This window comes from Streptomyces sp. Ag109_O5-10, assembly GCF_900105755.1.
Taxonomy (GTDB): domain Bacteria; phylum Actinomycetota; class Actinomycetes; order Streptomycetales; family Streptomycetaceae; genus Streptomyces.
Genome location: NZ_FNTQ01000001.1, coordinates 4391486 through 4504878, shown reverse-complemented (window position 1 = coordinate 4504878; position 113393 = coordinate 4391486). Strand labels below are relative to the sequence as shown.

General features: G+C 71.1%; 108 protein-coding genes, 1 tRNA gene and 3 pseudogenes (2 of these 112 running past the window's edge). 54 read left to right on the top strand and 58 right to left on the bottom strand.

Going from position 1 to position 113393, the window contains the following annotated elements; genetic code table 11:
- Positions 1-65, bottom strand: partial view of a GNAT family N-acetyltransferase gene (locus tag BLW82_RS20630; RefSeq protein WP_093508173.1) — the start only. It extends 580 nt beyond the left edge of the window; only the first 65 of its 645 coding nucleotides appear in the window; the start codon lies at positions 63-65; the stop codon falls past the left edge of the window.
- Positions 66-349: 284 nt separating this feature from the next.
- On the opposite strand from BLW82_RS20630, the gene fxsA reads away from it, so the two are divergent.
- The 7 genes from fxsA (at position 350) to BLW82_RS20595 (ending at position 11275) form a co-directional block, all read left to right on the top strand.
- Positions 350-535 carry an FxSxx-COOH cyclophane-containing RiPP peptide gene (fxsA, locus tag BLW82_RS20625; protein ID WP_177233018.1) on the top strand — a complete coding sequence of 62 codons (186 nt, stop codon included), beginning with the start codon at positions 350-352 and terminating at the stop codon, positions 533-535.
- A gap of 367 nt (positions 536-902) precedes the next feature.
- Positions 903-2273, top strand: coding sequence for an FxsC protein (gene fsxC / locus BLW82_RS20620; protein ID WP_093500545.1), 1371 nt, complete (start codon positions 903-905; stop codon positions 2271-2273).
- The gene (gene fxsT / locus BLW82_RS20615) at positions 2263-6279 is read left to right on the top strand and encodes an FxSxx-COOH system tetratricopeptide repeat protein (protein WP_093500543.1); all 4017 of its coding nucleotides are present in this window, start codon (positions 2263-2265) and stop codon (positions 6277-6279) included. The genes fsxC and fxsT overlap by 11 nt, the downstream gene beginning before the upstream one ends.
- Before the next feature lie 119 nt (positions 6280-6398).
- Complete coding sequence (locus tag BLW82_RS20610) at positions 6399-7607, top strand: FxsB family cyclophane-forming radical SAM/SPASM peptide maturase (RefSeq protein ID WP_093500541.1); 1209 nt, start codon at positions 6399-6401, stop codon at positions 7605-7607.
- 41 nt (positions 7608-7648) lie between these two features.
- Positions 7649-8701 carry an aKG-HExxH-type peptide beta-hydroxylase gene (locus BLW82_RS20605; RefSeq protein ID WP_177233017.1) on the top strand — a complete coding sequence of 351 codons (1053 nt, stop codon included), beginning with the start codon at positions 7649-7651 and terminating at the stop codon, positions 8699-8701.
- 147 nt (positions 8702-8848) lie between these two features.
- Entirely contained in the window at positions 8849-10021 is a 1173-nt protein-coding gene (locus BLW82_RS20600; protein WP_256215588.1) for an IS4 family transposase, read from the top strand.
- 231 nt (positions 10022-10252) lie between these two features.
- Positions 10253-11275 carry a YIP1 family protein gene (locus tag BLW82_RS20595; protein ID WP_093500537.1) on the top strand — a complete coding sequence of 341 codons (1023 nt, stop codon included), beginning with the start codon at positions 10253-10255 and terminating at the stop codon, positions 11273-11275.
- A 1389-nt stretch (positions 11276-12664) separates the two neighbouring features.
- Here BLW82_RS20595 and BLW82_RS20580 read toward each other — a convergent pair.
- The 3 genes from BLW82_RS20580 to BLW82_RS44510 all read right to left on the bottom strand — a co-directional run bounded on the left by BLW82_RS20580 (position 12665) and on the right by BLW82_RS44510 (position 14018).
- Positions 12665-13183 (bottom strand): phosphoribosyltransferase, encoded by a 519-nt coding sequence (locus tag BLW82_RS20580; protein WP_093500532.1) that lies wholly within the window; start codon positions 13181-13183, stop codon positions 12665-12667.
- 10 nt (positions 13184-13193) lie between these two features.
- The gene (gene dcd, locus BLW82_RS20575) at positions 13194-13769 is read right to left on the bottom strand and encodes a dCTP deaminase (RefSeq protein ID WP_093500530.1); all 576 of its coding nucleotides are present in this window, start codon (positions 13767-13769) and stop codon (positions 13194-13196) included.
- An 87-nt stretch (positions 13770-13856) separates the two neighbouring features.
- Positions 13857-14018 (bottom strand): hypothetical protein, encoded by a 162-nt coding sequence (locus BLW82_RS44510; protein WP_177233016.1) that lies wholly within the window; start codon positions 14016-14018, stop codon positions 13857-13859.
- A gap of 283 nt (positions 14019-14301) precedes the next feature.
- Between BLW82_RS44510 and BLW82_RS20570 the strand changes: the two genes are divergently transcribed.
- Positions 14302-14375: transfer RNA gene (locus BLW82_RS20570), tRNA-Gly, on the top strand.
- Between the two features lie 49 nt (positions 14376-14424).
- Here BLW82_RS20570 and BLW82_RS20565 read toward each other — a convergent pair.
- The 10 genes from BLW82_RS20565 to BLW82_RS20520 form a co-directional block, all read right to left on the bottom strand.
- Positions 14425-15594 carry a tyrosine-type recombinase/integrase gene (locus tag BLW82_RS20565; RefSeq protein WP_093500528.1) on the bottom strand — a complete coding sequence of 390 codons (1170 nt, stop codon included), beginning with the start codon at positions 15592-15594 and terminating at the stop codon, positions 14425-14427.
- Positions 15594-15806, bottom strand: a complete 213-nt coding sequence (locus BLW82_RS20560) for an excisionase family DNA-binding protein (protein ID WP_093500526.1) — start codon at positions 15804-15806, stop codon at positions 15594-15596. Before BLW82_RS20560 ends, BLW82_RS20565 begins: the two co-directional genes overlap by 1 nt.
- Positions 15803-17083 carry a replication initiator gene (locus BLW82_RS20555; protein WP_093500524.1) on the bottom strand — a complete coding sequence of 427 codons (1281 nt, stop codon included), beginning with the start codon at positions 17081-17083 and terminating at the stop codon, positions 15803-15805. The genes BLW82_RS20560 and BLW82_RS20555 overlap by 4 nt, the downstream gene beginning before the upstream one ends.
- A 161-nt stretch (positions 17084-17244) precedes the next feature.
- Positions 17245-17499: a SpdD protein gene (locus BLW82_RS20550; protein WP_093500522.1), complete on the bottom strand. Its 255-nt coding sequence runs from the start codon at positions 17497-17499 to the stop codon at positions 17245-17247.
- A gap of 25 nt (positions 17500-17524) precedes the next feature.
- Positions 17525-17719, bottom strand: a complete 195-nt coding sequence (locus tag BLW82_RS20545) for a hypothetical protein (protein ID WP_093500520.1) — start codon at positions 17717-17719, stop codon at positions 17525-17527.
- Positions 17720-17735: 16 nt separating this feature from the next.
- Positions 17736-17927, bottom strand: coding sequence for a mobile element transfer protein (locus BLW82_RS20540; RefSeq protein WP_093500518.1), 192 nt, complete (start codon positions 17925-17927; stop codon positions 17736-17738).
- Positions 17928-17944: 17 nt separating this feature from the next.
- Positions 17945-18559: a DUF2637 domain-containing protein gene (locus BLW82_RS20535; RefSeq protein WP_093500516.1), complete on the bottom strand. Its 615-nt coding sequence runs from the start codon at positions 18557-18559 to the stop codon at positions 17945-17947.
- Between the two features lie 66 nt (positions 18560-18625).
- Positions 18626-20005: an FtsK/SpoIIIE domain-containing protein gene (locus tag BLW82_RS20530; protein WP_093500514.1), complete on the bottom strand. Its 1380-nt coding sequence runs from the start codon at positions 20003-20005 to the stop codon at positions 18626-18628.
- Complete coding sequence (locus BLW82_RS20525) at positions 20005-20367, bottom strand: SCO3933 family regulatory protein (protein WP_093500512.1); 363 nt, start codon at positions 20365-20367, stop codon at positions 20005-20007. Before BLW82_RS20525 ends, BLW82_RS20530 begins: the two co-directional genes overlap by 1 nt.
- A gap of 170 nt (positions 20368-20537) precedes the next feature.
- Positions 20538-21326: a GntR family transcriptional regulator gene (locus BLW82_RS20520; RefSeq protein WP_093500510.1), complete on the bottom strand. Its 789-nt coding sequence runs from the start codon at positions 21324-21326 to the stop codon at positions 20538-20540.
- 110 nt (positions 21327-21436) lie between these two features.
- On the opposite strand from BLW82_RS20520, the gene BLW82_RS20515 reads away from it, so the two are divergent.
- From BLW82_RS20515 to BLW82_RS20490, 7 genes are all read left to right on the top strand, one after another.
- A complete protein-coding gene (locus tag BLW82_RS20515) occupies positions 21437-21844 on the top strand; it encodes an NUDIX hydrolase (protein WP_093500508.1) in 408 nt (135 codons plus the stop codon).
- Between the two features lie 46 nt (positions 21845-21890).
- Positions 21891-22316 (top strand): ATP-binding protein, encoded by a 426-nt coding sequence (locus BLW82_RS20510; RefSeq protein WP_093500506.1) that lies wholly within the window; start codon positions 21891-21893, stop codon positions 22314-22316.
- Positions 22316-22699, top strand: coding sequence for a hypothetical protein (locus tag BLW82_RS20505; protein ID WP_177233302.1), 384 nt, complete (start codon positions 22316-22318; stop codon positions 22697-22699). The genes BLW82_RS20510 and BLW82_RS20505 overlap by 1 nt, the downstream gene beginning before the upstream one ends.
- A gap of 63 nt (positions 22700-22762) precedes the next feature.
- On the top strand, positions 22763-22987 hold the full coding sequence (locus BLW82_RS20500; protein ID WP_093508172.1) for a hypothetical protein: 225 nt from the start codon (positions 22763-22765) through the stop codon (positions 22985-22987).
- 720 nt (positions 22988-23707) lie between these two features.
- Positions 23708-24571 (top strand): hypothetical protein, encoded by an 864-nt coding sequence (locus BLW82_RS43975; RefSeq protein ID WP_143063697.1) that lies wholly within the window; start codon positions 23708-23710, stop codon positions 24569-24571.
- A 187-nt stretch (positions 24572-24758) separates the two neighbouring features.
- Entirely contained in the window at positions 24759-26015 is a 1257-nt protein-coding gene (locus tag BLW82_RS43970; protein WP_143063696.1) for a hypothetical protein, read from the top strand.
- Between the two features lie 219 nt (positions 26016-26234).
- Positions 26235-26474, top strand: a complete 240-nt coding sequence (locus BLW82_RS20490; RefSeq protein ID WP_093500501.1) for a hypothetical protein — start codon at positions 26235-26237, stop codon at positions 26472-26474.
- A 780-nt stretch (positions 26475-27254) separates the two neighbouring features.
- Here the strand turns inward: BLW82_RS20490 and BLW82_RS20485 are convergent.
- The 4 genes and pseudogenes from BLW82_RS20485 to BLW82_RS20470 all read right to left on the bottom strand — a co-directional run bounded on the left by BLW82_RS20485 (position 27255) and on the right by BLW82_RS20470 (position 31268).
- A complete protein-coding gene (locus BLW82_RS20485; protein WP_093500499.1) occupies positions 27255-27575 on the bottom strand; it encodes a hypothetical protein in 321 nt (106 codons plus the stop codon).
- Positions 27572-28789: a Shedu anti-phage system protein SduA domain-containing protein gene (locus BLW82_RS20480; RefSeq protein ID WP_093500497.1), complete on the bottom strand. Its 1218-nt coding sequence runs from the start codon at positions 28787-28789 to the stop codon at positions 27572-27574. The genes BLW82_RS20485 and BLW82_RS20480 overlap by 4 nt, the downstream gene beginning before the upstream one ends.
- Before the next feature lie 68 nt (positions 28790-28857).
- Positions 28858-29376 (bottom strand): annotated as a pseudogene (locus tag BLW82_RS20475) (replication initiator); the annotation flags it as partial.
- Between the two features lie 542 nt (positions 29377-29918).
- Positions 29919-31268: a COG1361 family protein gene (locus BLW82_RS20470; protein ID WP_177233015.1), complete on the bottom strand. Its 1350-nt coding sequence runs from the start codon at positions 31266-31268 to the stop codon at positions 29919-29921.
- Positions 31269-31661: 393 nt separating this feature from the next.
- Between BLW82_RS20470 and BLW82_RS20465 the strand changes: the two genes are divergently transcribed.
- On the top strand, positions 31662-32900 hold the full coding sequence (locus BLW82_RS20465) for an IS256 family transposase (RefSeq protein WP_093496986.1): 1239 nt from the start codon (positions 31662-31664) through the stop codon (positions 32898-32900).
- A 599-nt stretch (positions 32901-33499) separates the two neighbouring features.
- Here the strand turns inward: BLW82_RS20465 and BLW82_RS20460 are convergent.
- Positions 33500-33676 (bottom strand): hypothetical protein, encoded by a 177-nt coding sequence (locus tag BLW82_RS20460; protein WP_177233014.1) that lies wholly within the window; start codon positions 33674-33676, stop codon positions 33500-33502.
- A gap of 2 nt (positions 33677-33678) precedes the next feature.
- Positions 33679-35325, bottom strand: a complete 1647-nt coding sequence (locus tag BLW82_RS20455; RefSeq protein ID WP_143063695.1) for a PhoX family protein — start codon at positions 35323-35325, stop codon at positions 33679-33681.
- Between the two features lie 100 nt (positions 35326-35425).
- Between BLW82_RS20455 and BLW82_RS45565 the strand changes: the two are divergent.
- Positions 35426-35651 (top strand): annotated as a pseudogene (locus BLW82_RS45565) (PIN domain-containing protein); the annotation flags it as partial.
- Between the two features lie 180 nt (positions 35652-35831).
- On the opposite strand, the gene BLW82_RS20445 reads toward BLW82_RS45565, so the two are convergent.
- From BLW82_RS20445 to BLW82_RS20435, 3 genes are all read right to left on the bottom strand, one after another.
- Positions 35832-36518 (bottom strand): response regulator transcription factor, encoded by a 687-nt coding sequence (locus BLW82_RS20445; protein ID WP_093508171.1) that lies wholly within the window; start codon positions 36516-36518, stop codon positions 35832-35834.
- Positions 36515-37657 (bottom strand): sensor histidine kinase, encoded by a 1143-nt coding sequence (locus BLW82_RS20440; RefSeq protein WP_177233013.1) that lies wholly within the window; start codon positions 37655-37657, stop codon positions 36515-36517. The genes BLW82_RS20445 and BLW82_RS20440 overlap by 4 nt, the downstream gene beginning before the upstream one ends.
- A 125-nt stretch (positions 37658-37782) precedes the next feature.
- Positions 37783-38517, bottom strand: a complete 735-nt coding sequence (locus BLW82_RS20435; protein ID WP_093500490.1) for a hypothetical protein — start codon at positions 38515-38517, stop codon at positions 37783-37785.
- A gap of 261 nt (positions 38518-38778) precedes the next feature.
- Between BLW82_RS20435 and BLW82_RS20430 the strand changes: the two genes are divergently transcribed.
- Together BLW82_RS20430 and BLW82_RS20425 are read left to right on the top strand one after the other, a co-directional pair.
- A complete protein-coding gene (locus tag BLW82_RS20430) occupies positions 38779-39306 on the top strand; it encodes a hypothetical protein (RefSeq protein WP_093500488.1) in 528 nt (175 codons plus the stop codon).
- Between the two features lie 53 nt (positions 39307-39359).
- Positions 39360-39554 carry a hypothetical protein gene (locus BLW82_RS20425; RefSeq protein WP_093500486.1) on the top strand — a complete coding sequence of 65 codons (195 nt, stop codon included), beginning with the start codon at positions 39360-39362 and terminating at the stop codon, positions 39552-39554.
- Positions 39555-40047: 493 nt separating this feature from the next.
- Here the strand turns inward: BLW82_RS20425 and BLW82_RS43965 are convergent, their stop codons facing one another.
- The 7 genes from BLW82_RS43965 to BLW82_RS20385 form a co-directional block, all read right to left on the bottom strand.
- On the bottom strand, positions 40048-40686 hold the full coding sequence (locus BLW82_RS43965; protein WP_143063694.1) for a hypothetical protein: 639 nt from the start codon (positions 40684-40686) through the stop codon (positions 40048-40050).
- A 128-nt stretch (positions 40687-40814) separates the two neighbouring features.
- Entirely contained in the window at positions 40815-41060 is a 246-nt protein-coding gene (locus BLW82_RS20415) for a ferredoxin (RefSeq protein ID WP_093508169.1), read from the bottom strand.
- 5 nt (positions 41061-41065) lie between these two features.
- Positions 41066-42421 (bottom strand): NADH-ubiquinone oxidoreductase-F iron-sulfur binding region domain-containing protein, encoded by a 1356-nt coding sequence (locus tag BLW82_RS20410; RefSeq protein ID WP_256215896.1) that lies wholly within the window; start codon positions 42419-42421, stop codon positions 41066-41068.
- Positions 42418-43188: a ferric reductase-like transmembrane domain-containing protein gene (locus tag BLW82_RS20405; RefSeq protein ID WP_093500482.1), complete on the bottom strand. Its 771-nt coding sequence runs from the start codon at positions 43186-43188 to the stop codon at positions 42418-42420. Before BLW82_RS20405 ends, BLW82_RS20410 begins: the two co-directional genes overlap by 4 nt.
- Positions 43185-44180 (bottom strand): FAD:protein FMN transferase, encoded by a 996-nt coding sequence (locus BLW82_RS20400; protein WP_093500480.1) that lies wholly within the window; start codon positions 44178-44180, stop codon positions 43185-43187. The genes BLW82_RS20405 and BLW82_RS20400 overlap by 4 nt, the downstream gene beginning before the upstream one ends.
- A gap of 605 nt (positions 44181-44785) precedes the next feature.
- Positions 44786-46186, bottom strand: a complete 1401-nt coding sequence (locus BLW82_RS20390) for a sensor histidine kinase (protein ID WP_093500476.1) — start codon at positions 46184-46186, stop codon at positions 44786-44788.
- A 6-nt stretch (positions 46187-46192) separates the two neighbouring features.
- Positions 46193-46888 (bottom strand): response regulator transcription factor, encoded by a 696-nt coding sequence (locus tag BLW82_RS20385; protein WP_256215895.1) that lies wholly within the window; start codon positions 46886-46888, stop codon positions 46193-46195.
- Between the two features lie 210 nt (positions 46889-47098).
- On the opposite strand from BLW82_RS20385, the gene BLW82_RS20380 reads away from it, so the two are divergent.
- The 8 genes from BLW82_RS20380 (at position 47099) to BLW82_RS20335 (ending at position 56920) form a co-directional block, all read left to right on the top strand.
- Positions 47099-47368 (top strand): hypothetical protein, encoded by a 270-nt coding sequence (locus BLW82_RS20380; protein WP_093500473.1) that lies wholly within the window; start codon positions 47099-47101, stop codon positions 47366-47368.
- Positions 47369-47439: 71 nt separating this feature from the next.
- Positions 47440-47724 carry a hypothetical protein gene (locus BLW82_RS20375; RefSeq protein ID WP_256215894.1) on the top strand — a complete coding sequence of 95 codons (285 nt, stop codon included), beginning with the start codon at positions 47440-47442 and terminating at the stop codon, positions 47722-47724.
- Between the two features lie 607 nt (positions 47725-48331).
- On the top strand, positions 48332-49132 hold the full coding sequence (locus tag BLW82_RS20365) for an FkbM family methyltransferase (RefSeq protein WP_093500471.1): 801 nt from the start codon (positions 48332-48334) through the stop codon (positions 49130-49132).
- A 262-nt stretch (positions 49133-49394) separates the two neighbouring features.
- Positions 49395-50933 (top strand): hypothetical protein, encoded by a 1539-nt coding sequence (locus BLW82_RS20360; protein WP_093500469.1) that lies wholly within the window; start codon positions 49395-49397, stop codon positions 50931-50933.
- Positions 50934-51280: 347 nt separating this feature from the next.
- Positions 51281-51469 (top strand): hypothetical protein, encoded by a 189-nt coding sequence (locus BLW82_RS45560; protein WP_256215893.1) that lies wholly within the window; start codon positions 51281-51283, stop codon positions 51467-51469.
- A 415-nt stretch (positions 51470-51884) separates the two neighbouring features.
- Positions 51885-52664, top strand: a complete 780-nt coding sequence (locus BLW82_RS20350) for a hypothetical protein (RefSeq protein ID WP_093500465.1) — start codon at positions 51885-51887, stop codon at positions 52662-52664.
- A gap of 546 nt (positions 52665-53210) precedes the next feature.
- On the top strand, positions 53211-53654 hold the full coding sequence (locus tag BLW82_RS20340) for a hypothetical protein (protein WP_093500462.1): 444 nt from the start codon (positions 53211-53213) through the stop codon (positions 53652-53654).
- Positions 53655-54094: 440 nt separating this feature from the next.
- Entirely contained in the window at positions 54095-56920 is a 2826-nt protein-coding gene (locus BLW82_RS20335) for a PKD domain-containing protein (RefSeq protein ID WP_093500460.1), read from the top strand.
- Between the two features lie 196 nt (positions 56921-57116).
- Here BLW82_RS20335 and BLW82_RS20330 read toward each other — a convergent pair whose 3' ends face one another.
- The 4 genes from BLW82_RS20330 to BLW82_RS20315 form a co-directional block, all read right to left on the bottom strand.
- Entirely contained in the window at positions 57117-59537 is a 2421-nt protein-coding gene (locus tag BLW82_RS20330) for a peptidoglycan recognition protein family protein (protein WP_256215892.1), read from the bottom strand.
- 243 nt (positions 59538-59780) lie between these two features.
- A complete protein-coding gene (locus BLW82_RS20325) occupies positions 59781-62003 on the bottom strand; it encodes a bifunctional polysaccharide deacetylase/glycosyltransferase family 2 protein (RefSeq protein ID WP_371131365.1) in 2223 nt (740 codons plus the stop codon).
- Between the two features lie 14 nt (positions 62004-62017).
- Entirely contained in the window at positions 62018-62806 is a 789-nt protein-coding gene (locus BLW82_RS20320; RefSeq protein WP_093500456.1) for a hypothetical protein, read from the bottom strand.
- A 164-nt stretch (positions 62807-62970) separates the two neighbouring features.
- Positions 62971-63477, bottom strand: a complete 507-nt coding sequence (locus tag BLW82_RS20315) for a DUF1877 family protein (RefSeq protein ID WP_093500454.1) — start codon at positions 63475-63477, stop codon at positions 62971-62973.
- A gap of 419 nt (positions 63478-63896) precedes the next feature.
- Between BLW82_RS20315 and BLW82_RS20310 the strand changes: the two genes are divergently transcribed.
- Complete coding sequence (locus tag BLW82_RS20310; protein ID WP_371131364.1) at positions 63897-64502, top strand: RNA polymerase sigma factor; 606 nt, start codon at positions 63897-63899, stop codon at positions 64500-64502.
- A gap of 86 nt (positions 64503-64588) precedes the next feature.
- Positions 64589-65350 carry a hypothetical protein gene (locus BLW82_RS20305; RefSeq protein ID WP_093500450.1) on the top strand — a complete coding sequence of 254 codons (762 nt, stop codon included), beginning with the start codon at positions 64589-64591 and terminating at the stop codon, positions 65348-65350.
- Positions 65351-65881: 531 nt separating this feature from the next.
- Here BLW82_RS20305 and dctA read toward each other — a convergent pair.
- Together dctA and BLW82_RS20295 are read right to left on the bottom strand one after the other, a co-directional pair.
- The gene (gene dctA / locus BLW82_RS20300) at positions 65882-67279 is read right to left on the bottom strand and encodes a C4-dicarboxylate transporter DctA (RefSeq protein WP_093500448.1); all 1398 of its coding nucleotides are present in this window, start codon (positions 67277-67279) and stop codon (positions 65882-65884) included.
- Positions 67276-68394 carry a PrpF domain-containing protein gene (locus BLW82_RS20295; protein WP_093500445.1) on the bottom strand — a complete coding sequence of 373 codons (1119 nt, stop codon included), beginning with the start codon at positions 68392-68394 and terminating at the stop codon, positions 67276-67278. The genes dctA and BLW82_RS20295 overlap by 4 nt, the downstream gene beginning before the upstream one ends.
- Positions 68395-68540: 146 nt before the next feature.
- Between BLW82_RS20295 and BLW82_RS20290 the strand changes: the two genes are divergently transcribed.
- Entirely contained in the window at positions 68541-69446 is a 906-nt protein-coding gene (locus BLW82_RS20290; protein ID WP_093500443.1) for a LysR family transcriptional regulator, read from the top strand.
- 359 nt (positions 69447-69805) lie between these two features.
- Positions 69806-71536: an RICIN domain-containing protein gene (locus BLW82_RS20285; protein ID WP_256215891.1), complete on the top strand. Its 1731-nt coding sequence runs from the start codon at positions 69806-69808 to the stop codon at positions 71534-71536.
- A gap of 197 nt (positions 71537-71733) precedes the next feature.
- Here BLW82_RS20285 and BLW82_RS20280 read toward each other — a convergent pair whose 3' ends face one another.
- The 4 genes from BLW82_RS20280 to BLW82_RS20270 all read right to left on the bottom strand — a co-directional run bounded on the left by BLW82_RS20280 (position 71734) and on the right by BLW82_RS20270 (position 73847).
- Entirely contained in the window at positions 71734-72519 is a 786-nt protein-coding gene (locus tag BLW82_RS20280) for a hypothetical protein (RefSeq protein WP_093500439.1), read from the bottom strand.
- Complete coding sequence (locus tag BLW82_RS20275) at positions 72516-73046, bottom strand: SigE family RNA polymerase sigma factor (RefSeq protein WP_093500437.1); 531 nt, start codon at positions 73044-73046, stop codon at positions 72516-72518. Before BLW82_RS20275 ends, BLW82_RS20280 begins: the two co-directional genes overlap by 4 nt.
- Before the next feature lie 138 nt (positions 73047-73184).
- Positions 73185-73328, bottom strand: coding sequence for a hypothetical protein (locus tag BLW82_RS44505; RefSeq protein ID WP_177233012.1), 144 nt, complete (start codon positions 73326-73328; stop codon positions 73185-73187).
- Positions 73329-73661: 333 nt separating this feature from the next.
- A complete protein-coding gene (locus tag BLW82_RS20270) occupies positions 73662-73847 on the bottom strand; it encodes a hypothetical protein (protein ID WP_177233011.1) in 186 nt (61 codons plus the stop codon).
- Positions 73848-74036: 189 nt separating this feature from the next.
- On the opposite strand from BLW82_RS20270, the gene BLW82_RS44500 reads away from it, so the two are divergent.
- From BLW82_RS44500 to BLW82_RS20240, 6 genes are all read left to right on the top strand, one after another.
- Positions 74037-74249 (top strand): Rossmann-fold NAD(P)-binding domain-containing protein, encoded by a 213-nt coding sequence (locus BLW82_RS44500; RefSeq protein WP_177233010.1) that lies wholly within the window; start codon positions 74037-74039, stop codon positions 74247-74249.
- A 359-nt stretch (positions 74250-74608) separates the two neighbouring features.
- Entirely contained in the window at positions 74609-74947 is a 339-nt protein-coding gene (locus BLW82_RS20260) for a helix-turn-helix domain-containing protein (protein ID WP_093500435.1), read from the top strand.
- Between the two features lie 229 nt (positions 74948-75176).
- Positions 75177-75383: a cold-shock protein gene (locus BLW82_RS20255; RefSeq protein ID WP_093500433.1), complete on the top strand. Its 207-nt coding sequence runs from the start codon at positions 75177-75179 to the stop codon at positions 75381-75383.
- A gap of 339 nt (positions 75384-75722) precedes the next feature.
- On the top strand, positions 75723-77258 hold the full coding sequence (locus BLW82_RS20250) for a DEAD/DEAH box helicase (RefSeq protein ID WP_093500431.1): 1536 nt from the start codon (positions 75723-75725) through the stop codon (positions 77256-77258).
- 154 nt (positions 77259-77412) lie between these two features.
- On the top strand, positions 77413-77823 hold the full coding sequence (locus tag BLW82_RS20245) for a CBS domain-containing protein (RefSeq protein WP_093500429.1): 411 nt from the start codon (positions 77413-77415) through the stop codon (positions 77821-77823).
- 83 nt (positions 77824-77906) lie between these two features.
- Positions 77907-78194: an SCO5918 family protein gene (locus BLW82_RS20240; RefSeq protein WP_093500427.1), complete on the top strand. Its 288-nt coding sequence runs from the start codon at positions 77907-77909 to the stop codon at positions 78192-78194.
- Between the two features lie 147 nt (positions 78195-78341).
- Here the strand turns inward: BLW82_RS20240 and BLW82_RS20235 are convergent, their stop codons facing one another.
- Positions 78342-78707, bottom strand: coding sequence for a winged helix-turn-helix transcriptional regulator (locus tag BLW82_RS20235; RefSeq protein WP_371131363.1), 366 nt, complete (start codon positions 78705-78707; stop codon positions 78342-78344).
- Here BLW82_RS20235 and BLW82_RS20230 point away from each other — a divergent pair.
- From BLW82_RS20230 to BLW82_RS20220, 3 genes and pseudogenes are all read left to right on the top strand, one after another.
- A pseudogene (locus BLW82_RS20230) lies at positions 78604-79014 on the top strand (alpha/beta hydrolase); the annotation flags it as partial. The gene BLW82_RS20235 and the pseudogene BLW82_RS20230 sit on opposite strands and share 104 nt — an antisense overlap.
- Positions 79011-79223, top strand: coding sequence for a hypothetical protein (locus tag BLW82_RS20225; RefSeq protein WP_093500423.1), 213 nt, complete (start codon positions 79011-79013; stop codon positions 79221-79223). The pseudogene BLW82_RS20230 and the gene BLW82_RS20225, both read left to right, overlap by 4 nt.
- A 156-nt stretch (positions 79224-79379) precedes the next feature.
- A complete protein-coding gene (locus BLW82_RS20220) occupies positions 79380-82040 on the top strand; it encodes a WD40/YVTN/BNR-like repeat-containing protein (RefSeq protein ID WP_093500421.1) in 2661 nt (886 codons plus the stop codon).
- Between the two features lie 46 nt (positions 82041-82086).
- Here BLW82_RS20220 and BLW82_RS45555 read toward each other — a convergent pair whose 3' ends face one another.
- Entirely contained in the window at positions 82087-82644 is a 558-nt protein-coding gene (locus BLW82_RS45555; protein ID WP_256215889.1) for a hypothetical protein, read from the bottom strand.
- 98 nt (positions 82645-82742) lie between these two features.
- Positions 82743-83057, bottom strand: a complete 315-nt coding sequence (locus BLW82_RS45550; protein WP_256215888.1) for a DUF2848 family protein — start codon at positions 83055-83057, stop codon at positions 82743-82745.
- Between BLW82_RS45550 and BLW82_RS20205 the strand changes: the two genes are divergently transcribed.
- Complete coding sequence (locus BLW82_RS20205; protein ID WP_093500419.1) at positions 83009-83491, top strand: hypothetical protein; 483 nt, start codon at positions 83009-83011, stop codon at positions 83489-83491. The two genes, BLW82_RS45550 and BLW82_RS20205, sit on opposite strands and share 49 nt — an antisense overlap.
- A gap of 19 nt (positions 83492-83510) precedes the next feature.
- Here BLW82_RS20205 and BLW82_RS20200 read toward each other — a convergent pair whose 3' ends face one another.
- The 3 genes from BLW82_RS20200 to BLW82_RS20185 all read right to left on the bottom strand — a co-directional run bounded on the left by BLW82_RS20200 (position 83511) and on the right by BLW82_RS20185 (position 86540).
- Positions 83511-84401, bottom strand: coding sequence for an alpha/beta fold hydrolase (locus BLW82_RS20200; protein WP_093500417.1), 891 nt, complete (start codon positions 84399-84401; stop codon positions 83511-83513).
- Between the two features lie 734 nt (positions 84402-85135).
- Positions 85136-85627: a TetR-like C-terminal domain-containing protein gene (locus BLW82_RS20190; RefSeq protein ID WP_093508165.1), complete on the bottom strand. Its 492-nt coding sequence runs from the start codon at positions 85625-85627 to the stop codon at positions 85136-85138.
- Positions 85628-85703: 76 nt separating this feature from the next.
- Positions 85704-86540, bottom strand: a complete 837-nt coding sequence (locus tag BLW82_RS20185) for an alpha/beta fold hydrolase (protein ID WP_093500412.1) — start codon at positions 86538-86540, stop codon at positions 85704-85706.
- Between the two features lie 430 nt (positions 86541-86970).
- On the opposite strand from BLW82_RS20185, the gene BLW82_RS20180 reads away from it, so the two are divergent.
- Entirely contained in the window at positions 86971-87171 is a 201-nt protein-coding gene (locus tag BLW82_RS20180) for a hypothetical protein (protein WP_093500410.1), read from the top strand.
- A gap of 64 nt (positions 87172-87235) precedes the next feature.
- Positions 87236-87655, top strand: a complete 420-nt coding sequence (locus BLW82_RS20175) for an SsgA family sporulation/cell division regulator (RefSeq protein ID WP_371131362.1) — start codon at positions 87236-87238, stop codon at positions 87653-87655.
- A 25-nt stretch (positions 87656-87680) separates the two neighbouring features.
- Here BLW82_RS20175 and BLW82_RS20170 read toward each other — a convergent pair whose 3' ends face one another.
- Positions 87681-88382 carry a TetR/AcrR family transcriptional regulator gene (locus BLW82_RS20170; protein WP_093500408.1) on the bottom strand — a complete coding sequence of 234 codons (702 nt, stop codon included), beginning with the start codon at positions 88380-88382 and terminating at the stop codon, positions 87681-87683.
- Between the two features lie 457 nt (positions 88383-88839).
- Here BLW82_RS20170 and BLW82_RS20165 point away from each other — a divergent pair, with 457 nt between their 5' ends.
- From BLW82_RS20165 to BLW82_RS20155, 3 genes are all read left to right on the top strand, one after another.
- The gene (locus tag BLW82_RS20165) at positions 88840-89292 is read left to right on the top strand and encodes an ATP-binding protein (RefSeq protein WP_093500406.1); all 453 of its coding nucleotides are present in this window, start codon (positions 88840-88842) and stop codon (positions 89290-89292) included.
- Between the two features lie 128 nt (positions 89293-89420).
- On the top strand, positions 89421-90221 hold the full coding sequence (locus tag BLW82_RS20160) for a bestrophin-like domain (protein WP_093500404.1): 801 nt from the start codon (positions 89421-89423) through the stop codon (positions 90219-90221).
- A 110-nt stretch (positions 90222-90331) separates the two neighbouring features.
- On the top strand, positions 90332-92194 hold the full coding sequence (locus BLW82_RS20155; RefSeq protein ID WP_093500402.1) for a glycoside hydrolase family 15 protein: 1863 nt from the start codon (positions 90332-90334) through the stop codon (positions 92192-92194).
- 172 nt (positions 92195-92366) lie between these two features.
- On the opposite strand, the gene vanR-Sc is transcribed toward BLW82_RS20155, so the two are convergent.
- A complete protein-coding gene (vanR-Sc, locus tag BLW82_RS20150) occupies positions 92367-93053 on the bottom strand; it encodes a VanSc-type vancomycin resistance response regulator transcription factor VanR (RefSeq protein WP_093500400.1) in 687 nt (228 codons plus the stop codon).
- Positions 93054-93351: 298 nt separating this feature from the next.
- On the opposite strand from vanR-Sc, the gene BLW82_RS43960 reads away from it, so the two are divergent.
- On the top strand, positions 93352-93507 hold the full coding sequence (locus tag BLW82_RS43960) for a DUF6131 family protein (RefSeq protein ID WP_093500398.1): 156 nt from the start codon (positions 93352-93354) through the stop codon (positions 93505-93507).
- Positions 93508-93535: 28 nt separating this feature from the next.
- Here BLW82_RS43960 and BLW82_RS20140 read toward each other — a convergent pair whose 3' ends face one another.
- The 3 genes from BLW82_RS20140 to BLW82_RS20130 all read right to left on the bottom strand — a co-directional run bounded on the left by BLW82_RS20140 (position 93536) and on the right by BLW82_RS20130 (position 95945).
- Positions 93536-94237 (bottom strand): GAP family protein, encoded by a 702-nt coding sequence (locus BLW82_RS20140; RefSeq protein WP_256215887.1) that lies wholly within the window; start codon positions 94235-94237, stop codon positions 93536-93538.
- Positions 94238-94292: 55 nt separating this feature from the next.
- A complete protein-coding gene (locus BLW82_RS20135) occupies positions 94293-95339 on the bottom strand; it encodes an FUSC family protein (protein ID WP_107408561.1) in 1047 nt (348 codons plus the stop codon).
- A 69-nt stretch (positions 95340-95408) separates the two neighbouring features.
- Positions 95409-95945 carry a winged helix-turn-helix transcriptional regulator gene (locus tag BLW82_RS20130; protein WP_093500395.1) on the bottom strand — a complete coding sequence of 179 codons (537 nt, stop codon included), beginning with the start codon at positions 95943-95945 and terminating at the stop codon, positions 95409-95411.
- A gap of 121 nt (positions 95946-96066) precedes the next feature.
- Between BLW82_RS20130 and BLW82_RS20125 the strand changes: the two genes are divergently transcribed.
- Positions 96067-96372 (top strand): putative quinol monooxygenase, encoded by a 306-nt coding sequence (locus BLW82_RS20125; protein WP_093500393.1) that lies wholly within the window; start codon positions 96067-96069, stop codon positions 96370-96372.
- Positions 96373-96460: 88 nt separating this feature from the next.
- On the top strand, positions 96461-97228 hold the full coding sequence (locus BLW82_RS20120) for an SDR family oxidoreductase (RefSeq protein WP_093500391.1): 768 nt from the start codon (positions 96461-96463) through the stop codon (positions 97226-97228).
- A gap of 23 nt (positions 97229-97251) precedes the next feature.
- Here BLW82_RS20120 and BLW82_RS45545 read toward each other — a convergent pair whose 3' ends face one another.
- Together BLW82_RS45545 and BLW82_RS20115 are read right to left on the bottom strand one after the other, a co-directional pair.
- Entirely contained in the window at positions 97252-97374 is a 123-nt protein-coding gene (locus BLW82_RS45545) for a hypothetical protein (RefSeq protein ID WP_256215886.1), read from the bottom strand.
- 65 nt (positions 97375-97439) lie between these two features.
- Positions 97440-98144: a DUF4232 domain-containing protein gene (locus tag BLW82_RS20115; protein ID WP_093500389.1), complete on the bottom strand. Its 705-nt coding sequence runs from the start codon at positions 98142-98144 to the stop codon at positions 97440-97442.
- A gap of 187 nt (positions 98145-98331) precedes the next feature.
- On the opposite strand from BLW82_RS20115, the gene BLW82_RS20110 reads away from it, so the two are divergent.
- Positions 98332-99690, top strand: coding sequence for a helix-turn-helix domain-containing protein (locus tag BLW82_RS20110; RefSeq protein WP_256215885.1), 1359 nt, complete (start codon positions 98332-98334; stop codon positions 99688-99690).
- A gap of 120 nt (positions 99691-99810) precedes the next feature.
- Positions 99811-102561 (top strand): SpoIIE family protein phosphatase, encoded by a 2751-nt coding sequence (locus tag BLW82_RS20105; protein WP_093500385.1) that lies wholly within the window; start codon positions 99811-99813, stop codon positions 102559-102561.
- A gap of 30 nt (positions 102562-102591) precedes the next feature.
- Here BLW82_RS20105 and BLW82_RS20100 read toward each other — a convergent pair whose 3' ends face one another.
- Positions 102592-103911: a phosphatase PAP2 family protein gene (locus BLW82_RS20100; protein ID WP_093500383.1), complete on the bottom strand. Its 1320-nt coding sequence runs from the start codon at positions 103909-103911 to the stop codon at positions 102592-102594.
- 274 nt (positions 103912-104185) lie between these two features.
- Between BLW82_RS20100 and BLW82_RS20095 the strand changes: the two genes are divergently transcribed.
- From BLW82_RS20095 to BLW82_RS20085, 3 genes are all read left to right on the top strand, one after another.
- Positions 104186-105532: a S53 family peptidase gene (locus tag BLW82_RS20095; protein WP_093500381.1), complete on the top strand. Its 1347-nt coding sequence runs from the start codon at positions 104186-104188 to the stop codon at positions 105530-105532.
- A gap of 248 nt (positions 105533-105780) precedes the next feature.
- Positions 105781-108267, top strand: a complete 2487-nt coding sequence (locus BLW82_RS20090; protein ID WP_371131361.1) for an ATP-binding SpoIIE family protein phosphatase — start codon at positions 105781-105783, stop codon at positions 108265-108267.
- A 340-nt stretch (positions 108268-108607) separates the two neighbouring features.
- A complete protein-coding gene (locus BLW82_RS20085; RefSeq protein ID WP_256215884.1) occupies positions 108608-109750 on the top strand; it encodes a sugar ABC transporter substrate-binding protein in 1143 nt (380 codons plus the stop codon).
- A gap of 14 nt (positions 109751-109764) precedes the next feature.
- Here the strand turns inward: BLW82_RS20085 and BLW82_RS20080 are convergent, their stop codons facing one another.
- The 4 genes from BLW82_RS20080 to BLW82_RS20065 form a co-directional block, all read right to left on the bottom strand.
- Positions 109765-111048, bottom strand: coding sequence for a hypothetical protein (locus tag BLW82_RS20080; protein WP_256215883.1), 1284 nt, complete (start codon positions 111046-111048; stop codon positions 109765-109767).
- Between the two features lie 100 nt (positions 111049-111148).
- Positions 111149-111343, bottom strand: a complete 195-nt coding sequence (locus tag BLW82_RS20075) for a ferredoxin (RefSeq protein WP_371131360.1) — start codon at positions 111341-111343, stop codon at positions 111149-111151.
- Between the two features lie 11 nt (positions 111344-111354).
- Positions 111355-112536 (bottom strand): IS30 family transposase, encoded by a 1182-nt coding sequence (locus BLW82_RS20070; protein ID WP_107408616.1) that lies wholly within the window; start codon positions 112534-112536, stop codon positions 111355-111357.
- 278 nt (positions 112537-112814) lie between these two features.
- On the bottom strand, positions 112815-113393 hold the final stretch of the coding sequence (locus BLW82_RS20065) for a heterodisulfide reductase-related iron-sulfur binding cluster (RefSeq protein ID WP_093500380.1). The gene runs 1704 nt beyond the window's last position; only the last 579 of its 2283 coding nucleotides appear in the window; its start codon lies beyond the right edge, outside the window; it ends in the stop codon at positions 112815-112817.

Genomic DNA, 113393 nt, shown 5'->3' with positions numbered 1-113393 from the left:
GCGCCGGCCAGCGTCAGACGGGGCGTGCGGACTTCGACGTTCAGCGGCGGATAGGTGTGGGCCACGCCCGGACGGTAGCCAGCCTGCCCGGCCACCGCATCCGGTTTTCCCGGCGCCCCGGCCAGGGCGCCTGGGCACTGACGTTCGATCAGTAATGGCCGGAAGGCCGGTCCGGGGAGTACGGCACCGCACCTGCCGAGGCCGCGGTCCCGGCGCGTGCCCGCGGCGCGAATCGCCCCGCGCGTCCGGGTGCGACGGTGCTTGATATAAGGCGGTCCCTGACCTGTAGGGTGAGCGAACTATGTGTGCCCCAGCACCTACAGGGCACGCCCGTGTGCGAAGGATGTCGATGGACGCTGACGCTCGGATCGACTCATGTCTGCTCGACATCGCGGACCTGAGCACGGAAGCGTTGGAGGGGCTGCTCGGGGAGCTGCCAGACAACGCGCTGGGCGCGGCGCTGCGACGCATGGTCGACGAGGCGGTCAACCCGGTCGGCGTGCCGTACGCCGCCTTCGACTCCGCGATGGGCTGAACCTCCCTTCCGCAGTCGTGCCACGCGGCCTTGCCCCTTCGGCTCCGCGACGGGCTGAACCTCCTTCCCGCAGTCGTGCCACGCCGCCTTGCCCCTTCGACTCCGCGACGGGCTGAACCTCCCTTCCGCAGTCGTGCCACGCGGCCCTACCCCTTCGGCTCCGCGATGGGCTGAGCGCCTCCCCGTAACCGCGCCGCGCGGCCTTCCCCTGCCCCTCGGTTCCTGCTTTTTCCGCCCCCCTGCGCGCACTTGACAGGTGATCAGAAGTCGGCAGCTTGAGGTCTCACCCCTCGGGGTATGACCCGGACATGCTCTGGCATTCAGGTGGCACACTGTCAGGTCGGCCGGAGAGCACTCGGGGGGCGCCTTGGTTCAGGAGCCGTATTTCTTCCTCAGTTATGCGCGGAAGGACAACCCTGACGAGTTCGTGAAGCGGTTCTACGACGACCTGGTGCTGGAACTCCGTCAGATCGGCGCCGATCCCGCGGCCCAGCCACCGTTCCGGGACGTCGAGGGGCTGGGCCTGGGCGACGACTGGGCGCGGGTGCTCGGCGCCGCGGTCGGACACTGCCGTGCCTTCGTCGCGCTGTACTCCCCGGCCTACCTGAACAGCGAGTACTGCGGCAAGGAGTGGACGGCCTTCCGGGACAGGCTGCGCGAGTACCGCCGGGAGACCGAGATAGACGTGCCTGCGCTGGTCCCGGTCCTGTGGGCGCCCATGGAGGGGGACCTGCCGGACGAGATCGCCCGCTTCCAGTACCACGAGGCCGACATGGGCCAGGAGTACGTCACGCAGGGACTGCTGCAGATCCTGCGCACCGACCCGATGGGCCTGGCCTACCGCAGGGTCGTCCGGAAGGTCGCCGCCCGGGTGCGGATGGCCGCGGACCGCTTCCGGCTGCCCTTCACGTCCGGTCTCGACCTCGGCGAGGTCCGCGGCCTCTTCCCCGCGGGCGGGCACCGGCGGGCCGCCGCACCGGGTGCCGGGCACGTGGAGATCTTCCTGGCGGCCGGCGTCGCGGACGCGCTGCCCGAAGGACGGCACCGGTCGGAGTACTACGGGCGCTCGCCGCGGGAATGGACGCCGTACCATCCGCCCAAGGACCCCACGGTCGCCCGGCGGGCGCAGCGAGTGATCATGGAGTCGGGCCCCTACACCAGCAGCGTCGAGGTCGTCGACGCCGGGCTGAGCGACCGGCTCGACGAGTCGATGGCCAACAACCAGACGAGCATCCTGCTGGTCGACCCGTGGGCCGCGCGCAGCCCGGCCTACCGGGACGTGCTCGCGGACTACGACCGCCAGAACCGCCCGGCCACCGGCGTCCTCGTGCCCTGTCACGACTCCGACGAGGAGTCCGGCGGCGAGTCGGTCTGGGAGGACCTCAGCCACGTGTTCTGGCGCAACTGGCGCCGCCAGAACGACCCGCACGACCCCCTGTTCCGGGTACGGGTGGGCGGGGAGGAGTTCGACGAACGGCTCTCCGTGATGCTGGTGGTGGCCCAGAACCGGCTGATGGAGATGGAGAGCACCACTCCCTTCCGGGTTCCCACCGGTCCGCCCCCGCCCCCGATGACGGGGCTCACCGTCCCGGGCCCCGTACCCGCCGTACCTGCCGACATGCCGCCGCGGTTCCCGTTCCTCGGCGGTGCCCCGACACCCCGCCCGGAGACTGCCCCGCCCCCACCGCAGCCGCACGGCGGACGATCCGTTCCGAAGGACCCAGACGATGACCAGTAGCACCGGCGGACCGGGCAAGATCGTCACGTTCTACTCGTACAAGGGCGGCACCGGGCGCACCATGGCGCTCGCCAACGTCGGCTGGATCCTCGCCAGCGGCGGCCACCGGGTCCTGCTGGTCGACTGGGACCTGGAGGCCCCCGGCCTGCACCGCTATCTGCACCCCCTGCTGGTCGACCCCGAACTGCGCTCCTCCGACGGTCTGATCAACATGGTGCAGGGCTACGTGCGCACGGTGCTGAGCCCCGAGCCGCCCCCGGTCCGTGCGACCGTCGGCGGCCCCGGCCCCCGCCCGGCCACGACCCCCGGCGCCGGCCACGACGGCTGGCTGCGGGAGGCCGCGGACCTGACCCCGTACACCGTCGGGCTGCTGCTGGAGTTCCCCTCCGGCGGCCGGCTCGACTTCCTGCCCGCCGGACGCCAGACGGCCGCCTACTCCGCCGCCGTGACCAGCTTCAACTGGCACAGCTTCTACGACCGGCACGGCGGCGGGTACTTCCTCCAGGCCCTGCGCGAGGAGATGATCGCCGCCTACGACTACGTGCTGATCGACAGCCGGACGGGCGTCAGCGACACCTCCGGCATCTGCACCATCGTCCTGCCCGACGTCCTCGTCGACTGCTTCACGATGAGCGCCCAGAGCATCCGCGGCGGTGTGGACGCGGCGGCCGCCGTGCGCCGCTCCGCACCCCGTGACATCAAGGTGCTGCCGGTCCCCATGCGGGTCGAGGAGGCCGAGACCGAACGGCTCGAGGCCGGCCGGGACTTCTCCCGCACCGAGTTCGAACCGTTCCTGAGCTGGCTCCCGGAGGAGGACCACAGCCGCTACTGGGGCGAGATAGAGATCCCGTACAAGGCGTTCTACGCGTACGAGGAGATCCCCGCCACGATCGCCGACCGGCCGCGCCAGGAGCGCTCGCTGCTCACCGCGTTCGAGCGGCTCACCGAATGGATCTCGGAGGGCCGGGTACGCCGGCTCGCCCCGCTGCCCGTGGACCGGCGGGCCGAACTGCGCGCCGCCTATCTGCGGGCTCCCCGCGCCCTGCCCACCCAGATCTACATCAGCTACGCACCGCTCGGCCGGGTCTGGGCGGAGTGGACGGCGGAGGCCCTGGAGTCGGTCGGCTACCAGGTCTCGCTGCACAGCACGGTCGCCCCGGGCGGCAGCGTCCTGCCCGAGGTGGCCGGCACCCTGAACGGCCAGGGCCGGGTGCTCGCCCTGCTGTCGCCCGACTACGCGATCCAGTCGCGGGCCGCCGCGATCCGCCTCCAGCTGGCCGGGCACGAGACACTCGGCGGCCCCGGCCTGGTCGCCGTCCGCATCCAGGACCTCGACCCGGCCGCCGCGGGCCCGTACCTCGAGAGCACGGCCGCCGACCTCAGCCGGTGCGGCCCCGCCGAGGCCGTCGACCAGCTCCTGGCGGTCCTCGGACCGCCCGCCGGCCGCCGGCTGCCGGACGGCTCCGCGGCGGCATCGGCCGCCGCACTGCCCGGCTTCCCCGGCTCGATCCCGGCGGCCCAGCGCCTGCCGTCCCGCAACCTCTCCTTCACCGGCCGCGGCCCGCTGCTGGAACGGCTCCGCGACCACTTCACCGCCGGGCCCACCGCCACCGTGCCCAGTCAGGCGCTGTACGGGCTCGGCGGCATGGGAAAGACGCAGACCGCACTCGAGTACGCGCACCGGCACAAGTCCTCCTACGACGTGGTCTGGTGGATGAACGCCGCCCAGCCCGGCCTGATCCGCTCCGCCCTCGCCGACCTCGCCCCCTACCTCGACCTGGAGGAGGGCGAGGACGTCGGCAGCACCGCGGAGGCCGTCCTGCGCGTCCTCGGACAGGGACAGCCGTACGACCGCTGGCTCCTGGTCTACGACAACGCCGGCAGCCCCGAGGAACTCGACGGACTCCTGCCCTCGGGACCGCCCGGCGGGCACGTGCTGATCACCTCGCGGGACCGGGCCTGGGTCAACAGCGCGGGCCGGGCCGAGGTGGAGGTCTTCACCCGGGCGGAGAGCGTCGAACTGCTGCACAGGTTCAGCCCGTTGCTCTCCACCGAGGACGCGGAGCAGATCGCCCGCGAACTCGGCGACCTGCCCCTCGCGGTGGGGCAGACGGCGACCTGGCTGAGCGAGAGCAACATGCCGGTCGACCGCTATCTCGCCCAGCTGCGGGACCGCCCCGCCGACATCCTCGACCACACCCAGCTGCCGCCCCGGGAGTACCCCAACTCCGCCGCCAGGACCTGGCAGATCGCGGTGGAGGACCTGCGCAGGCGCGACCGGGCGGCCGCCGAGATGCTGGAGATCTGCTCCTTCTTCGGCCCCGATCCCATCCCCATGCGGCTGCTCTACGGCCGGGCGGTCACCCGGGCGCTGACCTCGGACACGGACGAACCCCGCGACGAGATGGCCGTCGCCCAGCTGCTGCGCCTGCTCAACCGGTACGGGCTGGCCCGCAGCGACCAGGGCAGCGAGACCCTGAGCGTGCACCGCCTGGTCCAGGCCGTCATCCGCGACGGGGTCGGCGAACAGCGCTGGGCGGAGCTGCGCAGGGTGGTGCACACGGCACTCGCGGACGCCAACCCGGGCAACCCGGAGGCCACCGCCGACTGGGACGAGTACGACGAGCTCCTGCCCCACCTGGAACCCTCCCGCGCGTCCGCCGACCCCAACCCCGAGGTCCGCAAGCTGATCACCGACTCGGTGCGCTACCTGTGGAAGCGCAGCCTGTACAGCACCGCCTACGACCTCGCCGTACGCACCCTGGAGCGCTGGGGACGGCCGGACTTCCCGGGCGGCCCCGACGACACGCACACCCTGCTGCTCCGTACCCAGCTGGGCAACGTGCTCCGCTCGCAGGGGCGGCTGGTGGAGGCGTACGAGCTCGACGCCGACGTCCTGGAACGGTTCACCCGCACCCGGGGCGCCGATTACCCGGCCACCCTCGCCGCGGCCGGCAACGTCGGCGCCGACCTGCGGGCCCTCGGCCGCTACCAGGAGGCCCGCCGGCTGGACCGCACCACCTACGAGGCGGCGTACGCCGAATTCGGCGAGGACCACCAGCGCACCCTCATGTACGCCAACAACCTGGGCATGTCCGAGTACCTGGCGGGCGACCGCCGGGCCGCCCTGGAACTGCACCGCAGCGCCTACGAACGGCAGCGGCAGAACCAGGGCAGCATGAAGCCGCGCACCCTGAACCTGGCCAACAACTACGCCCGCGACCTGCGTGAGACCGGCGAGCTCCAGCAGGCGCTGAGCCTGCTGGAGACGACCACGCGGCTCTACCAGCAGCTGCTCGGCGACGGGCACAGCGACACCCTGCGGGCGCGCAAGAACCTGGCCGTGGCGCTGTGCCGGGACGGCAGGTACGCCGAGGCCCGCGACATCGACCAGGACATCTACAACCGCTACCTGCAGGCCCACGGCCCCGACCACTACGACACCCTCGCCGTCGCCTGCAGCCTGGCCGGCGACCTCGCGGCGCTCGGCGACATCACGCAGGCGCTGGAGTTCACCGAGCGGGCTCTCGGCCGCTACAAGGACTACCTGGGCGAGGAGCACCCGGTCACGCTGGTCTGCGCCAACAACATGGCGGTGTACCTGCGGCTGCAGGGCCGCCTGGAGGATGCACTCGCGCTCTCGGAACGCACCGCGGCCCACCTGCGCGCCGTCCTCGGGGAGAACCACCCGTACACCTACTGCTGCCTGCTCAACCACGCCAACGACCTGGTGGCGGCGGGCCGCATCGAGGAGGCCGCCCACATCGAGACCAGGGCGCGGGAGGGGCTGCTCGCCGCGTTCGGGCCCGACCACTACGACGCCATCGGCAGCGGCTCCAACCTCTCGCTGAGCCTGCGCGAGCTGGGCCGCGCGGCGGAGGCGGACGCCCTGCGCGAGGACGCCCTGGCCCGCGCCCGGCGCACCCTGGGCGAGCAGCATCCGACGACACTGGCGATCGCACGCGGGGTCCGGCTGGACTCCGACATCGAGCCGCCGACCACGTGAGCGCAGCGCGGTCCCGGTGACCTGACGGGCGGTAGGATGCGGCCACCCGCCAGCACCCGTTCCGTGTCGACCCGGCCGTCGGCGGGAGCGGCTCCGGTGCGCTCCAGCGAGGCTGGCCCATGGTCCCGTTCCGGCAGTTCCTGTTGAAGATCCACAGTCGCTGCAATCTCGCCTGCGACTACTGCTACGTCTACGAATCGGTGGACCAGAGCTGGCGCGACCGTCCCCGCGTCATGGCCCCCGACACCGTGCGCCGGACGGCCGCGCTGATCGCCGAGCACGCGCGCCGGCACCGCCTGGCCGAGGTGCACGTCGTCCTGCACGGCGGCGAGCCGCTGCTGGTGGGGGCGGTACGGCTGGACGCCGTACTGCGTGAACTCGCCGACGCCCTGCACGGGGTGGCCGAGCTGCGGCTCACGCTGCAGACCAACGGCCTGCGGCTGGTCGAGGACCCGGCACTGCTGCCGGTGCTGGCCCGGCACGGCGTCCGCATCGGGGTCAGCGTCGACGGTACGGCCGCCACCCACGACCGGCACCGGCGCCGCCCCGACGGCCGCGGCAGCCACGCCGAGGTGGCGCGGGCGCTGCGGCTGCTCGCCGACGGCCCGTACCGCGCCCTCTACGCCGGGGTGCTGTGCACCGTCGACCTGGCCGCCGATCCCGTCGAGACCTACGAGGCGCTGCTGGAGTTCGCCCCGCCCCGGCTCAACCTCCTGCTGCCGCACGGCACCTGGGACGGCCCGCCGCCCGGCCTCGCCGACCGCACCAGCCCGCCCCGCACGCCGCCCGGAGCGGTGCCCGGCGGACCGGTGCCGTACGCGCGGTGGCTGTGCGCGGTCTTCGACCGCTGGTACGACGCACCGCGCCGGGAGACCGGGGTGCGGCTCTTCGAGGAGATCCTGGCGCTGCTGCTCGGCGGCACCGCCCGCAGCGAGACCGTCGGACTGACCCCGGTCGACCTCGTGGTCGTCGAGACCGACGGCACGATCGAGCAGGCCGATTCGCTCAAGGTCACCTACCCCGGGGCCCCGGGCACCGGTCTCGACGTCTTCCGCCACACCTTCGCCGACGCCGCCCGCCACGAGGCCTTCCGGGCCCGCCAACGCGGGCTGGCCGGCCTCGCCCCCGTCTGCGCGGCCTGCCCCCGCGCGGCGGTGTGCGGCGGTGGCCTGTACGCCCACCGCTACCATCCCGGGGCGACGCCGACCCCCTTCGCCGCCCCGTCCGTCTACTGCCAGGACCTCGCCGTCCTCGTCGACCACATCGCCGAACGGCTGCGCCGGGACGTCACGGCGCTGCGCGCGGCGGCCCAGCCGGCGGCGAGATGACGGCGCCCCGCACCCGGCCCGCCCGCGAGGAGCAAGCCCCCGTGCCCGTCCCGCCCCCCGACCCGTCCGCTCCCGGCACCCTCGCCACGCACGACGTCGACGCGGCCCTGTTCGACGCCGTCGCCCGCGCCCGCGGCGGCACCGCGGCCGTGGCCGAGCTGAGACGCGGGCAGCTCAGCAAGCGCCGACTGCTGCTGGCGGCCGTCCGCCGGTCGCTGCCCCCGGGCTCCGGCTTCGACGAGCCCTACCGGCACCTGGCCGGCCTGTACCGCGACGATCCGGACCGCTGGCGGGCGGTGATGCTCCACCCCTACCTCGACGAGGGCCTGGCCCGCGCCCTGGCCGGGTGCGCCCACGGTGACCGGCCCGACCTCTCCTGGTTCGGCGAACTGGCCGCCGGCGGACCGGCCGCGCTCTGCGGGCCGCACCTGCTGGCCACCGAGTGCGACGGCCTGGTGCTGCGCCTGCGGCTGGCCGACCGCGGCCCGTTCCGCGACGTCCACGGCCATCTCCCCGCCGGGGAGCAGAGCGCCGACGAGGCCGAGCACTGGCAGCGCGCCCTGGACGGCGCCTGGCAGGTCCTGGTCCGCCGCCATCCCTGGCACGCCCGGGCCGTCGCCGCCTGCCTGACCACCCTGGTGCCGCTCGACCCCGCACCGGGCGGCACCGCGGTGAGCTCCGCGGCCCGCAGGGCCTACGGCGCCGTCGCCCTCTCCCCGCCCGCCGATCCCGTGCTCTTCGCCCTCACCCTGGTCCACGAGTTCCTGCACGTGCAGCTCGGGGCCCTGCTCGACCTGGTCCCCCTGCACGGCCCGGCGTCCCCGGCCCGCTACCACGCCCCGTGGCGCCCCGACCCCCGGCCACTGGACGCGCTCCTCCAGGGCACCTACGCCCACCTGGGCGTCTGCGACTTCTGGCACACCGAGCGGAGCACCGACGCGCCGGCTCCCCGGGCCGGGCGTGAGCACGCCACCTGGTACGGATACACCCGCGGTGCCGTGGACACGCTCCTGGGCAGCGGCGAACTCCTGCCGGCCGGCCGGCGCTTCACCGAGGGGATGCGAGCCGCCCTGGCCCGGCTGGGCGGCGACTGACCCGCCGACCGATTCCGACCCCGCCCCCGACCCCGGACGGGCCCCGGTCCGACCGGGATCCGACCCGGATCCGGCCCCCTAGGGGCAATGCCGTTGCGTTAGCTCGTGGGCGTACGCTGTTGTGCAGTGTTCCCGGGGGTGGTTCGGGTGTCTGCGGATGTCGGCGAGTTATCAGGCTTGGGTTTGCTGACCTGGGTGTACCCGTCCGGTCTGGTGGATCGTGCAGTGGCCGCGTGCGGTCGTGCGGAACAGCGCAGGCGCCTGCTGCCGGCCCGGCTGATGGTGTATTTCGTGCTCGGGCTGGCCCTGTTCTCGCCGGCGCCGTATCTGGACGTGATGAGGCATCTGGTCGAGGGCCTGCGTGGCCAGGGCCTGCTGGGTGACTGGCGCATTCCGGCGAAATCGTCACTGTTCCGGGCCCGTCAGCGGCTGGGTCCCGAGCCGCTGCGGGTCCTGTTCACCACGACCGCGAAACCGATGGGCACCGAGGGAACTCCGGGGGCGTTCTGGCGGGGGCTGCGGCTACTGGCAGTGGACGGGACCTGCTGGGACGTTGCCGACAGCGCGGCCAACGAGGCTGCCTTCGGCCGCCCCGGAAACAGCCGCGGCCACGACAAGAGTTCCTTTCCCCAAGTACGGATGGCCTGCTTGATCGAGGTGGGCACGCACCTCGTGCTGGACGCCGAGCTGGCCGGCTGCCGCACTGGGGAAGTCACCCTCGTAAGCCGCCTGCCCCGCTCCTGCGGGCCGGGACAACTCGTGCTGGCCGACAGGGAGTTCCTCGGTGTGCCGTTGTGGCGGGCCTTCACCGCTACCGGCGCCGACCTGTTATGGAGGGTGCCGGCCAACCGGGTCCTGCCCGTTGACCGGATCCTGCGGGACGGATCCTGGCTCTCCCGCATCCACGCTCACACCGATCCCGCGCACACCGACCCGGTCACGGTGCGGGTGCTGGCCTACCAGCTGAACGGCACCGGCCACGCGGGCGAGGACTACCGGCTGGTGACCAGCCTGCTCGATGCCCGCCGCCATCCCGCCCGCCAGCTGGCCGCGCTGTATCAGGAGCGCTGGGAGGCGGAAGCCGTTTTCGCCGAGCTCAAGACGCATCAACGCGGAGCCCGCGTGGTGATCAGCAGCAAAACACCAGAAGGTGTCCTGCAGCAGATCTGGGCACATCTGCTGGTCCACCACGCGCTACGCGAGCTGATGGTGAGAACCGCCGCCACCCGGAGTCTGGATCCCGACCAGGTCTCCTTCACTGAGACCTTGCGCTCTGCCCGGCGCAGCGTGACCGTCACGCCGGGCAGTTTTTCCCCCTGACCTGCTGGTGAGAGCGCTCGTCCTGCTCCAGCATGACCTGCTGGAACGACTCCTGCCGCACAGACGCCTGCGCAGCCAGCCTCGCGTCGTCAAACGCAAGATGTCCAACTACCGCCTCAAACGGGCCGAACACCACACCTGGCCCCAGCCCACCCGCACCGGAACCCGAGCAGTGCGCATCAAACGACCCAAACCCGCCGACCCATAAAGCAACGGCATTGCCCCTAGGGGATGTCACAGCTCTGCCGCAATGGCGGGCTCGGGTGCCCGAGCCCGCCACACCGATCTCCGGGACCAGGTACGTTCGAAGACGTGGCTGGATTCAGGAACGGACGCGGCGGCCGGGACGACCGCGCCCCGCAAGCGCGACCGCAACAACCCGCGTACGGGCAGCAGGCGCCGCCCCAGAGCTACGGGGGGCAGCCGGGGCCGTCGTACGGATACCCGTCGGCCCCGCAGCCGTACCCGCAGCACGGCGGCGCGTCCGGCTGGCCGCAGGCGCAGGCGCGCGGCGGCCACCACGGCCGTACGCAGCCCGGCGGCGACGGCCCGGAGTACTTCGGCGACGACAACGGCTACGGCGCCGGCGCCCCCGACCCGTACGCGGCGAACCACCCGGGCAGCACCCAGGCCTTCTCCGTCGACGAGGCCGCGGGCTACACGCAGGGCGCGACCTACCACGCGGGCTCGGCGGCGCCGTCCGGCCCGATCGGCCCGCGCCTGCACTGGAAGGACCTGCTGAAGGGGATCGTCCTCGCCCCGAACCAGACCTTCCTCCAGATGCGGGACTACGCGATGTGGGGTCCCGCCCTCATCGTGACCTTCCTCTACGGCCTGCTCGCCGTCTTCGGCTTCGACGGCGCCCGCGCGGACGCGATCAACGCCACCCTCACCAACGCGGTCCCGATCGTCCTCGTGACGGCCGTCGCGATGGTGCTCTCGTCCTTCGTCCTGGGCGTGGTGACCCACACCCTGGCCCGCCAGCTCGGCGGCGACGGAGCCTGGCAGCCGACGGTCGGCCTCTCCATGCTGATCATGTCCATCACCGATGCGCCCCGCCTGCTCTTCGCCGTGTTCTTCGGCGGCAACGCCGGCTTCGTCCAGCTCCTCGGCTGGGCCACCTGGGTCGCGGCGGGCGTCCTGCTCACCCTCATGGTCGGCAAGTCCCACGACCTGCCGTGGCCGAAGGCCCTGGGCGCGTCGGCGATCCAGCTGATCGCCCTGCTGTCGATCGTGAAGCTGGGCACGTTCTAGCACCGCACACACGAACGAGGGGCCCCGGCATCCGTGCCGGGGCCCCTCGTCCGTGTCGTCGTCCACGCTCAGGCGTCGAGAACCTGCCCGGCCCTCTTCACCACGGGAGGCAGCACGGGCCAGGCTGACTTGACCCAATGATGGCCCGGGCCCCCACACGCCTACGGCGCAGTGGGCCGGATCCTGGGGCCGCAGTGAGCTACGGCCCCGAGTCGAGACCTGGACGGGAGAGCCGCGGTCGGAACACTGCCTCCGGTTCGTTCGTACAGTGGCGCGCTCCACCTGGGCGCCCTGAACCACGTCCGCTCCACGGTGTGTGGGGAGACGGCGTACGGGATGGGAGCTGGGGAGAGCGGTGGGTTGAGGAAGTGCGAGCAGGCGCGGTGGCGAGCCTGATGCGTTGCCGTGCGCAGAGGGTGGCCCGTTAGCGCGTCATGGTCACCAGTCCGACCAGGACCAACACGACTCCTACGAACCCGAACTGCAGCCTCATGCGTTCAAGGTTCTTCCAGGGCGTCCCCCATCGCGTCCTGTAGCGCGGCGAAAAGGTCACGTCTGACCAGTCCCACACCCAGACGTCCACGCCGCGACAGCCACAGGCCACCACGATGGAAGCGCTACCCGCGATCAGTGCGAGCACCCCGTAGAGAAGCACGCCGTTCCTCCCCCCCTGCCTCATGACTGGCGTCACTGTCGCGGCAGTGTCGCAGGAGGCGCCGTAGATTATCGGGGCAGTCCCTGGCAGGGCCGGAGAATGGCGGCGCTGGTCAAGGCTGCATGCGGCGGCTGACGTCAGCTGCTGACACCAGCGGGCACGAACAGCAGCGGCCGACGTCGTACCTCAGTGGACGGCCGGCCGACGCGCAGGCCCGGTTGACCGACGTCGACGGTCCCCGCGATCGACCTCATGAGGATGAGGACACAGCTAATCGCCGGTCGGCCGTCCGCCCCCGAGGCCACAGCGGCTACGATCTCGCCACGCCAATGGGGAGGACAGAGCATCGTGGCCATGGGAGCAGCGGGGCTGACCGGCAGAGAGTGGATGATCAAGGACGCGAAGGGTCGGAAGTACAGCTTCGACTCGAAGGAGGAAGCGTTCCAGGAACTCCCCGATTACGGGGAGGGCGCCACTGTGTGGACACGCGAGGTCTATCGCGTTCTGTTCGTCACCAGGTCGGTCGACGGTTGGAAGCAAGTCCCCAGCCCTCGCGGATAAGGTGCCCTCGCGTGATGGCCCTGGATCGGAGTTCCGGGGCCGTCTCTGGGCCGTCCGGATCGTCTTCGTCCCCTGGCCGCGATCAAGTGTGCTGATCACGCAAACTGTCGGGGCCTGTCAGGCACCACAGGCTGCCGAGCGATCACCGTGTGCCACGCGCGACCTTCAGCAGGTCAGAGCGCCTCCTTAGACGGGGTGACCGGCTCACCTGACTTACGTACTACAGGCAGGACACTCCACGGGAAGTTGATCCAGTCATCGGTCCGCTTCCACACGTACTCGCACTTCACGAGGGAGTGGGACTTCTCGTAGATCACCGCGGACCGTACCTCGGCGACCGTCTCGAGGCAGAAGTCGCGGACCAGCTTCAGTGTCTTGCCGGTGTCGGCGACGTCGTCCGTGATCAGGACCTTCTTGTCACTGAAGTCGATCACGTTGGGGACGGGCGCGAGCATGACCGGCATTTCCAGCGTCGTCCCCACACCTGTGTAGAACTCGACGTTCACCAGGTGCAGGTTCTTGCAGTCGAGGGCGTAGGCGAGGCCGCCGGCGACGAAGACCCCGCCGCGCGCGATGCTGAGCACTATGTCGGGCTCGAACCCGTCGTCGGCGATGGTCTGCGCGAGCTCGCGCACGGCGACGCCGAACTGCTCGTAGGTGAGGTTCTCCCGCACCGGACTGTCGCTGCTCATGACCGGCCCCTCACACCTGCGTCCGATGGAAATTGAGGTAGGAGCGGGACGCGGTGGGCCCGCGCTGTCCCTGGTAGCGGGAGCCGTAGCGCTCACTGCCGTAGGAGTGCTCGGCGGGGGAGGAGAGCCGGAACATGCACAGCTGCCCGATCTTCATGCCCGGCCACAGCTTGATGGGGAGGGTCGCGAGATTGGACAGCTCAAGGGTCACGTGCCCGCTGAAGCCGGGGTCGATGAACCCGGCGGTGGAGTGGGTGACCAGCCCGAGCCGCCCGAGCGAGGACTTGCCCTCCAGCCGGGACGCGAGATCGTCGGGCAGGGTGATGACCTCGTACGTCGAGGCCAGCACGAACTCACCGGGGTGGAGGATGAAGGGCTCGTCGCCCTCGGGTTCCACGAGCCTGGTGAGGTCCGCCTGCTCGACGGAGGGGTCGATGTGCGGGTACCGGTGGTTCTCGAACACCCGGAACATACGGTCCAGCCGGACGTCGATGCTCGACGGCTGCACCATGGTTTCGTCGTAGGGATCGATCCGTACCCGCCCGGCGTCGATCTCGGCCCGGATGTCCTTGTCTGAGAGAAGCACGCCCCGAGGATACGCAAGGCGCGCGGACCCACGACAATCGTGAGGAGTCCGCGCGCCCGTGCTACTGCTGTTTCTGATCTTCTTCCGCTACTGCTGCTTCTCCAGTGCGACCGGCACGACGCTGCGCAGCCGGGCGCACTTGGGACACCGCACGAGCCGACCAGGGCCGAGCCGCTCGGCCTGCTGCATCGGGAACGAAGCGGTGCTGAACACGTGCCCTTCGGCACAGCGGACGACGGTGCGTTCCATCAAGTCCCTTGAGTCCCTTCCCCAGGAGCCGCGTCGGGCTTACTGCCGTGACGACGGAAAGCCACATTACGGGATCAAAGGGACGGCTCTCCAGGCGGCACTCCGGCCTGCCGGGCCCCTCTCCCACACCTCCACCGTACGCCCCAACTCCGGTCGCCCGCACCCGTATCCCACCCTCGCCCCATCCCCCGAAACGCACACGAACCCCACGGCCTGAGCACCGGGGGTCCGTCATGGGGTACAGTGAGCGAGCGTTCAGGCACCGACTCCGTCGGCGTCTTACGCGGGTGTAGTTTAATGGTAGAACATCAGCTTCCCAAGCTGAGAGCGCGAGTTCGATTCTCGTCACCCGCTCCATGGAGAAGGCCCAGGTCACAGACCCGGGCCTTTTTGCTGTCCATGGTGATCAGTTGTCGCGTGCCAGATTCGTGCCAGAAGGCTTGTCGGGCGCCCTCTGCGCGGCGGCTGCCCGTGCCTTACGGACCGTAGCGTCCAGCCCGGCGGCGACCTCTTCCTGCCGCTCGTCGTCGGAGTGCTGATAGATCAGCGCCGCCTTCTCGGAGGACTGTCCGGCCCGGACCATCGTGTCCTTGAGCGTGGCCCCGGAGCGCGTGGACAGCGTGTGCCCCGTGTGCCGGAGGTCGTAGAACCGGAAGCCCTCGGGCATGCCGACGATCTCCCGCGCCTTCCGCCACCTCCGCCCGAAGGTGCTGCGCCGGAATGGAGCACCCTTCTCGCCCACGAACAGCAACCCATCCGGCCCCTGCTCGGCGTAGCTCTCCAGATGCCAGCGGAGCTCCCGGTGGAGGAACGCGGGAAGAATCACAGTCCGGGTTCCGGCCTCGGACTTGGTGTCGCCCTGTACCCGCCGCCCGTTCATCCGCTCCGGCTCGGCGAGGCGGACGCGGACGCGGAGGTTGTCGAGGTCGACGTCCCGGCGGCGGAGGCCGGCCAGCTCTTCCGGACGCATCGGACCGTACGCACCGAGGTAGACCATGAGCCGCCATCGCATCCCCACGGCGTTGGCGAGTGCGTCGACCTGGGCGACGGTAGCGATGCGCCGCTCAGCCGCCTTCTCCTTACCGGCGCCCTTGATCCGGCACGGGTTGCGAGAGATCAACTCGTCGTCCACTGCCGTCTCCATGATGGCCTTGAGCAGCCGGTACGCCTTGGCGGTCATCGTCTTGGCGTTGGCGGTTCGCAGCCGATCGGCCCGCCACTCACGCACGCGGGGAGCCGTGATCTCGTCCAAGTCCGACTCAGTGAAGGCGAACAGGTGCTTGTCGAGGAGATAGCGGTACAGGTCGCGGGTCAGAGGCGCGATCTCCCGTTCGTCGACCCACTTGTCTGCGTAGGCCCGGAAGCTCACCGCGCCTGCCTCGGGATCGCGCCACTCGCCCCGGCGGATCTCCGTCTGTTTCTCGGCGAGCCAGTCGTCCGCGTCCGCCGTCGTCTCGAACGTGATCGGAGCCGGACGCATCACGCCGTCAGGGCCCGGATAGCGCGCCTGGTACCGACCGGAAGGAAGCCGTCTGATCGCGCCGAAGCGGCGGCGCCTGCCCTTGCTGTTGGCCATCAGGCGGCCCTCCTGAAGCCGGTGCGGGGACGCCTCAACGGCTCCACGGTGCGGGACTGGATGAACTCGTCGACCGCGCTCTGGGGGATGCGTACGTGCCGACCGACCTTCACGTACCGGATGCGCCGTTCTTCGATCAGCCGCCGGGGGAAGCGGGTGGTCGTGCCGAGCAGCTCGGCGACCTGGTCGACGGACAGGTAGCGGTCGGTCATGCGGTGGGTTCTCCTTCCGTTCCGGGGGCTGGTGCGAGGGATGCGGCGAGCCAGGTCTCGGCGGAGCTGAGGCCGGTGCCGGCGAAGACCCAGTGCGCGAGGACGTATGTCGTGCCCGGCTGAGGGTTGGCGGGTGCTACCGCTTGGGCTCGGCGCCATTCGGCGCGGGCGTCGCGGAGGGCGCCGAGGGTGGTGGAGTAGCGGCGGGATTTGGTGGAGAAGTGGCCGCGGAAGCCGAGCATGTGGGCCCAGGCGCGCAGGCGGAGGTGTTCGAGATCCTTGCGGGCGCCGAGTGTCCAGGCGGTTCGGATGAGGCGGCGGGCGTGGTCGCTGATGTCGAGCTGGGCGAGTTCGGCGGCGAACTTCAGCGGCCGGTCGAGCGCTCCCGTGGCGGTCTCGGCGCCCTTGGTGGCGTACTTGGCGATGTAGGCGGCGACGGCCCGTTCGGTGAGTTCCTGGCCGTCGTTGAAGTCGGCGGATCGGATGGTGCGGACGTCGAGTTGGCGGCCGAAGGTGAAGGCATGGGTGCGGCCGTCGAGGGTCGGGCCGTCGACCCGGACCTTGGTGGCGGCGGTCTGGATGGCGTCGGTGAGGAGTTCGGCGGTGGCCCAGGGCGGGGGTGGGGTGTCGCCGCCGTTCGGGCCGTCGAGGCGGATGACGGCGTGGAAGTGGACGGCGCCGCGCTTCTGGTATTCGGCGACCTTGGCGAAGGAGACGCGGGCGTGGTCGCGTAGGCGTCGCTGTGAGAGGCCTGCGCGCTTGGCGACCTCACGGTGGAGGTAGATCGAGAAACGTCGCCAGAGCGCACCTGCGTGGGCGTTCCAGAGCACGGCCGCTTCGTAGTCGTAGGTGTCGGGGTCGAGCGGGGTGCCGAGGGCGTCGTCGTCCTGGTCGTGGTGGGTGCCGCAGCGGCAGGCGCGGCCGTCGGTGCGGCGGTTGTGGACGAGGCCGAAGCCAGGCGCGGTGAAGGTGGCGAAGATGCGGGGGTGCGCGGCGACCTGCTCAGGGGTGCCCTTGCCGCCCCGGAGCCCGGCCGTGATCAGGTGGAAGGTGTCGCGGCGGTAGATCTCGGCGCAGGCCGCGCATCGGGTGGTGCGGCGGTTGTTGCAGCGGACGAGGAGTTGGCCGGCGGGCAGATCGGTCGAGTTGAGGTGCTGGAGGATGCGGCCGATCTCACCGGTCGTGGTGTCGACGTCGTACTCGGTGCGGTGGCCGTCGAGGCGGATGGGGTTGGTACAGCCGCCGAGGCCGGAGAGTTGGCGGAGGATACCGGGCAGGGTGCCGCCGGAAGCGAGGTTGGTGAGTTCGCGGAGCGGGGGCGGGGTGGTGCGGGTGAAGATGGCTGGCTCCTTCTGGCTGGCTCGGTCAGGAGTGACGGGCCCCGGGGCGGCCGGATGCTTGGCGGTGTCGTGGCCGCCCCAGGGGTCGGGCGGAGGGATCAGCGCCGGTTGTGTTCGCGCAGCAAAGAGCGCAGGACCACGGCGGCGACGGCCACGGAGACGGCCGACACGGCGACGGCGGTCAGCAGCGCGGTGAGGACCACGCCGCCCGTGATGACGGCGACGACGGCGCCGGTACTGACGGAAACGGCCGGGAGCGCGGAGCGCCGCGCGGGCGCCGGGCCGGTCGAGGTGGGGGTGTAGGTGTGTGCGGGCGGCGGTGTGGGGTTGTCTGGGTACTTCGGCAGGAACACGGCAGGCATCTCCTTATCTACTCGTCTAGTCATGTGAGCCGTTAATGACGGTCACGCCGCTGCGCGTGCCGGATTCGATGGCGGGGGCGAGGAAGGTGTGTGAGAGCCAGAAGCCGAAGAGGGCGACCAGGACGACGATCCAGGTGCGGACGCCGAGGTACTTGATGGCCGCCCAGGCGAAAAAGCCGAGGACGACGACGAGTGGCAGGTTGAGGGTCACGGGGTGCGGGGTCCTTTCAGCGGACGGGGCAGCGGTGGGTGCGGGCGGCGAGTTCGGCGGCGGCGCGGCTGTCGTAGTCGGCGGAGAAGCCGCAGCGGGGTGCGGAGCAGGCGGCGGTGTGCTTCTCGCGGCCCCGGTCGTCGTAGGCGGTGCCGACCTGGACGGGGCCGATGCGGGTGACGTTGCGGAAGCGGCGGTTGGCGGTCACGAGTCCTGGTTCTCCTTTCAGAGCTGGGCAGCGATGGCTTCGGCCATGGGGGCGGGTACGCCGAGGCGGGCGCGGAGGGTCGGGGTGTCGATGGGAGTGCCGGTGCGGGTGTGGTGCTCGCTGGCGACCTTGCGGGCGTGCGCGACGAGGGCGGCCGGGACCGGGACGGTTGGGAGTGCGGACGGTCGTTCTTCGGCCTGCGTCTCCGGAGTCGGTTCGGGCTCTTCCTCCTGGTCGTCATCGGCGGTCTCTATGGCGTTGGGTGCCCTGGGCGTTGTGTGGGCGAGGAGGGTGCCGCCGAGGAAGGCGACGGCCGGCCATCCGGCGACGAGGATGCGCAGCCAGGCGGGGACGTCGCCGAGGTCGAGAAGGCCGGCGGTGGCGACGTTCGCACCGAGGGATGCGACGAGGGCGATGACGAACCAGCACCAGGCGGAGGCCTTCGTGGTGCCGGTGCGCAGACGGCGCCAGGCGGCGACGAGCAGCAGGTCGACGGAGACGGGGTAGGCCCAGGCTTTCCATCCGTCCTGTCCGGCCGCCGAGGCGACGTCGTGGAGGTGAGCGAAGGACAGCGCGGCGGCGATGAGCGCCTGTACGAGCACCGCGTCGACGCGGGCCAGCTGGGCGCGCATGATGCGGCTCCTTCCGGTTTCGGGCATGGAGGGGTAGGGGCATGGCGCGAAGAGGCCGGGAGAGGGTCAGTCGGCGACGGGGTGCGGCTGCACGACGGGGCTCGGCGTGGTGAGCGGTCGTACGGGGACGTCGGGCCGGAAGGGCTTGAGGGCAGAGACGTCGGGGACCAGGTCGGCCGAGTCCTGGCACATGGCCGCAGCATCGGCGATGGAGAGGTAGGGCGTGCGGATGCGGGACCAGCCACCGGAGGTGTCGCCCGCTACCGCTAGGCCGGGTGTCTCGGGGGCGATGGAGCAGGCGGCGTAGACGGCTTCGGGTGCGATGTCGCCGAGGGCCATCTTGGCGGAGGCCTCGTCGTTGACGCGGTGGCAGACACGACCGGTGAGCTGGGCGCGGAGCATGGTGGCGCCCTTGCCGAGTTCGGCGCCGAAGCGCTGGCCGCAGACTTCGAGGTAGATGCCGGCCGCGCGGCCGAGCTGGGCGAGGCGGATGAGCTGGGTGACCATCTCGTCGCGGCGGTCTTCGTCTCTGCGGCTCGCGGTGAGGAAGAGTTCCGCCACCTCGTCGATGAACAGAACGATGGGGGAGGGGCGTTGGGCGTCGGGAAGGCCCCAGATGTCGGAGGTGATCTCTTCGTCGGGGGTGTCCGGGGCGATGCCCTGGCGGGCCTTGATCAGGTCGTATCGGTCCTCCATTTCCTTCACCAGCACGGGCAGCAGTTCAGCGGCTTCGTCCGGGTCGGTGGCGAGGGCGGAAAGGCGGGCGGCGAAGGGAGCCAGTTCGACGCCGCGCTTGCAGTCGATTCCGACGAGCGCGACGCCTTCTTGCCGGGCAAGTCCGGAGATGAGGTGGCGCAGGTACATGGACTTGCCGGAAAGGGTTGCGCCGAGGGTGAGTTGGTGGGGAACGCTGCGGTAGTCGCGTACGAAGGGCATGGCGTCCTCGCGCAGCGCCACCGGCACCTTGAGGAAACCGCCGCCGGTCTTGCGAGGCATCCGGACCCGGCGCAGGACGTCGTACCCGACGAGCCGTAGTTCCACGACGCCCGGTTTGACGGTGGTCACGTAGACGGCGTGAACTCCCCAGGCATGCCGCAGGCGTTCGGCCGAGGCGGCGACGTCGGCAGGTTCCTGCCCGGGGGCGAGGCGGAGGCGGAGGCGTAACCCGGTCCAGGTGGGACGGAGGATGCCCCTGCGGGGCGGGACCGGTCGGACCTCACGCCGGGTGGCGGCCTTGACGGCGAGGACCCTGAGCCGGGAGGGCGCCACGGTCAGGCCGCAGGCTTCCATGACGGAGGCGTACGAGCTGAGCATGCGGACCGTGGACATCGGGCCGCCGACCACGGACCAGTAGACCGCCGGGTGCTTGGCCCGGGTGTAGGCGGCCCCACCGCCGAACGCGGCGAGGGGACCACCCACCTCCAGGAATGTCGTCAGGTCGGACATCAGGCAGCAGCCCCAGTCCCGGCGCTGACCGGGAAGGCGGCCGGGGTGACGGCGGCGGCGCGGTAGGCGATGCCGTGACGCTGCTGGCCGTTGAACACGGACTCCCACGGCCGGGCGACGAGTCCCGGCAGCGAGACGGGCGAGCCGAGGACGAGCCCTTCGGAGACACCGCCCTCGGGAACGGTGACCTTGATCAGGGCGGACTCCCCGTCCTCGATGTAGACGACGCCGATGGTCATCAGCGCCTCCCCGCTCACTGCGTCCTTGGCGATCTCGCCGGTCTGGCGGTCGCGGACCTTCGGCTCGGGGGCCTCCGTCAGCAGGATCGTGGCGGCGGTGGTCTCCACACGGATGGTGCGCACGGAATATCTCCTATCTACTCGTCTATACATGTAGCGATCCACGAACCCGAACTCCCGGGCTCATGACGATCACCCTGCCACACAACTTGCCCACTCGTCTATACGAGTAAGCGTGTCGGGGTGTACGAGTCGAGGAAGCGTCCCCCGCGCACCACCGCAAACCATGACGATCAGGTCGCAGGAAGCTGGTACGACAGCACGTAGGCGTCCGCCGCCATCACCGTGTCGCACACTTCGACAGCACGTCCCTCGGTGTCGAAGGCGGTCCGGATGAGGTGGATCACGGGCACGCCGGCCGCGAGGTGGAGCGTCTTGACCTCGGAGGGGGAGGGCATCCGGGCGCGGATCTCCTCTTCGAAGTGGTCGAGGCGGTGGCCCAGTTCTTCGAGGCGGGCGTAGATGCCGCCGGGGCCGGGGTTGGGTTCGGCGATCTGGGTGCCGCGGGCGATGTCGAGGGGGAGGTAGGAGGTCGCGAACTCCACGGGTCGCCCGTCCAGCAGATACCGGCGCCGCCGGGCCAGCACGCGCCGTACGGAGCCGAGCCGGGTGGAGACGTCCTGACTGGCCTTCTCTTCCTTGACCTCAAGGCTGTCGACCTGCGGGTGACTGCCGGCCGCGTCCGCCTCCACGATGAACGCGGACTTCCCCTGCTCACGATGGCGCCGAGCGAACCGGTCGGAGGCGAGGCGCCGCACGGGCGGGCGGGGCCGGACGAAGACACCCTTGCCGTGTTCGGCGTGGACCAGGCCCTCGCCGGTGAGGATGGAGAAGGAGTTGCGGACGGTCATCCGGGAGACCCCGTAGTGCTCGACCAGCTCCGCTTCGGAAGGCAGTTTCTCACCCTCGCGGAATCGCCCGCGGTCGATGGCCTCGCGCAGTTGGTCGGCGATCTGCCGGAAGACCGCACGATCGCTCGTGGGGTCGAGATCACCGAGGAGGCCCGAAGAAAGAGGGCTCACTGTGTGTACTCCTTTAGGTATCTAGACGAGTGGGCGAGTGAAGTTGCTACGGTGGAGAGCCTAGCCATCCGGGAGGGCCGAGGAACGTGAGCACAGAACGCCCGCACTCTGTGAGCGTCGCCGGGGTCATTGTCGACCCCCAGGGCCGTGCCCTCCTGATCCAGCGCCGTGACAACGGCAAGTGGGAGCCGCCGGGCGGTGTCCTCGAACGTGAGGAGACCATCCCCGAGGCCCTGCAACGCGAGGTCCTCGAAGAGACCGGCATCAAGATCGCTCTTCCGGCGACTCTGACCGGTGTCTACAAGAACATGACGGGCCTGATCGTCTCCCTGGTCTTCCGCTGTGAGGCCGCCGACGGCACGCCCACGACCGGCGACGAGACCCGTGCACTGCGCTGGGCCACCCGCGAAGAAGTCACCGACCTGGCCGACGAGGCATACGCGATCCGCGTCCTGGACGCACTCGACGCGATGACCCCGGCGGCTGTCCGCGCCCACGACGGCGTGAAACTCGTCTAGCCCGAACCCGCTGCACATGGCGGCCTACCAGCATGAAGGAACTTGTATGCACGAGTATACGAGTCGAGTCCGAGTCTGGGGACTGACTTGCCCAGGATTTCCGGAAGAGGTCAGCCGGGCTCGCCGCTGGACGAGAGACATCCTGCGCGGATCGCCCCTGGCGGACGACGCGGCCCTGATCGTGAGCGAGCTGAGCACTAACGCACTCCTTCACACGAGCAGCGGAGGGGAGCGCGGGAGCTTCCACCTGGCCGTGGCGGTGGCACCGCAGGTGATCGCGCTGTCGGTGACGGACGACGGAGGCGGCGATGCCCCGAAGGTCGAGTACCAGGACCAGGACGCCGAGCACGGCCGAGGCCTGGGCATGGTCAGCGCCCTCGCACACAGGGTCGTCGTCCAAGGCGCGGGCGGCGGCTACACGGTCACCGCGGAACTCTTTGTGAACGCCCAGCGGGGAGGCCACTCGTGCTGATGGACAAGCCCCGCCGTGGCTTCTGGTGCGAGTGCTGGACCGAGGACCTCACCGACGGGATGCGGTGGCCGGCACTCCGGGCATCCTTCGACGCCTACTCCGCACCCCAGGCAGACAGATGGGTCGCCATCGCGCTCCGCACCATCTCACCGGCACTCGACCCGGACGCCTCAGACGAGGTCTGGGCCTGGCTCCACGACGGCCGCGCCGAAACCCGACGAGCCCTCCTGCGCTTAGAACCCTGCACGGTGTCCGTCACCCAGGCCAGCACGCGCATCACGTGGACGATCCGGCCGGTGGTCTTCCTGCCACTGGCTCATCGGCACGATGAACAACTCCCGCCCTGCGCATACACCTTCAAGCCCCAGGTCAAGGGAGCCTAGGTTCACTTGATGCTTGACAGCCCGGCCCCACTCAGGAGCCGGGCCTCAGGCATGCTCGCCTGCATGAGCGCCTACAGCAGTGATCCAGACCTTGCCGTGTACGACGTCACCGGCAACGGCACGGAAGTCGACGTTGCCACCAACCTGCTCAACGGCGACATCAGGCTCTCGATCCTGTGGACCCAAGAGATCCTCATGTCCGCCGACGCCGCCGACCAACTAGCCGACGCTCTACGACGAGCCGCAGCACAGTCCCGCAGCATCACAACCGCCCCAAGTGCCGACTGAGTTACAACTTTCTCTACTGGTTCAAGCCCCGGCTGCGCTCCGCTCCGCCGGGCGCGCTACCGGCTCCGCCGCGGGCGCCGCTCCTGCCTACGGCCCGCTCCGCCCGCGCTGCGCCGACGCGCGCCCACATGTGGATAGGGCCGGTGGCCATGAGCCGACCACCGCATAGCGCGGCCAAGGTCAGAACAGTGCCTCCGGCGGGGGATCGGCCAGCACCGGGATGAAGGGGGCGCCGTCGCCGGCCGCGGGTCGATTGTGGCGGATGCTGCGCCTCCCACCCCGTACACCATCGACCCAGGCAGAGCCGAGCAGACGCGGCCCATGGCGTCCAGGTCGTTCGTACAGTGGCGCGCTCCACCTGGACGCCATGAACCACGCCCGCTCCACAGTGTGTGGGTCGACGGCGTACGGGATGGGAGCTGGGGTGGGTGCGGGTGGGGAAGACGGCTGAAGCCGCTCCCAACCACCCCGGCACCCATGGCTTCCTCCCCGGGTGCACCTGGGGATTCGTCGATGTACCGTAAAGGAGGGTCTCTTAGCTAACCTCTTTCACCGGAAAGCCCACGCATGCAGCACGTGATCACCGTGCCATCGTCGGGAGATTATTTCCGAGTCGGCAAGTGCCTACACCTCCACCAGGGCACTACCCCGGGACGCATACCGCCGCAGCGCAAGCCCACCTACGCCTGGGTTGGGTAGACCTGAAAGGCGAGACTCAAAATGACAACGCACGACCTCACCAACCAGCACCAAATTGACACGGAACCTGACCTGATGGTCTCCAAGCTGCATCAAGATCTGGACTCTTTCGAGCGGACAGTTCCACTAGTTGGATTTGTTGGTCCGTCTCAGCATTCCGAGAGAATACGCTTGTACCCCCGCCTTGATTTTGACGTCTACTACGAGATCCATGTGGCTGATATATTGCATCGATCCCGAAGTAACTCCGGCGATGACGGTCCTTCCATGCTCTACGTAAAGGCTTCAGGAAGGATCGAAATCGTATCTTCCAGCCCAGCCGAGGATTTTGCATCCTCCGAGTCCGCCGGACTGAAATCACCACTGAAAACAAGGACGCCGGATCCAGGAACGTTCAGCTCGACCGAACCTACCCGCCATAGCGATTATCCGCACAACCCGACCGGGGATGCGGTTCGAAACTTCGCTAATTCTCGCCTGGGCCAGGAAGTTGGTGGCGGCGAGTGCACTGACCTCGTAAACGCAGCATTGCAAGCTGCGCATGCTCGACCAGGCAACTTCTCCAACCCCCCATATTACGTTTGGGGCACCGAGATCACGCAGCCCCCGTACACGGATTGGGGGACATGGCAAAACGGCGATATCATCCAGTTCGCATATGCCCATTTCCAGTGGGTCTATGGTGGTGCAACTCACGAATGGGGAGTCGGCCCAACCGGGCGACACACAGCAATTATATGGAACGGCATGTTTTCCCATACCGGCCCATGGGAAACATGGCTTATCCACCAAAATGATGGCATTAGGGCGGTCACCCAACGAATGCTTTGGATGCGCCACCTGGTCAGTGGCTCGTTTAAAGTCTATCGCCCTATACCTCTCTGACGACCTCAGACCGTTAACGCGGGGTGATTGGAAGTCGCGGTACGCTCTCAACGCACCTCGCTGAGGCGACGAATAAACCGATCGATCACCTTCTAAAGAACCGATCTCGGGATCGCAGGCGGGAGGGATCCTCCGTCGATTGTTAATCGCCCTGCCCGACATGAGGTTACTGGATAGGAATATAGCCATGTCTCCAGCTCGCGTGTATCGGTACGTGCTTCGCAACCAGACCACCGACCATAACCTGAATCTCATTTCACAGCATCGATGTTTTGGAGACTGGACGCCCGGTTGGGAGCCTCCGGCCAGCATCAATGCAGGAGAAGAGCGCGGATTTCAAGGTGAATCAGGCACAATTGTCAGTGGGACCGAAGGGTGGGTGAAATACGGAATCACCAACACCTCGGACGGTTCCATACCTGGCCTGATTTATTTGTATTGGGATAATCCGTATTTCGGCGTCACGCATCAGAAAATCTCCCTCTCTGGGGCAGATGTCAGAGCCGACTGCGACCCCGATGAAGGGTCCGCCGGCAGCACATTCGGCGTGCCGACCGCTTCTGCGCCACCCTCCGATCTGCGACTTGCCATCAGCGGTACTAGACGAGACGGTGTTCCTACTAATGTCGACGAAATATCCGATATCTACAGGATTCCGCTTGCGCCTGTATTTATCTTCGGCACCGCGGGCATCTGGGAACGCATGGAGCTAGATCTCGACCTCCGCTCGGTTCCCGTAGCGTCGACTCCGCTCTTTGGCGCATCTCCCACCGGTCCACGGACGTTGAAACTTATGACGAAAACGGCCACGGAGGATTGGGTCGGTTCGCCGGGGCGACCCGGGCACTGGTCGGGGAATAGCATTAAGGTGCGGGTGGATCACGCTAGTACAGGGGCTCCGGAGCTCATTATTTCACCGCGACATTTCACCGTCACCGTTGATGACCAAACGCCGGGATGGGCCCTGCAATACTCGAGAGAGTGTGTACTGGACGGTGAGGAGCTACCGGTTGGCCTACTGCATACGTTCGCGGACTCCTTCTCCCTTGCCACACCTGACGGCGGCGGCGACGGCCATAAGGAAGCGGTCAGTGCCGCGGCAGAGGCTGTGTACTCGGCGGCCAAGCAAGGCAGCAGAAAACCTGCGATCCAACGATCGCCGTCCCCCGCTGATGTGAAGCGGATCGCCATGGAGCTGGGTGACAGGGCCCAATCCTTCGGCCTCAGCGACTCGCGCATCCTAAGGACAATTCCGGGGGCCATGGCTGCTTTGATGCACCAGGCGACTTTCACGATGTTCCCGAGTTCCGGCACCACGCTTCAGCTGTTCCAGGTACAGGTGAACCGGGAGCCGGTGGATATGGTCCTGCGGTATGTCCGCACGACGCCTGATGGACACGTTTTCGTGGACGAGTACCTCAGCTGGTACCCGGACCTGCATTAACCGCGAACAATCGCGGACGTCAGCGGACCATCAGCGCAAGTGACAGACATCACTTCGGGACGAAGAGGTCACATATCAAAGTCCGGGTGCGGTGGCCGACGACGACTCTTCGTTGTTCCACAGCCTTCGACACCGCATCCTCGGCGTACGCTGATCTCTCCTGACACCCGCGACCTCTGCCAGTCCGTCTTTGATCCGGGCCAAGTAGAGCCGGCCATCATGGCTCTGGAGACCTACGCCGGACCAGAGGAGACGTGGGTCCACCAGGCCGCGATCAGACTCAACGAGGGGCAGCTTCACCGTCTGTCCCACTGGCTGAACTCCGCCGAACGAGAACTGGGCACCTTCCGCTGGTACGCCGACGAACCCGCAGACGTATCAGGCGAGTCGCACCGATTCGCAGTCGAGTTCGCCAACGGGCTGATCGGCAAGGATGCCCTTAAGACACCAGAGCCGTAGTGAGTCGCGTGCCATACGCGTGCCAGATCGTGCGGGGAATCACGGGGAACAGCGGGGAATGGCCACGCGTGTGCCCCGACTTTCGGCGCCGCTCCGCCGCAGGTCAGTGCATCAATTGGCGATCAAAAACCTGAGCTTCCCAAGCTGAGAGCGCGAGTTCGATTCTCGTCACCCGCTCTTCTTGAAGCCCCAGGTCGGTGGCCTGGGGCTTGTTTATTGATGAGCCGTCGCTGCGTTTAGCGGGCCTCCCGCCGTCGACGATTGGGCACGCGGAGGGCACGAGTTCTTTGAGGCGGCAAGCCGCCCGCATCGCAACGCGGCGTTGACCTGCTCTTTGAGGTAGCCGACCGAGAGGTTCGCACGGTCCGAGCCCTCAGCCCGCCGTTCCCGGATAACACCGGGCACCCGCCCCACGCCGCATCTCGTCGTGGGTGGATGCAAATCTCTTGCGAAGTCGGGCACTTGACCGCGAAGGAGCCCGCACCAGAGCGGCAGGTCGCCAGGGAGTACCCAAGCGGCCTCCTGCCCGCTTCGATTGTCGGCCCCATGGCGACTGTAGCTACGACGCTGACGTCCCCACGCCGTTTTGCGCAGCGTGACCAAGCTTGCCGACGTACCGGCGATGCCGTACCTGCAGACGACGACCACCCTGGCCGCTGGGCGACCACGTCACGGACGGCGGGGTGGAGGACATCCTGGGCAGAGCAGGGCTCATATGCAGGGGCCTGGCCGCCTGCGCTGAGCCAGGCCCGTCCGTTGACGCCTCAGCACCGTGCGTGGTCAGGTCCGTCCCTGCCGTAGATGGCGGGAAACGGCGAGACAGGAGGACAGCCATGTCGCCTCCTCGCGGTTGATGATCAGGTCCGCAACGGTGATCATCCCGTCCATCGGTCCGTCGAGCCGAATCGAGTGGTCACCGACGAGGAACATCTTCCAGTCCGCGTCGCTGTGCCAGAGCCGGGCGGTTTTCTCGCCCCGACGCTGGGCGAACACGAGTTCCTCTCCGTACTCGTTCATGAAGTATCCGACGTAGTCCTTGTCGGTGATCTCACCGCCGCACAAGCGGGCCAGGAGCGGTTCGATCGCGGGTGTGTCGGTCATGCGGCGGACTCCTCTTCCGGGCCGGGGTCTGCGTCCTTCCGTGCCGATGACAGAGCCAGCATGCGGGAGACTGAATCCAGCAGGGTCTCGTATGTGATCACTTCTATGCGCGCCTGGTGTGCGTTGTAGGTTCGCAGCGTCTCCGCGATCTCCTGGGAGGTGACGCCCCCGGTCACGTAACGTGAGTGTCCGATCACGACCGTCGCCGACGCACGGCGGGTGTCGACTCCGTGCTCGGCCAGGATGCTCGGGCGGTTCTCGTCCATGGCCCGGAGGTAGTTCTGCGCCTGGGAGACCGCGCGGTGCGCCGGGGCGCCCAACATGAGGTGGCCGGAGCGTCGTATAACCAGGTCCTTGATGTTGGCGCGCTTGAGCTCCACCACGTGCAGGGAACCGTCGCCGCGCAGGAGCGGGATGTCGAGGATGGCGTCCGGGGTGTACTGCCGGCGTGCCAGCTCGGCCACGTAGGCCCCGCCGAAGATCCATTCCTGGTTCTTCAGACAGCCATGGAGGGCACTCTCGGAGCTGTCCGGGTCCTCCACCGCGGTACGCAGGGCCGCCAGGCCGACCTGCCTGGCCCGCAGTTCGAGCAACTGGGCCAGCATGCCGGCGTCGACATCGGCCAGGACGTCGCTCATCATCCGGGCGGCCTCGGCGGAGGCGGGCCGGGGCAGGTTGCGGAGCACCATCTCCATGTGTCCGTATTCCTGGAGTCGCCTCGCCTCCTTGGTGGAGAGCCGGATACCGCCCTCGCCGTCCCCGAGGCCCAGGTAGTCGACGGACTGGGCTATGCCGCGAAAGAGGTCACGGGCGTCGGCGGCGCTTGCGCCGGGCTTGTCGCGGCACAGGACGTCAAGGGCGGCGACCGCCCTGTCCGCACCCAGTGCGGCCATCCTGCGCATGTGTGTCTCGCTGCGCTGTCGGGCTTCGTCGTCGTAGTAGTTCTCAAGGATGTCAAGGAACAGTTCGCCTCCGGCATAGGCGGCGAAGCGCTGAAAGCGCTGGGCGAATGCGAAGTCGCCCTGGAGGACGGCCTCGTGGGCCACGTCCTCCAAGGCGTTCACCAGCGGCCTGCCCTTGCCGTACGTCCCACCGAAGCCGCCCATGATGTGCAGCACCGCATCGACGCGCTCCCGGACGCGCGCATCCTCAGTCAGTTCCCGTGCCGTCTGGACGAGTTTCCAGAGCGTGAAGCCGGATCGAAATGTCGTCACGCGGGCACACTAAGGTCGGCCACTGACAATTACGCGCCAGCAGTTTCTGTGCACGCGCGAAGGGCACCTGCCGCAGCTTGTGCACGGCGCCATTCGGCGCGGGCGTCACGGAGGGCGCCCAGGGTGGTGGAGTAGCGCCGGGACTTGGTGGAGAAGTGGCCGCGGAAGCCGAGCATGTGGGCCCAGGCGCGGAGGCGGAGGTGTTCGAGGTCTTTGCGGGCGCCGAGGGTCCAGGCGGTTCGGATGAGGCGGCGGGCGTGCTCGCTGATGTCGAGCTGGGCGAGTTCGGCGGCAAACTTCAGCGGCCGGTCGAGAGCTCCCGTGGCTGTCTCGGCGCCCTTGGTGGCGTACTTGGCGATGTAGGCCGCTACGGCCCGTTCGGTGAGTTCCTGGCCGTCGTTGAAGTCGGCGGATCGGATGGTGCGGACGTCGAGTTGGCGGCCGAAGGTGAAGGTGTGGGTACGGCCGTCGAGGGTCGGTCCGTCGACGCGGACCTTGGAGGCGGCGACTTGGATGGCGTCGGTGAGGAGTTCGGCGGTGGCCCAGGGCGGGGGCAGGGTGTCGCCGCCTTGCGGGCCGGAGTTCCTATGGGCACGGCGACGCGCTGGCCGATGCGCTTGGCTCGCTCCAGTTCCGTGGAGTACCGGGGAGGCACACTGCCGTCGATCCGTACGGGGACACGTTGATGAACGAGCAGGAGGCCGCAGCCGCCCCGGGAGATCCACGGCCTACGGCAGAGATGCGGCGATGAACGTCAGCTCGCCGCGCTGGACGACCTCGCCACGATGCTGGAAGAGTGCGCGGCCACCCCGGCAAGTTATCTGTGGTTCGCGGGAGACTGAAGCTCGTGCCACGTCCGCTGAGTGCGTGTCTGACTGCGTGACAACGCTGACGAACGGCGGCGGACGCACGCGACCGTCTGCGGACCATCACCGCAGGTGAGAGTGCACCAGTGTCAGGCAGGGGCCTCGCCCAAGTTGCTTCGGGACGAAGAGGCCGTGGGTTCAAACCCGCCACCCCGACAGAGAAATACCCAATCAGGCCCGGTGCTGAGATCAGCACCGGGCCTGATTTGTCGTCCGGGGCGTTCAGGGAGAAACTGCGCAGGCCCCCGCTCCCCTCACCGCTGTCAGGCGGACGGGTTGACGACCACCTTGGCCGAGTTGTTCTTGCTGTTCGGGTCGAAGGTGGAGGACGCGTCGGAGTGGGGGTGGACGACGACGCGGCCCGTCGCGTCGGGGACGACGCGGTCGATGCGCAGCTGGAACGGGAAGCTGACCTTCAGGTCCGGCTTGGCCCACATCGGCAGGGTGCAGGCGTAGTGGCCGATGGCCGGGTCGTCGCCGGACGTCCAGGCGTTGCGGCAGGTGTCGGGCACGGACGTGGCGGTGGTGCCCTCCGGGAGGTAGTAGTCGATCACGGCGACCGGGTCGCCGGAGCTGACGTTGCCGACCCAGGCCGGGCCGCGGTTGACGAAGCGGAAGGCGGCGGTGACGGTGTCGCCGGCCGCGCCGCTCACCTCGGTGCCGCGCACGGCGAAGTCCGCGGTGTTGTCGGCGGTGATGTGCCAGGAGCGGCCGTTGTCCGAGCCGTCGAGGTCGGTGGCGTCGCCGCCGGGCTGGACCTCGTAGTCGAACCGTTCGTACAGGGCGTGGTCGGTGACGGCGAGCCGCAGTGGCTCCGGCAGCTCCACGGTCGCGCCGGGCGCGACGTCCGTGTCGAAGGAGCAGGTCACGTACGTCATGGGCGTGTACTCGCCGCTGTCGTCCGGCCCGGTGTAGGTGCACTGCGGGTAGCGGGTGACGACGTCGAGGCCGTACGTCGCCCACATCTTCACGCTGAAGCCGTGGGCGGTCTCGTTGCCGGTGTTGGTGACGGTGAACGGCACGGTGAGGCTGGTGCCGGGCGCGACGTCGGTGACGTCCTGCGGGGCGCTGATGCCGAGGTCCGGGCCGGAGCCGACGGTGACGAAGGTCTCCGCGGAGCCCTCCGGGGCGACGAGCGTGCCGTCGGGTCCGCCGGTGGCCTCGGCGGAGTACTCGATCGCACCCTGCGCTCCCACGGCGGCGCCGGCGGCGGCCCGCACCTTCAGCTGCACCTGCGCGCTCCAGCGGGTCGGAACGTCCCCGGTGACGCACACCGCGACGGTGCCGGCGTCGTTCGGCGTGCAGTTGTCGGGCCAGGCCACCTCGGCGACCCCGGCGAGCCCGGAGATGTCAACGGTCAGCCGCCCGTCGGTCACGGTGAAGTTGTCATTGTCGTGATAGAGGCCGAGCGCCAGCGACCGATACTCCGCCGCACCGCCGTCCGGAGCGACGGTGACCGACTGCTCGTACGGCGCCTGGATCCACAGGTTATCGGTCTGCGGCTGGTCGTCGGCGAAGGCGACCCCACTCCCCAGACCGGCTACGACCAAAGCCCCCACAGCTCCGGCACAGGCTCCGCGACGCAGCACACGCCCGACGGAGACAGAACTCATGGCATCCCCCAGATGGGACAGAAAAGACCCTGGCACAGTGATCAGCACCAGGCGCGAATTGGACGACCTGCCGAGACGGAAGGTTGTAGGGAGGGGCGCACGTGGTGCGTAATCCTTACCGTCTTCTTGATCAGTCCGGTCGGGGGCGGCGAGGCGTGTGGGCAACGTATCGCCCGTACGTCTCGCGTCTGCCCCCACCGATACCTGAGCGGCCGCAGGCATCCCGGAGCCCCTGCGACACCGAGTGATGCCAAGCCGGGTTGCGTCTCTGGAAGTGGTGTACCGGTTCCCACCTGATCCGGGTGTTTGTCCCGGCGTCGGAGTGAGGGTCCGGATATGAGAACGGCCACCGGCTGATCTTCGAGATGTCTAGGCTCGAAGGAGATCAGCACGATGACCGCACCAGACAGTCTGCCCCTGCACGCTCTCGCCGAGGACAACCTCGCCGCGGCGAGTCCCGATCTGCTGCGCGCGATGGTCAAGACGTTCGCCGACGCGCTCATGTCCGCGGAGGCCGATGCCCTCTGCAATGCCGAATACGGGCAGGTCAGCGAGGAACGCGTCAATCACCGCAACGGTTATCGCCCGCGCGAGTGGGACACCCGCGCAGGGACCGTCGAACTCGCCGTCCCCAAGCTGCGGCAGGGCAGTTACTTCCCGCACTGGCTCCTGGAACGCCGCCGGCGGGCCGAGCAGGCCCTCGTCTCGGTGGTCGCCACCGCCTACCTGCTCGGTGTGTCCACCCGCCGCGTCGAGAAGCTCGCCGAGTCCCTCGGCGTCACCCAGCTGTCGAAGTCCCAGGTCAGCGCGATGGCCAAGCATCTGGACGATCAGGTCACCGCGTTCCGCAACCGGCCGCTCGATGCCGGGCCCTACACGTTCGTCTGGGTGGACGCGCTGACCCAGAAGGTCCGCGAGGGCGGCCGCATCATCAACGTCCACGCTCTGATCGCAGTCGGCGTCAACGCCGACGGACACCGCGAGATCCTCGGCATCGACGTCGCCACGGCCGAGGACGGTGCGGGCTGGCTCGCCTTCCTGCGCTCCCTGACCGCCCGCGGCCTGTCCGGTGTCCAGCTGGTCGTCTCCGACGCGCACACCGGCCTGGTGAACGCGATCGGCGCGGTCCTGCCCGGCGCATCCTGGCAGCGGTGCCGCACGCATTACGCCCGAAATTTGCTGAGCCAGGTCCCGAAGTCCGCTCAGCCGTGGGTGGCCACCCTGCTGCGGACCGTCTTCGAACAACCCGACACCGACGCTGTCCAGGCCCAGATGCGGCACGTTCTGGATGCCCTGGAAGCCAAGTTCCCCAAGGCAGCAGCCCACTTGGACGCCGCTCAGCACGACCTGCTGGCCTTCACCGCCTTCCCACGCGAGATCTGGCGGCAGATCTGGTCGAACAACCCACAGGAACGGCTGAACAAGGAGATCCGACGTCGCACCGACGTCGTCGGCATCTTCCCCGACCGCACCGCGCTGATCCGCCTGGTCGGCGCCGTGCTGGCCGAGCAGAACGACGAATGGACCGAGGCCCGCCGCTACATGGGACTCGACCTGCTGGCCAAGGCCCGGCTCCACCCGATCGAGTCAGAAACCGACGAGACCGTCCTCCCGACCGAACTCACCGCATAGCCTCAAAACGAGATCACCGAGTGGCCGGCGATACACCACTCCAGCGGACGTGACCCCAAGCCGCTGACCTGCGCAAATGTTATGGGGGTCAGGTTCGGATCTCGCCCTGACCTTATTCGGGACGAAGAGGTCGTCACCCAAGGTCTCACGGCCACGCTTCTGCAGGCGCGGCCTGCTCTGGTCGACGACATGGCAGCGTGGCCGAGGCCAGTGGGGGTGCGTCGAGGCACACGCGTGCGCGGTTGATCGGCGTACCTGCCGTCGCGGCTGGCTGTCGTTGGCTGAGGCTCAGACACCCAGTGGTCCGTCTCACCAAGGGACGTTCGAGGCGAGGGGATCGTGCCATTCGCGTGCCAGACCCTGCGGGGAGCCACGGGGAACAGCGGGAAGTTGCCCTGAGACGACCGGGACTCCAATGCCACTCCGCCGCAGGCCAGCACGGCAACCGCCGCTAAGAAACCCAAGCTTCCCGAGCTGAGAGCGCGAGTTCGATTCTTGTCACCCGCTCCATGCGAACCCCCCAGGTCAGGGACCCGGGGGGTTCTTGTCGTCTAGACCGGTGGACGGGCTGCGCACCACATCCGCACCACAAGGCGCCGCTAGGTGCCGGTGGGCTTCTCCTTGTGGTGCGCGCTCTCGTTCTTGTGGTGCTTCGCACGCTCGGCGCGGACCACGTCGTCGAGCCGGGCCGCCACGTCGCGCTGCCGCTCCTCGTCGGAGTGGCCGGCGGGGCGGGACGTGAGGATCGGTCGCTGGCCCGCCCCGGCTGGCCGCATCCCTACTTGTCGGCCGGGGTGATCTCCCACGTGGTGTTGTCGCCGTGCTGCTGGGTCCAGAACAGTCGCCAGCCGTCACGGAACAGGGTCGGCACCTTGGCGCCGAGGATGCCGTCCGTGCCCGGGTCGCCGTCGGAGACGTGGATGCCGGTGATCTCGTTGTCACCGTCGTTCTGGATGCCGCCGTTCACCGAGGACAGCATGTTGTCCAGGGTCGCCGACGGGTCGCGGCCCTCGGCCAGGAAGCGCACCGGCTGCGCGCCGCCCGAGTAATCGGTCGTGGTGGCGAAGACGAACCCGGAGTCGAGGGCGTCCCGCTGGGCGTGCACGGTGTCGCTGGCGTCCTCGACGAAGGCGACGTGCGTGCGGTCGAGGAACGTCACGTTGTCGATGCCGGTGTGCGCCTTGTCGCCCGCGTAGAAGACGCTGAGCTTGCCGTCGTTGGAGCGCGGGTCGCTCTGAGTGAGCTTGTACAGGGTGCCCCAGCCGCCGTAGCCGTCGTTGGCGGTGCTGGTGGTGTTGGTGTCACCGGTGGCGTCGAAGTAGAACTCACGGAAGTCCGTGCCGGGGCGGAACTGGCCGTTCTCCGGACGCTTGAACGGGGTCGCCTTGAACGACTTCGCCAGGGCGTTGGCGTCGAACGCCTTCCCGCTGGTGTCGGTCTTGGTGTCGTGGATGGTCACCCAGCGGGTGCTCAGGGCCGGACCGTAGTTGCTCAGGTCCTTCTGGTCGTCGGTGAACGCCCCGCCGGTGGGGTGCGCGCTGTCGACGTCCTGGTAGGCGATGGGCGAGCCGCTGCGGCGGGAGACCACCTGCAGCGCCTGGAGCTTGCCGCCCTTGGTGAGGTCATGCTTGTCGTAGGGGATCAGCCGGTAGACGAAGCTGTTGGGAACCTTCGTCTTGGTGGCGACCGTGGCACCGCCGCTGTCCTCGACCATCAGCAGGTTGCCGGCGGAGTCGTTCTGGATGCCCTCGTAGCCGGCCCGGCCGGTGACGAAGGAGATGTCCTGGACCTTCGAGTCGATGTCCGGGGTGGCCTGGAGCACCGCGCCGTCGGCCCCCTCCTCGGAGGTGAACAGCAGCCGCTTGGCCCACGGGTCCCAGGTGGAGCCGTCGATGGCGGGAAGCGCCGTGCCGTCGGCCTCCTCTGTGGCCAGCAGCGTCACGCGGTGGGCCTCGTCGGCGTCGAGGTTGATGCGGGTGATGTACCCGGCCTGAGCGCCCTCGTGTCCCTGGAAGAGGAAGTGCTTGCCGTACCGGTACGACGGGTCGGCGCCGTGCAGGCCGGACATCCGCAGGTAGGTGTTCTTGTCGGGCTCGGTCTTGCTCGCCTCGATCTTCACGCCCGGGGCCTGCTTCACGGCGGGGTCGGGCAGCAGCGTGCCGTCGCCGAGGTATCCGTAGTACGGGACCTGGTCGGTCGGGTTCTCCAGCTTCAGGGATCCCTGCGCGACGGGGTGTTCGGTGAGTCCGGGCGACAGGACGTTCGGAGTGGTCACGCCGCGGACGTCGGTGACAGCCGGCACCGACGACCAGGCGGCCACGCCGCCACTGGCGTCGGCTGCACCGGGGGACAGTGCGAGGCCGACACCGATCACACTCGCCGCCACCGCTGTTGCGACGACCCTGCCACGTCTCTTTTTGGCCATGTGCGATCACCTTCCAGATGAGCGAGGGCACACAGTCAAGACACAGTCGCCGTCACGGGATGGCTGGATTGGCGTCAGTCCGATGGATGATCCGTGAACATTCGGGCGCGCGCCGGTCCACGACCGCGCCTACGACAGTGCCGGGCAGGTCCAGGAGATCCTCAGCCAGTGCGGACAGCACCGCAACGCGCGAGCTGTCGACCTCGTGGTGGCCGCCACGGCCGAGTTGCAGGGCTGACCCTCCTGCACCGCGACCGGGACTTCGAGTCCATCGCCGCCGTCACCGGCAGGCACTCCAGTAATACGGCCCAGAGGCCGGCAAGTGAAAGGGCAGCGCAGTGCCGGAGGGCTGTGCACTGGCGAAGAGCTAGGGACTCAGCCGGTCCAGTAGCTCAGGAGTCATGGGCAAACCGCAAGGGGAGAGCACCTCAACATGGGTGAGGGCGAAGGCGACTTCGACGAGTTTCTGAGGCTGGCTGGTTCTGCCCGGTCGGGCCCGGTACCGGTCAGTCCAGGCCGTGGTCGCGGGCGTAGCGGATGGCGGCGACGCGGTCGCGGGAGCCGGTCTTCGTGAAGATGCGGTTGATGTGGGTCTTCACAGTGTTGCCGCTCAGGAAGAGGGCTGTGGCGATCTCGGCGTTGGTCATGCCACGCGCCATGAGGGTGAGGATCTCCGCCTCGCGGCGGGTGAGGCCGTCGGGGAGTGGCCGGTCGGAGGGGGCGGGGTGCGGGGGCTGGGCGGGAGCGCTTGCCGCGGCGCTCGCCGCGGCGAGCAGGGTGGCCTGGACCTTGGGGTCGAGGACGGACAGGCCCGAGGCGGCACTGTGCAGCGTACGGGCGATGTGCAGACGGTCCGCGTCTTTGGTGAGGTACGCGCGGGCCCCGGCCCGTAGCGTTTCCAGGACGGAGGTGTCGTCGGCGTAGGTGGTCAGGACGACGACGGCGACCTCGGGGAACTCGGACGTGAGACGGCGGGTGGTCTCGGTGCCGTCGAGCACCGGCATGTGCAGGTCGAGCAGGATCGCGTCCGGGTGGTGCTCGGCGACCCGGTCGAGCGCCTCTTGGCCGTTGGCAGCGGAGGCCACGACGTCGATGTCCGGGAGCAGGTCGAGTATGAGGACCAGGCCCTCGCGGACGCTGGCCTGGTCGTCGGCGACCACCACCCGCAGTGGCCGGGTGTCCTGGGCGCTCACCGCGGCACCTCGGCGCACACGCGCCACCGGCCGTCCCGTGCCGCCGCGTCGAGTGTCCCGCCCAGCAGCAGGAGCCGCTCGCGCATCCCGGTGAGTCCGTAGCCGCCATTGAGGGTGGCGAACTCCGGCCTCTGCGAATCTCGTTGAGCGAGTGGGTTGTCGACGGCGAGCGTCACGTGGTCGTCCTCGTAGGTCAAGGTGATCTCCACCGGCTGGGCGGAGGCGTGTTTGGCGGCGTTGGTCAGGGCTTCCTGCGCGGTGCGGAGAAGCGGCAGCGCCTGGTCCGCGGAGAGCGCGAAGGGGGCGCCCTCGACGGTGAGCCGTACCGGTACGCCGTGCCGCTGACGGTGGGTGTTCGCCAATGTGGCCAGTTCCTCGTCGAGCGGTGCGAGGGACGAGCGCAGGGCATGCACCGCGCGGCGGGTCTCGGTGAGGCCGTCGGCGGTCAGCCGCCGCGCCCCGGCGAGCACCGTCACGGCCCGGTCGATGTCCTGATGGTCCGTCAACAACACCTCGGCGGCCTGGATCTGGATGCTCAGGGCGCCGAGCGAATGAGCCAGTACGTCATGGATCTCGCGGGCGATCCGGGTGCGCTCGTCCAGCACGGCCACCTGCCGCTGCTCGGCGCGCAGCAGCTCGGTCTGGGCGAGCAGGGTCGCGGACTGCTCGGCGCGCACCCGCCAGGCGCGCCGGTTGTGGCTTGCGATCAGTACCGCGGCCACCAGCACCGGGTAGCCGAGGGCGATCTCGCGGCCCGCCCCGTTGGCCAGTACGCCGGTCTCGACGGCCGCCACCGTGCACCCTGCCGTTGCCCAGCCGACCGCGAGGCTTGCCTGGGTGCCCAGTTGCATGACGAAGGCCAGCGACAGACCGATGAGTGATTCGGCGTGCGGGGCGGCGCTGGCGTACCCGGCGAGGACGGCGGCGGCGCCGAGCAGCAGCAGCATGAGGGAGCGGTCCGCGGCCTCGTCGCCGCGGGCCTCGGTGAGCCCCCACAGCAGCAGGGCAAGGCTACTGAGGACGTAAGCGGCGGCGGCCGAGACCAGGGTCGCGGTCCCGGCCGGAGGGTGGGTGAAGGTCTTCAGGCCGATGAACACATACGCGCCGGTCCGCAGCAGCCATGACACCGTACGCAGCACGGGCGCAGGATACCGGCCCGCGGGTCGCCCGGTCGCTCTGGCCTCGCCTTCACTGTCCGGTGCGGGTAGTGGTGTGGGTGGTTCGGACAGTGGTGCGGGCGGCCGGCCCGGTGGGTGGCGTCGGGTCATCGCGCTCGCCGACCATCCTGGTCGCTCGGGACATCAGGCTGCGCGCGGTCGTGGGAGGCCATGGTCCGAGCGGACGGCGCAGGACGCGTAGGACGCGTAGGACGCCGAACGGCCTGGGGGTACGGCGCGGGCCGGGGGCTCGGGGCGGCGGGATGCGACGCGGGCTGGGGGATGCCGGGTGACGACGGGTGGGCCGTACCGACCAGGAGACGCGCCGGCGTGGCCCGCACGTCGAAGGGGCGGCCGTCCTTCTCGGGGGCGAACGGCACGCCGGAGACGAGCGCGCGCTGTGTGATGACGGCGGCCTGACCGAGCCGGTTGACGCCCAGCAGCATCAGGATCGGCGTAGTGGAGGCCGCCACGTGGGCGTCGAATGCCATGGCGACGAGCGTCATCGCCAGCCGTGAGGCCACCAGTGCGAGCCACAGCCACAGCCCGCGCACCGGCGTCCGCGCCCACAACACACCGTCGCGCGGCTCCAGCCGCAGCTGGGCTCCCTGTGCTGCGCCGATCCCGGCCGCGATCGCCGCGCCGATGACCAGACACGCGATGTCGGCGGTGGTGAGGTGGTGGCCGCTCTTGTCGAGACGGGCGAGACCGACGACGGCGAGAACCATGGGCAGCACCACAAGTCGCCTGCCGTGCAGCGGCTCACCGCACACCTGACGCACGATCACGAAGGCCACGACCGCGAGCGCGGCCGGCGCTTCCAGCAGGTTCAGCGCGTTCACTTGAGGACTCCCGGTGAGGTACGTGTCTGCTCGGACGGCCTGTTGGCTGCGCCGACACTAGAAAGGCCCGAGGCCCGACGCGTCACCCCGTGCGGTGACCCGCGGGGTGACACCGGCGCCCGGACCGGTACCACCGCATGCCCCACGGCTCACCCCGAGATGTCACCCCCTGCTACGGCGCGAGGAATCCGCTGCCGACGCGAATCTGAGGAGGCCGACCGGAACTCCCCGGCGCACCGTCCACCGAGAGGCTCGCGTCCCATGTCCACGCTCACCCAAGCCCTGATCATCAACGGCGCGGTCCTGTTCGCCGTCCTGGAAGCGGACCTCGGACCCCACCGGAAGATCGGAAAGCTGCGCGTTCTGCGGCCCCTGCTGACGGCCGCCGCGATCGTCCCCCTGTTCATCAAGAGCCCCGCCACCGACGGCTCTGGCCTGGTCCTCGAACTCGCCGCCGTCGCCGCGGGGTTGGTCGTCGGCCTGTTGGCGATGGCCTTCACCACGGTCTACCGCAGCCCCAGGACCGGCGGTCCGGTCAGCCGGGCGGGTTTCGCCTACGCGGCGCTGTGGATCGTGGTGGTCGGCGCGCGGACCGCGTTCTCGTACGGTGCGGAGAACTGGTTCGGCCCGCAACTGGGCCGCTGGATGCTCGACAACCAGGTGACCGGCGACGCCCTCACCGGCGCGCTGATACTGATGGCGGTGGCGATGACGCTCACCCGTACCGTCGGGCTCGCGGCGCGAGCGGCCACGGTCGGACGGGAGGCGTCGGCCCCCGCCTCCGTGTAGCGGTCGCCCTCGGGGTGGCATCGTGGCATCGGACCCAATGGAACCCGAGGTCGGTGACGTGGGGTTGGTCCGTCGTCCGAGCGCCGGCGGCCCGCACCGAGGAGGGGATCCTGGCCAACGCGACACTGGGCCTGACCATGACGGTCAACAGCAAGTTCCGTGTACGGGCCGAGTACGTCCACAGCAACAAGGACACCGGTAACCTCAGCACATGGGGGGCTTGGCAGTACTTCACCGTCAGGCAGTGAGAAGCGGCCGCCTGAGCCTCCCTTTCGACGAAGTCCTGCCCGATGCGGGGGTCAGCACCAGGCTCCCGCTGTCCATCGTGATCAGTCGTCGCGTGCCGGATTCGTGGCAGAGCGTTGATCGTCTGGATCGAGGGCACGGTCCAGCTGGCACCGCGTCCGCGCTGCTCCTGGCCTTACTCGCCGCCCACGGCCAACATGCCGTCTACGTTCCCGGACGGACGGTCAACCGGATGTCATGTGCAGATCCACGTCGGCGCCCTCCCTCACCGCCTGGTGTCCCGCAGGCGTCCGTCATCACCAGTCGTCGATGGCGCCCCACTTCCGGGTTGCGGACGCGGCCCGGGAGATGGGTGGGCGGGGCGGCGGGGCTTGCGATGTCGTTCGTTCCGGTCTGGGCCGGACCGATGCGCCGCTTCGGTGCGATATGTGCCCGGTCCGTGCCGGGTGGGGCCGCGGGCATCGGTCTCGACCGAGCGGGGGAGAAGCGATGGCTCTATCCGTTCCAGCCGGAGACCAGGTGGACTCCGGCGAGTGCGACGGCGAGGCCCGCGCCGAGTGCCAGCGCCAGCAGGGACCAGCGCCCGGCGCGCTGGGGAGCGGGAGTCCCATGACGTGCCGGGCGACGCCGCAGATCGGCGCCGATGAGACGCGGCAGCCGCCACAGGTAGGCGAGGACGTGCACGGTCGTCACCGCGATCCAGCAGACGAAGGCGGCTTTGTGCAGCAGGAGTACCGGGACCGGGCCGGTGTCGCGTCCGAGCAGGGCCAGTGTCACTCCGGTGCCGAGGACGGCGACGCTCGTGACGACGACGAGGGGTCCGAGCACCCGCAGCAGCGGGGCGGGCGGTCCTTTGCGGCGGTACGCGGGCGAGCCCGTGTAGTAGCGGTAGAACCGGTAGCCGGTCGAGCCGATCTTCAGACAGACCGGGCCGGTCAGCAGCAGCCCGATGAAGAAGTGCAGGGTGAGGAGCTGCCCGAGGAAGAGGATGGTGACGCCCTCGACGGCGAACAGGACCAGCAGCACCGCACCGGTCGCCGCGGTCAGCCGCTCGTTGCCCTCCGGGCCGCCGGCCGCCGGGCCGGGCGACTCGAATGTGCTGTGCGCCGGGGTCCGGTCGCCGGTCACGGTCACTTGTCCGTCCTCCTGATGATCCCGATGATCAGGCCCCGCCCGGCCCGGATGGCAGTGCTGTGCCGCCCGCTCCCGCGGCGTGCGCCGGAGCGGGCTGCAGTATGTCCGACGTGGGGTTAAGAACTCGTTCACGACCGCTGGGCCGGCTGTCGGTCCGGGGCTCGCCCAGGTGCCCGGTCCAGGCGCAGTGCCAGTGCCGGGCACGCGGCCACGGCGCGCCGTGCATGGCGGAGGGCTTCACCCGTAAGAGGGGCCGATCCCACGACCGGGTAGCCCCACTCGTCCAACTCGATGATTTCCGGCAGCAGTTCGGCACAGAGGCCGTAGCCGTCGCAGGCGATGCGGTCGATGCCGAGGGAGTGGGCGCCGGGCATGCCGGTCACCTCCATTCACTGTCGTCGGGTGCCGGCGAGTCCGGAACGGGCAGTACGGGCTCGTCCCAGGCCGCAGCGCACGGGCCGAGGCGCAGGTGGTGCCCTACGTCGGCGGCGAAGACCCGCAGTGCGGTCGTGGCGAACCGGGACGCGCCGTCGGGGTGCCGGCAGGCACCCCGTCCGGCGAGCAGCCCGGCCCGGTACTCCAGACGCTGTATCGACTCCGCGGTGGGACGGCCCCAGGCGAGGTCGGCGAAGTCCGCGGCCACGGCAGACAGACCGAGCCGGCACGGTCCGCACTGGCGTGCGCTCTGCGCGGCGAGGTGACCGAGCACCCTCGCCGCCTCGGCCAGACCGCAGGTGCGGACGGGAAACGCCACGATCACTCCGGCACCGGGTCCCGCGCCGAGCGGGGCCAGGTCCTGTTTGGCGAACGGGACGCGCAGCGTCTGCGCCGCCGGCAGCCAGCTGCCGAAGAAGCCGCCCAGCAGCACGGATCCGAGCGGTTCCACGGGTCCCCCGGCGATCTCCATTACCTCGCCGAGCGGCAGGCCCATCGGCACCTCGTAGACGCCCGGCGTGCGCAGTGCACCGGAGAGGGTCACGAGCGTGGTGCCCGGGGCGTCGGGGCGCCCGGCGCCGCTGAACCATCCGGGACCGTAGCGTGCGATCAGCGCGAGGTGGGCGAGGGTCTCGACGTTGTCGATCAGGGTGGGGCGCCGGCCGACACCCTGCTCGAAGGGGCGCGGCGGGGTCGCCAGCGGGCGGGCGTCACCCCCGTTCAGCCAGCGCACCAGCGATGTCTCCTCGCTGGAGACGTAGTGGTGGGGCAGTTCGTGCACCAGCACCGGCACCGGGGCAAGGCCCCTCCTCCGCCGTTCCTCGACGGCTTCGCGCAGTGCCCGTGCCTGGTCCTGCCTGGTGCGCGGCAGGCACAGGTGCGCCACGTCGGCGCCCACCGCCACGGCGGCCAGTGCGGCGCCGTCGAGCACCAGGTGCGGGGCGAGGTCCAGCAGGGTCTCGTCCTTGCGGCTGGCCGGTTCGCTCTCCATGCCGTTGGCGACCACCACGGCGGTGCCCCGGCCCGCGGCGACCGTGCGCAGCTTGCGCCCGGTGGGGAAGGCGGCGCCGCCTCTCCCGGTCAGTCCCGCGTCCTCCACCGCGCGCACCAGCCGGTCGGCCGCGTCGGCGGTGCGAAGAAAGGGCGCCGGACCGTACCGGTGGAGGTGCTCGTCCAGGTCGGCCGCGCGGCCGGTGGCGTACCAGCCGTGCAGCAGCCGGGAGCCGTACGGGCCGAGCATCCCGTCCCGGCCGTCTTCGGCCCGGATGGCTGCCGGGCCCTCGGTCATCGCGTCGGTCATTCCTCGCCTCCCTCGCCATCGGTCGGCGCGTGCGTCGGATGGACGCTGCCTGTGCCTGTGCCTGTGCCTGTGCCTGTGCCTGTGCCCGTGGCCGTGGCGCCGCCCGCGCGGTGTGCCCAACCCGGTTGCAGCGGACCGGAGTTCAGGAACGCGGCCAGCACCAGGGGCACCGTCACCGTGGCGACGGCCGCCCAGAGGCGTACCGCGAACCGCCCCGGGCCCGCCCGGTACAGCCGCCACCAGACGGCGGCGACCATGAGGGCCACGCATCCGGCGTACAGGGCGAGTTGCGGAGTGAGCCGGGTGTCGGTGCCGGTTCCGGCGGCATGGAAGAGCGCCACCGGCCAGGCCGCGTAGGCCAGCCAGTGCACGGTCTTCCAACGACGCTGCCCCATGCGCAGCCGTACCGCGCTGGTGGCGGCGACCGCGAGCAGCAGGTCGAACGCGACCGTGCCCAGGCCCAGCCAGAGCGGCCGGTACGAGGCGGTGAACGGCACCACGGTCACCAGCCAGCCCAGGTGGACAAAGGTGTCGAGGATCGCGGTGACGATGTGCAGGGCCAGGAAGACCAGGGTCAGCACCGACAGGTTCCGGTGCAGCGCGCTCACCTCGAAGCGGGCGAGCCGCCGGGGCGCGTAGCGGCCGCCGACGGCGATGCCGAGCGCGACGGTCGTGGTGAGCAGTACCAGGGCGACGGTGCCGCCGGCCCGGGTCGCATACCACAGCGGACTGGGACCGGCCGCGGCCAGCGGGACGACTCCGGTCATCGGGCACCTCCCGAGGCGCGCTCTGCCGCGGTGTTCTCTGCCGCGGTGTTCTCCTGCACCGTGTCCTCGGGCCAGCCGCAGACCCGCTCGACGGTTCCGTCCATGCGGACCAGCCGCGCGGGCAGCCCCGCCCGGCGCAGCCGGCCGAGGGCGCGGTCGCCGAGGACGACGGCCTCGGTGCTCGCGGTGTTGGCGGCCACGCAGCTGGCGGCGGCCACGCTGACGGTCCGCCAGACCGGCGTGGGATTGTCGCCGGTGGCGGGATCGACGATGTGGTGCACGCGCCGCTCCTCGCGGGCCCAGGTCCGCACGGCGGTGCCAGAGGTGGCGAGTCCGCCCTCGGTGATGCTCACCGTGGGCCGGCCCGTCGTACCGGGCGCCGCGTGGTCGTCGGCGAGGGCGATCCGCCAGCCGCCCGGCGGCGGATCACCCGCGACCGAAAGGTCACCGCCGAGGTTGACCAGGACACCGCAGCCCGTCACCTCGGCGGCGCGGTCGGCCGCCCGGTCGGCGGCGAGGGCCTTGGCCGTCGCGCCGAGGTCGAGCACGACGCCCGGGGGCAGCCGTAGCCGCCGTGCGGCCCGGTCCCAGTCCACCGTCCGCCAGCCCGCGGAGGGTCCGGCGACGCGTACGGGGCCCAGGTCCTGCGGGCGCAGCGCGGCGAACGTGATGTCGTAGCCGAGCGCCCGCACGGCGGATCCGACGGTGGGGTCCACGACGCCCTCGGTCACGCGCGCCGCGTACAGCGCCACGTCCAGGGCCTCCGCGAACCGGGCAGTCACCTGCACGGCGGCCCCCGCGGCGGCGTTGACGCGGGACAGTTCCGAGTCGGACCGGAAGCGGCTGCACGCCGCGTCGACGGCGGCGAGTTCGGCGTCGAGCACCCGGCGTGCCGCTGCCATGGCGCCGGGGTCGGTGACGAGCAGCGAGGCGGTGGTGCCCAGCGCGGGGAAGGAGACCGACGCCAAAGGCGCGGCGGTGGCGGGGGTCATGACGCACCCGACGTGGTGTGCGAGGGCTGCGGGGTCGCTGCCGGGGGTTTCGTGGGGGCGGGGGCCGCCGAGTGGGTGATGGCGGGAGCGGCCCTTCGCTGCGGGACGGTCGTGTGCGATGCCGTATGGGATGGCGATACGGGGGGCCTGTCCGGGGCCGCCGAGCGGGATGCCCGGGGAGTGGTGGACGGGCTCGTCGTGGGCGCGGATGCCGGGACGGACGGCCGCGAAGTGTTCCCGGGCGGGGGCGCGGACTTCCCCGGCAGGGCATAGGCGTATCCGGCCGCGAGCGCCACCGAGCCGGCGGCTGCCGTGGCGGCCACCCAGCCGGTGGTGCTTCCGACCCGGCGCAGGCCGCGGTCACGGCGGCGGGCGGCACCGGCGGATGTGGGGTGGTCGGGGTGGGACACGGTTCCTCCTCGGCCGTCGGTGTGCCCCGGTGAAGCGTCCGGCACCTCGCGGCCACGCCTGTGGCTGTCCGACCATCAGCCTGCGCGGGCGGCTGTCGGGATCCGGTTCAGGAATCCTTCAGAACCCGCAAAGATCGGTGAACCCGCTGGTCAGGGCAGGTCAGGGGATGCCGGGCAATGTCGTCCGGGACGGGCTCAGGCGCCCGCCCGCGCACCGTCGGCCCCGGATCCGGATTCCTTGTCCCGGTCGCGCCGGCGTTGTGACGCGGGCAGCGACAGCACCACGGTCAACCCGCCGCCCGGAGAGTCCAGCAGCTCGGCGGTGCCGCCGTTGGCGGTGATCAGCCGGTGGACGATGGCCAGGCCGAGCCCGGTGCCGCTCGCCTCGGGGTTTCCGAACCTCCGGAACGCGCTCTCCCGTGCGGCCCGGCTCATCCCGGGACCGTTGTCGACGACCCGCAGTTCGACGGTGTCGCCCTGCCGCCTGCCGGAGATCAGCAACCGCCCGCCCTCGTGGACCGCGTCGAGAGCGTTGGCGATCAGGTTGTCGAGCACCTGCTCCAGATCGTCCTCGCCGAGGTAGGCGGTGAGCCCGGCGCGGCAGTCGACGGCGAGCCGGACCCGGCCCGCGTCGGCGACGGGCTCCCAGGCGGCGATCCGTTCGGCCACGAGCCGGTCCACCCGGACCGGCACCGGCTGCGGCACCGCGTGCTCGGCGCGCGCCGCCGCCAGCATGCCGTCCACCAGCCGGGACAGGCGGGCGATCTCGCCCTGCGCGTCGGCCAGCTCGGCGGCGGTGTCCCCCTCGGCGTCGGCGGCGAGCAGGTCGAGGCGCAGCCGGAGCGCCGCGAGTGGGGTGCGCAACTGGTGCGACACATCGGCGACCACGGCGCGGTGGCCGTGCACCAGGGCCTCCGTTCGCGCGGCCATCGTGTTGAACGTCGCCGCCAGACGGCGCACCTCCTGCGGCCCTGCCCCGGCCGGCGCCCGCGCGTCCAGCGCTCCCTCGCCCAGCCGTCCCGCCGCCTCGTCCAGCACGCGCAGCGGGCGGCCGACCCAGCGGGCAAGCAGCACCGACACCAGGACGGCGGCGCCGAGGCCGCCGACGCCGATCAGCGCGAGCCAGCCCCACATCGCCAGGATCCGGTCGTGCAGCGGATCCGCGGACCGGCTCAGCACGGCGACCCCGACCGGGTCCGAGGTGTCGCCGATCGGCACGGCCGTGGTCAGCCACTGATCGTCCTGCCGCACCCGGGTGCCGGGGTGGGCGAGCACGGAGGAGACCAGCTCCGCGGAGTCGTCCCCGGCCACCTCGGAACACGCGGTCGACAGCACCACACGGCCCGTGCTGTCGTAGACGGTCGCGCAGTCGCCCCTGCGGTGGGCCTCCTGGACGAGGCTCCGCGCAGGGGCGTCCGACTTGTGGTCGGACAGATGCTCCTCGGCGGCGGAGGCGATCGACCTCGTCCTCGCGGCCGCCTCGTCCTGGAACGAGGTCTGCTCGCGCTGCGTCATGAGCAGCCCGAGCGGCACCACCGCCAGCACGAGGACCGCGGTGATCAGGGCGATGACGCTGAGTGCGATACGGCGGGTCACGGCGCGTCAGCCGACTTCACCGAGGCGGAAACCGCGCCCGTAGACGGTCTCGACCAGCCCGGGCACACCCAGCTTGCGACGCAGTGCGGCCATATGGACGTCCAGCACCTTCGTGGGCCCGTACCAGTGGGCGTCCCAGGCACGCTCCAGGATCTCCTGCCGTGTCACGACCCGGCCAGGATCGGCGGCGAGGCACTGGAGGATGTCGAACTCCTTCGGTGTCAGAGCGACTTCCTCCCCGTCGACCGTCACCCGGCGGGTACGCGGGTCGACGACGAGCGGGCCATGGGTCAGCAGTTCGGACCCGGACGGGCGGATGCGCCGCAGTACGGCCCTGATCCGCGCGAGCAGTTCCGCCAGCCCGAAGGGCTTGACCAGGTAGTCGTCGGCGCCCTCGTCGAGTGCGGCGACCCGGTCGCCCTCCTCGCCGCGGGCGGTTACCACGATGATCGCCACGTCCGACTGGCGGTGCAGCAGGCGGCAGACGTCGACACCGTCCATGTCCGGCAGACCGAGGTCGAGCAGCACCACGTCGGGCGACGGTACGTGGGTGAGCGCACCGCGTCCGGTGCCGACGCAGGTCGCCCTGTACCCGGCTCGCTCCAGGCCGCGCACCAGCGATCCGGCGAGCCCGGGGTCGTCCTCGACGACCAGCACGGAGGGCTCTTCGGGAACGGCGCGGGGACCGGTTTCCTGTTCCACGACACCCAGCGTAGGACGACGTGAGGGGCTCTCCGGACCGGCCGGGGGCAGGGCATCGCGCCCGGGCCGCCGCCCTCTCCGACCGGCTTTGCCACATCTGAGGATTTCCTGAACGGCTCTCCGACGCGGTGCGGCGCAAGCTGATGACATGGCGCCCACGAGTCGGACGATCGCCTCGTGGTACCGCCTTCGCCCGAAGGAGGCCGGCCCATGACCACGTCCGGACCCGCGCAGGACCCCGCCGCCGTGCGTCGACGCGAACGCGGCCTCCGGCGGGTGAGTACCACGACCCGCCGGACCGCAACCGCCGCGACGGCCGCGGCCCTGCTGCTCGGAGTCGGCTACGCGCACGCGCTGCCGGACATCTCCCATCTGGCGTCCGGCGAGGTCGAGCACCCCGCCCGCGACCCTGCGCGTCTCCCGGTGAACGCCCCGGGGTCCACCACGCAGCCGGCGCAGACGACGACCGGTGCGTCCTGACCGCCGAGACCGTTGCCGAACGGCGGGCATGCCCATGACGCCTCTCACCGGGCGAGTGGGATCATCCGTGGATGGCAGACGCACGCCTCCCCCGCGGTTGGACCCTTCAGCAGATCCGCGATGTCTCGGGGGACCGAGAAGCTGCCGCCCTGGATCCCGTTCGGCCGGTGCAGTGGGTCGGCGTCGGCGAGGCCCACGAGATGTCACACCCGGAGATCGTTCTCGGGTTCCACAGCCTGTGTCTGGTGAAGCTTGTCGATGACGACGACTGGTACATGGGCAGCCTGTACGACAACGGCAGCGTCGTCTGCTGGACCGCCTACGGCGACCTGTACGAGGCGCTACGGGGCCTTTAGAAGCCCTGCTCCGTGTGTGCGGCCGGGCTGTGCCCGACTGCGTGACGACCACGGCGCCCAATCGCGGGCACCCGCGTACGCCAGCGCATCATCAGCGCGGGTGAGTGGCGCAACAGCCCAAAGACAGCGACCGTCCCAAGTTGCTTCGGGACGGAGAGGTCACTCAGTGACGAACTGGCGTAACGGCATAGCTGAAGAAGCCGAGCACCTGGCCGCCGGCACCGTGGACCCTGCGTGCGCGTGCACGGCGGGACTGTTCCCCGAAACTGATCAGGCCGACCGATGCAGTCCTCGACACCTTCGAGAGCGAGCTTCCCGGGCTGGGTGGGGCAGACGACGCACAGATCTTCGGCGTCGTGGAGCGCGTTGTCCGGGCCCTGAACGCCGTGAACGAAGCCCACGACGAGAGCGGCTACGAAACCGGCGAGCGCGAGCAACTGTGCCAGTTCGCCGACGCTACCCGTTGAGGACGGGCCGGACGGACCTCGTGGCGGGTGTTCGGCAGCCGGCGCCCGCGGCCGGTACGGGCGCACTGCCAGGCGAGGGAATCGGCCGAAGTGAACCGCACGGGTTGGATTGCCGTCCCGGTGCTGATAGCGACTTTGTCATGGCCATGAATGTGATGGAACTGCACAGCATCAATCCTTGGGAGGTGTCCTTCCTGCGCAAGGAGGTGGGCGGCTACTTCACCCACGGCATCGTGTGCACGCCGGGCGCGACGGTACTCGACGTGGGCGCCAACATCGGCGTGTTCTCGGCGACCGTGTACGAACGGCTGGACGGGGACGTGCGGATTTATGCCTTCGAGCCGTTGCCCCCACTCCACGCGACACTTGAGCGCAACGCTCGCGACTTCTTCAACGGGCGCCTGACCGCCCTCCCTTACGGCTTGGCTTCTCGCCAGGACGAGCTCGATTTCAGCTACGTTCCGGCCGCCACGATCTTCTCTTCTTCCTCCCGAGATCAGGGGAACATCGAGGCTGAGCGGCTCCGGGTCACCGCCAGCATTGTCGAAATGATCAGTCAGGGCGGCCTGGGACCCGTCCTGCGCCGCGTACCCCTCCCCATTCTCACTGTGCTCGTCGGCCGCAAGCTGCGGGTGATGCGGCGTCTTGAGACGCACCGGGTGAAGGTCAGGACCCTGTCATCGGTGCTCGACGAGCAGGGCATCGACCGCATCGACCTGCTCAAGATCGATGTGGAAGGCGCCGAACTCGAGGTACTCAGGGGCATCGAGGAACGGCACTGGCCGCTGGTCCGCCAGGCCGTGGTGGAGGTGGAGCGCTGGCGGCAGAACCGCGACGCGGTCTGCGCCACCCTCCTCACACACGGCTTCACGGTCAGCACCGAGCAGAACCCGGTCCAGCAGGCCGGCGACATAGGCATGGTGTTCGCGATCAGGCCCTGACCACATGCGGCACCCGGCACTCGGTGGTCGACGCATTTGCTGCCGCGGGGCCGCCGTGCCTGGGCGGCGAGCCGGTCTTGATGCCGCGCACGTCATGAGGGCCTCGCCTCGGGTCAGGGGCCACGTGTTTTTTTGTCACATCTTGATCGGGTGCGTCTCCTGACGTGAACTGCCGTCTGCGTGGTGATCCTATGATGGCCAAAAGTGTTGGCTTGAGGGGGAGTTGACGACAGTGTCACGAAGATCGCCTGCTTTCGTCGGGGTGGCCGCGCTGGTACCGCTGCTCGCTTCGGCCGCCTCCGCACAGGCGGCGTCGGGTTCGCTGACGGTCACCACGCTGGGGCGGCACGGCGCCAAGGTCTCGACGACCGTCACCGTCGTCGCCGCGTCGTCCGGTCAGACGTACAGAGTCACGTCAGGCAAGCGGATCAGCCTGCCGGCGGGGCGCTATCTGGCGATGACCGACATTTACGAGAGCACCACCGACGGTCTGGGCACCGACACCATCGGCGCGCAGGTCGTGACGGTGTCGGGCAGCAAGTCGGTGACGCTCGACGCGCGCAAGGGCAAGCCTGTCAAGGTGTCACTCGACACGCCTGCCGACGTGACCGGGCCGCCACGGATCAGCGCGCAGGTGTGTGCCGCCAATATGGACATGCCCTCCGCCTTCAGCGCGGGTGGCTGGAACGACGGGGGAGCCCTCTACGCCATCCCGAACTCCTCCAAACTGCTGCAGTTCGGGTACCTCGCGCAGTGGTCCGGCAAGGACAGCTATGTCGTCGTGAAGAAGACCACGGGCATCCCGGCGGCGCCCGGCGGCTCGTTCAAGCGGTCGGGGCTCGCGACGATGCGCTTCTCGGTGCGCGCCGGAACGCAGATGGGTACACAGGTCGACACGGCGCTCCAGACGGCGCCGAAGACCGATGACTGCACGACCGACCTGATGGCCCAGGTACGCGACGACAACGCCCCGTACAGCGCCACCGTCCATCTGACTCCCGGGACCTGGCAGCCGCGCGACGACATCTTCGGCAGCAACGGCGACGACGTCAGCGGCGGCTTTCCGAATCTCAGGACCCTGAAGGCGGGGCAGAGCCTCACCCAGTCCTTCGGCCGGGCCGCATGGGGCCCCATGCTCAATCTGCCGCTGCTCGGCCAGAAGTCCGTCACTTTCTCTCCGGACGCCATGATCGGCGACCTCGACATCGGCGGCGGCTGGGGGGACGTCACGAAGGAGACGGTGGTCCTGTCCAAGGGCAGCACCACCGTCAAAAAGCAGACTCTGACCGACTGGCGCGTCGGGCCCGCCGAGTTCGACGCCCCCGTCCGCTCGGCCGGCTGGTACCGCCTGACCGTTGACGCCCACCGCTACCGCCCAGGCATCACCTTCCCGGCCGGCATGCTGTCGCCGCGGGCGACCCTCGACTGGCACTTCAAGGTGTCCGACCCGGCCAAGGCGATCGTCGCTCCCGTCTTCCTGACCCGCTTTCTGCCCACCGGGCTGAACAGCCACAACCAGGCCGGGCCGAACAGCACCACGACGGTCGACGTGAGTGCCGGGCGCGCCTCCCAGGGCCCCGACACCACGCTCACCAAGGTGACCGCCAAGTCCGTCCGCGTCTGGTCGTCCGCCGACGGCGGCAAGACCTGGAAGGCGGCGACCGTCAAGCACTCCGGCTCGACCTGGCAGGCGACCGTCCACAACCCGGCGTCCGGCGCCGTCGCCCTGCGCTCCGAGGTGACGGACTCCGCCGGAGACAGCTCGGTGGAGACGGTGTACCGGGCGTACGCCATAGGCTGAGAGCGCGAGTTCCCTTCTCGTCACCCGCTCCACAGTGACCTGTTCCTCGGGCCGAAGCCCGAGGAACAGACCGAGTCATGACACCACCACATCCCGGACCGCTCCAAGGCGGGAGCGGTCCGCGGGGGCTTCCAGACGCCGCCCGCCCGACCTCCGCTCAGGGGGCCCGTGCCCCCGGGCCGACGGCGTGCCCACAGCGTGCCCGTACGACTGGTGCACCACGGTCGACAGCGGTGCGATCCTGCGCTCGCGGGCGCTGCCTCGCCGGACGGCTCCAGCCTGCGTATGGTCTGCGCCGGGGACGAGGTTCGATGACGGCGCGAGCTGTGCCGGGAGCAGGGGGGAGGGTGAGCAGGAGACGCTACGTTGCCAGGGGTGTGCCGGGCGGCTACCGAATCTGGGACAACCGGGGAGGCCGATGGTGGGGCGATCTCTACGAGTTGTGTCCTGACGATCTCCTGGCCGAGCTCAACGGTCAGGCGGACCAGGCGCGGATCACCGCGCTGATGAGGCGCTACCGAGCGCAGAAGCGGTAGGCAGTGCACAGTCCGGTCGACTCTTCGTGCCGTCGGCTGTCTCGAGCAGCGTGCCTTCTTCGCCTCGGCGGGCCCGGTCGACACTGACCGCGCTGGGTCGTGTGATCCCGGGAGGTCGTGTCCGGCACCTTGAACCGTGGCTGGGCAGCGAAGGCGTGGGAAATGGAGGGGGCGCTCTGCATGGAGGCGCTCTTGCAGTCGAGGCTCCCGCTCAGCGCCGGCAGCGGATGCACGGGCCATCGGGGTCCCTCTCTGTATCGGGCCGGAACGAAGCCGTGGTGATCAAATCGTTGCAGCGCCACGTACAACCGCGAACTGCCCTTCCGTGTCCGACAGTTAGTCGCTGAGGGATGAACTTCTGGCCGGGGCGCTGATGCGCTCGGTGCGGGCCGCAGGGGGAAGGACGGGTTCGAAGATGACGAAGACGATGTGGAGCGCGGTGGTGGCCGGTGGAGCGGCGATCGTGTTCACGGGGGTGGCCGCGGTGCCGGCCGGGGCGGCGGAGGGCGGGGTCTCGTTCAGCCGGGTCACGGTGAACGGCGGGAAGCCGATCGTGATCGGGGTCAAGGAGGAGGTCGAGGTGCGGGCGGCCTTCCGGATGACGACCAAGCTCAAGTTCGACTTCGGGCCGACGGTGCTCCCCTACCGAGGGAAGCTCGACTCGGGGGACAGGCTGTACAGCTCCGTCATCACCAGTGACTGTGAGGTCGTGGACAGGGCGAAGGGGATCTGCGACTTCGACGAATGGCTGTACATCGATCCGCGGCACGTCGACTTCGGGAACGAGGACGCCGGTACCTGGAAAACCGCCGCTCAGGTCTTGCTCCCCGGTGACGCCCAGGACATCGACGACGTGAACCTCCCGTTGCAGGTCAAGCGGGCCACACGCGTCACCGTCAACGCCTCGCCGGAGCCGGTCGCGGCCGGGAGGACGCTCACCGTGACCGGACGGGTCACACGGGCGAACTGGGACACCCACACGTACCAGGGGTACGCGGGCCGCACGGTGAGCCTGCAGTTCAAGGCGGCGAGCGCCTCCTCGTACACGACGGTCAAGAAGGTGACTTCGAGTGGTACGGGGGCGCTCAGGGCCACGGTGAAGGCCACCGGGCCGGGGACGTGGCGGTGGACCTACTACGGGAACTCCACTTCCGGGGCGAAGTCGTCGACCGGGGATTACGTCGCCGTGCGGTAGGCGACGTGCGCGGACCGCCGCCCCTCGCTGGGGCGTCACCGTCGAACCCGTACACCATCTCCATGGACGCAACCGGGTGCGGAAGGTGCCGTGATCGACCTGATAAGGAAGAGGCCGCACCTTCAAGCCGTCCGGCCTCTCTTTTGCGGAGCTTTCAGTGAGTACCTTTGCTTGGTTCATTTTGGCCGTCATTGCCTGGATGGCCTACTCGGTGTGGCGTATGCGCCTCCTGCCCGCCCGGAGACGTTGGCTACCGTTTGTGCTTCTTGTCGCGGGTGTGGCAGGCGTTGTGTCCGGATCCGATCAGAGTGCCGGCACCTCAGCGGACAGGATCCTTGTGATCTCCGGCCTCGTCTTGATTCTCGTCTCGTGGACAGTGAGCGTGAGGGAGCGCCGAGGGCAGGGCAAGGGCCCGTCTGACACCAGCTCCCACTTCTGAACGGACATCACCACACGAACCTCTGATGCGGTGGTCACGCATGAGCGCCCTACCGGGCCATCGTGGGGCCGGAGAAGGGCGTTCAACGACGACCAACCCTGACAACCATGGACAACCAAGTCGGGTCGGAGATCCCGTCCTTCGGTTCTTCGGCTTCTCTCTCCGCCGGGTCGGCGCTAGGTCTCTTGCGTGCCATCGGCCGCACGAGGAAGATCCTCCCCGATCGAGGAGACATGATGCTGCGGTTTATGGACTGGTCCGTGGTCGCGATGGGCTGCGTGCTGATTCTCGGGAGTCTCGGTGGCCGGTGGTGGGAGCGAGCCAAGGTTCCGAAGGGAGACACCTCGGACCCACGCGCGCGTTACCTCTGGGCGTGGCTCCCCCTCCTCATGGGTCTGGGAATGATCGGCGCCAAGGTGCCAGGCCTGCTGCACGCGCCCCATCCCGTCGTCGAGATCGTTGACGCGCTCGACTTCGTACTGGCCGTCACGGTGCTGATCTTCGTCATCCGGTCGGGGCGTCGCTTCTTCCGGCCGCGCAGCACCACGTGACAGCGCGCCGCAGACGCTCACGGCGGAGCCACCCGACTTGGGGGGGACCGGAGTGACCCACCGGACCCCGATCCGCCACCGCGTCGGAGACCGGTCAGCCGCGAACACAGGTGAACGCCCCCACACAGACCGACAGGCGGTGCCGGCCTGGGGCATGGCGAGCGCTGTGCGCGCGGCTGCCGGGACGGTGAGGAACTGACGTGGGACAGCGAGGAACCGACGTCTGAGGGGAGGCATGGCGGCCCGATCTCCGTTCCGACGTCAAGGAACGATCTTCAAAGCCTGCCCATGCGCTGGTTTGCGTGGCCTCCGTCAGAGCAAAAATTCGCGCAAACTTTCGACCTTTCGAGAAACTTGGGCCGCTCATCGACGTCCGGCGTCCCCAACCTGACCTACTGTCCCGTCAGTTCCAGCGCGAAGGTCCGGAGGGGGACGTATTCATGGGGCGGAGACCAGCACTGGTGGCCCTCGCGGTTCTACTCATCGGCTGTCCCGCGGCGGGCGTCGCCCAGGCGGGCACCGTCACAGGCGCGACCTTTTACGTCAACGACGCGGCCGCCGGCTGCAGCGACACCGGTCCCGGCTCGGCTGCGGAGCCCTTCTGCCAGATCCAGCCGGCCGCGGACGCGGCGACGCCCGGGGCCACCGTACGCATCGCGGGCACCGGCAAGTCCTACGCACCCGTGACCATCAGGTCCACGGGCACCGCGGACGCGCCCATCACCTTCTCCGCCACCGCGATCGGCGACAGCTCAACCGTCACCGTCGCGGGCCCGCGCTCGGCCACCGGAATCACCTTCGACGGTGCCCGGTACGTCGACGTGGCCGGAGTCCGCACCACGGCCGCCGCGGCGAGCGCCCTGGTCGTCGAGGACTCGCAGCACATCACCTACCGCGCCGCCTCCGCACGGGGCAACATCGCCGACGCCGCCACCGCGGTGATCGCGATCGACGGAGCCTCCTCCGACATCTCCCTCACCCGCCTCAAGGTCTACCGGGGCTCCGGACCGACGGCCGTCAGCAGCGCGACCGGAGCGCGGGACATCACGCTGGCCGGCGACACCTTCGACGTCGGCGGTGTCTCGGCCGTGGGCACCACGGGCATCGACTTCGCGGGCGACACGTTCCGGACGGTCTGCGGCGCGATCAGCCTGACCGGCGGCAGTTCCGGGTCGGTGGAGAACACCGTCGCCCTGCCCTACGGCACGACGGGCTGCTCCACCGGCACAGCCGACCTCACGGTGGACGCCACCTCCGCCCCTCAGGTCACCGCCGACTACAACGCGTTCAACCCGCCGTCGACCGGGACGGACTACGACTGGGCGGGCACCGCCTACGCCACCGCGGAGGCGTTCCGGGCGGGCACCGGCCAGGGCGGCCACGACCTGGACCAGACGGATCTGGCGATCCCCGCGGACGGGCTGCCCGCGGAGCACTCACCGCTCATCGACTCGGCCGACTCCGACGCCCCCGGTGAGCTGTCCACGGACGTCGACGGCCGTCCCCGGGGCGACGACCCCCTGGTCGCCGACACCGGTACCGGCCACGACGACCGGGGTGCCACGGAGTTCCAGGACCCGTTCACGGTGAGCGGGCTCCGTGTGGGCTACGGGTACGTCGGCGTCCCGACCACCGCCGTCGCGACCCTGAGCAACCCGTGGTCGGACTCGCTCGACGGCCTGACGTACACCTTCGACTTCGCGGACGGTACGACCGTCACCTCCACCACCGGCTCGGCCACCCACACCTACAGCCAGGCCACGTCGAGCACGGGCATCCAGGCCTCGGTGGTGGTGAACAGGGCCGACGGCACGCGGGTCGGTGTGGCCGACTACTGGGAACGAGTCGATCCGGTGCCGGACCTCACCCCGTCGATCGGCTGCGGGACCGGCCCCTCGCTGCCGGATGCCGCAGGCTGCACGTACGACACCGGCTTCGACCCCTACCCGATCACCAGTGACCGGATCACCTTCGGCGACGGCTCGGCGGCGCTCTCCGTCACCGCCTCAAGCGACGCGGTGCGGCACACGTACAAGGCGCCCGGCACCTACACGGTCGCGCAGACGGTCACCGACTCCGACGGGCGCACCGCCACCGCGACCTCCCCGGTCACGGTCGGCGCGGCCTTCGTCGCCGCCGGTCCCACGCGACTGCTGGACACCCGGAACGGGACGGGCGCACCCAAGCGGGCCGTCGGTGCCGGCGGTGTGGTCCGGCTGAAGATCCTCGGCGTGGGCGGCGTCCCGGCGTCCGGGGTGACGGCAGTGACCCTGAACGTCACCGACACGGGCGCCACGGCGTCCAGTTATGTGTCGGTCTATCCGGACGGCATCGCCCGCCCCAGCGCCTCGAACCTCAACTTCCTTGCCGGGCAGACCAATCCGAACCTGGTCACCGTCCGGGTGGGCGCCGACGGCTACGTCGACCTGTACAACGCGCACGGCACGGTGAACCTCGTCGCGGACGTGGAGGGCTACTACACCACCAAGACCGGTGCCGCCGCCGAGCAGGACATGTCCGGCCTGGCCGTGGTGACCCCGACCCGGGTGCTGGACACCCGCTCCGGCATCGGGGCCCACAAGGGGGCAGTCGGGCCGCGCAGCACCACGACCATCACTCTGCCGAAATACACCCGGGGCGGGGCGACCCAGGGTGCCGTCCTCAACGTCACCGTGACCGGAGGCACCAGCAGCGGCTACATCACCGTCGCCTGCGACGGTCCCACCCCGCCGACCACGTCCACCCTCAACTACCGGGCCGGGCAGACCGCTTCCAATCTGGCGACCCCTTGCGCCTACTCCGGCACGCTCCACATCTACAACAGTGCCGGACACGTCAACCTGATCGCAGACCTCCAGGGCGTGTACACCAACGACCTGGTCAACATGGGCGGCGACCCGGACGCCCCCGCCGGCGGGCCGTTCGTGGCGACCGCGCCCGCCCGTTTCCTCGACACCCGCACGGGTCTGGGCGCGTCCGCGAAGCCGCTGGGCGCGAACGGCACCCTCACCGTGAAGCTCACCAAGGTCCCGGCGGGAGCCACCGCCGTACTGGTCAACCTCACGGGCGTCGCCCCGACCACCGGCACCCACCTGACCGCCTACGGCGACGGCACCCTGCCGACCGTGTCGAACGACAACCTCACCGCGGGCCAGACCCGCCCGGTTCTCGCCGTGGTCCCGGTCGGGGCCGACGGCTCCATCCGCATCCACAACGCGTTCGGCTCGGTCGATGTCGTCGCCGACCTGGAGGGCTACTACGGCTGAGGCAGAGGCCCCCGGCACAAAGGCCGCGAGGACGCGGCCTCTGGCCCGGGGGCCTGCCCGGAACATCATCCGAGCGGCGGGTCCATGACCCGCCGCTCGGTGCTGCCCGCACGCGCCTCTCCCAGCCTCACCCGGCGCTCTCCGCCCACGGACTTCGTGCGGGCGGAGGGCTCCTTCGTGAGGGGCGGGCGGCGGTTCAGCCGATGGTCGCGATGCCGTCGGTGGTGACGGCCGGGCGGCCCGCGGTGCCCACCACGACGATCTTCAGGGTGTGCTTGGCGGAGGCCGACCAGGTCTTGGTCCAGATCGCCTGGCGGTAGAGGGTCGTGGAGGACTTCAGGTCCACCGTGGTCACCTTGGTGCCGTCGACGTAGATGTACGCCTGGCCCGAGGTGGCGGCCCGCGAGACGATCCAGGCCACCGAGCGTCCGGTGAAGGTCCAGCTGATCGAGGCCTTGGCGGACGAGGAACCGTAGGAGTACCCGCCCAGGTAGCTGGTGCTGCTCTTGCGCGTCCAGGTGCCGGTCCGGGTGGTGGAGGTCTCCTGGACGATGCTCGGCGTCCGCTTGACGGAGGCGGCGGCGGAGTTGCCGGCCACGTCGTACGCCTTCAGGGCGAACAGGTCCGACGTGCCGGGCTTGGCACTGGCCGACCAGGAGGTCACCGTCGGGCCGAAGGTGGCCGAGGACGGCGAGGTCGACGTGACTTTGGCGAGTGCCGCGTTGTCGGCGGCCTTCCAGGTCACCGAGACCGGGACGGAGGTGGAGTTCACCGTGCCGGTGCGCAGCTGCACGCCGGGAGCGGTCGGGAAGGTGGGGGCGGTGGTGTCGCCGACCAGGGTGACCGAGCCGGACAGCGTGGTCGCCCCTCGGACGTGGGTGGCGCGCACCTGGACGGTGTGGCTGCCGGAGGCGACCGTGACCGAGGCGGAGCGGGCGGAGCCGGAGGTGTGGGCCACCGCCTTGCCGTCGACCAGGACGTCGAAGCCGGAGATCACCGCGGACGGCGTGGCGGTCGTCCAGCTCACCGTGGCCGCGCCCTTGGTGTAGTAGTTCGTCCCGGACTTGGCCGCCCCGCCGGACATTCCGGTGACGGAGACCGTGCCGACCGGGCCTGCCGCGTAGGAGCGGATCGTGCTCAGGGCGTTGTAGAGCTGGTTGCCGGGGCAGTCGGTGGCGAAGCCGTTGCGGTGCCCGGATATCGCGTTGAAGGTGTAGCTCTTGCCCAGGGTGAAGCCGTAGCTGTCGGAGGAGCCCTCGGGCAGGGACGCGCTGCCGGTGCCCGGGTTCACGCCGGTCATGCCGAACTTCCAGGCCGCGATGCGGGCGATGGAGGCCAGCATCGCCTGGCTCGGCGCGGCCCCGGTGAAGGTGCTGGCCGTGGAGTCGCCGCCGCTGAGGTCCGTGTACGTGCCGATGGCGGCCACGCCCATGCTGTTGGTGTTGAACCCGTAGGTCTGTGCGCCGATGACGGGCAGCCCCATTCCGCCGAAGCGGCCCTCGAAGATGGTGCCGCACTTGTCGACGAGGAAGTTGTAGCCCAGGTCGCGCCAGCCCTGGTTGAGGTGCTCGGCGTAGATGCCGCGCACGATCGCCGGGGAGTCGGCGCAGGAGTAGTTGTTGGTGGTGTCCGTGTGGTGGACGAACATCACCTTCACCGCCGAGCCGTACGACGGGTAACCCGATTCCCGCGCGCACTCGTCCGCACCCCAGCCGGCCCGGGTCACCACGGTGGGCGGTGCCACCGTCGAGACGGTCGCGGCCGGCATCGGGTCCGGCGGGGTCGCCGACGGGGTGGCGGAGGAGGTCGCGCAGGACGGGTACGCCTCGGCCGTCGTCGGAAGCTGGCTGGGCCAGGCCGTCGGGGACCCGCTCGGCGAGGACGACGCGGAGGTCCCGGTGGACGGGGCGGACGGGGTGGTGGAGGTGGGGTCCGTGGCCGTGGAGGTGTCCGTGGGCGACGTGGAGTTCGTCGCGGTCGGGGTGTCCGGGGCACCGGTGCCCGTGGTGGGCGTCGGGGTGTCGGCCGGGGCGGAGCTGTCCGTGGGCGAGGCGGTGCCGGTGACCGGCGGGGCGGCGGTGTCGGTGGCCGTCGCATCCATGGCGTAGCCCGCCAGACCCATGCCGGAGTCCGGTGTCCCGTCGGTGGCGGGCCTGCCCGGATCGACCAGGTCCACCCGCAGCCCGGCGGGCAGTGTGGTGGTCCTGCCCGCGCCGGTCGCGCGGACCTGGATTCCGTTCGACGGTCCCGCCCACAGCGGGGACATCCCGCCGCGCACACCGGGACGGTTCAGCTCAGCGGCGTCGGGGAGGTCGTCCGGCTGCTGCATCTTCAGCCACCGGGTCCAGTGACCGTCGGCGGCGGAACGGGTCCGCACCTCCACCGTGCCGCGCAGCTCGGCGTGCGCACCGTTCCAGGTGACACCGACCATGCTGAACGGAGCCGTGGACCGGGCCCCCAGCGTCTTGAGCGACGCACCGGCTCCGGTCAGGGACAGCGAGTGGACATGCGTCTTGACCGGTCCCTGCGCGGCCGGCGCTCCACGTCCTGGTGAGCCGGTCATGGCGACGGTCGCCGCGACCACGCCGCCGGCGGCTGCAACCGCCCCCAACGCCACCCACGTTCGCCTCTTCGGACCTGATCTCTTCGGACCAGATCGACGGCGACCGTGCCGAACGCTGTGTTCAGTTCTCATGCCCCACCCTGAAGCCCCGTTGTCGTTGTCATCAGCCATCACAGGGCACAACCGTCACGGGAGTGCCCTGACATATCAGCGCGCCCGGACGACCAGATGTCACATCCCCGAATCCGGGCAGGGCGGCATCGGTGTCGTCGTCCATGGCCCGGGGCGGGCCCCGGTTCAGGCGGGGACCCGCGGAGGGCGGTCCTCGCCGGAGGTCTCCGCACCCGCCGGTGCCCGCAGGGTGCCGTAGCGCTCCATGCGCTGCCACCGCAACCGCGAACCCGCCACGGCGGTGAAGACGGACTGGACGACCACCAGATACATCAGTTGGCGGTAGACGAACTGCTGCAGCGGCAGGCTCCACAACGGGCCGGGGCGTTCTCCGTCCAGGCGGAACGCGTACAGGCCCATGAACATTTGCAGGAGCAGGAAGGCGAGCCAGAGGACGGTGATCCGCAACGGGTCGAGGAAGACCAGGCCGTAGAGCGCGAAGACGTCGACCACGGGGGCGAGCAGCGGCAGCAGGACCTGGAAGAGAAGGAGGTAGACCAGGCCCCGGCGGCCCAGGCGGCCTGCGGTGCCGCCCTGCACCAGCGCGCCGCGGTGCTTCCACATCGCCTGCAGCGTGCCGTAGCACCAGCGGTACCGCTGCCGCCACAGGGCACCCAGGGATGCGGGCGCCTCGGTCCAGGCCACCGCCCCTTCCTCGTACACGACGCGCCAGCCGGCCCGGCACAGCGCCATGGTGAGGTCGGTGTCCTCGGCGAGGGTGACGTCGCTGACCCCGCCGAGCGCGAGCAGGGCCCGGCGCCGGAACGCCCCGACCGCGCCAGGCACGGTCGGCATGCACTCGGCGAGGTCGAAGAGGCGGCGGTCGAGGTTGAAGCCGACCACATACTCGATGTGCTGCCAACGGCCCAGCAGCCCACCCCGGTTGACGACCTTCGCGTTACCGGAGACGGCACCCACAGCGGGGTCGGCGAAGGGCTGCACGATCGTGCGGACGGCGTCGTGTTCGAAGACGGTGTCGCCGTCGACCATGACCACCAGCTCGCAGGTGGCAGCGGCCAGGCCGGTGTTGAGCGCGGCGGGCTTGCCCGCGTTCCGCTGCCGGATCACCCGCACACCCGGCAGCCGCAGGGACTCGACGAGATCGGCGGTGCCGTCGGTGGAGCCGTCGTCCACCACGATGATCTCCACCGGGTGGTCCGAGGCGACCAGGGAGCGAACGGCCGCCTCGATTCCGGCGCTCTCGTTGTACGCCGGGACGACGACGCTGACCGGTTCGGTCACCGGTGGTCCCCATGGCCTGGCCCGGCGCCCGGTCCGCAGCCGGTGGTGCCGGCGGGCCGCGACCAGTACGACGGCCGCGCGCAGCACGCTGACCGCCCCGGCCGCGTACATCAGCACGCCGAGCAGCCGGATGGTCCCGTCGCCGAGTTGCAGCATCTTGATGAGAGCGACGCCCTGGAGGTGGTCGCCCAGTCCGGCCGTCCGGACGGGATCGGTCATGCCGACCGCGGAGCCGACCGTCGTGAACCGGAAGCCCTGTGCCTTGAGCCGGGGGATGAGGGTGTCCAGGGCGGCGACGGTCTGGGAGCGGTCGCCTCCGGCGTCGTGCATCAGCACGATCTGCCCGGCCTTGCCGTGCGGTGTCGCGTTCGCGAGGACGCGGGCGGTGCCGGGGCGCTGCCAGTCCTCGGCGTCCAGGGTGGAGAGCACCGTGACGTACCCGGCCCTGTCGGCCTGTTCGAGGACGGACCAGCCGGCGTCGTCCAGGGCGTCGTTCTCCGAGGAGTACGGCGGTCTGAGCAGCGCGGTGGTGACGCCGGCCGCGCCGGCCACCGCGAGCTGGGTCTCGCGCAGCTCCAGGGAGCGCTGCCACGGGGCGAGGCGGGAGAGGTCGGGGTGGGTGAAGGTGTGGATGCCGATCTGGTGGCCCTCGGCGACGATCCGGCGGACCAGCGCCGGGTGGGCGACGACCTGGGTGCCGACGACGAAGAAGGTCGCGTGCACGTGGTTGCGGCGCAGGACGTCGAGGATGCGCGGGGTCCAGACCGGGTCGGGGCCGTCGTCGAAGGTGAGGGCGATGGTACGGGTCTTCGGGCGGGCGGTGTGCGGGGAGCCGGCGGCGCCCGCGATCACGGGGCCGCCGCGGGCGACCTGGCCGGGTACCGCGTCGGCACGGCCGGGGGGACCGGTCACGTCGTCCGAGGTGATCCCGAACATGTGGTGGGTGTAGCCCTGCAGCAGGAGGGCCGCGGACAGGGTCACCACGAGCACGCACAGCAGCAGCCAGTGGGTGCGGGGGGTGACTCGGCGGGTGCGGCCGCGGAGGCGGGGCTCGGCGGCGGTGCGGGGCACCGCGGTGCGGGGCGGGTGATCGGTCGGATCTGTCACGTCGGGGCCTCGGGTCACTTCACGGGCTTGTGGGACGCGGCGTTGGCACGCCCCTTGGCGGAGGGTGCTTCGGTGCCGGCGGCACCGGCACCGGCAGCGGCGCTGGTGGTGGGAGTCGCGGTCGTGGTCGCGGCGTGCGTCGCGGTGGGGGCGGACGTGGCCGCGGGGGTGGTCGCGGCCGCCTGCCCGCCGGTCCGGCCGGAGGCCGTCTGCGGCGCGGTGGGACGGGCGTCCTGGTCCGCCGCGTCGGAGTCCGTGCTCCGCACCGGGTGACCGTGATCCGTGTCGGCGGGGGAGCCGGGTGTGGTCGCGCGGGGCGTGGCCGGATGCGTCGTGTCGGGCAGCGGGACGAACGGCGCGCTGATGGTGGGGCCGCCCAGCAACGCGCTGACCAGCAGGGCGACATAGATGGCCGCGGGGATCAGCAGCAGTCGTGCGGCACGCCGCACGCGCCGCTGGCGGCGCCCCGAGGCGTCCACGAAGACGGGGCGCGCCGGATCGTTCTCCGGCATGTCCGGCATGTCCGGCTCCGGTGCGGGACGGCCGGACTCGTCGCGGTCCGTGGGCAGCACGGTGATGACGTCACCGTGCGGAGAGTCCCACTCCGCCCCGGCGAGGCGGTCCGGCCCGGCGACGAGCACCGGTGCACCGGCGGCCCAGGGCTCCGGCTCCGCCGTGGCCGTGTCGACGGTAGTGCCGCCGGTGGCCTCGTGACCGTGGGCGTACGCATACCCGTACCCGTACCCGCGGCCGGTGGGCGGCTCCTCGCCGTACCCTGCGCCGTCGTCGCCCGTCCACTGCACGAGTCCCGCCTCCCTCCAAGCCGACCGACGTGGTCGTCCGCATGGAGAGAGCGCGGCGGGCCGAAACTGTTACACCTCCCGCCCCGCACAGGCACAAGTCCAGCTCCGGGTGTCGGCAGGTCCCGCCTCACGGCGCTTCCCCGCCCGTCCTGGATCGCGACTCCTCACACCCGGGAACGGCGCTTCACCACCGCTTTCCCACATTGGGCCGCGTGCGCGTAGAAGGCCCGCAGCTCCCGGTGCGTCATGGCGAACGCGCGAGACGTCTCGGGCTCCGCGGGCATCCCGCCGTAGGCGGGCAGCAGCCGGTCCCGGGCAAGGTCCCACAGCGCGTCGAAGTCGGCGTGCTCCAGGAATCCGGCCACCCGGCGGGTCTGGGCCGCCGTGAGGACCAGCAACGGCGGCTCGCGCCGGTCGGTGCGGAGCACGGGGCAGCCGCCGAGCACCACCTGGGCCTGCGGCCGGCTCCCCGGCGCGTCCGGCGGAGCGCCGGTGTAGATGCGCTCCTGGTTCGGAGAGCACACGTCCAGGACCTCGTCGGGGCACCGGCCGCACCGGCCGGCGCGGTGCTGGAGGGCCTCCGCATCGCTCGCGAAAAGTCGCTCCAGCCAAGCCGGACTGTTGCGCAGTGCCGGGGCCGGCACCGCTCGCAGACGGAGGTACGTACTCATGACAGGGGGAGCGCACCAGAGCGCCGAAGCATCACGCGCCCCAACGGTGCCGGGGCGGAGCGACCGCCCGCCGCAGGTCTGTCCGGTCCTCTCCGCGCCGCTCACGGGGGGGAGTTGTGAACGGTGCGGAGAGGGGGCCGGGGGCGGGGCTGCGGCGCCGTCACCGGTGAGGATCGCTGCTGCCGGGGCGGACAGCACCAGTTCCGCTGCGTCGCGGTGGCGTCTGCCGAATCCCGCGGCTGAGCGCTGGGAGACGGGTGATACCGGACAGTGCTCCTGAGCGTTGTGACGTTTTTGTGAGAGCGCGCGCTGGTTGTCGTAGGGCCGTCGGTGCGACCGGAGCGCGGCGGACGGTGGGAATTCGGTTGTGATCCGTGCGAACGAGGGCAAACTTGGGCCAGGTGCGGCAAACCCGGCGCGTGCAGGAGTACGACGGGGAGCTGGGCGCGGCGGTCGCGCGCGCCCAGGACGGCGACGAGGGAGCCTTCGCGGTCCTCTACCGGATCGTGCAGCCGGGCCTTCTGGGCTACCTGCGGGGTGTCGTCGGCGACGACGCGGAGGACGTGGCGTCCGACGCCTGGCTGGAGATAGCCCGCGACCTCGGGCGGTTCAAAGGGGACGGCGCGGGCTTTCGCGGCTGGACCGCGACCATCGCCCGGCACCGGGCACTGGATCACCTGCGTCGGCGGCGGGTGCGGCCCCAGGCCGGCGGCACCGACCAGGACGTACTGGATCTGGCCGGCCCGCACAACACGCATGAGCAGGCCCTCGAGTCCCTCTCCACGGAGTGGGCTCTGGAGTTGATCCGCGGGCTGCCGCGGGACCAGTGCGAGGCCGTGCTGCTGCGGGTCGTGGTCGGTCTGGACGGTCCGTCCGCCGCGCGCGTCCTCGGCAAGCGGCCGGGTGCGGTGCGCACGGCCGCCCACCGGGGCCTGAAACGCCTTGCCCGTCAGCTCGGGATCGGCGGCGAGGCGGAGGAGAGTGTGACGGATGTGGCTTCCCGCACGCTGGGGGAGTCGACATGAACGACAACCGCGACAAGATCGGCAGGCAGGCGTCGGAGCCGGCACAGGGGACGAATCGAAGCGGTCGGACAGGAACGGAAACGGACATGGGTGAACGGCTGAGCGGCGACGGGCTGAGGGGCCGTCGACGTGTGCGGCCCGGCGGCACCCTGTCGGATCCTCGGGATGCGGGTGACGACACGGCGCTTGAGGCGGCACTGGCCGCAGCCGTCCGTGCGGACGATCACGGACCCCAGGGCGAGCGGCAGGCCGTGGCCGCGTTCCGGGCCGCCCACGCGGCGGGCGCGTATCGCGTATCTACCCGGCGCCGGGACGACTGGCGGCCGGCGGCCGAGCGGCGGGTGCGGCGCCCGGTCAGGCTGACGTTCGGCGTGGTCTGCGCCAGCCTCGCCCTGGGTGGTGTGGCGGTCGCGGCCATCGGTTCCGTCGGCTCCTCCACCGAGGGCGCCGGACACGGCCGGGGAACACCGAATCCCTCGGCGACCGCCCCGAACCGGCCGGGCGGTGCGGCCTCGGCGCCGTCCTCAGGCAAGGGTCGGCCGACGGACCGGCCCGCGACCGACCAGGAAACCGAAGCCCACTGCCGCGCCTACGACCAGGTCCAGGGCCACGGCAAGGCGCTCGACGCGACGGCCTGGAAACGGCTGATCGCGGCAGCCGGCGGTACGGACAAGGTGGCCGCCTACTGCGCCGAACAGCTGGCAGCCGCGACGGCCAAGCCGAGCCGCTCGACCGGTTCGGGCAAGTCCGGCAAGAGTGCCGGGAACTCCGCCGCCACAGCAGGCGCCACCGCCGCTGCCGGCAACGGCCGGGCGAACGGCGGGCGGGGCAACGGCAAGAACAAGTAGCCGCCGAGACGAGGGAAGAGACTCTCCCGAGCGGAGAGCGCACGTCAGAGTGGCGTCACCCGGTTCGATGCGCACCGTTGGGGAGCCGCAGGCGCCCAGGCATCCGGCGTGTGGAAGCGACGACGCAGACGCGTTCCCCGTCTCCCGCCCGGCGCTGTGCCCGTGGCGTACAGCCTGAGCGGTTGTGTCCGGCGCGCTGCCGGCCTCGGCCGGGGGTACAGCCGGGCGGCGGGTCGGCCGTCGAGTTCGATCGCGGTCGACCGCAGCCGGCAAGTACGAAGAGGGCCAACCCGGCGTACGCCAACGGCGGCCCACCAGGGGCCGCCGTTGCGACAGGACGGAAGCAGCTACCAGAAGCGGCGCGCGGCGGACGAGCCCGAGCTGCCTGCCCGCCGGGCCCGCCTCATCGCTCCGTGGACTCGCCCGCCGTGGCCTTGGCGACTGCCTCGTGCACGTGGGGATCGACAAGGCCGGGGCTGCCGGAGGCCACGTCGACCGGCGTCGCGGTGCGGACGGCCGTCCGCTTGGCGGTCAGGTTGCGGCGGGGACGGGGGCGTGGGCCGGTACCGGTGTCTGCGTCGGGTCGGGCTCGGCTGTCACCGCGGAGGGAGCCGGGGTGGGGGCGTAGGGGATCTCTCCGCGCAGGACGGCCTTGGCGCGGTCCTCGTCCAGCTCGCCCTCCCAGCGGGCGACGGCCAGAGTGGCGACGCCGTTGCCGACCAGGCTGGTCAGGGCGCGGGCTTCGGACATGAACCGGTCGACGCCGAAGATCAGCGCGAGGGCGGCGGGCGGGACGTGCGGCACGGCGCTGAGGGTGGCGGCCAGCGCGATGAAGCCGGAGCCGGTGACGCCCGCGGCGCCCTTGGAGGTGAGCAGCATGACGGCGAGCATGCCCAGTTGCTGGGTGAGGCTGAGGTCGATGCCGAGAGCCTGGGCGAGGAAGACCGAGCCCATGGTCAGGTAGATGGCGGTGCCGTCGAGGTTGAAGGAGTACCCGGCGGGCAGCGTGATGCCGACGACCGGTTTCGAGGCGCCCGCGTGCTGGAGCTTGGCCATCATGCGCGGCAGGACGGGCTCGGTGGAGGAGGTGCCCAGGACGATCAGCAGTTCTTCCTTGATGTAGCGCAGGAAGGGCAGCAGCCGCAGTCCGTTCAGGCGCATCACGGTCCCGAGGACGACCAGGACGAAGAAGAGGGCGGTCAGCCAGAACGAGCCGACCAGCAGCGCCAGATGGCGCAGGGTACCCAGGCCGTAGTGGCCGATGGTGAAGGCCATCGAGCCGAACGCGCCGACGGGGGCCAGCCGCATGATCCAGCGGATGAGCGTGAACAGGACCGTGGAGAACTTCTCGACACCCCGGGCGATGCCCAGGCCGGCCTCTCCGCTGGCGTGCAGGCCGAAGCCGAACAGCACCGACACCAGCAGCACGGGCAGGATCTCGTTGCCGGTCAGGGCGCTGACCAGGGTGGCCGGGATGGTGGCGAGGAGGAAGGCGGCGAAGCCCTCGTGGGCCGTGGTCGCCTCCGGCGGCAGGCCCTTGGTGGACAGGGTCGAGAGGTCGATGTGCAGACCGCTGCCGGGTTTGACGACGTTGACGACGACCAGACCGATCGCCATGGCCACGGTGGTCAGTACCTCGAAGTAGACCAGGGCCTTCAGGCTCACGCGGCCGACCGCGCGGGCGTTGCCCATGGAGGCGATGCCGTGGACGACCGTGCAGAAGATGACCGGTGCGATGAACATCTTCACCAGCGCGATGAAGCCGTCGCCGAGCGGTTTGAGGTCGGCGCCGACGGACGGCCACAGCCCGCCCACGGCGGCGCCGAGGAGGACGGCGATCAGGCACTGGACGTACAGGTGGGACAGCATCCGGCGGATGCGGCCCGGTGGTGGGGTGACGGTACCCGGGGCGGCGTCGTTGCGGCTCATACGGGGCGTCCTTCCAGGACGGGAACGAGGAGTTCGGCTCGGGCGATACGCCGGGCGGCGCGGTGCAGCAGCACCGTGGGGGACGCGCCGTCCGGTGCGGGGACGGCTTGGGTGGTGATCACGCCGGCGGGGGTGCCCAGGCGCAGCGTGCCGTCGGCGGTCTGCCGGGCCACGCGGTGGGCGAGGGTGCCGGGGGTGGTGGCGGCCGTGGCCAGGGCCACGGCGGAGGTCAGGCCGATCGCCGGGTGCGGGGCGTGCATGGAGACCATGCGCACGGCCAGGTCGTACTCGTCCTGGTTGACGAGGATGCCCTGTGTCGTGCGATAGGGCGCGGGACGGGCGACGACGCCCACCTTCGGCACCGCGTGGCTGACCGGATCGCCCTCGCGGGCCAGGCCCATGGCCAGCGCCGCCTGGCGGCGCAGCAGGGTCAGCGCGGGCACTGCGGAGGCGAACGCGGTGAGGGACTCCGTGCCGTCGAGGCCGAACGCCTTGGCCTCGAACAGCGCGGCCGGAGCGCCGGCGTCCACCAGGGATGCCTCGACAAGGCCGTCCGGGCCGGTCAGCTCGTCCAGTGCCCGGCCGGTCGGCAGCGCGCGGCCGGTCGTCGAGCCCGCCGGGTCCTCGAACCCGAGCAGGACCGGCACGCCCGGCGCCGAGGTACCCGGGACCACGGCCGTGCCCTCCTCCGGGGCCACGCCCGCGGGGGTGGGGATGGTGCCGGTGAGGCGGGCCCCGGTGTTGACGTTGAGCATGCGGACGGTGGTGGTGTCCGACGTGATCGGCACGAGCCGGTGGTGGACGGCGTACAGGGCCACGGCGGTGGCGCAGTTGCCGCAGTTGCTGGCCCACTCCACGCGCTCGTCGCCGATACCGACCTGTGCGAAGGCGTACTCGACATCCACACCGGGCTGGGTCGACGCCTGAACGACGGCGGCCTTGGAGGTGGTGGAGGAGGCGCCGCCCACGCCGTCGATCTGGCGGGGGTCGGCGGCGTTGAAGGCGGCGAGCAGGAGGGCATCGACGTCCACGCCCGTGGCGGCCACGTCGCGCTGGTCGAAGATCCAGCACTTGCTGGTTCCTCCGCGGATCATCTCGCCCTGCAGACGCAGCACAACCGACTCCTCACAGCCAGGGAAGGGGAAGCCCGCCGACGGTCCCGCCGTGCGTGGTGTCCTCCACGGTGGGTTACGGCAGCGTGAAGTACAATCTCGGAAATGTGTATGGCTATTAAGGTGAAGTGAACGCTGGAGGTGGCGGCGTGCTCGATGTCCGGCGCATCCTGCTCTTCACGGAGGTCGCCCGGCGCGGCTCGGTGACCGCGACGGCCCGCGCCCTCAACTACACCCCGTCGGCGGTGTCGCAGCAGATCAGCCGCCTGGAAACGGAAGCGGGACAGCCCCTGCTGGAACGCCACGCCCGGGGCGTCACCCTCACCGACGCCGGACGGGCGCTGGCCGAACGAGGGCAACGGATCGAACGCGAACTGCAGGCAGCGGAGAACGAACTCGCCGACTACGCCGGCCTGCGCGCGGGCACCCTGCGCATCGGCACCTTCCCCACCGTCGGCGCCTCGCTCCTGCCACAGGCCGTGATCGCCTTCCGGGACGCGCACCCCGACGTACGGCTGACCGTCCGCAGCGCCCGCATCGCCGGGCTCTGGACGATGCTGGAGAACCGGGAGATCGAGATGTCCCTCATGTGGGACTACGACTGGAGCCGGATCGACCGCGAGGACATTGTCATCACCCCACTCCTCGACGACCCGCCGGCCCTTCTCGTCAGCGACCACCATCCACTCGCCGGCCGCGACGCCGCCTCACTCGCCGACTTCGCACACGACCCCTGGATCACCCGCGCCGACCATCACCCGGTGGCCGAAGCCCTCGTGCGCGGCTGCCGCGACGTCGGCTTCGAGCCCCACATCGCCTACGAGGCCCACGACTACCAGGAGGCCCAGGCCATGGTCGCGGCCGGCATCGGCGTCGCCCTCGCCCCCACCCTGGCCCTGGAGGGCATCCGACCCGGCGTGAACGCCCTGCCCCTCCAGCCGCCGGCACCCATCCGCCGCATCCTCCTGGTTCGCATGGCCGACCACTCCCTCACCCCCGCCGCCCTCACCTTCGCCGGACTCCTCCGCGACGCCGCCGAGGCCCGAATTCCCTGACGCCGACACCGGGCCACGCCCACCGGTCACGGAACCTTCGCGCTCACCGCGGGGAACCCGGGCCCCGCACTTCGGTGTTGGACGTGGTCCGCCGGCGTCGGCCGTGCCGTGCTCCGCGGCGAACGGGAAGCGGGCAAGGCGAAAAAAATTCTGTGGCTCTTCGCGGCAACCTTTTCGGCCTCTCGGACCACTCAGCGTTGTCCGGCCAAGTGGTCCGGTCAGATGCACGGTTGAAAGAGAGCACAGGCATGCCCCTTGGAAGACAGCCCAGACATGTCTCCAGCCCGCCCCCCTCATCGGTCGCGTCCCACGCCGACGGCCACGCCCGCGGTGGTCGTCCGAAGCACCGTGGCCGTCGGTTGCTCGCACGTCGGGGTTTCTGGGCAGGCCTCGTCACGGTCGTCGTGGCCGGTTCGGCTGTCGTGGTCAGCCAGGCTTCGGCGCAGCAGACCCTGGACCTGAACAAGTGGTACGTGCTGGTCAACCGCAACAGCGGCAAGGTGCTGGACGACCGCGCTTCCGCCACGAACGACGGCGCCGCGGTGGTGCAGTGGAGCCGTCACGGCGGCGCCAACCAGCAGTGGCGGTTCATCGACGCGGGGGACGGGTACTACCGGCTGCAGAACCGGAACTCCGGCAAGGTGCTGGACGACCTCGGCTGGTCGAAGACCGCCGGCTCCGCCATCGTGCAGTGGAAAGACCTGAACGGCACCAACCAGCAGTTCAAACTGGCGAAGTCGCCGGACGGCTACGTGCGTTTGGTCAACCGCTTCAGTGGCTTGGCCGTCGACGTCCGCAACGCCGCCAAAGCCAACGGGAGCGGTGTCGTGCAGAACCGCGACCGGGGCGGCGCCGATCAGCAGTGGCAGCTCGTCCCGGCCGGGAGCGTCGGCGGCTCCGGTACGCCCACCGCGCCGAGCGGCAGCGTTCCCCCCAGCCCGGCTCCGAGCAGCTCGCACCCGTCGTCCGCGCCGTCGTCCACGCCGACTCCCGTGGCCGGTGGCGGCAGCTCGACGACACGTTTCATGGGCAGCAGCACGGTGCTCATCGGCGGCTCGATGTCCGACGCCTCGGCGGCCGCCGCGCCGTTCGACGTGCGGTACGCCTATGTGCACAGCCAGCCCGCGCCCTCGTCGGACTACTACTCGGCAGCGCGCTGCCACGACGATTGGTCGGGCTGGTGGGGCTGCTGGAACGGCAGCACCACGGCGCCCGGCACGTACGTGACCTGGCGGGACAGCGTGGCGGCCCAGGCGACGTACAAGGGCAGCCCGCGTCCGCAGAAGATGCTCTGGACCTGGTACTCGTTGCGCGACCTCGGGGACGCGGCGGGCCAGGGCGACGGTCCGGGCGAGGTCAAGGCCATCGACCGGCTCGACCTGCTCACCCGGTACCTGAACGACTACCGGTTCTTCCTCCAGAAGATCGGCACGTCGCACGACGCGATCGACCTCGAGCCCGACTTCTGGGGCTACGTCCGGTCGCTCGGCAATCCGCACCAGGTTCCCGCACGGGTCTCGGGCGCGAATCCGACGGATTGCGGATCGCAGGAGAACAGCGCCGCCGGACTCGCCCGCTGCCTGATCTCGATGGCGCACAAGTACGCGCCGAACACCGCCGTGGGGCTGCACCTTTCCTGCTTCGACTGGCAGACCGACACACAGGCATGCGTCAAGGACTACGCGAACCTCGGGGCACGGGACGCCGACTTCCTGGTCACCGACGTGTCGGACCGCGACGCGGGCTGGTACGCACAGCCGGCCCACGGTGGCAGTGACCACTTCTGGACCGACCAGAAGGCCGCCGCGGCGCTGCAGTTCTACAAGACGATGGCCGAGTCCGTGGGCAGGCCGGTGGTCCTGTGGCAGATCCCCGTGGGCAACATGGCGCAGAACAACACCCTCAACCATTACAAGGACGACAAGGTGGACTGGTTCTTCGCGCACATGAACCAGGTGGCGAACGCCCATGTCGCCGGGCTGCTCTTCGGCGCAGGGCAGCAGGAACAGACCACGCCCGAGTCCGACGGCGGAAACCTGATCCGACAGACGATCGCCTATCACAACTCGGGCGGTACAGCGCTCAAGTAGGCGCGGATGACGAAATGCGCCCCCATCTCCTCGATGGGGGCGCATTCGTCCGTGCATTCGCCCTCTTCATCGGGCTGCGGACTTCGCGGCCAGGCACCTCCATCCGGTCGCGATCACCGTGGAGGTCGCAGGGGTCGACGGTCGTGGGATGGGTGCGAACCAGGTCCCCGTGGCTCCTCCCCTTGCCGCACCGGCGTTCACCGGGTCGGGACGAACCCTCCCCGGACCGACGCGGAGCCGCCCGAACCCTGCGCGTCGACGCGGTAGCCGTCGCCCCCGGCGCCGCGCACGCCGGCGCCGTTGTTGAACTGGGCGGCGAACTCGTGGCTCCCGGCCGGCACGGTCAGGCCCGGCTTGAGGACCCAGCGGTAGACCAGCGTGCCGCCGGCCTCCTGAGTGGTGACGGTGAAGTCATCACTCGGCAGGGTCTGCCAGGTGCCGGTGGTCTTCACCCCGCCGGTCTGCACGATCCGCATCTCGACCGTGAGCGAGGTGAGCGGCTGGGTCGTCCTGAGGGCGAGGTTGCTCTGCGTCCAGTAGACGGTGCTGTGCGGGTCCACCGAGCCGGCCGACGACAGCGGCCCGTTCCGGCTCGTGTCGGCGGTCGGCGACGGACTGGCGGCAGGCGGAGCCGGGCGCGTGCTGCCGGGGGTGATGGCCGGGGCCGGCGCGACGGGGGTGTGGCGGCCTGGCGCCGGGCGCGGGGAGCTGACGGTCGGGGAGGGGGTGGCAGGCGTGGTCACGGTGGCCGACGGCGACGATTTCGCGACGATGGCGGCGACGGCGAGGCCGCCGGTCGCCAGGATGCCGGTGGCGGCGAGCCCGGCGAGCGCGACCCTGGTCCCGGACCTCGCGAACGGCCGCGCGCGGTGACGGACGGCGGGGCCGGCCATGCCGCGTTGCACCCGGGCCAGCATCCTCGCACGGTCGGGCCGGTGGGCCTCGGCGGCCTCGCGCAGCCGACGGGCGATCTCCTCATTCACCGGTTCCTCCTCCCTGCCACCAGGTCCCCGACCGCTCGCGCGCCCAGTATCCTTTCCAGCTCGGCCATCCCCTTCGAGGTCTGGCTCTTCACCGTACCGACCGATATGCCCAGTGCCGCCGCCGTGTCCTTCTCCGACAGGTCGAAGGCGTGCCGGAGCACCACGCAGGCCCGCTTGCGGAACGGCAGCCGGGCGAGCGCCGCGCGGACGTCCAGCACGGCCGCCATGTCCGGCCCCTCCACGTTCTCGGGGCTGCGGGACCAGAACAGCGTGATCCTGAGTCGCTCGCGCACCGCGCTGCGGATCCGTCCCCGCGCCAGGTTGGCCACCACACCGCGGGCGTAGGCGAGCGGGTGGTCGGCCTGCCGCAACCGGTCCCAGCGTTGCCACAAGGCGACCAGGGCGTCCGCCGCGAGGTCGTCCGCCGCGTCGGTCTCGCCGGTCAGGAGGTATGCCAGACGGGCGAGCTCGGCATAGTGGCGTTCGAAGAATTCGTGGAACTCCGCGGCCGCGTCATCGAGGAGCATCCCCCGCCCTCTCCTGGCAATGAGGTGCGCATTAGTTGCGCGTTTAACAATGGGGGCGCAGCGTAACAGTGCCCAGCCCGGGATCCGAACGGCGGTCGTGCTCGGTTCCGGGCCGGTGAAGGCCGGCCGGCGGGCTGGTCAATGCCGGACGAACTGGACGCCGGCCGGCTGCGCGACGTCCGGCTGTACGGCGGTGCCGTCGACGGTCAGCCGCTCCCCGTGGATGCCGGTGACCCCGCGCCTTGGCCACGGTCGCGGCGCGGCGTGTTTCGTTGCCCTCATGCCCGTCCCTCCGGTGGTTCGAGTCGGCCTTCCGGCTCCCAGTTGCCGCAGAGGACGAAAAGGTTGCCGCCCCGACGCTGTTTTCCCGGCGACCGGCGCACGGCACGAAGGGGATCTGCGAAACAGCGGATACGACGGCAGCCTTTCCACCCCGCGCGGCCACCTGGGACCTGCCCACCATGGCGCTCGACCTCGTTCGGGGGCCGACGGTCCAGCCGGTGGTCCTGGAGTTTCGCGGCGAGCGGGCGGGTGCCGTCCGGTTCCCGCTGCGGACTCACCGGGCTGCGTGCTCTCTCATCTCCTGCCGCCGGGCGTCCGGCGGTGCCGAGCGGTTCAGCCCTCCGCGGCGAAGGATTCGATGTAGGCCAGGGCGCCGTGCAGTGCGTCGCGCAGCGGGGTGCTGTCCTCGGCCGCCTGGTCCAGGAGGGCTCCGCCCTGGAACGCGGCGGTGAGCAGGTGGGCGAGCGCGGCCGGGTCGGCTTCCGGCCGCAGCTCGCCGCGCTCGCGCATCTTGCTCAAGGACCGGCGGCCACACCACCGAACTCCTCCTCCAGCGCGGGCACCACGTCCGCTGGGCATCCACGTCACGCTCGTGGAACCGGGCTTCTTCCGCACCGACTTCCTCGACCCGCCAACCTGCGCACCGGCCCCGGGACCGTCGACGACTACGCGCCCACCGTCGACGACTACGCGCCCACCGTCGGCGCGATGCGCACAGCCGCCGCGAGCCTGCACCACGCCCAGCCCGGCGACCCGGCGAGGGCCGCGCGCGCCGTCGTCGAGACGGCCGCCGCCCCCGAACCGCCCCTGCGCCTCCCGCTCGGAGCCGACACCCCGCAAGCCTTCGACGCCGAACTGGACGCCTTCCGCAAGGACATGGACGCCGCCCGGCACATCGCCCTCTCCACCGACCACGAATAGGACGTCGTCTCATGCGGCTCGGTGCGCCGTCGGTCGTGGCATCGGTCGTTGAGCGGCTGGTGCCGGACGAGTGGTGAGAGCTGTTCCAGCGCGTCCATGGCACCGACGCGCCGGTGCCCCGCCCCCGAAGCGGGGCCGTCATCGCCGGCGGGTGACGAGTCCGGCGGCTCGCCGGGCCCGGCACGGGAAGCCGGCGGCCGGACACCGAATCGCCCCGAAGGAAATCTGTCACGGCGGGTCCACATGTCCGCGCCCGCCGCGGATAGGGTTGTGGCGACGACGCAGATGGTGCTGATTCCTTCGGAGTACGGGTGTCACCCACTCTGAGTCCTCCGCAGAGCTCCCGGAACGAAGGTGTCATGCCCGCCGAGAACGACCCCGTCATCGGCAACCTCGACGATGACGACTACCCCGCCTACACCATGGGCCGGGCCGCCGACGTGCTCGGCACCACCCCCGCCTTCCTGAGAGCCGTCGGTGAGGCCGGGCTGATCACCCCCCTGCGCTCGGACGGCGGACACCGCCGGTACTCCCGCCGCCAGTTGCTCGTCGCCGCCCGTGCCCGCGAGCTGGTCGGCCAGGGCACGCCCATCGAGGCCGCGTGCCGCATCATCTCCCTTGAGGACCAACTGGACGACGCCCTCCGGCTGAACCGCGAAATACGCCGGAAGCTGGACGAGGGCGACGCGAATATCTAGTCCCGCCGCTGCAGAAATACCGGCTCCGGCGGGAAGAGAATTACCTGGTCGACCCGAAAGCGTATGGCCGGTTCCTCCCCGGCTGTGTTAGCGTGATAGCCGTTGCAGTTTTGGTTACCAGAGGTTTTTTCTTTGCATAGCTTTCCGGATCTTTCCGGAGGGGTGATCACAGCGGCGACTCGGCCCCGTAAAGTGCGGGTCCGATAATGCCCCCCGAGGGAGATTCAATATGGCATCTGGCACCGTGAAGTGGTTCAACGCGGAAAAGGGCTTCGGTTTCATCGCGCAGGACGGCGGTGGCGCTGATGTGTTCGCGCACTACTCGAACATCATCAGCAACGGCGGCTTCCGCGAGCTTCAGGAAGGCCAGAAGGTCAGCTTCGACGTCACCCAGGGCCCGAAGGGTCCGCAGGCCGAGAACATCGTAGCTGCCTGAGACTGACGCGCAGCGTCGCGAGCCAGTGGCTCGCGCATCACATGGCTGGGGCCCGCGCTCCTGGGGTGCGGGCCCCAGCCATTGCGTTACCCGCACACCCCGACACCTGGATCCGATGTCCGTGGTTTCCGGGGTTTCCGAATCTCCAGGGCCTTCGGGGTCTCTGGGTCTCCCGCGCGTCTCCGGGGCCTTCGGGTCTCCGGATTGACGACAGTCGCGGCCTCGGTACCGAGAGCCCCGGCGTTCCGTTTTTTCTTCGGCTCATTCTTGTGATTCCTCGAACGGCCGCCCGCCGTCGGACGGAATTCCTCGATACGCCGTATCGAGGAAGGTTCCTTCTTGAACCGCACCCGTCCTACCACCGGCACCTCCGGTCGCTCCCGCGTGAACGGGAGTGCCCCGCACTCGGCAGGCTCCCCGCGCGGAAGCCGTTTCCGCACGCAGGAGACGGGCCACCAGGGTCCTCGTCCGGGCACCGGGCCCAAGAGCCGTCAGGGAGCGAACCCCACCGCACGGCGACAGGAATTCGCCCCGCCCGTCACCCTGACCGAACCGCTGCCCGCGGTCGAGGCGTTCGCCGAACTGGACATGCCCGTACGGCTGCTGGCCGCGCTCCGCGCCGAGGGTGTGACCGTGCCCTTCCCGATCCAGGCGGCCACCCTGCCCAACGCGCTCGCCGGCCGGGACGTGCTGGGCCGGGGCCGTACGGGTTCGGGGAAGACGCTCGCCTTCGGCCTGCCGGTGCTGGCCCGTCTCGAAGGGCAGCGCGCCCAGCCCCGGCAGCCGCTCGCCCTCGTCCTCGTCCCCACCCGGGAACTGGCCCAGCAGGTCACCGACGCGCTCGCGCCCTACGCCCGCGCCCTGCGGCTGCGGCTCGCCACCGTGGTGGGCGGCATGTCGATCGGCCGCCAGGCGAGTGCTCTGCGCGGCGCGGCCGAGGTCGTCGTCGCGACGCCCGGCCGCCTCAAGGACCTCATCGAGCGGGGGGACTGCCGACTGGACCAGGTAGCCGTCACCGTCCTCGACGAGGCCGACCAGATGGCCGACATGGGCTTCATGCCGCAGGTGACCAGGCTCCTCGACCAGGTCCCGTCGGGTGGGCAGCGGTTGCTGTTCTCGGCCACCCTGGACGGTGACATCGACCTCCTGGTGCGCCGCTATCTTCACGACCCCGTGGTGCACTCGGTCGACCCGCCGGCGGGCAGCGTCACCACCATGGCGCACCACCTGCTGCACGTGCGCGGCGCCGACAAGGACACCACCGTGACCGAGATCGCAGCCCGCGACGGCCGCTTGATCATGTTCCTGGACACCAAGCACGCGGTCGACCGGCTGACCGAGCACCTGCTGTCCGTCGGAGTGCGCGCCTCGGCCCTGCACGGCGGCAAGTCCCAGCCGCAGCGCAACCGGACGCTGGCCCGGTTCAAGGACGGCCACGTCACGGCCCTGGTGGCCACCAACGTCGCGGCCCGCGGAATCCACGTCGACCACCTCGACCTGGTCGTCAACGTCGACCCTCCCGGCGACCACAAGGACTACCTGCACCGCGGCGGCCGTACCGCCCGGGCCGGCGAGTCCGGCACCGTCGTCACCCTCGTCCTGCCGCACCAGCGCCGAGCGGTGGACCGCCTGATGGCCGACGCCGGCATCACCCCGCGCACGGCCCTGGTCCGCCCCGGCGCGGCCGAACTGCACGCCATCACCGGAGCCCGGACCCCGTCCGGCGTGCCGGTCACCGTCCGCGCGCCGGACGCCGAACGGCGCGAGGCCAGGGGATCCGCCGGCCGTGACCGCAGGGAACGCGTCCCCGGACGGGGCGGGAACGGCCGGGCCGCGGCCCGAGCCCGGCGCTCCGCCCCCGGGCCGACCACATAGCCCGGCCACGGGGAAGGCGCCCCGCTCCCCGCACCCGGTACCCGGGTCGACACGCCGCCCTCCTGCCCGCCCCGACGAAGAGGAGAAGCCCTTGACGCCGAGTACGCCGAGTACGCCGAGGACGCCCATGACGCCCATGACATCGATTCCGCCGATGACGACGGTTCTGCCCCGAGCACACCGGTCCGGCCGGGCCGACGGCACCGGTCTGACCGCGCGCGACGCCATGCTCCACGCCCCCGGGCCACAGGTCGACGACCACATGGCGGTCGACGTGGCCCTGTCCGTGCTCATCGGGGCTCGCGTCCCGCACCTGCTCCTCCAGGACGAGGACGGGCGGTGCGCGGGACTGGTCACCCGGGCCCAGCTCACCGCCCACCGTGGCGGCTCCTGGTTCAGCGACCGCACCCGGCTGCGGGACATCCCGCTCGACCGCGGCCCCTTCACCGCGTCGGCGGCCGCACTCGGTGACGCGGAAGCCGCCATGCGGGTACGGATACTGAACGTTTCCCCCGTGGTCGACGACCACGGCTACGCCTTGGGCGTGCTCGCGCTCACCCCCTGACCCCTTCCGACCGGCCGCCGCCGCGCGTCCGGCCTCTCCAGAGCCGTTCCCCGACGTTCTCCCTCACCCCTGCGGAGGCATCCATGCGCTGTGTCATCGCCCGTTTCCCCTTCGACCTGACCAAGAGCGAGGTCGAGCAGTCGATGAACGGCATCCGGCCCGAACCCGTCACCGGTGTGTCCGTGACCATCGAGGGTCGCATCTACCCCGTGATGCAGGTCGGGGAAGTGATCACCAGACAGAACCGCCGGGACTTCACGTCGTTCGAGATGCGCCGTGCACTGACCCGCCTCGGGTTCACCTGCCACGACGCACCCCCGGTCGCGCCGCCCCGGGACGCGCGGGCCGACGAGGACGCGCTCGGCTGGTAACGACGCGCGGCACCACGGCGATGCCGGCGCCGACGCGTTTCTCGTTGCGCAGCGGTACGCAGCCATGCGCGGATCACCGGGGAACGACGTGCCCAACCGCCACATCGAGGACCCCAGCCACCAGTACTGAGCGTGGGACCGGCCTGCCTACCCCTCATCGGCTTCCTCGGCGGCGGCTTCGTTGGCGCGGTCGATCTCGGCCATGTGCTCCTCCGCCCAGGTCCGCAGTCCCGCAAGCGCGGCCTCCAGGGACAGCCCGAGTCCGGTGAGTCGGTAGAAGACCCGCGGCGGCACGGTCGGTTCGACCCGGCGCGACACCAGCCCGTCGCGGGTCAGGCTTCGCAGCGTCACGGACAGCATCTTCTGCGACACACCGGGCATCCGGCGTTTCAGCTCCGCCAAGCGCACCGCCGTGCCCGGCCTCGCCGAGACCGTCCTGGCCGGCGACGAGGCCCCGTACGTCGACTGGTTCCTCGACTCGGGGACGCTCGGGCGAGGAGCACCTGCCGACATCCGTGCGGCCTTCGTCCACGCGTACACCGGGGCTGAGGCCCTGAGCTGCGCGTTCTCCTATCACCGGGCCCTGCCCACCAGCGCGCAGCAGATCCGGGACGCGGTCGCGACGGCTCGGCTGACCATGCCCACCACGGCCGTCGGCTCTCAGCCCGTCGGCAGGGGGCTCGAACGCCAACTCCGCCCCATCGCCGATGACCTGCTCGGGCACCACCTCCAGGACTGCGGCCACAGCATCCCCCTCGACCGTCCCGACGCGTTGTTCGCGCTCCTGGCTCCCTTCCTCTCCGCCGGTCCGCCGCGGTGACCGGAGCGGGCCCGAAGGATCACGGTCGGCGGTTCGGACGTTCCTCCCAGCGCCTCGTCTGGCTGGTTCCGTACGAGGCGCTCGGCCACCGGCCGCGCCCGCTCTTCCGGATCGACCGCCACCTCCCGCCGCTGGTCGCCTGCGGCGTCGCGGCGGTCCTCGCCTGTGCGGTGCCGGCGGTCGCCCGCCCGCGGACCGCGGCGGTCTGACCGGATTCCCCGGCGTCGGGGTGACGGACCGGGCGCCTTCCGGCCATCCGAAGTGACAGGTTCTGGTCAAGGAATGCTCAAATGTCGGACGTCACCCGCCGGCGGTGATCGGGTCGTCCCCGACGGCTGTACACGTTCCCGTTGGGGGAGGTCCCGGTGTCAGCACCGACCCGCAAGAGACGTTGGTTCACGATCTGCGCCATCACCGCATCCGCCGCACTCGTGGCGATACCCGCCGGTGCGGCGTCCGGCCGGGACAGCGGTCCCTTCGGGGCCCGCGCGCTCGCCCGGCTCGCCGCCGAGCGGGCGCAGTCGGTGGGCGCCGCAAGACCCGAAGCGAAGGCCCAGGACGACGGCGGTGACGACGGCAACGAGGCCGACGAGATAGCCGAGGGCGCGGACCAGTACGCGGAGGCCCGCACCTCACCCGGCGTCGTCGCACCGGGCGCGTACGGAGCCGCCTGGAACGACCTGGCCCACCTGTCCAGCACCGGCGGCAGGTGGCGCAACATCACCGACCTGCCCTACAACTCGGACGACCCGCGCTACCGGGACTACGACTCCAACTCCAGCGGCGGCTCGGGCGATGTGACCGGCCGGATGGCCGCGATGGCCGCTGACGACGACGGGTACGTGTACGCGGGCAGCGCGGGCGGCGGAGTGTGGCGCTCGCGTACCGGAGGCGGCCGCTGGCGGCCCATCAGCGACAAACTGCCCTCGCAGTCCACCGGCGCACTCGCGCTGGACCGCGCGGGGCGGTTGTGGCTGGGCACCGGCGAGGCGACGACCAACGCGGACGCCTACCTCGGCAGTGGTGTGTACGTCCTGTCCGACCCGCGGCACGGCACCTTCGCCTCCCGCAGCCGGGTCGGCGGTGCCGAACTGGAGTCGACCACCATCCACGAGCTGCGCTTCGGCGGCGGCAAGGTGTGGGCGGCGACCAGCGAGGGCGTGTGGAGCCACTCCACGAAGAAGCTCACCGGTGCCTGGAAGCTGGAGTTCGCGCCCAACCCCGACTATCTGCCCGGCGGTTCCCTCGCGAACGACGCCTCGGCCGCGTACAAGAACATCGCCAACGACATCGCGATCGACCCCAAGAACCCGTCCAAGGTGGTCCTCGCGGTCGGCTGGCGCAGCGGCGACGACTACAACGGCTTCTACACCAAGGGCTCCGACGGCACCTGGACGCGGATCACCAGCGGCCTGGGCGATCTGCCCGCCGACCCGGACAACGTCGGCAACGTCACCTTCGCCCGCTCGGCCGACGGCTCGCGCTACTACGCCATCGACCAGTCCCCGGAACAGCTGAACACCAACCCGGACAGCGGCCTGGAGGGGATCTACGTCTCCAAGTCCGGTTCTCCCACCGGTCCGTGGACGAAGATCGCCGACTACCGGGGTCTGGCCGCCGCCGGCTCGGCGCTCACCACCAGCGGATACATGCCGGGCGTGCAGGCCTGGTACAACCAGTTCCTGACCGTCGACCCGGCGAACGCGGAGCACGTGTACGCGGGTCTTGAGGAGGTCTACGAGACGAAGGACGGCGGCACCAGCTGGTCGACCGTCGGCCCGTACTGGAACTTCTCCTTCCCGTGCTGGAACATCGACCCGGCCAAGCAGACGGGCGACTGCAGTCAGACCACCCACTCCGACCAGCACGGCGTCGCGATCGGCAGCTACCACGGCAAGAGCTTCGTCTACGTCGGCAACGACGGTGGCGCCTACAAGCGCCCGGTCGACGGCTCCCAGGACGCCTCCGGGCACGCCACCGACTGGACCTCGCTCAACGACGGCACGATCGACACCCTCCAGTACTACTCGGTGGGCGTCGGCAAGGACCTGACCTACGGCGGCGTCTCCGTCACCGGCGGCCTGCAGGACAACGGCCAGTCCATCCTGCGCAGCAACGACAAGGTCATGGGCTCCGACTTCGGCGGCGACGGCGGCGACACCCTCACCGACCCGGCCAACGGCTGCAACATCGCCGAGGAGTACGTCTACCTGGCCGTCCAGGTCACCCAGAACTGCGCCGTGAACGACGGGAGCTGGGTCACCGACCCCAGCAGGATCACGTCGTACAACGTGGCTCCCGCCGACAACGCCACCGGTGAGGCCCGCTTCATCGCCCCGATCACGGCCGACGCGAAGAACAGCTCGACCTGGATCGCCGGCGGCCGCCACATCTGGGTCCAGACCCACGGCTACGCCATCCGCAGCGGCAACGAGTGGACCAGCGTGTACGACCTCGGCGCCGGCCGCACCGCGACCGCCGTCGCGGCCTCGGGCGGCAAGGTGTACGCGGCCTGGTGCGGCCCCTGCAACAACCAGGGCTTCGCCCGCGGCATCTCCGTCGGCAACGCGGACGGCACCGGCTGGCACGACATCACCCTGCCGAGCACGGGTGCGGACGGCAGCGTGCCCAACCGCTACCTCGCCGGGTTCGCCGTCGACCCGAAGAACGCCGACCACGTCTTCCTCGCGGTCAACGGCTTCTCCCGGCACTGGACCGAGGGTCCCGGCGCCGGCGTCGGCCACGTCTTCGAGTCCACCGACGGCGGCACCACCTGGAAGGACATCTCGAAGAACCTGCCCGACGTGCCGACGAACTCCGCGGTCGTCACACCGAACGGCGGCCTCGCCGTCGCCACCGACCTCGGGGTCGTCTACCGCGCACCGGGCCGCACGACCTGGAAGCGCGTCGGCAGCCTCCCGGCCGTCGCCGTGCTCCAGCTGAAGCTGGGCCCGGACGGCAGGACGCTGTACGCGGCCACCCACGGCCGCGGCATCTACACGACCGACGTGCGCGACTGCAGGTGACGCGGCTGACGCACTGACGCACAGGGGTGACCCCGGTCCGCCGGGGTCACCCCTGCGTCGTGTACGGCACCACGCTCACGTGCAGGGTGAAGGCGGCCCTCGCGGCACCCGCCACGTCCGGTGCCTTCGCCGACGCGCTGACCTCGGCCGTACCGGCCCGGGCCCCCGCACACCGCAGCGAGGCCCGAGCCGTACCGTCCGCGTCCACCCGCCAGCCGGACGCGAGGACGAGAACCGGCGCGGAACTCCGCACGGCCGTCCACCGCTTGTCATCCGTGCGCGGCCGCAGGACGAGCGACACCACGGTCCCGGGCCGCACACAGAGCCGCTGTTCGGCCGCGTCACCGGGACCGACGGTGACCTTCGCCTGCCCGGCGGCACAGCTCCCCGGTGCGGCGGAGGGGCTGGTGGCCGACGCCGACGGGTTTTCCCCGGTCGGGCTCGCGGTCGGCGCTGTGGGCGCAGCCGTCGACGCACTGGCCGACGGCCCCGCCGAGCCGCCGTTCTCCGACGGGCCTCCCGCCGGTCCGCCGCCTTCCGACGCGTGGCATCCCGTCAGGACGACCAGCACGGCGACCATCCATCCCCCGGCCCACCACCGCATCCCGCACCTCCCGGCCCGCGCGTACGCCGGAGACGTTCCGTCATCGCCGGACCGTCCTCAGTGTGCTCCCGCGACGGCGCCCATGGGATGCCGTCGGGTCAGCCGATGGGGGCCGGCATGGGCTGGACGTCGTAGTGGAGGCGGATCGTGTCTCCGGTGGCGGGGTCGGCCAGTTCCACGCTCCAGCCGTCGGCGAACCGGTCGACGCCGGAGGCCAGGGGGATGGTGCCGGAGATCAGGACGGTGCCGGTGTCGAGCGCGCCCCGCGAGCGCAGGACGTCGATCCAGTACGGGACAGTCGTCGGCGGCGTACCGAGCTGGACAGAACGGATCGCTGTCAGTGCCGGGTGGCACGATCTGCGGCATGGATCTCCGCGTCGTCTTCGCCGGCCTCGACCAGACGGACTGGTCACGGCTTCACCATGCCTACGGCTCTGCCGAGGACATCCCGGCACTGCTGCGGGATCTCGCGTCCCCGGTGGAGAAGACCGCCGCGGAGGCGGAGCAGGAGTTGTGGAGCAGCATCGTGCACCAGGGCACGGTCTACTCGGCGACAGCGCCCGCGGTGCCGTTCCTGGCGCGACTCGCCGACCGTCTCCTGGCGGCGGCCCGGGCTGGGTCGTACGCGCGCGACGCCTCCGCCGTGCTGAAAGCCTGCGTCGCGCTCGGCCCCACGGCCTTCACCCACGCCCAGCTCGACCTGCTCCGCGACCTCGCGGACGGCGACCGGCGCATCGTGGGCGCAGGTCCCCAGAACCGGATCATCCTCGCCGACGAACACTTCCGCGTCGAGGCCCGGAATGCCCTGCGGACACTGACCGTCTCGAGTACCGGCCGGCAGGTGTGACCGCCGGGCGTCCTGGGCGTCAGGCGAGGGCGAGGGCGAGGGCGCGGGCGAGGAAGTCGCGGATGTGTTCGGTGATGACGCCGAGGTGACTCTCCAGGGCGAAGTGGCCGCTGTCGAGGAGGTGGATCTCGGCGTCGGGCAGGTCCTGGCGGAAGGCCTCCGCGCCCGCGGGGCCGAAGATCTCGTCGTTGGCGCCCCAGACCGCCAGCAGCGGGACCTGCGAGTCGCGGAAGTACTGGTGGACCCGCGGGTAGAGGTCCACGTTGGTGGGGTAGTCGCGGAAGAGCCCGAGCTGGATCCCGGCGTTGCCCGGCCGGTCGAGGAGGGCCTGGTCGTGGACCCAGTTGTCGGGGCTGACCAGGCTGGGGTCGGCGACCCCGTTCAGGTACTGCCAGCGGGTGGCCTCGAGCGTCAGGGCCCCGCGCATCGACGCCTCGGTCTCCGGCCCGGGGGACGCTGCGTAGGCGAAGACGCCGTCCCAGAAGGGCTTGACGAAGCCCTCCTCGTAGGCGTTGCCGTTCTGGGTGATGATCGCGGTGACCCGGTCCGGGGCCCGGAGGGCGAGCCGCCAGCCGATGGGCGCGCCGTAGTCCTGCACGTACATCGCGAACCGCTCGACACCCAGTTGCCGGAGCAGGCCGTCGGTGACGTCCGTGAGGGCGTCGAAGGTGTACGGGAAGTCCTCGGGGCTCGGCATGGCGGACTGGCCGAACCCGATGTGGTCGGGGGCGATCACGCGGTAGCGGTCGGCGAGCGCCGGGATCAGGTTGCGGAACATGTGCGAGCTGGTCGGGAAGCCGTGCAGGAGGACGACCACGGGTGCCTCCGGGTCGCCGGCCTCCCGGTAGAAGACCTCCAGGCCGTCGACGGTGGCGGTGCGGTGGTGGACTGCGGGTGCCGCGGGTGCCATCTCCCTAACCCTTCTATCGCGCTTGAGTGGTTATATGCCCAGTCGAGCATGCTCGATATAACCTGTCAAGGCGACTTAAGGGGTTAGGTTGGAGGCTCGGGGGATCGGGGTCACTGCTGTGCCAGGCGGCACGGCGCAGGTCCGGCTCACGGTGTGACGGTGCCGAAGCGCGTACGCCGCCATCCGGACGGCCGGGGCCGACTGCCACCGTCGCCCGTCACCCTCACCCGCACGACCGGAACCACGCCGTACGGGTGAACGGCGACCGGGCCCGGCCCCGTCGACTCGGCGCAGGCCGGGTCTGGCCGCGCGGCCGCACAGTGCGGGCACTTCGGTCAGCGCGTGCGCACCGGCGACGGAGGGCGCCCAGGGTGTCGCCGGCGGTCGTGGTCGTGCCGTTCAGGCTCGTCGTCCCGCTCGCCGGGCCGCCCGTGTCCTCGCACGTGGTGACGGTGAACTCCGGCAGGGAGCGGCGCTCGACCTCCCCAGGTGGTGCGCCGCTCCCTTGCCGACCCGCCCCGACTACCCGCCGGCTCACGCCTCACACCACCCCGCCCGGTGCTGGTCTGTGTGTCGGCCAGTTCCTGTGCGAGCCGAGGGGGTGCGCGCCAGGCGAGGGCGACCACGGTGAGGGTCGGATTGCGGGCCGTGGCGGTCGGGACGACGCCGTTGCCACCGACGTACTGAGCCTGGCGGACGCACGCGAACGCGCGGGCGGTGCGGCCCCGGAGGGCTCACGTGCGCCGTGCGGTGGCGCGCAGGCCCCGGTCGGCGAAGGCGATCAGCCAGTCGAAGCTCTCGTCGATGCCGGAGCTCCACTGAAAGCCGTTGTCCGCCTGCAGCGTCGCGAAGCCGTGGCAGAGCGCGCGGAGCGTGCGCAGGGCGTGGTCCGCGTCGGACTCGGGGATCTCGTAGCCGCTCAGGACGGCCGTGAACGCGCCGAGCAGCCGCTGCCCCGCGACGGCCAGGGGGTCGTCGCGGCCGGCCGGTTCGGTGCCGATCGTCGCGGCGTACCGGCCGGGGTGCGCCAGGACGAAGGCGCGGAAGGCGCGGGCCGCGGCCGCCAGGGCGTCGCGGCCCACGTGCCCCAGGGCCGCTCCGCCGACGGCGTCGGCGGCCTCGCCGAGCGCCCGGGCGGCGATGCGCCGGTTGAGGTCCTGCTGGCCGTCCACGTGCTTGTACAGGGAGGGGGCGCGCACGCCCACCCGGTGGGCCAGCAGGCCCATCGTCAGGTTGGCGAGGCCCACCTCGTCGGCGAGGTCGGCACCGGCCGCGACGACGGCCGCCGGGTCCAGGCCGCTCCTAGGCACGGGCGGCGGCCGACCGGAGGAAGGGGAGCACGTGCGACATCACCTGGTCGGGGAACTGGTCGTGCGGGTAGTGTCCGGCGCCCTCGATCATCTCCAGGCCGCCGAGGCCGGCGGGCAGGGCGTCGACGATCGCCGCGCCCTCGGCGTGCGGGTCGGCCCAGTCGGGGTCGAGGGTGCCCATCACGACCAGCACGGGGCAGCGGACGTTGCCCAGGTGCGCGCCGGCGTCGGCCGGGGTGGTGCGGCCCATGCCCTTCAGGGCCTTCATCCGGCCCGGCTCGCGGAGCATGGCGTCGATCCGGCCCAGCCGCTCGGCCCAGTCGGCCGGCTTCACGCCGGGGTAGGCGACGTCGAGGTACGACCGCCACAGCGGCACGCTGCCGAGCACGCCCGCGCCGATCAGCCGCAGCATGCCCCGCCGGAACCGCCCGACCCGCAGGTCGCCCAGGCGGACCGACTGCTTGCGGGTGAACGGCGCCAGTTCGACGACCGCGGTGACCAGCGAGGGTTCCAGCGCCGCGGCGACGGTGGCGGCACCGCCGGATATCGAGTGGCCGACGAGCACGGCCGGGCCGCCCAGGTGGCGGATCACGGCGAGCAGGTCGCCGGCGATGGCGGTGCGGCTCCAGTCGGGCCAGTCGGCGCTGGACTCGCCGCAGCCGCGCAGATCGACCGCGGCGACCCGGTAGCCCGCCGCCACCAGCCGGGGGACCACGGCGCGGTACGCGGCGCGGCTGTCGCCCATCCCGTGCGCGAGGACGACCAGCGGGCCGGACCCCGCCACCTCGTAAGCGATCGTGCCGCCGTCGACGGCGAGGTACTCGGTCATTGCGTCCTCCAGGAGACCAGAATGGCTAACAGCGTTAGCCTCAAGCTAATGCTGTTAGCCGGTTCTGTCAACGGGCGGTCGCCGCGGCCGGAAGGCCGTGTGCGAGGCGGGTCCGCGTCCGTGCGCACGGCGCCTTCGGCGGCCGCGGTGGTGGCCAACTGATGACCGGCCCGCGGGCGGGGACGCGATCGTGGCGACGGCCGGCGACGCGGCCTTCTCGTGGGGCCCGGACTGACCCGCCCTGACCTCGGATCGGGCGCTTGCGGCGGGCTGTGACGGGCTTCACCGCAAACATGAGGCACCCCTCAAGTACGCTGGGCGAGGTCGAACATGAGGGGCCCCTCCGGATGTCCCCGCGGCTCGGCTACCGGCGGCCCGTCCGGAATCTCCGGAGCGCCGCACAGCACAAGGAAATGGCAAGGGAAAGACCATGAACAGGTGGATCAGGCGCGTCTCGATCGCCGTCGCTGCCACGGCAGTGGCGGGTGGAGCCCTTCTCGGAACCGGCGGCTCGGCGTCGGCGGCGACCACCTCGGCACCCGCGGAGCACGCGCGGCCTTCTGCCGCCGTCACCGTCAGTGCCGACCGCTGGTACCTGGACCAGCTCGACTGGTACCTGCACCAGCGCTGATGCGGCCACAGGCCGGCCCGGCCGGTTCGCCGGGCCGACATCGGCGGGACGCGGGAGTGAGACAGTGAGAGCGGTCAGAATCGTGACGTGCGAGTTCCCCGTGGAGTTCGTCCTGTCACCCGAGATGGCGGTGCCGATGCGCGCGGCACTGCGGTACGAGGCGGACGACCCCTACGCGGTCCGTACCGTCTTCCACCCCCCGGGCCAGGGGTCGGTCGAGTGGTTCTTCGGCCGCGACATGCTCGCCGAGGCGCTGCGCGGGCACACCGGGCGGGGGGACGTGCGCATGTGGCCGAGTGCCGACGCGGGACGCGACGTGGTCTTCGTCGCGCTGCGTGCGCCGGCCGGGTCGGCCCTGCTCCGGTTCCCCGCGCGGGACGTGGAGTCCTTCCTCCGCGAGACGTGGTCCGCGGTGCCGCCGGGGGCGGAATCCGCCCGGCTCGACCTGGACGCGGAGCTGGCGCAGCTGCTGGCCGGGAACTGAACTCACCCGGGGCGGCTGCGCCTTCTCATGCCTCCTCGTGGCACTCGTGGCATTCCGCTTCGGGGCACTCCAGCGTGGTGAGGGTCTGGTCGACCTGCCGCGGGGTCAGCGGCGGCTCCGGCAGCTCATGGGCGCACTGGGCGCGGAACGCGTCGAGCATCAGGTGCAGGTGGCGCCGCCAGGCGTTGGGGGCGACGGCGCGCGTGGCCTGGATGATCCCGGCCTGGGACCAGATCACGAAAGCCAGGTCCTCCGGGGTGACGTCGTCGCGGAGGACGCCCTGCTCCTGGGCGGCGTGGAAGACCTGGGCGCCCCGCTCCTGCGCGCGCTCGAACATTCCCCTGCCGAGCGCGTGGACCGGCAGCCGGGCCGAGACCAGGTCGTTGAACGCGCGGTCACAGGCCTGCAGCTCGCAGAGCCGCTCCAGGTAGTGGCAGAACGCTTCCCAGGCGTCGTCCATGGCCGCGGCCTCCTCGGCCGCGGCCAGCAGATCGGTGAACTTCGCGGTGAAGAGCTCCTCGACCAGGTCGAGCCTGCGGGGGAAGTGCCGGTAGACCGTCCCGATCGCGACGCCCGCCTCGCGGGCGACACCCTCCAGGGACGCGTCCAGCCCCTGCTCGGCGAAGGCCTTGCGGGCGGCGGCCACGATCGCGTCCCGGTTGCGCTGCGCGTCGCGGCGCAGCGGCTTGGCCGGCTCCTTCGGCGCGGGCAGGACGTGCGGGCTCATGCCTCCAGGCTAACATGAGGGCCCCCTCGAATTCGGGCTGTGACCCTGTTCACGGCATGGCCGCGTCATGCGCCGTCGTCGGGGAGCATCCGGTCGCGTAGTGGGGTGCCGGGTCGAGGGCGCGCCGCCTGCACTCGTCGAGGTCGTCCCGGCGCGCCTGCGGGCGCGGTCGCCGGCGAGCGCCTCGGCGGCGTCGCGGTGGTCCACGTAGGTCATCCGCGTGTCGGCCGGGCAGGGCATGGCGCTGAGCGCTCCCCCGGCGGGGCCGCGTCGCACAAGAGGCAGTGGTGGTGGCGGGCCTTCCCGGAATCGAACCGGGAAGGTCCTTACCGGTTGTGCCGGTATCGCGGCGCTTTGCCGGATCGCCTCATGAACGCGGAACCGGCGGGTAAGCGAATCCGCAGAACGGCGAGAGCGCCTGTGACGAGACGACAAGGACGCCGACGGAAAGAGCTCTATGGTCACCCCGCTGAAGAATCGGGCCTCGGACGAACAGGAACCCGGGGCGCCCCTGCGACACCGCCTCACCTGGGACACCGCGGACAGCCCGATCGCCGACGCCCGGGTCGCCGTACGCGCCCTGCTGGCCCGGGCCGGGCACCATCCGGACCGCCTGCCGAGCCAGGACGCCCAGCTCGTCGTCAGTGAGCTGGTCACCAACGCGGTGCGCCACGCACCCGGACCGGGCGGTCTGGCCCTGGAGGTGTCGCCCGACGCCGGCCTGCTGCGCATCGCCGTGAGCGACGGTTCGCGCCGGCCGCCCGTCCTGCCCGCCCGCGACCCCGCCCGCGTCGGCGGCCACGGCCTGCACCTGGTCACCCGGCTGTGCGAAGGGCTGATCACGCTGGAACAGGAGACCGGCAAGCTGGTCGTCGCCCACCTGCGGTTGCGCGACCCCACCGCCCGCTAGGCGCGGGCACGCAGGTTCCGTACCGCACCGGCCCGCTCACTCGGTGGTGTGAACCTCTCCCGGTGTGGGCTCAGTTGCCCGCACAGCCACGGTTTCGGGGTGTTGTGCCCGCCCTGGACTCCGGGCCCATGTCCCTCTGGCTGCTCAATCATTTCAGCACCTTCACGTTGGCCGTCGTGACCGTCGGCGGCACCGTTGCGCTGGCCGTCGCCGGCAGTGTGCTGCTGCGGCGCAGGTATCCGTCGCTGGCCGGCGGGGAGCACAACGACATGGTCGGTGTGACGCTCGGGATGTTCGGCGCCATCTACGGGATCATCCTCGCGTTCGTGATCGTCACGCTGTGGACGCAGCTGGAGGACACCCAGACCATCGTCGCCGCCGAGGCCACCGACGCGGCGCTCATCACCCGGGACGCTGCCGCGTTCCCGGCGGTGGTGCGGGACCGCCTCGACTCGGCGATGAGCGGCTACGTCCACGCGGTCGTCGAGGACCAGTGGCCGCGGATGCGCGCGGGACACCCCAGCTACGGGGCCACGGAGACCCATCTCCAGGCCGCCTTCCAGGTGTTGCAGACGTACGACCCGAAAGGCGAGCAGGAGCAGGTCTTCTACGAGCAGACCGTCGGCCATCTCGACGACGTCGCCTCCCAGCGGCGCGCCCGCATCACCATGGCCCGCCAGGAACTTCCCCCGCTGCTCCAGGCCCTGGCCGTCGGGGGCGCACTGGTCCTGGTCCCGCTCACGTTCCTGTTCGGCATGCGCAAACTGAGGGTCCAGATCCTCTTCGTCGCCTCGGTCGCCGGGCTCGTCGGCTTCAGCCTGCTCCTCGTCTTCGTCCTGGACCGCCCCTTCTCCGGCGACCTCAGTGTCAGCCCGGCCCCGTACCGCGAAGGGGCCCTCGCCCGGTACTGGCAGCCGGCGCAGCGCTGACCCGGCCGGTGACGTTCGAGGTCAGCGCCCGACGAGCCGGAGCGGGGGCCGCGGCATAGGCTGACCCGGGGGGGCGTTCGGGTGACTCGCACACCGGAAGGGGCGCCCCGATGGACGATTACCCGCTGATCGAGAACCACGGGCTGATCGGCGACCTGCAGACCGCGGCGCTGGTCACCACCGACGGGGCCGTCGACTGGTTCTGCTCCCCGCGGTTCGACTCGCCGAGTCTGTTCGGGGCCCTGCTGGACAAGGACAAGGGCGGCCACTGCACGGTCCGGCCGGCGCACCCGACCTGCTCGACCAAGCAGTTGTACCTGCCCGACACGGCGATCCTGGTCACCCGGTTCATGACCGAGGCGGGCGCCGGTGAGGTGGTCGACTTCATGCCCGTGACCGGTACGACGGCCACGGACCGGCACCGGCTGGTGCGCCTGGTCCGCTGTGTGCGCGGCACCATGACCTTCGACGTGGAGATCGCCCCGCGGTTCGACTACGGGCTCATGAAGCACCAGTTGCACATCACCCCGCACGGAGCCGTCTTCGCCGCGGAGGACGGCACGGAACTCACCGTGCACCCCGTCCGGGAGCCCGAGGACCAGCGGCTCGCGGACGTCATGACGGGCCAGGACGCCGACCTGCGGGTCTCGCTCACCCTGGCCGCCGGTGAGCAGCGCGGACTGATGCTGGAGACGGGTGCCGAGGGGCCGCCCAGGGAGATCCGGCGGGCCGAACACGAGCGGCTCTTCGACGAGACGGCGGTGTTCTGGCGGACCTGGCTGGCGCGGTCCACCTACACCGGGCGCTGGCGGGAGGTGGTGGAGCGGTCCGCGATCACGCTGAAGCTCATGACCTTCGCCCCGAGCGGCGCGCTGGTGGCCGCTCCCACGGCGGCGCTCCCGGAGCAACTGGGCGGCGAGCGCAACTGGGACTACCGCTTCACCTGGATCCGGGACGCCTCCTTCTCCGTGTACGCCCTGCTGGGACTGGGTTTCACGGAGGAGGCCAGGGCGTTCATCATGTGGCTGGGCGACCGGGTCAGGGAGGGGGCGGGCGCGCACCGGACCACGGGCCCGCTCGACATCATGTACAGGGTCGACGGCTCCTCCGACCTGGACGAACGGATCCTCGACCACTGGGCGGGCTACGCCGGTTCCGCGCCGGTCCGGGTCGGCAACGGCGCCGCCGACCAGCTCCAGCTGGACATCTACGGCGAGGCCCTGGACAGCATCTACTTCGCGCACCGGCACGGCTTCACGCTCGGGCACGCGGGCTGGACCTCGCTGCGGACGGACCTGGACTGGCTGGCCGACCACTGGGACCAGGCGGAGGAGGGCATCTGGGAGACCCGCGGCGGCCGCCAGGACTTCACGTACGGCCGGGTGATGTCGTGGGTGGCGTTCGACAGGGCGCTGCGCCTCGCCGAGTCGAAGGGGTGGCCGTCGGCGGCCGACCGCTGGAAGGCCGAACGGGACGCCGTCTACGAACAGGTCATGGCGAAGGGCTGGAGCGAGGACCGGCAGGCCTTCGTCCAGCACTACGGCAGCGAGGTCCTGGACTCCTCGCTGCTGCGCATGGCGACGGTCGGGTTCCTCACCCCCGGGGACCCGATGTGGTCGACCACCCTGGACGCCATGGAGGACGAACTGGTCAGCGACAGCCTGGTCTACCGGTACGACCCCGACGCCTCGCCGGACGGCCTGCGCGGCTCGGAGGGCACCTTCTCGCTGTGCACGTTCATGTACGTCGACGCCCTGGCGCGGGCGGGCCGGACCGACCGGGCGCGGCTGGTGTTCGAGAAGATGATGGGGTACGCCAACCATCTGGGCCTGTACAGCGAGGAGATCGACCCGACGGGACGTCAGCTGGGCAACTTCCCACAGGCGTTCACCCACCTCGCCCTCATCGACTCGGCCCTCACCCTCGACCGGGCGCTCGACAGCCGGCGGTCGGGGCCCGTCCGGCAGGGGTAGCTCCGCCGGACGCGCCGCCACGTGCCGTCTGCCGTCCGCGACGCCGTTGCGGCTGGTCGCGCCCGCGTGGCGGAGCCGCGGGCCCGCACCCCTTCGGGGCGCTGTGCGGACGGCAGGGTCAGCACGTGCGCGCTGTGAACCGTCCGCGCGCCCGCCCCGCGAACCGCCCCGCTCACCTTCCCTGGCGTCCGGGTCCCGGCTGTGTGTCGATGCGGTACCCGGCGCCGGGGACGGTGGCGATGATCCAGGGCTCGCCGAGGCGCTTGCGCAGGGCCGAGACGGTGATGCGTACGGCGTTGGTGAACGGGTCGGCGTTCGCGTCCCAGGCGCGTTCCAGGAGCTCCTCGGCGCTGACGACGCCGCCCTCGGCGCCGACGAGGACTTCGAGCACGGCGAACTGCTTGCGGGTCAGCGCGACGTACTGGCCGTCCCGGTAGACCTCCCGGCGGAACGGGTCGAGGCGCAGCCCGGCGATCTCCCGTACGGGGGGCCTGCTGTGGGCGCGCCTGCGGTCCAGGGCCCGGAGCCGGAGCGCGAGTTCCTGGAGTGCGAAGGGTTTCGTGAGGTAGTCGTCGGCGCCGAGTTCGAAGCCGGACGCCTTGTCGTCGAGGCGGTCGGCCGCGGTGAGCATGAGGATCGGCATCCCGCTGCCGGAGGCGACGATGCGCCGGGCGATCTCGTCTCCCGACGGTCCGGGGACGTCGCGGTCGAGCACGGCGATGTCGTAGCTGTTGACGCTCAGCAGTTCCAGCGCGGTGGCGCCGTCCCCCGCGATGTCCGCGGCGATCGCCTCCAGGCGCAGGCCGTCACGGATGGCCTCTGCCAGATAGGGCTCGTCCTCGACGATCAGCACACGCATGCCGTCGAGGCTAGGGGCCCGCACCTATGGCCGGCGTATCGAAATCCTTGTACGCGGCGGCAACACCGTGCCGCCTCGGCCGGCGGCACGCTCAAGGAGGACGGGGAGAGGACGGGAAGACGACGGGGAGAGGACGGGGAGCCGGTCCTCGACGAGGTCGACACGCTGCCCGGCCCGACTCGTACAGCACCTCTTTCGATTTCCCCGTCACCTGGTCGAACGGCTGCGGTGTGACCGCGCCGCTCCGGGGAACCCGGAAATCCGACAGAGGTCGTGGAACGCGCTAGGAGGTACGGTCATGATCGCACTCGGTGTCATCCTGCTCATCGTCGGATTCCTCACGGGCATATCCATCCTGTGGACGCTGGGCATCATCCTGCTCGTCGTCGGGGCCGTCTTCTGGATCTTGGGATCCACGGGACACGCGGTCGCCGGTCGACGTCACTATTGGTGACCGTTGGCGGGCTCCGCCACCGGGTCGGTCAGGAGGTCAGGACGGAGACGCCGTCTCCGAGCAGCTTCAGCCCGAGGACGAAGAAGAGGACCGCCATCACGGCGACGTTGTGCTGAGCCGCCCAGTCCTTCCAGTCGCCGAGCGTGGTCCTGGCGCGTTCGCCCCCGAGCAGGAAAATACCCAGTGGGGCCAGCAGACCGAGGGTGGCGACCACCACGAAGGCCGCCAGGGCCCCGATCTGCTGGCCCACCGGCAGTCCGGCGGAGCCGATGGCGGCCCCGGCGGCGATGGTCAGCGGGGCGTTCTTCGCGTTGAGCGCGGCCAGGCCCACCCCCAGCGCGAAGATCTTGGCCGGGGTGAGGCGGTCGATGGCGCTCATCCACTTCGGCAGCCGCGCCTCCGAGGGATCGCGTGGGCGCCGGTGCCACAGCCGGGCGCCGAAGGCCAGGAGGAACAGGCCCAGGGCGAGCTTGAGGGCTCCCACCCAGGTGGCCGGGTGCTTGTGGGCGGAGGCGCCGGCGGGGGAGGCGATCGCCAGCATCACCGCGCCCAGCACCGCGAGCCCCAGGACCCAGCCGACGGTGAACAGCACGCCGTTGCGGCGCCCCCGGGGTGTGGCGAGGATCAGGATCACCGCGATGACCGGGAGCGGGCTGACCGCGACGGCGGCCGCGAAACCCAGCACGTCCCCGAGAACCGCACCGATGGTCGCCTCCCGCGTACCCGGCACACCCCAGCGTCTCCATCCTCGTGCGCCCGGCCGGATCTGTCCTCGGCAGGATCTTTCACGGCGGCCGGCTCCGGGCTCGCTCGGGGCGGGAGCCGTCGCAGAGGTCCAGGATCCGGGTGAACGGCCTGCGCAGGACCACGGCCTGCGGTTCCCTGTCGCTCTCGGCGTACCGGGCCAGGGCGGTGCGGGCGGCTTCCGTGTCGGCGCCCGGATCCCGCCCCGCGAGGACCGCCTCCAGGGCGTGCCCGGTGGCCTCGGCGACCGGGAGCAGTGCGGTCCGCGCCCGGGAGAGCACCGGGGACGGGCCGTCGCGCACGCTGAAGAACTCCGCCTCGGCGGCCAGGGAGAGGAGCTGCGGCACCGCCCGGACGGCCAGGTCGATCCGGCCGCCCAGTTCGGTCACCTCGGCGCGGTGGCGGCGGCGCAGCGGATTGAACCGCAGGGCCTTCTCCGCCTCCCGCGCCTGTGTCCCGTAGCCGCGCAGCCGGTCCGCCGCCGCCTGCGCCGCCGTCCGGTTGGCGCGTGCCGCGTCCGGGGACCCGATCACGTCCGTGGTGCGCACGAGACCCTCCGTGAGACCGTCCGCGCACCCGCGGGCCAGCGCCGCCGCCTCCCTGCGGGGGTTGCGCGGCCAGAGCAGCGGGGCGAGGACGGCGGTGACGGCGCCCCCGAGCGCGTTCTCCCACAGCCGGGCGAAGCCGTACGACTCCGGCGACGGGTTGGCGAAGACCAGCAGTGAGGTCACCGCGACCTGCACGTTCAGGGCCGTCCCCGAACTGATGACCGTCCCGCACAGCAGGGCCAGCCCGATCACGACGGCGAGGACGAGTGTGCTCGGCCGGAAGAGGCTGACCACGGTGACGCCCAGGGCCACGCCCGCCAGCACGCCGAGGATCCGCAGCAGCAGCGCCGCCAGGGAGGTGGCCGAGTCACCGCGCAGGCACAGCAGCGGGACGATGGCCGCGAAGACCGGCGGCTGGTCGGCACCGGCCCACAGCGCCGTCTGCCAGCAGAGCACCGCGATCACCAGGATCCGGGCCGCCGACGGCCCCTGCACCCGGAGCCTGCGGCCCACCCGCGCCGCCGGGGAAACGCCCGTCACCCGCCCACTTTAGGCACACAGCACGCTCTGTCGCGCTGTGATGACCTCTGGTGGCGCCGGCCGGCCGGGTCAGTCGCGTGCGGGGGCCGGTGTGATCGGCTGCAGGAGCCGCCTCGGGGTGTTGATCGCGGCGGAGACGGGGTCCGCGACGACACCCGACGGCCGGTGGCCGGGGCCGGGTTCGCTGCGGATCTCGGGGACCGGGACGGCCACACCGCAGGTCCGGCAGCGCCCCTCGGGGTCGAGGAGCCCGCCGTCCAGGTCGTGCCGGAGGAGGCGCTTGACCCCGTTCGGGGAGTAGAAGGCCTCGCCCCAGTTCATCAGGGCGCGCACCGCCGGCCACAGCGCGACACCCTTGTCCGTCAGCCGGTACTCGACGCCGCCGGCCCCGTCGCTCTCGCGGCTGAGCACGCCCTCCTGCACCAGCGACTTCAGCCGGCTGGTCAGGACGGCCCGCGGGATCCCGAGCTGGGTGGCGAAGTCGCCGAACCTGCGGACCCCGTAGAACGCGTCCCGGACGATCATGAGCGTCCAGCGCTCTCCGACGACCTCCAGCGTGCGGGCGAGGGGGCAGTTCCCGTCCGCATAGGTGTTGGGAAGGGTCATGGCCGCAATGCTACCAGCGGCGGTTCACTCACTGAACTGTCGATGCTACGGTGGTCACCAGGAGCAGTTCAGTCATTGAACTGGCCGGCCCGGGGTGGGCCGGCCGTGAGGAGAGCGCCGCATGTACCAGTTCCTCGTTTCCTTCACCGTCCGGCCGGACCGCCGCGACGACTTCGTCCGGGCGGCCCACAGGACCGCTCGCGACTCCCTCGCGAACGAGCCCGGCTCCCACCGCTTCGAGGTCATCGCGGACGAGGAGGATCCGGACGTCTTCTACCTGAACGAGGTCTACGCGGACCTCGACGCCTTTCAGGCGCACGCGGCCGGCCCGTACTTCGCCGCGTTCTTCGCCGAGGCCGCCGGGTACGCCGAGGGCCCGACGTGGCTGATGAGGGGCAACCTCGTCGGCGACAGGGCTGCCGCCTGAGTCGCCGCCGACGAAGCCCCCGTCCGTAAAGCGCTGCCCGCGAAGCCGCCGTCCACCACAGATCCGTTCACGAAAAACGAGGTGCACCATGTCGTCCGTGCTCATCACCGGTGCGTCCAGAGGCATCGGCCGGGCCGTCGCCGTCGAACTGGCGGGCCGGGGCCATCGGGTGATCGCCACCGCCCGCCGGCCGGAGACCCTGGCCGACCTCCCCGTCGACCTGCGCCTGCGCCTCGACGTCACCGACCAGGACAGCGTCGACCGGGCCGTCCGGGCCGCCGGTGACATCGACGTCCTGGTCAGCAACGCCGGGGAGACCATCCGCGCGCCCCTGGAGAGCGTCCCGCTCGCCGAGGTGGAACGGCTCTTCCGGCTCAACACCCTGGGCGCGCTGCGGGTGGCCCAGGCCGTGCTGCCCGCCATGCGGGAGCGGGGAGCGGGCCGTCTCGTCTTCCTCTCCAGCATCCAGGGGCGCCTGGTGCTGCCGCTGATCGGCCCCTACGGGGCGAGCAAATGGGCGCTGGAGGCGCTCGCCGAGACGCTCGCCGTCGAGACCCGCCCCTTCGGTGTCCGGGTGAGCCTCGTGCAGCCCGGCCCGGTCTCCTCGGGCGGCGCCGAGCGCGCCAGGGTGTTCCTCGGGGAGCACGATCCCTACGCCCCGCTCGCCGAGGCCCTGCCCGCGCTCCGCGGCGAGGTCGTCACCCCGGAGCTGGTGGCCGCCACGGTGGCCGACACGGTCGAACACCCCGAGCCCCCGCTGCGGGTGCCGGCCGGCGCACCCGCCGAGCAGGTCCTGCGGGCCCGCAAGGAGGCACCCGAGGACGAGCCCTTCCTGGCGGCCCGGATCGGCTGGTAGGCGGCTTCCGCGCGCCGTCCCCGCTACCCGCGGCGGCGGACCGCCGCGGCCTGGGGCAGGGTGCCGGTGCCGCCCAGGACGACGACCTGGAAGGCGGCGCGGAGATAGGCGGTCACGAAGCGGGAGATCCTGCGGATGCGGTGCATGGCGGGTCACCTTCCTGCCGGGAGGGGCGGTCCGAGGGCCGGGGTTGCGGACGAGGGCTGAGGCGTCACCAGTTGACGGCGTCGTCCATCGACTGCTGCCAGTACGTGACCTTGAGCGAGTCGTCGACGTAGACGCCCTTCGCGGGCAGCGGCGGGTGGGCGCCCGTGCCGACGCTCTCGTTGCCGGAGCGGCCGTGGAAGTAGACGTACAGGGAGTTCACGGTCCGGCCGTGGGCGCCGCTGCCGTCGGTGGCGGACAGGTTCACCGAGGCGTACCCGGACTCACCCGGCGCGAGCGTGACGACGGCCTGCGGCTTCGAGTCCTCGATCACCGGCGGGACGGACTGGGCCTCGCCGAAGCGGACGGCCGGGTAGGCGTAGAGGTAGCAGGTCCTGCTGCCGGTGTTGGTCACCGTGAGGAGCATGTGGTTCACGGGGCGGTTCAGCGGAGCCGCGACCGTCTTGGTGGTGGACCCCTCGCAGGTGACCGGCTTGGCGGCCGGGGCGGGCGTCCTCGACGCGGCGGTGCCCCCGGCGGACTTCTGCGACCCGGAGGTGGCCCTGGCCGCGGGGGCGGAGGTGGCGGCGGAGGCGCCTGCGGCGGCGGACGGCGTGGGGGAGGAGGCGTGCGCGGTCGTCGGGGTGGCGGCCGCGACGCTCTCGGCGTGCACGCCCGTGCCGTCGCTGCACGCCGTCAGCGACAGCGCGGCGAGGACGACGGTGGTGGCGGCGCCGGCGAGACGGATGCGGGAGGTGCGGAGGCTGGACATGTGGACGTGCCCCTTCGGTGTTCGGGTGGCGGTGGTGGTTGGATGACCGAAGCCTGCGAGGCGATCCGTCCCAACCGCCAGGCACGGCGGGCAGTTGGGGACACTGGAACGCGGAAATGGGCTCCGACCAGGGCGAACACCGCGAGCCTGGAACGCCGGACTGGGACGCGAGGGGATGGGGGAACGGGTGTCAGGGGCGACAGGGGCCGACGCGACGGAGGCGTTCGCGCTGCTGCTGCGGGAACTCAAGGACCGTTCCGGGCTCAGTTACGGAGTGCTGGCCAAGCGGCTGCACATGAGCACGTCGACGCTGCACCGGTACTGCAACGGCACGGCGGTGCCCGTCGAGTACGCGCCGGTGGAGCGCCTCGCACGGGTCTGCCGGGCGACGCCCGAGGAGCTGGTGGAGCTGCACCGGCGCTGGATCCTGGCGGACGCGGCACGCGGGAGCAGGGCGGACCAGGCCACGGCGGCGGCCCCGCCGCGCAAGGGCGATGCCGACGCGTCGTCCGGACCCGGCGGTGCCGGTGCGCCGGTGGGCACCGGCTCCGGCGCGCCACCCGGCGCCGACGACAGCGGCGAGCCGGTCGTCGTCGACCTGCCGCAGGGGCCCGTGGCGCCGCGCCGGCGCCGGACCGCGCTGATCGCCTCCGTCGCGGCGGCCGCCGTGCTGGGGGCGGTCGTGTTCGCCGTGCATCCGTCGTTCGGTGGCGGGCGCGGCGGCACGGGCGGCGAGCAGGCGGCCGGGAACGCGGCCGCGGTCACCGGCACGCCGCGGACCGGGAAGACCTCCCTGTCCCCGTCCCCGAGCGGGACCGGACGCAAGCCCTCCGCCTCGTCCTCCGCCACCCCCACCGAGTCCGCGGGGACCGGGACCGGCGGCCAGTCGGACGACGGCAAGCAGAGCGGCGGGGCCCAGGGCGCCGACGGCGGCACCACCGGCACCGCCGTGCCGCTCACCGTCAACACGCGTCCGTACGTCTACGACGACCCGTGCAGCCAGCACTTCCTCGTCGACAGCGAGCCCGCGCAGGTCGGCCCTCCGGCGAGCGAGCAGGACGCCCGGCGCTGGGCCGCGGCGTACGGGGCGGTGTCCTCGGGCGAACAGGAGGTCGCCCTCACCGTCCAGGGCACCGGCGCGCAGACCGTCGTCCTGGAGGCGCTGCACGTGCGCGTGCTGAGCAGGGGCGCTCCGCTCGCCTGGAACGACTACTCGATGGGCGTCGGCTGCGGCGGTGGCGTCGGGACCAAGTCGTTCGACATCGACCTCGACAACGGCAGCCCGACGGTCACCGCCAAGAACGGCCAGCGCGACTTCCCGTACAAGGTCAGCGAGTCCGACCCGGAGGTCTTCTACGTCTTCGCCCGCACCAAGGCCCACGACGTCCGCTGGGACCTGACCCTGGACTGGTCCAGCGGCGGCCGCCGCGGCACCGTCCACCTCGACGACGCCGGCACCGCCTTCCGCACCAGCGGCGACGTCGGCCGCCCGGGCTACGACTACCCGCTGGGCGGCAGCGAGTGGATCCCGCGGGAAGGGGGCTGACGGCGCTCGGCGCCGTGTGCTCACGTGTCGTAGGCGCCCGCGCGCGGAGCGCGCCGGTGCCGGGAACGGATGCGGTCCGGGGGTGATGGACGCACACCTGCGTGGTGTTATATGAGCCGTATGCACCATATGCTCCGGCAGGTGCGGTCCTGGTACGGGATACGCGGCGTTGCCGGTCAGATGTTCCTCATGCAGGTCGGGGTCGTCCTGGTTCTGGCGGCGACGGCGGTCGCCGCCCTCCTGCTGCAGTCACAGACCGACGCCGAGCGGGACGCACGGAACCACACCCAGGCCGTGGCCGCCTCCGTCGCCGCGGACCCCACCGTGCGGCAGGCGCTGGCAGGGGGCCGTCCGACCGCCGCCCTGCGGCAACTGGCCGAGGAGACCCGCCGGCACGCGCGGGTGGACTTCGTCGTCGTGATGAGCCCCGCGGGCATCCGCTACACCCATCCGAACCCCGCCGAGATCGGCCGCCGCTACATCGGCAGCATCGGGGCGGCGCAGCACGGCGGCACCGTCACCGAGACGACGAGCGGGACGCTCGGCCCCTCCGTCCGGACCGTCGTCCCGGTGACCGCCGCCGACGGAAAGGTCGTCGGGCTGGTCTCGGCGGGCATCACCCTCCACCGGGTGAGCCTGGCGGCGGCCCGGCAGATGCCGCTCGTCCTGGCCGGCACGGGGCTGGCGGTCGTCGCCGCCACCACCGGCACGGCACTCATCGGCCGGCGCCTGTGCCGCCAGACGCGCGGTCTGGGGCCGGTGCAGATCACGCGCCTGTACGAGCATCACGACGCCGTTCTGCACTCGGTGCGCGAGGGCGTCCTGATCGTCGACCGGCAACGCAGGCTGCTCCTGGCCAACGACGAGGCGCGGCGCCTGCTGGGCCTGCCGGCCGACGTGGACGGCCGGCCCGTCACCGACCTGGGGATCGCCCCCAGGGCCGCGGAACTCCTCGCGTCCGGCAGGGCGGCCACGGACGAGGTGGTCGAGGTGGGCGACCGGCTGCTGGCCGTCAGCCAGCGCCCCACGGACGGGCCGCCCGGACCGGGCGGCTGGGTCGCCACGCTGCGCGACACCACCGAACTCGCCGCGCTGACGGGCCGGATCGAGGTGGTCCAGGAACGGCTCGCGCTGCTGTACGACGCCGGACTGCGCATCGGCACCACCCTCGACGTGACGCGCACCGCCGAGGAACTGGCGGAGTTCGCCGTGCCTGGATTCGCCGACTACGTCACCGTCGACCTGGCCGACACCGTGCTGAGCGGCGAGGAAGCGGACCAGGCGGGCGTGGCGGAGCTGCGCCGGGTCGTCCTGCACGGCATCCGGCCGGGCGTGCCGCTCCACCCGCCCGGCGCCCTCATCCACTTCGACCCCTTCACCCCGCAGGGCGAGGGCTTCGGTTCCGGGCGGATGGTGCTGGAGTCCGACATGGCGGCCTTCTCCGGCTGGCAGGCCCAGGACCCCGACGGGGCCCGCCGGCTGGTGGCCTACGGCATCCACTCGATGATCTCCGCCCCGCTGCGGGCCCGCGGCGTGATCCTCGGCGTGGCGACCTTCTGGCGTTCCAAGGAGCCGACGCCCTTCACCGACGAGGACCTCTCGCTGGCGGAGGAGCTGGTCGCCCGCGCGGCCACCAGCATCGACAACGCGCGCCGCTTCACCCGGGAGCGCGCCATGGCGGTCACGCTGCAGCGCAGCCTCCTGCCGCACACCCTGCCGGAGCAGAACGCGGTCGACGCGGCGTACCGCTACCTGCCGGCGGGGGACGGGCACGGCGGCGTGGGAGGCGACTGGTTCGACGTGATCCCGCTGCCCGGGGCGCGCGTCGCCCTCGTGGTCGGGGACGTCGTGGGACACGGACTGCACGCCGCCGCCACCATGGGCCAGCTGCGCACCGCCGTGCACAACCTCTCCACGCTCGACCTGCCGCCCGACGAGCTCCTCTGGCATCTCGACGAGTTGGTCAGCCGCATCGACCAGGACCGGGACGGCGGCGGCAACCGCACCCTCACGGGCGCCACCTGCCTGTACGCGATCTACGACCCGGTCTCCCGGGTGTGCACCATGGCCAGGGCGGGGCACCTGGAACCGGTCGTCGTGCTCCCGGACGGCGACGCCCGCCTGCCCGGCGTGCCGGCCGGGCCGCCCCTGGGGCTGGGCGGTATGCCGTACGAGGCGAGCGAGGTGCTGCTGCCCGAGGGCAGCGGCGTCGTCCTCTACACCGACGGCCTCATCGAGGACCGGCGCGAGGACATCGACGAGGGCATCGAGCGCCTGCGGCTGGCACTCGCGGTGCCGGGACGCACGCCCGACCAGATGTGCCGGGCGGCCCTGGACGCCATGCTGCCCGGGGCGTCCCGGGACGACGTGGCCCTGCTCGTCGCCCGCACCCGGGCGCTGGACGACCGGCACACCGCGTACTGGACCGTGCCGTCCGACCCCGCGGCCGTCGCCGGGGTCCGGGCCGCGGCCACCGAGCTGCTGCGGGACTGGGGCCTGAAGGAGGAGGCGTTCACCCTGGAGCTGATCCTGAGCGAGCTGGTCACCAACGCCATCCGGCACGCGACGGGCCCCGTCGGGGTACGGCTGATCCACGACCGCTGCCTCATCTGCGAGGTCTCCGACGGCAGCAGCGTCTCCCCGCACCTGCGCCGGGCCACCACCATGGACGAGGGCGGCCGCGGCCTCTTCCTGGTGGCCCAGTTCGCCGACCGCTGGGGGACGCGCTACACCCCCGCCGGAAAGGTCATCTGGACCGAGCAGTGGCTCGGCCCGGAGCCGGCCGCCGACCTTGTCCCGGCCGAGCTGCGGCACCCCGTCGGGGGCGCGGGGAACCGCGCGGCCGGCCACGACGGCGGCGCGGACGTCTGACCGCGCGTCGCGGCGGTTTCAGGCGAGCGCTCAGACCAGTTCGGCCTGTGGTGCGCGCCGGCGCACCGTCGGCGCGGGCCGCGGGTCCCAGCGGTTGACGGTCCGCGCGTAGTGGAGGACCACAGAGGCCGTCGCAAGGACGAGCAGCGGTCCCGCCACCCAGCGGTGCGTGGCCATCTCCAGGGGCAGCCAGCGGTAGGAGAGCAGGAGCGCGGCGAAGACCGCCGTACCGTGGGCGACCAGCCACAGGCCCGAGCGTTCCCAGTCGCGGTCGAACGTGCGCAGGGCCGCCTCCACCGTGAGCGCGAACACCACGCCGGCGAGGAGATCGGCGCCGTAGTGGTAGCCGAAGCCCAGCGTCGCGGTGACCGTGGCGGCCAGCCAGAACGCGCCCGCCCAGCGCAGCGCCCGCGGGCCCCGCCGGGAGTGCACGAAGATCGCGGTGGCCCAGGCCGTGTGCAGGCTGGGCATGCAGTTGCGGGGGGTGAACCCGTCGTACCGCACGGGGTGCGGGGCGGTGATCCGCGGCACCGTGCGCGGCCACAGGTCGGCCACCGGCCAGTGCCCGTGCGGGGGCCGCTCCGGCCAGAGGCTGACCGACGCCCAGTGGTCGGCGCCCGTGCCGTAGGCGAAGACCGGCCCGACCACCGGGAAGACCATGTAGACGGCCGGCCCGAGCAGGCCTATCAGCAGGAAGGTGCGGACCAGGTGGTGGCGCGGGAAGCGGCGGTCGGCCGCCACGCCGCGCAGCTGGTAGAGCGCGACGGCGACCGCGGCCACGGCGAGCTGGCCGTAGACGATGTCGAGGAGGTTGAAGCCGACCGGGCCGCCGGCGGTGACGAGCCGGCCCACCAGCCACGACGGGTTGCCCAGGGCGTGGTCGGCGGTGGCCACGTACTGGTCGAGGACCATCGGCCGGGTCTTCGAGGTGATGAGCAGCCAGGTGTCGCCGGTCTTGCGGCCGGTCACCAGGAGCAGGCCGAGACCGACGCCCTTCAGCAGCAGGACGCGCTCCGAGCCGGTGCGGCGGGTCACGGCGACGACCCCGCAGCCGAGCAGCACCCACAGGGCGCCGTTGCCGAACGGCTGGCCGTGGGCCACCCCGGTGCCGGTCGCCCACCGGACCGCCGCGAAGGCGAGGTCGACGCCGATCGCGGCGCCGAGGGCGGCGAACCGCTGCCGCCAGGTGAGCACCACCATCGTCAACGCCAGCCCGGCATAGAGCAGGAAGCCGGACTTGGGGGCGCACAGCACCTCCCGGGCCTGGTTGGTGAGCGGGCCCGGCAGACCGTAGTGGCGTGCGGCGGCCTCCAGGGCGACGAGGAACGTGAAGGCCGTGGCGCCCGCCACGGCCCAGGGTCTCAGTGATGTGTGTCTCAAGTTCCGGCCGATTGCTAGAGGTTGAGGGATGGTTGAGGTCCCGCTCGACGAGGGAAGACGAAAAGACCGCTATCGGGGTTCCCGCCCTGCTCTCGACGGCTGGAAGGCTAATGGCGGGATAACGCAGGGTAAAGGGTTCGGCATTGTCGGTTCAACGCACTTGATGAGTGCATGACCTCTTCGATGTGATGCGCGAAGACCACGTCGAGATCACTTCGTGAGACTCCGAACCACAGGGGGATCCATGCAGATAGCCCGTACCGGGCTGGGCGTCGCGGCCGCCACGTCCGTCGCCGCCCTCGCGGCCACCGCGCTCACGGCCGCCGCGCCCGCCGCCGCACCGCACACCCTCGCGGTGCCGGCCATCGTCGGGCACACCCTGGCACACCGCGTGAGCAGCCCGCTCTCCAGCGCGCAGTGCCAGGCCAAGTGGCAGATCAGCTGCTACACCCCGCTCCAGTACCGCACCGCGTACGACCTGAACGCCCTCTACCGCAAGGGCGTCACGGGCAAGGGCCGCACCATCGTCATCGTCGACTCGTACGGTTCCCCGACCGTCCAGCACGACCTCGACGTCTACAGCAAGCAGTTCGGGCTGCCCAGCACCAAGGTGAAGGTCGTCAAGTGGGGGCACGTGCCCGCCTTCGACCCCAAGAACTCGGACATGACCGGCTGGGCCGGCGAGACCACCCTGGACGTCGAGATGGCGCACGCGGTGGCACCCGCGGCGAAGATCGTCGTCGTCGAGACGGCCGTCTCCGAGACCGAGGGCACCACCGGTCTGCCGGAGATGATGGACGCCGAGAAGTACATGATCGACCACGGGGTCGGCGACGTCATCAGCCAGAGCTTCGGCGCCACCGAGAACACCTTCCCCGGCTTCGCCAAGGGCGACTTCTCCAGCATCAGGAAGCTCCGGTACGCCTTCCAGGACGCCGACCGCAGGAAGGTGACCGTGCTCGCCGCCTCCGGTGACGGCGGCGCCACCGACCTCCAGGCGGACGGCAAGACGTACTACAAGAAGCGCGTCAACTCCTGGCCCTCCTCCGACCCGCTGGTCACCTCCGTCGGCGGCACCCAGCTCCACCTCGACGACAAGGGCCACCGCGTCAAGCCGGACAGCGTCTACAACGACTACGGCTCAGGCGGCGGCGGCCAGTCCCACGTGTTCACCCGCCCGTCCTTCCAGAACGGCGTGAAGAAGGTGGTCGGCACCCGCCGCGGCACCCCGGACATCTCGATGTCCGCCGCGGTGAACGGCGGCGCCTGGATCTACTCCAGCTTCGACCCGACCGCCACCGGCTGGGACGTCAGCGGCGGCACCAGCGAGGCCACCCCGCTCTTCGCGGGCATCGTCGCCCTCGCCGACCAGGCCGCGGGCCACCGCCTCGGCAACATCCAGAAGCGGCTGTACGCCCTCTCCTCCTACCGCTCCAAGGGCACCGGCATCGTCGACGTCAACGACGGCACGGACAACAGCTACGAGGGCGTGACCGGCTACAAGGCCGTCAACGGCTACGACCTCGCCACCGGCGTCGGCACCGTGGACGCCCTGCGCTTTGTCCCGGCCCTTGTCAAGCAGAAGCCCTGACCTGACAGCGCCTCGCACCGCACGGAAACGGCCCGGGACCCGCCCCCGGGCCGTTTCCCGTTCCCGCCCCCGGCCTCGTGACCGAGGGGAGGCGGCGGGCGCGGAGGTGACGTGCCGGGGCGGGCGAAGGACGATGGGGGAGAGTGCGAGGGCGACGCGGTGAGACCGGTCGGCTCCCAGGCCCACGGCCCGCTCGGCGTTCGCCCGGGGCCGTGGCGGACGGGCCGGCAGGACGGGCGGTGACCGGCATGCGAGATGCCACCCCGGGCGGCGGTAGCGACGCCGTACCGCCCGACACGCCCGACACGCCCGACACGCCCGACACGCTCGGTGCGATCGATGCACCCGATCCGCCCGGTCCGGCGGACATGGCGGACCCGGCCACGGCGGTCGTCGACGACCGGGGAGTCGTGACGGGGTGGAGCGCGGGCGCCGAGCGGCTGCTCGGCTACCCCTGCCGGGAGGCCATCGGCACTCCCGTCAGCCGCCTGGTCGCCTCGGACGGCCTCGCGGCCCCGGCCGGCTGCCCGACGACGGCCCTGTTCCGGCACCGGGACGGCCGGTCCCTGCCGCTGTGGGTGCGGGCGTATCCGTCGGTCGACGGCGCGGGCCGCGCCCAGCGCCTCCTCGTGGTGACACCACCGGAGTCACCGGAGCCGCCCCGGCCGCACGAGGCGACCGGCGCCGAGGCGTTCGCCCAGTGCAGGGTGGCCCTGATGGTGTACGACTCCGCGCTGCGGGCCGTCCGGGCGAGCGCCGGTGCCGTGCGCGAACTCGGCCTGCGCGAGGAGCGCATGCTGGGCCGGCGCGTCACCGACATCCTGCCGGCGAGCCTGTGCCACCGGGTCGAGGACGGCATGGTCCGGGTGCTGACGACGGGCGAGCCCGAGGAGTTCCGCCTCCGGGGCCGGGTCCGGCCGGACGGCCCCGAGCGGGTCTGGTCCGTCACCGTCTCCCCGCTCGTCACACCCGCGGGGCGGGTCCGGCACGTGGAGGTCTCCGCGCTGGACGTCAGCGAGCAGTACCTGGCCAGGGAGCGGCTCGCGCTGCTCAACGACATCAGCACCCGGGTGGGCAGCACCCTGGACGTGATGCGCACGGCGCAGGAGATGGCCGACGTCACGGTGGAGCGGCTCGCCGACTTCATCTCCATCGACCTGCTCGACTCCCTGTACCGCGGCGTCGAGCCGAAACCGTCCGGGACCGGCCCGGTCCCGCTGCGGCGGGCGGCCCAGCAGTCCGTGCTGCCCGGTGTTCCCGAGTCGGTGACCGAGCCGGGGGAGGTGGACGACTACCCCGCGTACACGCCCCCGGTCCGCGCCCTGGCCACCGGCAGGTCCTCGCTGCACAACAGCGGGGACGAGGCGATCCGCGACTGGGCGCTCGTCGATCCCGGGCGGTCGGGAGTGGTCCGCAGGTTCGGGATCCACTCGGTCATGGTCGTTCCGCTGCGCGCCCGCGGCATCACCCTCGGGGTGGCGGTCCTCGTCCGGCACCGGCGCGCGGAGCCCTTCACCCACGACGACCTGCTGCTGGCCGAGGAGATCGCCGCTCGTGCCGCCGTGGCCGTGGACAACGCCCGCCGGTACACCCTCGAACGCGACACCGCCCTGGCCCTGCAGCGCAGCCTGCTGCCCAACCGGCTCTCGGTCCAGGACGCGGTCGAGGCGGCCCACCGCTACCTGCCGGCCCGTACCCGGGCGGGGCCGGGCGGCGACTGGTTCGACGTGATCCCGCTCTCCGGCGCCCGGGTCGCGCTGGTGGCCGGCGACGTGGTGGGCCACGGGCTGCGGGCCTCGGCCACCATGGGACGGCTGCGGACCGCCGTGCGCACCCTGGCCGACGTCGAACTGCCCGCCGACGAGCTCCTCACCCACCTCGACGACCTCACGCTCCTCGCGGCCCAGGAGGAGGGCACGGCGGAGCACGAAGCCGGCGACGCCCCCGGCATCGACCTCGTCGCCACCTGCCTGTACGTGGTCTACGACCCGGTCTCCCGCCGGTGCACGGCCGCCAGCGCGGGCCATCCGCCCCCCGTCGTCGTCGGCCCGGACGGCCCGGCGGACTTCCTCGACGTGCCGCCGGGACCGCCGCTGGGCGCGGGCGGGCTGCCCTTCGAGATCGTCGAGCGGGAACTGCCCGCCGGCAGCCTCCTCGCGCTCTACACCGACGGTCTGGTCCAGAACGCCACGCACGACCTGGCCGGCGGTCTGGCGCGGCTGCGCCGGGCCCTGGACCGGGCCGCCGCCCGGCCGCTGGAGGAGCTGTGCGACGAACTGCTCCGGACCCTGCTCCCCCCGCTGCCCGAGGACGACGTCGCCCTGGTCGTCGCGCGCACCCGGGCACTCGACGCCAACCAGGTCGCCACCTGGGACCTGCCCCCCGACCCGGCCCGGGTGGCCGACGCCCGCGCCCAGGTGCTGGAGCAGCTGGAGGCCTGGCACCTGACGGACGTGGCGTTCGCGGCCGAACTGGTGGTCAGCGAGCTCGTCACCAACGCGATCCGCTACGGGCAACCGCCCGTCCAGCTCCGGCTGATCAGGGGCGCCACGCTGATCTGCGAGGTCTCCGACGGCAGCGGCACCGCCCCGCACATGCGCCGGGCCCGCACCTACGACGAGGGCGGCCGCGGTTTGCTGCTCGTCGCCCAGGTCGCCCGCCGCTGGGGCACCCGCCACCAGGCCGACGGCAAGACCATCTGGGCCGAGATCGAACTCCCCGCGCCGGACCGGTGACGATGGCGGGGAGGCCGAGTCGTCCTTGTCCGGCCGGGACGCCGACTGTGAAGGTGAGGTAGCAACTGCGAAGGCTCGGTGAAGTCCCCTACGTGGGCAGCCCGTTGACCCGACTCGTCGGCCGCCTCTTCGTGCTTGCCTTCCTGTCGCCCCGCGCAACTCCCCCTATATTGGCCTGACCTGGGAATTCAGTGCTCCGTCGGATGTTCCGGAGCGAGCTGCGGGTCAGCGCTCAACTGCCGCGTTGTCCATACGTCTTGACGTATCCGGCCGCTCCGCGTTTGCTTCCTTCACGCCATCGGTTACGCATGACGCTCCCCCCACCCGGAAGGCGCCTGATGTGAGCGTTCCCACTCTCCGCGGGACCCCCCTGCCCCGCCTCGCGATCACCCTCGCCGCCTCCGCGTCCGCTCTCGCCCTCACCGCCTGCGGCGTCGTCGACGGCATCGGCGGGAACGGTGTCTCCGCGTCCGCGACGAAGGGCGACGACATCACGGTCGGGCTGCTCCTGCCCGACAAGGACACCGCTCGGTTCGAGAACTTCGACCGCCCCATCATCGAGAAGGAGGTCGCCTCCCTCACCCACGGCAGGGGCAGGGTCGACTACGCCAACGCTGAGGCGAGCCCGGCCACCCAGAGCCGGCAGCTGCGGCGGATGGTGGACCGGAAGGTCGACGTCGTCCTGGTCGACTCGGTGGACGCCAGGGCCATCGCACCGGACGTCCGGAAGGCGAAGGCCGCCGGCATCCCCGTCATCGCCTACGACCGGCTCGCGCAGGGCCCGATCGACGCGTACGTCTCGCACGACAACGAACTCGTCGGCGAGGTCCAGGGCCGCGCCATCCTCGGGGCGCTCGGTGACAGGGCCGCCACCAGCGAGGTCGTCATGATGAACGGCGACCCCGCGGACCCGAACACGGCGAGTTTCAAGGAGGGCGCCCTCGGCGAACTGAAGAACAAGGTCCGCATCGCCGAGGAGTACGACACCGCCAAGTGGTCGCCCACGGTCGCCGGCGCGAACATGAAGAAGGCGATCAGGGCCGTCGGCCTGCACGACATCGCCGCCGTCTACTCGGCCAACGACGGCATGGCCGGAGCCGTCATCGACGCCCTGAAGGCCGCGGGGGCCACCAGGATTCCCCCGGTGACCGGGCAGGACGCGAACCTGGACGCGGTGCAGCGGGTCGTCTCGGGCGAGCAGTACATGACCGTGTACAAGTCGTTCCTGGACGAGGCCACCGACGCCGCGCAGATGGCGGTGTACAAGGTGCAGGGCCGCGACATCCAGTACGACGCGCTGGCCCAGGACAAGGTCGACAGCCCGACCGACAGGGACATCCCCGCGGCGCTCGTCCCGGTGGTCGCCCTCACCAAGGACAACGTCAAGGACACGGTGATCGCGGACGGCGTCTACACCGCGGCGCAGATCTGCACGCCGAAGTACCGGTCGGCGTGCGCGGCGATCGGGCTGACGGCCCCGTAGGGGGCGCTGGGCCGCTACGGAGGCGTCGCGAGGAACTCCGTCACGGCCAGTACGAACAGCAGGCACAGGGCGATGCCGACCACCACCCAGCCGGTGGGGAAGGGCCACAGCAGGTAGACCAGCACCGCCACGGCCACCAGGACCCAGGTGATCCAGGCGCGGCAGCGGTGGACGAAGGGCCCGACCGGGCCGGTGCGCAGTCCCGCGCGGTCGGCGGTGGCGCGTACCGCCCCGATCCCGGACGTCCACAGGCCCCGGAGCAGCCCGGCGTACCGCCCGGGGCCGGAGAGCCAGGCGGCCAGGGCGACGACGACGGCCAGGGCCACCACCATGCGCACTCCGGTGCGCAGGAAGTGGGTCAGCGCGTCGTAGACGGCGGCCGCCGCGCCCGGAGAGACACCCGCGGGCAGCCGGTCCAGGTAGAACACGCGGAACACGCGCAGCCCGATGCCGAGCAGCCCGGTGGTGACGGCGACCGCGAGGCAGCCCGCCACCAGGGCCCGGCGCCGCCGGACCGCGAGCAGCACCCCGGCGGCGACCAGCAGCACGGCCAGCACGGGCAGCCAGTCCCCGGCGAGCTGCAGCAGCCGTACGTAGGTCTTCACCTTGCCGACCTGGTCGGACCTGACGAGGGTGAAGTCGGTGTGCACGGCGGGGATGTGCTCGGCGGGGGTCAGCCCGGCGTCGACGAGGCGCTGCTTGACCTGGTCCACGAGGGGGCCGATGTCGAGGGTGACGCTGTCGCCCGTCAGCTGCACCGCGCCGCCGCCGCTGCCCGTGAGGGCCTTGTCGAGGCTGCTGTGGATCTTGCGGTTGGCGTCGGTCCAGACGGTCCGGAACGCGCCGGACGCGGCGACCTCGCGGGCCTTGTCGTGGACGAAGCTGCGCACGGCCCCTTCGAGCGCGTCGCCGAGTCTGCCGCCCAGCGCCTGCTGCAGGCGGGGCCGGTCCGCGGGGGCCACGTCGGCGAGCAGGGCGGGCAGGTCGAGGTGGGACATGAGGGCGTCGGTGGCCCGGTCGGCCACGGCGTCCTGGACGTCGGCGTTCGAGGCGAGCGGGGCGACCGTGCTCACGTAGCGGTCGGTGTCGCCCACCTGGTCGGCCGCCCACGAGGCGACCACGGCGAGCGGGGCGAGCAGGCAGCCGACGACGACCAGGACGGCGGCGAGCAGGGACCTGACGCGGTGCCGGGGCGGCCGGGCCCGCGCGCTCTCCAGGGCCGCGACCCGGGCCCGCAGTTCCCGCACGTCGTCGGACCGGTCCCCGTCCCCGCCCCCGCGCGCGCTGTCCTCCGCCACCCGTACCTCCCGCTCGATCCGGCCCTCCTGCCAGCCGAACCGCCGGGAAGCACGCGCGCGAGCAGGAGGGGACCAACCGGGTCACCGGCGCGACGACCGGCTACGGCTCCTCGGCGACGTGGATCGCCGCCGCCGGGCAGACGCTCGCCGCCTCGCGTACGGCCGGGTGCCGTTCCTCGGCGGGGGTGGCGTCCGGCAGGACGACGACGCCAGGGCCTGAACGCGCGATGCGGCCCTTCCCGGCACACGACGGCACCCCGTGCCCGAGGAGGGCGGATTCTCGGGATCCCCGCAACACCTGATGGCTTATGCGGCCATCAGTAGATCACGCAGACGCTCGGCTGGGGTTCTCCAGCCGAGCGTCTTGCGTGGCCGACCGTTGAGCTGCTGGGCGACGTGTTCAAGGTCTGCGGGACTGTGCGCGGACAGGTCGGTGCCCTTGGGGAAGTACTGCCGAAGCAGGCCGTTCGTGTTCTCATTCGAGCCGCGCTGCCAGGGCGAGTGGGGGTCGCAGAAGTAGACCGGCACGCCGGTGGCCACGGTGAACTGCTTGTGCGCGGCCATTTCGCAGCCCTGATCCCAGGTCAGCGAACCGCGCAAGTGCTCGGGCAGGGCCTGGATCAGCGGCACCAGCACATCGCGGACTTCCCCGGCCGTGTGTCCGCCGGGCAGATGTCCGAGCATGACGTAGCGGGTGGAGCGCTCGACCAGGGTCACTATCGCGCTCTCGCTGCGTGGGCCGACGATCAGATCGCCTTCCCAATGACCGGGAATCGCTCGGTCCTCAACCTCCGGCGGCCGCTCGGAGATCATCACCATCTCGTCGAAGAAGCGGCGAGTGCGCTGCTCCGGGCTGCGGTGAGGCTTGCGGCGGGTGCGCCCGGTGCGCAGCGCGACCGCGACCTGGCGGCGCAGGCCGCCTCGGGCCTGGACGTAGATGGCCTGGTAGATCGTCTCCGGACTCACCCGCATACTCTCGTCGTCGGGGAACTCGATGGCCGCAGTGTGACTGATCTGCTCCGGTGACCAGCGTTCGCGCAGCCTGTCCTCAACGTATCGACGCAGCGGACCGTCTGCGGCGAGCTTGGATGCCTTGGGCCGGGCGCGGCTCTCGGCCCATGCCCGCTGGGCCCTGTGCGGCCGGTAGACGCCGTCGACCGCCCGGGTGTCGATCTCCCGCTTGACCGTGGACGCCGGCCGCCCCAGAGCCCGCCCTATCGCCCTCAACGAGTGGCCGGCCCGGTGCATGTCAGCGATCGTCTCCCGCTCGGTCACGGTCAGAAACCGGGGGTGCAGCTGCGCGTCGACCGCTGCGAGAAGCGGCGGCTTGATGATGGTCACACCGGTCTTATAGACGATCAAGCGTCCGTCAGGACGCAGCCGGGAGTGGCCGATCTGGCGGATGCCCTGGTCCCAGTCCTCGGCGGTGCGCTCGTGGACGCCGACCTGCGCGGCGGCATCCCGGCGCCGAACTCCAGCCGCACGCAGCCGCTCGTACTCCGCCCGGCCTTGATGGCCAGACCTGCCGGGCTTCCCACGACCGCGGACACCGGCCTTACGGGCCCACCCGAACGCCGTGTTGCGGTTCACCCCGACTGCCCGAGCCGCCAGGGTAACGCTGCCGCCCTCCCGGTCCAGCGCCTCGAAGAACCTCGCCTTCAACACCTCGAAATCCACGATCCCCGCAGCTCCCTGAACTCCAGGGTGTTGCGGGGATCAGTAGAACTTGCCGGAGAGGGCACGGGGCGCCGTGGCGGCCGTGGGGGTTACTTCACCGGCTCCGGCTCCGGCTCGCTCTCCTGTTCCGCGGCGCCCGCCGGGTCCACCGGGGTCTTCACGGAGTCGAGGAGCAGCTGGGCCACGTCCACCACCTGGATGGTCTCCTTGGCCTTGCCGTCGTTCTTCTTGCCGTTGACCGAGTCGGTCAGCATCACGAGGCAGAACGGGCAGGCGGTGGAGACGATGTCGGGGTTGAGGGAGAGGGCCTCGTCGACGCGCTCGTTGTTGATGCGCTTGCCGATCCGCTCCTCCATCCACATCCGCGCACCACCGGCGCCGCAGCAGAAGCCGCGCTCCTTGTGGCGGTGCATCTCCTCGTTCCGGAGGCCCGGGACGCTCGCGATGATCTCGCGCGGGGGCGTGTAGATCTTGTTGTGGCGGCCCAGGTAGCAGGGGTCGTGGTAGGTGATGATGCCCTCGACCGGGGTGACCGGGACCAGCTTGCCCTCGTCCACCAGGTGCTGGAGCAGCTGGGTGTGGTGGATGACCTCGTAGTCGCCGCCGAGCTGCGGGTACTCGTTGCCGATGGTGTTGAGGCAGTGCGGGCAGGTGGCGACGATCTTCTT

Excerpts from the sequence above, each read along its gene's own strand:
- BLW82_RS20260 (WP_093500435.1), top strand. The coding sequence starts at position 74,609 with ATGCCCGCCGAGAACGACCCCGTCATCGGCAACCTCGACGATGACGAC.
- BLW82_RS20560 (WP_093500526.1), bottom strand. The coding sequence starts at position 15,806 with ATGACCGACCGCTACCTGTCCGTCGACCAGGTCGCCGAGCTGCTCGGC.
- BLW82_RS45545 (WP_256215886.1), bottom strand. The coding sequence starts at position 97,374 with ATGCACCGCATCCGCAGGATCTCCCGCTTCGTGACCGCCTATCTCCGC.
- BLW82_RS20205 (WP_093500419.1), top strand. The coding sequence starts at position 83,009 with ATGGATCTCCGCGTCGTCTTCGCCGGCCTCGACCAGACGGACTGGTCA.
- BLW82_RS20090 (WP_371131361.1), top strand. The coding sequence starts at position 105,781 with ATGCGAGATGCCACCCCGGGCGGCGGTAGCGACGCCGTACCGCCCGAC.
- BLW82_RS44505 (WP_177233012.1), bottom strand. The coding sequence starts at position 73,328 with ATGAGGGCAACGAAACACGCCGCGCCGCGACCGTGGCCAAGGCGCGGG.
- BLW82_RS20465 (WP_093496986.1), top strand. The coding sequence starts at position 31,662 with ATGACCGCACCAGACAGTCTGCCCCTGCACGCTCTCGCCGAGGACAAC.
- BLW82_RS20165 (WP_093500406.1), top strand. The coding sequence starts at position 88,840 with ATGGTCACCCCGCTGAAGAATCGGGCCTCGGACGAACAGGAACCCGGG.
- BLW82_RS44510 (WP_177233016.1), bottom strand. The coding sequence starts at position 14,018 with ATGGAACGCACCGTCGTCCGCTGTGCCGAAGGGCACGTGTTCAGCACC.
- BLW82_RS20535 (WP_093500516.1), bottom strand. The coding sequence starts at position 18,559 with ATGCGCGCCCAGCTGGCCCGCGTCGACGCGGTGCTCGTACAGGCGCTC.
- BLW82_RS20485 (WP_093500499.1), bottom strand. The coding sequence starts at position 27,575 with ATGACCGACACACCCGCGATCGAACCGCTCCTGGCCCGCTTGTGCGGC.
- BLW82_RS20105 (WP_093500385.1), top strand. The coding sequence starts at position 99,811 with ATGCACCATATGCTCCGGCAGGTGCGGTCCTGGTACGGGATACGCGGC.
- BLW82_RS20315 (WP_093500454.1), bottom strand. The coding sequence starts at position 63,477 with ATGAGTACGTACCTCCGTCTGCGAGCGGTGCCGGCCCCGGCACTGCGC.
- BLW82_RS20430 (WP_093500488.1), top strand. The coding sequence starts at position 38,779 with ATGTCCACGCTCACCCAAGCCCTGATCATCAACGGCGCGGTCCTGTTC.
- BLW82_RS43975 (WP_143063697.1), top strand. The coding sequence starts at position 23,708 with ATGACAACGCACGACCTCACCAACCAGCACCAAATTGACACGGAACCT.
- BLW82_RS20240 (WP_093500427.1), top strand. The coding sequence starts at position 77,907 with ATGCGCTGTGTCATCGCCCGTTTCCCCTTCGACCTGACCAAGAGCGAG.
- BLW82_RS20180 (WP_093500410.1), top strand. The coding sequence starts at position 86,971 with ATGAACAGGTGGATCAGGCGCGTCTCGATCGCCGTCGCTGCCACGGCA.
- fxsT (WP_093500543.1), top strand. The coding sequence starts at position 2,263 with ATGACCAGTAGCACCGGCGGACCGGGCAAGATCGTCACGTTCTACTCG.
- BLW82_RS20610 (WP_093500541.1), top strand. The coding sequence starts at position 6,399 with ATGGTCCCGTTCCGGCAGTTCCTGTTGAAGATCCACAGTCGCTGCAAT.
- BLW82_RS20095 (WP_093500381.1), top strand. The coding sequence starts at position 104,186 with ATGCAGATAGCCCGTACCGGGCTGGGCGTCGCGGCCGCCACGTCCGTC.
- BLW82_RS20120 (WP_093500391.1), top strand. The coding sequence starts at position 96,461 with ATGTCGTCCGTGCTCATCACCGGTGCGTCCAGAGGCATCGGCCGGGCC.
- BLW82_RS20115 (WP_093500389.1), bottom strand. The coding sequence starts at position 98,144 with ATGTCCAGCCTCCGCACCTCCCGCATCCGTCTCGCCGGCGCCGCCACC.
- vanR-Sc (WP_093500400.1), bottom strand. The coding sequence starts at position 93,053 with ATGCGTGTGCTGATCGTCGAGGACGAGCCCTATCTGGCAGAGGCCATC.
- BLW82_RS43970 (WP_143063696.1), top strand. The coding sequence starts at position 24,759 with ATGTCTCCAGCTCGCGTGTATCGGTACGTGCTTCGCAACCAGACCACC.
- BLW82_RS20415 (WP_093508169.1), bottom strand. The coding sequence starts at position 41,060 with ATGCCCGGCGCCCACTCCCTCGGCATCGACCGCATCGCCTGCGACGGC.
- BLW82_RS20400 (WP_093500480.1), bottom strand. The coding sequence starts at position 44,180 with ATGACCCCCGCCACCGCCGCGCCTTTGGCGTCGGTCTCCTTCCCCGCG.
- BLW82_RS20365 (WP_093500471.1), top strand. The coding sequence starts at position 48,332 with ATGGCCATGAATGTGATGGAACTGCACAGCATCAATCCTTGGGAGGTG.
- BLW82_RS20500 (WP_093508172.1), top strand. The coding sequence starts at position 22,763 with ATGAGCGCCTACAGCAGTGATCCAGACCTTGCCGTGTACGACGTCACC.
- BLW82_RS20190 (WP_093508165.1), bottom strand. The coding sequence starts at position 85,627 with ATGGGCCTGCTGGCCCACCGGGTGGGCGTGCGCGCCCCCTCCCTGTAC.
- BLW82_RS20245 (WP_093500429.1), top strand. The coding sequence starts at position 77,413 with ATGACGACGGTTCTGCCCCGAGCACACCGGTCCGGCCGGGCCGACGGC.
- BLW82_RS45555 (WP_256215889.1), bottom strand. The coding sequence starts at position 82,644 with ATGCGGTGGTGGGCCGGGGGATGGATGGTCGCCGTGCTGGTCGTCCTG.
- BLW82_RS20490 (WP_093500501.1), top strand. The coding sequence starts at position 26,235 with ATGGCTCTGGAGACCTACGCCGGACCAGAGGAGACGTGGGTCCACCAG.
- BLW82_RS20380 (WP_093500473.1), top strand. The coding sequence starts at position 47,099 with ATGACCACGTCCGGACCCGCGCAGGACCCCGCCGCCGTGCGTCGACGC.
- BLW82_RS20340 (WP_093500462.1), top strand. The coding sequence starts at position 53,211 with ATGGACAACCAAGTCGGGTCGGAGATCCCGTCCTTCGGTTCTTCGGCT.
- dctA (WP_093500448.1), bottom strand. The coding sequence starts at position 67,279 with ATGAGCCGCAACGACGCCGCCCCGGGTACCGTCACCCCACCACCGGGC.
- BLW82_RS20530 (WP_093500514.1), bottom strand. The coding sequence starts at position 20,005 with ATGTCCGACCTGACGACATTCCTGGAGGTGGGTGGTCCCCTCGCCGCG.
- BLW82_RS20335 (WP_093500460.1), top strand. The coding sequence starts at position 54,095 with ATGGGGCGGAGACCAGCACTGGTGGCCCTCGCGGTTCTACTCATCGGC.
- BLW82_RS20455 (WP_143063695.1), bottom strand. The coding sequence starts at position 35,325 with ATGGCCAAAAAGAGACGTGGCAGGGTCGTCGCAACAGCGGTGGCGGCG.
- BLW82_RS20200 (WP_093500417.1), bottom strand. The coding sequence starts at position 84,401 with ATGGCACCCGCGGCACCCGCAGTCCACCACCGCACCGCCACCGTCGAC.
- BLW82_RS20275 (WP_093500437.1), bottom strand. The coding sequence starts at position 73,046 with ATGCTCCTCGATGACGCGGCCGCGGAGTTCCACGAATTCTTCGAACGC.
- BLW82_RS20580 (WP_093500532.1), bottom strand. The coding sequence starts at position 13,183 with ATGAGCAGCGACAGTCCGGTGCGGGAGAACCTCACCTACGAGCAGTTC.
- BLW82_RS20185 (WP_093500412.1), bottom strand. The coding sequence starts at position 86,540 with ATGACCGAGTACCTCGCCGTCGACGGCGGCACGATCGCTTACGAGGTG.
- BLW82_RS20410 (WP_256215896.1), bottom strand. The coding sequence starts at position 42,421 with ATGACCGACGCGATGACCGAGGGCCCGGCAGCCATCCGGGCCGAAGAC.
- BLW82_RS20255 (WP_093500433.1), top strand. The coding sequence starts at position 75,177 with ATGGCATCTGGCACCGTGAAGTGGTTCAACGCGGAAAAGGGCTTCGGT.
- BLW82_RS20460 (WP_177233014.1), bottom strand. The coding sequence starts at position 33,676 with ATGCGGCCAGCCGGGGCGGGCCAGCGACCGATCCTCACGTCCCGCCCC.
- BLW82_RS20170 (WP_093500408.1), bottom strand. The coding sequence starts at position 88,382 with ATGAGCCCGCACGTCCTGCCCGCGCCGAAGGAGCCGGCCAAGCCGCTG.
- BLW82_RS20510 (WP_093500506.1), top strand. The coding sequence starts at position 21,891 with ATGCACGAGTATACGAGTCGAGTCCGAGTCTGGGGACTGACTTGCCCA.
- BLW82_RS20350 (WP_093500465.1), top strand. The coding sequence starts at position 51,885 with ATGACGAAGACGATGTGGAGCGCGGTGGTGGCCGGTGGAGCGGCGATC.
- BLW82_RS20595 (WP_093500537.1), top strand. The coding sequence starts at position 10,253 with ATGTCACAGCTCTGCCGCAATGGCGGGCTCGGGTGCCCGAGCCCGCCA.
- BLW82_RS20125 (WP_093500393.1), top strand. The coding sequence starts at position 96,067 with ATGTACCAGTTCCTCGTTTCCTTCACCGTCCGGCCGGACCGCCGCGAC.
- BLW82_RS20305 (WP_093500450.1), top strand. The coding sequence starts at position 64,589 with ATGGGTGAACGGCTGAGCGGCGACGGGCTGAGGGGCCGTCGACGTGTG.
- fxsA (WP_177233018.1), top strand. The coding sequence starts at position 350 with ATGGACGCTGACGCTCGGATCGACTCATGTCTGCTCGACATCGCGGAC.
- BLW82_RS20405 (WP_093500482.1), bottom strand. The coding sequence starts at position 43,188 with ATGACCGGAGTCGTCCCGCTGGCCGCGGCCGGTCCCAGTCCGCTGTGG.
- BLW82_RS20155 (WP_093500402.1), top strand. The coding sequence starts at position 90,332 with ATGGACGATTACCCGCTGATCGAGAACCACGGGCTGATCGGCGACCTG.
- BLW82_RS20235 (WP_371131363.1), bottom strand. The coding sequence starts at position 78,707 with ATGTCGGCAGGTGCTCCTCGCCCGAGCGTCCCCGAGTCGAGGAACCAG.
- BLW82_RS44500 (WP_177233010.1), top strand. The coding sequence starts at position 74,037 with ATGCGCACAGCCGCCGCGAGCCTGCACCACGCCCAGCCCGGCGACCCG.
- BLW82_RS20470 (WP_177233015.1), bottom strand. The coding sequence starts at position 31,268 with ATGAGTTCTGTCTCCGTCGGGCGTGTGCTGCGTCGCGGAGCCTGTGCC.
- BLW82_RS20130 (WP_093500395.1), bottom strand. The coding sequence starts at position 95,945 with ATGACCCTTCCCAACACCTATGCGGACGGGAACTGCCCCCTCGCCCGC.
- BLW82_RS20565 (WP_093500528.1), bottom strand. The coding sequence starts at position 15,594 with ATGGCCAACAGCAAGGGCAGGCGCCGCCGCTTCGGCGCGATCAGACGG.
- BLW82_RS20160 (WP_093500404.1), top strand. The coding sequence starts at position 89,421 with ATGTCCCTCTGGCTGCTCAATCATTTCAGCACCTTCACGTTGGCCGTC.
- BLW82_RS20505 (WP_177233302.1), top strand. The coding sequence starts at position 22,316 with ATGGACAAGCCCCGCCGTGGCTTCTGGTGCGAGTGCTGGACCGAGGAC.
- BLW82_RS20375 (WP_256215894.1), top strand. The coding sequence starts at position 47,440 with ATGGCAGACGCACGCCTCCCCCGCGGTTGGACCCTTCAGCAGATCCGC.
- BLW82_RS43960 (WP_093500398.1), top strand. The coding sequence starts at position 93,352 with ATGATCGCACTCGGTGTCATCCTGCTCATCGTCGGATTCCTCACGGGC.